Source organism: Achromobacter sp. SLBN-14, from assembly GCF_006715415.1.
Taxonomy (GTDB): domain Bacteria; phylum Pseudomonadota; class Gammaproteobacteria; order Burkholderiales; family Burkholderiaceae_B; genus Achromobacter; species Achromobacter mucicolens.
In genome coordinates, this window is record NZ_VFNE01000001.1 from 1,536,981 (window position 1) to 1,652,323 (window position 115,343).

Consider the following 115,343-nt stretch of genomic DNA (forward strand, 5'->3'; position numbering starts at 1 on the left):
CAGTTGCGAATGCGGGATTTCCATGCGCGTGGCGGCGGCGTGGACTGCGGCGAGTTCGTTGGAATCGAGTTTCATCAGATTGCTCCAGGTCAATATCGAGATCAGTGCAGTTGGGCGGGGGCTTCGTGCGCGTCGAGCGCGGCGATGAGGGCGGTGAGCTGGCGTATCGTCATCGCGGGGATGCGAAAGCTCAGGCCCAGCCGGTGGGCGCGGCGCATGTCATGCGCCAATCTGATAAAGTCGTGGTTCATCACGGTTCTCCTTTTGACGGGTGGGTCGAGGTGCAAGCCCCTATCGGTTGCAGCCGAGTAGGGGCTTTTCGTTAATAGCCGAGCCAGTTCAGCAGGTCGCGCCCGCGATACAACGGCTGATTGCCATGGTCGGCGAAAAAGTCTTCGGCGCTCAGTTGGTGGTCGCGGATCTCCTGCATCACCTGAAACCTGGTCAACACGGCTTCCTCCGCCGCGTCTCTGTCGCGCAGGCCATCAACAGGAACCACGCCGGTATCAATCAAGTCCGCCAGCAGTTCGATCAGCTCAGCGCGATGGCCTTCCCATGCGATCAACTCGTTCTCAACCGCGAAGGTCAACACGGGCGCGAGAGAAAAGCCCTTACCTGCAAGGGCGGATGCAAAGTCCACGCGGCTTCGTTCGGTGAATTCGATGCCCCGAGCGGCCAAGGTAGTCTTGGTCAGCTCACATTGGGCGCAAGCAAGCTGGGTATAGAGCACGACGTTTGCAGACATGTGAGTTCCCTCGTCAGAAAAATTCGGGCAAGGTCCAGAAGTAGGCGTGATCCCACCCCTTTGACCAAGCAGCCGCCAACTCCGGGACGTCCGCCAGCAACGGGGGGACGTCATTCCCCGCACGTCCGGCTTGAAAGTCGTGGTACCCGTCGCCCTCTGCATTTAGCAAGGCCGAAAGCGTATCGCCTTCACGACCCGCTTTTGCCCATTCAACGCGGGCTTCCAAACCGCGAAGAAAAACAGCAACCGGCTTGGCGTCATTTGCGATCTGTACGGTGTTAGCCATGGAATTCCCTGTGCAATCGTTTGGGTTGAAGTGCTGACCTGGACTGAAGATTCCGAGCCCCTGCGTAGGTTTTCGGATCGGGTTTCGCAGTTCGGCGGCTGCGCGTTGTTTGCCGCCCGTCCTGTTAGTTCGTCGCCCTTGCCGTGCTGGATCACAGAGAGACGACTGGAAAGGGCGGGCGCGGATGCCGCATGCGGAGCGCAGGCCGAAGGCCGAGCACCGAACGGGAGAGCACCCGGCGAAGCGGACCCTTGGAACGAGGAACGCAGTGATACAGTCGGCGGTTTAGGGCGGCGGACTTACAGGACAGGCATTGCGCCAGTTCAATAGCGATCCCGGGCCGGCCGCGCGGCGAGCGCCCCAAGCCCGTAGGGCTCAAATTCGGCCGGAGGCCGCGGGCAAGCGAAAGCGCGCAGCGCCGGCAGGCGCGAAGGCGTGAGCCGACCGAAGGGAGGGAAGGATGGAAGCCCCGCAGGGGTTGAGACTGGCAGGGTTGGCCAGGCTCAACGCGAAGCGCGAGAGCCCGACCCGCAGCCGCAGGCGTAGGGACACGCCCAGGGGTGAACTCTGAATCTGAAATCGACCGGTGCCGGCGTTCAGGCCGAGCTGAATACCACCAACTTAGTGCTGAGAATCCGTCGAAGGCGGCATCGAGATGTTCAGCAGATCCATGGCTTTATTTGCCCGATCCCTCGCTTGGCCGATGCATTCATGCTGTCGAACGATATAGTCGAACAACGCTTTGGGACTGTCTTTGAACTCTGCCAACGACTGATCGTTGATGATCCCGATGCACATATCAATGCACTCATCGCAGATCGTGATCTGATTATCGCCATCCCGGGCAATCAGCTTTCGCACTTCGTATTGGGACTTATCGCAGAACGAGCAATGCAAGTCTGGCGCCTGCTTTTTTGTACGGCGTCTCTTTTTCGGCTCATCCATGGCGGAACGGTGCGAGGGTCGTGAAGGCCCGCAATCTAGCACGAGCGACAGCCCGGCGGATGCGTATTTGTCCTAGTAGCGCAACGCCCACGAAGTAGCAGTCGGAACCTGTAAATGCAACTGCTGATCGACGGGGCAAGAGGAGGGCCAATGGAAGGCACCCGGGCCGTAAATGGGGTCATAGCTGCATACGCGATGAAGCATACGGACGATGCGCCGAAATTCTGGCAAGCATCCGATTCGCATAGTTGGAAACCTGGAAAGATGTGGGCCCGCCTGCACTAGTTTCGCCAGCGCGGAAGAAGCGTGCGCCGCGATTCGTAGCCATCTTGAAGCCAATAGGACACGCGTGCTCGGAATAGCGTGAAGTGCAGCGCCGGCCGGCAGGCCGGCACCGCATTTCTCATTTTCGGCGATAGTGGTCCACCATGCCGGCCAGGTAAGCGGCCTCCAGCGCCTCGCGCAGCTGACCTAAGAACAGTTCGTGATAGACCAGTTGGGCGCGTCCTCGGCACTCCAGCGTCTCCAGGTTCAAAACGCGACGCGCGATGTCCGCAATGGCGGCTTGAGCCGCCATGGAAAGTTCTACCATGGCCATGGGCTTACTCCGTGTCCAACTGTGCCAGCACTTGGCGGGCGAGTTCGTTGAGGTCGATTTCGAGCCGAGCGATTGCCTGCACTTCATCGAGAGGCAGGCTCTCAAGAATTTTCACCATCCGCCGCTCGCTCTCCCGCGCGGCGAGTAGCGGCCAGGCGCCGTATCGGGCGATCGCCGACAGACCGTCCAAATCGTGTTTCCCGTAGCCCTGCAGGAAGGCCGTCAGGCCCTGCGTCATTGCGGTATCGTCCCGGCTCATGCTGCGATCCTCTCTTGGCGGGCGAGCTGCAAGCGGTGCGTCGCGGCGGCGTGATACTTCGGGTCCATTTCGATCCCGTAGAAGCGCCGGCCGACCTGGCGGGCGGCGACGCACGTCGAGCCCGAGCCGGCGAAGGGATCCAGCACAATGTCCCGCGGGCGGCTGAAAGATTCGATCAGCGGCGCCAGGCATTCGACGGGCTTTTGCGTCGGATGGTGGCGGTTGCCGCTGTACTTCCACGGCATGACGTCCGGCAAGGGCTCGGCCGGCAACGCCGGCTGACCCTTGGCCAGCAAGTAGGCCGACTCGTGCTGATACGCCAGAAATCGCGCCTTGGATTGGTATTGCTTCGCAAACACCAGGTGGCCGACGACGCGGAAGCCGGCGGCGCGCCAGGCGGCAAAGAATCGGTCTACCCGATTCCAGCCGTAGAACGAGATGCAGAAGGCGTCATCGCGAAGGACGCGGAACATCTGTGCGAATGCCGGCGCCAGCCATTCGTCGGTACGATCGTTGGCGATGCTCCGGCCGGAGCGGTCCACATAGTTGACGAGGTATGGCGGATCGGTCAGGACCAGATCGACGCAGCGATCGGGCAAGGTGGGGAGAACGGACAGGCAATCGCCCAGGACAAGACGACTCATGGTTGGCTCCTTGCGTGCAGCAATGTCAGCCGATCTGCATTGCACTGCACGGGGCAGGCGGGCGCAGCCCACGAAAGCTCGGTCAAGGGACGTGGAATAAATAGCGAACGCGGTGAGCGGTTTATGCCGCGAAAGCCCTTGAAGATGGGGCCGCGGCGACAATGCCGCGCGCAGCGGCCCAATCGTCCGTGCGGGAGTGGGATGCGACTGTGTGCTCCGTGCAGTGCTTGCGGTTCTCCATGTGCCGAATGGCGCGTCGCCGGCGCGCCAGGCCCCGAGAAGGGCCATTGCAACGTCGCTAGAAGAGCGGCATCTGGCCTGCGGCAGCAGCTTGGCGGACGGCCTTCGGAATGGCTTGCAGCGGCGCATCGATCTCTGCCGAGCGACTGTCGGCCGCTGCCTGGTCGACGTGGATCTCGTCCATGGCCGCCGGCGCCTGCAGGAGCGCTCGCGCGCCCTCCTCCGCCTCGCGACGGCGAAGCCGCGCGCGCCATCCGCCCAGGATGTGTGCTGGCGTGAACCACTGCTCCCGGCACTCGCCCGTGAGGCCGTTGCCATGAATCACCACGGCCGGCACGTGCAAGAGCGCCAGCTGGACGAACGTCATATGCACGCAGCGCTGATCGATGTCGATTGCAGTTGCGTGCATGCACTGCTGGTAGTTCAAGCCAGCGTCGTGCATCGCGTGCGCAGCGGCGATCAACATGCCGCCGGCGCCGCAGGCCGGCTCCAGCACGCGCACGAAACCGAGCGCGTTTGTCTTGTCGACCAGCGCCTGGCCGTCGCCCATCATCATGTTGCCCATCAGGCGCGACACCTCGTAGGGTGTGAAGAATTGACCGGCGCCGGCGTTGCCCATGTCCAGCATCATGAACGTGCTTCCCAGGACATCGCCAAAGTCTGCCGCCTCAACACGCAGCTCATAGGACATGACCAAGTGTGCGAAGGCCTGCACGAGCTGGTCGAGTTCGGCCCGCTCGTACTCAGCGATCAACTGCAGGTAGCGCTGCTCGCGCACGTCGCGCTGCGCGAGGTCCGCACGGGCCAACGCGATCGCGCAGATCTCCACCCAATCGCTCCAGACGCGATCGATACCACGGGTGTACGCGACTTGGCGCAGCAGGCCGACGATCTCCTTCTGGTGGGCGTCGGCGTTGTTCAGAAAGCGACGCTGTTGTGCATTTGAAGTTTTGGCCATGTGGTCTCTCCGGTTGCCAGGGCGGGAATGCCCGGAACTTGAGAGGCACGGCGCAGCGCAGCGCTTGTATGTTGGTGCCAGGCCAGCATGGTAGATTTTTTACACCGTGGAAGCGGTTAGACCGGCCCGTGCAGTTAGCCTAGCGCTGGGGCGTCATAGCCCGTACTTGAGTAAAAAACGCACGAGCGCCGTGCTGGTCTTCCTGAAGCCCGAACGGTTACGCGCGCCATTCTGAGCGCGCATGCACAAGCAAGGGAGCTGAAGATCATGTCTATCTCGTCCGTAACGGTGGGAATTGACGTCGCAAAAGCACACTTAGACATTTGTGTACTGGGGGCCGAGCTCACCGCACTCAGAGTCACTAATGACGTAGGAGGATTTGCGGAAATCACAACTTTTCTACAACCGCATGCGGTTGGCTTGGTGGTAATGGAGGCAACAGGGGGTTACGAGGCAACACTCGCGCGTGCGCTTCAAGCCGCAGGTCTGCCCGTAGCGGTGATTAATCCAAGGCAGGCACGCGACTTCGCGAAATCCATGGGTCGCTTTGCGAAAACCGACACTGTGGATGCTCGAATGCTTGCGGAACTGGCCGCCGTATTGGTACGTCGAGATGATGCGGCTCGCTTTGCCCTTCCCCCTTTTGATGACCACCGCGCCTGGCTGGCCGCCCTGGTGACGCGCAGGCGTCAGTTACTGGGCCTTATCAACTCCGAGCGCCAGCGTCTGCACACCACGCCCGTCCGATTGCATTCGAGTATCAAGGCTGTGGTGGAGGCGATAGAAACCCAGCTGGCTGAACTCGAATCCGAGATGGTCGCTCATGTAAGGCAGCAGTTCTCCCAGTTGAACCGCCTTCTTCAGACAGTCAGTGGGATCGGGCCCGTGGCTAGTGCCACGTTCATTGCCGAGCTTCCGGAACTTGGGCGATTGAACAGGCGCGCAGTAGCAGCATTGGTCGGCGTTGCTCCTATGGCTAATGACTCGGGAGGAACCAAAGGCAGGCGAAGAGTTCAAGGAGGGAGATTTGAGATACGTCGGGTGCTCTACATGGCTGCGCTAACTGCCGCACGTCACAACTCGGTCATCAGGGACTTCTACAAAAGATTGAAGGCAGCTGGAAAACTCCCCAAGGTGGCGCTGGTCGCTTGCATGCGCAAGCTATTGACCCTCATTAACGCGATGGTTCGAGATAACAGGGAGTGGGATAGCTCACTTCACGACGCTTCGTCTTGCGTTCGTTTGAAAACATAGCTTCAAAACGAGGACTCGCGAGCAGGGCCAAGATGCGCCCAGGCCTGACACCCACGCTGGTCCCGTTTCGAGGACCATGCCGTCCGCCTTCTCCGGATCGGATAGCGTCTGAATGACAGCAAGTTCGGCGGTTGAGAGGCGGGCGTGATCGGCATTGTGGCGGGCGATCCCTTCTTCCGAGGAGGCTGTGAGCGAGCCGCACCAGCAAATCGGCCCGAGACGAAAGCTACTCTGCTTGCCACGTGCGCGCCAGACGTGGAATCGTTTGGGTGTGATGTCTATGCCGCATATCGCCCCAGCACGCCGATTTTCTTCGATCTGAACAATAACTTGCCGGAATTCGCTGGGCGGAATACAAGTACGGTCAGCCTCCAGAATCAGGCCACTCTCGGTCATGTCACACCAAACCTGCAAGGAAGACCTTTGAAAGACGTTGACCTTGCTGCATTGCAGATCGCCTGCCGGGATTTGGCGAGAGGCGCCCTATGGTCAGAACAGGGAACACCCGCGATTGCCGTGGCGAAGCTTGCGGGCGAATTCATACGGATCGTAGCTACGCAAGTCGCAGACGTGATCGAATGTGGTCGAGATCCCAACATAGTCACACCTGCAGTCCGCTACCTGACCTATACCCATGTCGCTCCAGTCGGAGTCGATGTGAAATGGTGGTTCACTGAGTTGCTCACTTGCCTAGTTGAACTCGCCGTGCCATCAATGATCCAGACGCCCGAATCCAGCGCTTTCCTGCTCGATGCGCAAGAAGGTATTGCGGAATCTTTGGGGTTGGGAGAGGACTAGAGGCGGGGGCCTAAAAGAGCCCGGCCTATACTGAACTGACAGCTCCTTCCGACGCGTCAAGAAGGGGCAAGAGCTGCCCGCGATCGGCGTGAAATACGTAGCACTCAATACCTCGCCGGAGCCGGTTTGGATTTTTTGCTCCAATTGATGGTTGATGGGGGCCGGTGGGTATGTGGGAGAAGCGCGGGTAGCCGGTGGGCATACCCTGTGGTCAAGCGCGTGGTCAGGCGGAGCCTGTCCACCGTTTGTCCATCAGAGGTTTTCCACGGGCCGAGCACAGCGAGCCGGGCGGTCGCGAAGCGATCATCCACATATCCACGGGTCCGGATAAACGTGTTTTGAATGGGGTGTTTAGCGGCTAAACAGACCGAAAGGTCTGCGATCGGCCATAAGCGGCCGGTCCGGTTCCTGCTCGCGAGGGCCGCACCGCTGCGGGTGAACTAGTAATAGCGCACCATACAAGAGCGCCAGCGGGGCACGGTTAAGAGGCGGTGCATACTGCTTTCTCCATGGATGTGATCCACTGGCATGGCCAAGCATGAATCGCGGCGGCGGTAGCGGACCTTTGCAGGAGTACTCATGAACATACCGAGTTTTATCCGCGAGCATCTCGACGACCTGATTGATGACAGGATTCGATACGCCAGGGAGCTTCAACCGGCGGCAGGGAATTTGTCAGACGATCAACTTCGCAATTCCGGCGCCGAAATCCTCCTGGCTATAGCCATCAATATGGAGCGAAATCAAAACGAAGCACAGCAACTGGCGAAGTCCTTTGGCGCGAGGTCAGAAGGGGACGCTGGCTTCGACTTCATTTCCGTTCTGCACGCTGACGACCGGCGCGCGCAGGGATTTGGGCTGAACGATGTACTTGCCGAGTTCCGCGCACTTCGTGCGAGTGTCCTGCGCAGATGGGAGGCTGTCGGTAGCATAGACCGAGAGTCCTTTCAAGAGATGATTCGCTTCAATGAAGCAATTGATCAGGCGCTACACGAATCGGTGCAGCAGTACACCAAGAGGGTGGACCGAGCGCGCGATCTATTTGCTGGCGTGCTCGCGCACGACCTGCGCGCGCCGATGGCTGTGCTGCAGTACGCGGCAGATATATTGCTACGCGACGCAACGATGTCCCCTACCGGAGTGCGTGCGACTGCGACCGTGCAACGGTCAGTACTACGCATGCGCGCGATGATTGACGATTTGTTGATATTTACCCGTGCACGCTTGGGTGAGATTCAGGCCACAAGCCACACGTCACTGTCGATGCATACGTTGTGCAGCTCCGCGATTGAGGAAGCGCGGGTGCTATTCCCGGAGGCATTCATCACGCTGAACTGCCGCGGCAATCCGTTAGGAATGTGGGACGCGGGTCAAATGGGGCAGCTATTGTCGAATTTACTCTCCAATGCAGCTCGTTATGGGGACGGCACAATCAACCTTGGTATTGAGGACCAAGGGGATTGGCTCGAGTTGACGGTTTCAAACGGAGGAGAACCGCTTCCTTCCAGCGCTCTACCTACCCTCTTTGACCCTTTGACCCGGGCGACGCCTTACCCGGAGCGCCGAACCTCGGCCGCTGGCCTCGGATTGGGCCTATTTATTTGTAAGAGCATCGTCAGCGCCCATCAAGGCACAATATGCGTCGAATCGACTGTCAAACAAACAATATTTACTGTCCTTCTGCCTCGCAGCCCGCAATGAAGTCTGGAGCAAATGGCATCGACCGAGGTGGCCCTGGCCGCTCGTCGTGCGTGCTTGAGCTCGGCCCCCACTAAAGTCCTTGAAAAGACCGTAGGTATGGGGTTTGCTGACCATCGAAGCCGGCGGCTGCGCAGTGTAGACGTGGGTAACCTTTTTACCCACGCCGCGTGCCGCGTTGGTTCGAATTTAAGACTGCTCGTTGGCGGAAGCGAACCAGTTCTAACCACACAACGATCAAGACAAATGCCTAATACCCAGAGACATGAACGAACTGGAAAACTGCCTGTGCTTGTAGTGGACGACGACCCGGACGCTCGTTGGCTCTTGGCTGCGCTACTTGAGGAGGCAGGATACGCAGTCACCGAGGCCAAGAATGCTGACGACGCCTTGCGGTGCCTGGCGAACCGGTCGGACATCCGTGCAGTGCTCACGGATGTCCAGATGCCAGGAACGCTGGACGGTTTCGAATTTGCGATGCGACTATCTAGGGAGTCGCCAGGGATTGCGGTCTTACTTACATCGGGCCGCGGGCATCCCTCTGCGCACGCACGTCCTTCTGGTATGAAATTTCTACTGAAACCTTGGGTTCCGGGAGATATGCTTGACCAGCTGGAAACACTCCTCTGCGGGACAGAAGCCGTAAAGTGACCTAGGGGCGCTGCGATCGGCTTATCGACGTCAGAGCAATGGTTCGTAAGGCAGGATCATTGACGACCCTTCCGATCCAATTTTAAAGGCAGACAACAGATACGGACGTGGCGGCAGTCGGCCAGCGGGCGTGCTTCATGACCGACTGCTGTTGGCCCCCCCCCCTTTATGCGAACCTGCAGAGTGGCTCGACATGCAGCCGCCGTAGGTTATGGGGCGGCCCACATCGAACATCTTTTGGCTATCCCCCCGAGCGCGCGGCTACAGCTACTGCATGTGGATCACCGGCGACTTTCTGCTCGTGGGCCTAGCAGGATCAGCACTACATAACCTCGTTAGCACAGGCCGCGCTCATTGCCGCACGCGTCGTTCCGCCGTGTTCTTCTATGCGGCCCTTTGCGCTGCGGATATGCCGCAGCTCTCCGTTTTGCCCTCTCCCTGTCATTCCTCTGCGGTCCGAATCGGGCGGGTCCACGATGGAAAGCGTTAGTGGGCCGCTGCGGGACGATGGGGCTCGGCCAGACCTCTCGCTTGATACCCCGTCATTACCCGGCTTGCCGCGCTGAGTCAGTCGCGGCAGCGCAACAGTTACACCTTTTGTATCGTTTATAACGCCGTGATACGTAAAATTTCATAAAGCGGAAACAAACCGCAATATGTGGGGGCACCGGCATCCCTGCTTGCGATACCAAAGGAGACGCGCAAATGATTGCTATTCAAAAACAAGGTTCAGGGAAATGCGGCGTCGTGCTGATTGGCGAAGGGGGAGATGTTCGATCGTGGGATAAGGCGATGGAGAATCTAACGGGGATCGACGCCACTTCAGCGATTGGTTTGCGTTTCGAAGACTTAAAGTGTCTGAGAATCCTCACAGGGCCTGCGGACGGAATGAGCCCTAATGGAGCCAGTGTCGGCTTTGCAACAATCGCGGATTTCCCATTACCGCCTAGCAACATTACCTCTCGCTGCCTCGTATTTACGCGTCAGGTTCCCGCATCGTATGCATGCGCATCCATTCAATATCCAACCTCAGCGTCCCAAGTTGACGCGACCGAAATCAACGTCCGACAAAGCGGGGAAACACAGAATCAGATCATGCAAACGGAAAAGCTGGCTGCAATCGGCCAGCTTGCCGCAGGCGTCGCTCACGAGATAAATAATCCAATCGGGTACGTCTTTTCGAATCTGAAAACTCTTGGCAACTACGTGCGTGATTTACTGAAAATCGTCGATGCTGTTGACGGAGTTGCACATCTTGACGACCTGCGTCATCTCAAGCGGAACCTTGAATACGACTATATTCGCCACGATTTGGAGGCTTTGCTTAACGAATCGGCGGACGGCATTGATCGTGTTAAGAAAATAATTACGGCGTTGAAAGACTTTTCTCGCCCAGAAGACGAAGGATTCCGCGATTTTGATTTGCATCACGGCATAGAAACCACGCTTAAAGTCGTAAATAACGAAATTAAATACAAGGCAAATGTGATTTGCGAGTTCGGGGTGTTGCCTCTTGTGGAGTGCAATGGCTCACAAATCAATCAGGTCACTCTAAACCTACTCATCAACGCTGCACAGGCCATTGAGACGAAAGGCATCATCACCGTCCGTTCGGGAGTGGACGGCCAGGAGGTCTGGTTCGAGGTGCAGGACACGGGTTGCGGCATGGAAGCTGACGCCCTGCGCCGAATATTCGAGCCTTTCTATACTACAAAGCAATTAGGAAAAGGCACGGGATTGGGATTGGCGCTTTCGTACAGCATCGTGGAACAGCACTCGGGGCGTATTGACGTCTTCAGCGAGCTAGGCCGCGGATCTCGTTTCAGGGTCTGGCTCCCAATTCGCCAAAAGGTGAGCGAGGCGTAAATGTCTGATATGACCAACATGGAAATCGCGCAAAGCCCGACTCTGGAAGGTGGCATCCTTTTAGTCGATGACGAACCGAATATTCTGTCAAGCCTGTTACGGGAACTCCGAGGTGCGCACTCGTCGATACTAACTGCGACAGACGGCGTTGAGGCCATCAATAAAATGGTGCGCAACAAAATTGATCTCATTATCTGTGACGCCAACATGCCGGGCATGTCGGGTGCCGACCTACTCTCAACGGTTCAGCAGCGGTGGCCCGATACCGTGCGCATCCTGCTCACGGGTTACCCAGAGCATAACAACACGATTCGTGCCATTAACGAGGGACGTATTTATCGATATCTCACGAAGCCGTGGGATGCCGATCAACTGCGCATCGCGGTGAGCCAAGGACTGGCCCTTCATCAAGCGCAATCTGAGAGAAAGCGGTTAGAACAGATTAATCGTCAGCAGTATCATGCTTTACAGCATCTGAACAACTCATTAGAAAGGCGCGTAAAAGAACGTACGATTCAACTCGAGCGAGCCAACGCTGAGATCGAGAAGGCACATCAAAGTCTACAGCAAAGTTATGTCACCGCCACTCGAGTATTTGCGTCGTTGATAAATCTCAGGCTACCTTCAGAAAAGCAATCTAACGCAAAAGTTGCATCACTCGTGAGTGCGTTTTGCGACAAAATGCAGATGAACGAGAAGCAGAGGCAGGACCTGACCATCGCCTCGGCTCTATATAACATTGGCAAATTGACTTGGGACGATACGCTCATTACTGAATCTCCGGATCGGATGGAAAGGGCTCAGCGCGACCGGTACCGGACTTATCCGGTGGTGGGCGAAAGTTTGCTCATGTCGCTAGAACCCGCCACCGATGCCGCCAACATCATCCGCCACCATCAAGAGCGCTGGGACGGCGCAGGCTTTCCCGACGGTTTGGCAGGCGATGCCATCCCTTATGGCGCACGCGTCCTGAAAATTGCTACCGATTATGTTGAACTTCGAATGGGAGTCCTACTGTCGAGAAAATTTGGGCAGGAAGAGGCCATTGAAGCAGTTCGCAAATACTCTGGTCGACTTTATGATCCGAGCTTGTGTGTGCCGTACATCGAAGTCATGGGGAGTATTGAAAACTCCGACGCCGCCGACGAGGCAGTTCTGGTGCTCGATACCGCTAGGTTAGAGCCCGGGATGATCTTGGTTAAGGACCTTCATGCTTTGAGCGGCATGTTGTTAATAAGCGCCGGTAAGGCTCTGACGGAGCGGCTAATAGATAAGCTCGTAGTCTTTGAGCAAAATGAGGATGCTACGTATCAATTGTTCGTTCGTATTCCTGAGGCGGAAGATTAATTGAGAAATGCAGATCACGGAGTATCTCCATGAAGATGCGACATATCGTTATTTCTGCCTTACCCATCGTTATCGGATTTATACTTCTCTGGGTTGGGCTTGCATGGCTAATATGGAGACCTTTGCTGGTAGAGCACCTGCCCGAGCTCGCAGGTTCTATCGAACAAGGGGCGTTACTGTTTGGCGGGGCCGGGGTGACGCTGTTGCTAAGCGCGCTTGGCGTCGGGCGCCTGTCATTGCTCGTAAATGCTCTGGTGCTGTCCGTAAACGCATGGATCGCCGTTTCCCAAACACCTCCCATCGACTGGAATTTTTGGAGTCAACAGTCGCCGCTCACGCCGCTAATGCAGATTACCATAGTGTTAGTGTGTTGCGCGTTGGGCTTGATGGAACTCTCGCCGCGGTTTAAACGACTGCGTTGGACGCTGGGCGGCATAGCCTGTATTGCGGCGGGGCTTCAAGTAGTCGCGAGAGTCCAATCATGGCCTGCGGGAAATCCCCTGGCGATGATATTCCGTATCGAGGGGCTATACACATTACTTCTGTTGCTCATGGCCATGAGCACTATGGCCCGGATTACGCAAAGGCGTCCAGAGAAGGTCATGGCCAGGCAGACGGGAAGTGTATGGTTGGCTGCCGCTGGCTCGTTGGTCGCTGTCCTGTGTTGGTGCGTCATCGGCACTCAGGAACTGAGCGTAAGAGTCAATCAGGCCAAAATATTGTTGGGCCAGGTCGATGGCCAGGTGAACGCGGCCGTAAGGATTCGGTTCACCGTTTTAAATAGATTGGCCGCGCGGTGGGCGTCCGAAGGGAAAATCCCCGACGCAGAGTCATTTGCGTTTGATGCTCGCGCATTTCTTCGAGATATCCCCGGGTTCAAAGGCATGGCGTTGGTTGATGACCAGGGGGCCGTCCTTATGTCCCACTCCGCAAACGTGGAAACAGACGAGTCGATGAAACAGTATTTGTCGACCTCGACCGCGAGAATACTCTTAGATCACATTGAAGAAACTGGCAAGGCGCATATTGGCAAGCCCCTGCCGAGCGTCGGTCCGCCGTATTGGGCTTTGGTAGCTACTAGGCTACCAAAGCATAATGGAAAGCCTACGTATTTAGTAGCAGTTCAGCAACTCGCGGATCTCTTCGCTAGTATTCCAGGGCCCTCTGTTGGACTGGCGGCAGTTTCGGTGGAGCTGAGAGGCATCGAAATATACAGTGTTGGCACCGTCAACCGTGGCGATCTACTCGTTAAGTCCCCTGTCGAAATCGATCATGAAAATCTGACGACGGTGAAGGGTTGGTACCGAGGAACGGCCACGGAAGGACCGATTTCATTTCTCTCCACATCCGCCTTGCTCGTCGGCATTGTGTCGACCCTCTTTCTGATCGTGAACCAGCAATTGAGCTGGTCGTCGCGCCGGAGATCATACAAGCTTGAAATGGCTCACGAGGCGCTTCAGCGAAGCCTGGATGCCCAGCATCGTCTTAACGGGATGAAGGCGAGAATTATGCGGCTGTCCGGCGACATCATTTTTTCGCTGAACCGAGACCTCGTTTTTATCGAAGTTAGCGTCTCCGTCGAGAGAATTCTGGGCTACACCCCTAATGAATTAAAAGGAAGGCGAGTCATCGAGTTTGTGCGACGAAGCGATCAAAGGCGTACCGGATTGGCGTTAGAGTCAGCGATGGAGAACTCCTCGGATGACTGGAAGTTTCAAAATCAGTTGAATGGAAAGTTCGGCTTACCCGTCGAGATGAAATGGTCCGCCGAATGGGTTGAATCTGAGCAGCTGTTATATTGCGTGGCGCGGGATGTCGACTGGATTCGACAGCAAGACGAGTTTAACACTGCGTCGCGAAGAGTCTATGACCAGATCATTGCCAGAGCGTCGTTGGATACTGTCTTACGTTCCATAGCTGGCTTGGCTCGAGCGACAGTACCAAGCGCTACGTTCGCCGTACGGCGCCTCTCGGAAGACGAGGGCAGTCTTGAACTACTAATGGCGGAAGGGCCGGGGGCTGACTTCGAGAGAAGTCTAGGCGACAAACTCCCTTTGACGGCCGATTCGCCGCAGTGCGACGCAGTACGCGATGGCGAAGCCGTGTTTGTTGGGAAGGTCGATTGCTCAGACTGTGCATCGATTTGCGGAACCGCTTCATTTGCTTATTGGGCATCTCCTATGTCCGTGGGGCCGAAGCTACTTGGGGCCGTGGGGGTGTATTCGTCCGACGATCAACGGATGAGCTACGACACAAAGGCTCTCGCAGCAATTGGCCAGTTGGCCGCGGTAGCCATTAAAGCGGCGGATGACCGTAGGAACCTTGAGGTTAGCGAACAGCGATATCGCTCCCTTTACCATTTCAATCCTGATGCGGTTTATTCGTTTGATTTGACTGGACGCTACACTAGCGTGAATCCGCAGGCGGGCATATTGACCGGACTGTCCGAGAGGGAGCTATTAAAGCTGACGTTTCGCTCGGTGGTAGTTTCAGATGATCTCGAAATGGTCACTAAGCATTTCGCCGCCGTGCTGAATGGAGAAGTGCGCCGATACCTTGCAAGGTGCAGTGTCGCAAACGGACAAGTACGAACCTTCGACGTCACTAATATGCCTATTCAGGTTGAGGACCAAGTGGTAGGCGTTTTTGGTATAGCGAGAGACGTAACTGAACAGGAGAGAACTGGTGCCGTGATCAGAGCGAAGGAAAAGCAGCTTCGCCAATTGCTCATTGATATGCGGGACGCGGTGTTGGTTGTGAATCAAGGTGGCTACGTGCGCTTCGCAAACGAAGCGGCACAGCAAATGTTCGGTAGAAGCCAAGTGGGATTGCAGAACATGCATGTACCCCTACCAGAACATCCCCCCAAACTTTTCGAGTGGCAAACGGTAGGGCGGGAAGGGAACACCTTGGATGTGGAGGTGGCTCTCTCTGAGACAGAGTGGGAAAACCAGCCAATGCGACTTCTGTCGCTTCGAGATTTGCGACCGCGCAAACACTTTGAACAGCAATTGCACTTGCTTCACCGCAGCCTTGAAGCTTGTTATAACGCAGTGACCATTGCTGACGCCACGGATCCCGAATTTCCGTTGATATATGTCAATCCGGCTTTTGAGCGTATGACAGGTTTCAGTCGCACGGAAGCGCTCGGCAGAAACTGCCGATTCTTGCAAGGTCCAGAAACGGATCCGGCAGCGGTTGCGAAAATTCGTGCGGCCTTGTCTGATAATCGTGAGATTGACATCGTCCTTCAGAACACACGAAAGGACGGCACTGCTTTCTGGAATCATCTGTTTGTTGCCCCGGTTCCGAACGAGTTAGGCCGCGTGGAGAACTTTATCGGAATTTTGAACGACATCACGCAACAGAAGAAAATTGAGGAACAACTCGAGTATGGTGCTACGCACGATATATTGACTGAGCTTCCAAATAGGCGGTTGCTTAGAGAATATCTAACTAAAAGTAGCGCTGACGCGCGTCGGCGCGGCGATACGCTAGCGGTAGGCTTCTTCGATCTAGACGGCTTCAAGCTGATCAACGATTCGATGGGGCATGATTTTGGCGATAGAGTATTGATACAGGTTGCCCAGCGAATGCGAGCATGCCTGCAGAAGGGAGAAATGGTTGCCCGCGTTGGCGGAGACGAGTTTGTTATCGTATTGCCATCAGCAACGCGTGAGCGGTCGCATAGACTGATAGAGGCTGCCATTAGCGCCGTCGGTGCACCCTACAGATTTGGGGAGCTGGAAATCCATATCACTGCAAGCGCCGGACTTACCGTCAGTGATGGGTCGATCAAAGATCCGATGCAACTGGTCCGCGAGTCAGACTTGGCGATGTTCCGTGCGAAGCGCGAAGGCAGGAATACGTGGCATGAATACACTATTGATCTTGGTAAGGACATTGAAGAGCGGCTGGCTCTTCGGGGAGATCTGAAGCGAGCACTCGATAATGGAGAACTTGCTCTTTATTATCAACCAATTGTTGATGGCAGAACCCATCGCGTTGCCGGGGTCGAGGCACTTCTGCGCTGGCAACACCCAACCCGTGGATTTGTGTCCCCATCGTTCTTCATACCCTTAGCGGAGGAGACCGGACAGATAATTCCTTTGAGTAGATGGGTGCTGGAAAAGGCGTGTCGTGACGCCGCTGCATTGCAGGACTTGGGATGGGCGGATTGTCCCGTGGCGCTCAACGTTTCAGCCCTCTACTTCCAACGGACGGATTTTGTTTCTGAGCTCGAAAATGAACTGCGCCGCTGGAGTCTGAAGCCGCAGAGCATCGAAATTGAGATAACGGAAAGTGTTTTGCTTGATGATGCAGAAAGAGCGATCGATACGCTTCGGCACATCAGGGATCTGGGAGTGAAAATCTCCATCGATGATTTCGGTACGGGTTATTCAAGCCTGAACTATCTCAAAAATCTTCCCATCGACAAGGTGAAGATAGATCGGTCCTTCGTTCAGGAAGTAATCAGCGACCGTCATGACGCTTCCATCGCAAAAGCGATAATCTCCATGGCTCACCATCTTGATCTGAAGGTAGTTGCAGAAGGCGTTGAAATCGAGGCCCAGTACGCATTTCTGCGCAGAAATCACTGTGATTACTTCCAAGGCTATTTATTCGCCCACCCGATGCCGTATGAGGCGCTGACGCGATACTTGAGGGACGATTCGAAAGGAAGCAAGACATGGGAGGAAAGCGGGGCCGCTGAAGTGGAGCGGGTGCTCATGCTGCTAGATGACGAAGAGAATATTCTGCGGGCGCTCGTGCGTGTCTTGCGACGGGATGGCTATAGAATTTTAACTGCCCAAAGCCCTCAAGAGGCATTCCGTTTGCTTGCGAGCAATAAGGTGGATGTTATTGTTTCTGATCAAAGAATGCCCGAAATGACGGGCACTGAATTTTTTCATCAGGTCAAAGATATGTATCCTGAAACGGTACGCATCATCTTGTCGGGTTATACGGACTTGGCGTCAGTAACTTCCGCCATAAATAAAGGCGCGATCTATCGATACTTTACGAAGCCCTGGGACGACGAGGAGTTGCGGGATTCCATAGCTATTGCATTTCGCAAGCGCGAAAGCGACGGGGCGGCAGCGGAGCAATATTGAAATACGTCATCGAGAAAAGGGCAGTAATTCGCACTTATCCGTCCCCTTACAGGGTCTAGGCCCGTTCGACAGCCCATAGTATGCCTGCAAAATCTTCGTATTGTTGTGGAACAGGATTTAGCCTTTGTGCCTAACTTGCACGAACTCCGGCGAAATTTGGCCTGGCTATGGTGTGCGAGCAGAATTCATTAATGCAGCTAGGTAGACCGACGGAGATCCGCAGAGGCTGAAAACGTTAAGGTAGCGCTACAGAAGCAAAAATCCAATGGGTCCACATCGTGGTGATTTTTGCCGCGCATGCTGCGCGCCCTCCTCCTGGGCTTACTGCCGACGACTGCGCACTCTCCCGGGCAGGCAGTGAGCAAAAATGTTCAAAATTCGATACATTTACGAAGTGCCTCCACCGCATCCTGGGGAATTCTGCAAAGTGCCTCGCAACTCCCCTTTTGAAATTGATGTCCTAGCGCTTCTGCCCATTGAAAGACAGTTAATCGTGGTGCAAGGCGACCGACTGGTCGCTACGGCCCGCAAGAATGCCAACAAGTCTCGTGCACCCGGTGATGTCTCGCTGTGCCCTCCACTCATTCGTGATCCGGACTTTCTCAGCGGCGGCCTTGTGCTACACACCATAGGGGCAGCAAAAGAAGCATATGAGGCTTGGAGCGGCGACTTTAACGATCGGCGCCCTGAACTATCGGTCGTAGGCCGTCCCACAAGCGCGTGAGTAGGCAGTTAGAAAAGGAGTTCTTTTGGATCAGCAAGAATTGGTAGCACAGATGATCATTAGGGCATCTGGCGCACGGCGCTTCGAAGACTGGCCCGAAGTTTTAGCCGCCTATGCCGCCTGCATCGAGGCTATGAAACACAAGCTCACATGTCAAGAAATGGAGGAGTTCATTAATTTGGGGGCGGACTTTTATCGAACCTTGACTCGTCCCGAGGACAACCGGCGCAAGCCCGGCCCTCTCTCTCGGAATCTGATCTAAGCTATACAGCTTCTCCAGGGCTTAGATCCGATCCGGCACGCTAAAGTGTTTGTAGACATCACGTGCCTTTGACCCACGGCGCTCCGGTAGCTGGGCTTGCCCATGCCTATTGGCCGTTCGCCAGGGGGTGCGATGAAACTTTGATCCGCTTGGGGCGGCGTCACCTAAGAAGCCTCGGGCAAATCAACGTGGTCAACTAACGGCGTTTGTGCTGTAGGCGCGACCGACAGCCTGTTGCGTCCGCCGTGCTTAGCAGCGTAAAGCGCGGCATCTGCACGCGCGATCAGTTCCTCGATCGTTTCTCCTGAGGCAAACTGAGCAACGCCGAGGGACAATGTGAGCGAACCAATTTCTGAATCGCGATAAGCATCTACACAGGTGCGAATGCACTCCCCGAGTTCGATAGCAACAGCAATCGGGCAATCGGCGAGCACGATTACGAATTCCTCTCCCCCCCACCGAATTACCACATCTTGGCGGCGTACCGTTGCCTCCATAATTCTAGCGATTTCGGTGAGGACGCGGTCTCCGGTAAGATGTCCAAAACGATCGTTAATCTGCTTAAAGTGGTCGACGTCCGCAATTATTACGCTAAGCAAATCGCCGCCCACCTGGGCTCTTATAAAAGCTTCACGCAAAGTTTTTTCACCGTGCGAACGATTGTAGAGTCCAGTGAGCTTGTCCTTCGTGGCGGCGCGCCACAGCGCCTGCTCTCTTTCCACCTGCCGCGTCACGTCTTTGCTGACGCTAAAGTAGTGTGTGGGGCGCCCATGATCATCGACAATTGTGGAGATGGTCTGCTCAATATGAAAGATAGACCCGTCGCGCCTGCGGTTAATGAAAGTGGCCCGGAAATCCTGACCGGTTGAAAGGGTGCGGTACATGGTTGCATAAAACGCATCATCATGCTTACCCGATTTGAGGATCGCCGCCGTTTCGCATCTGATTGCCGATAGCGAATAGCCCGTAGCGTTCTCAAACGCCCTGTTCACGAAGATAATTCGCGACTTAGCGTCCGTCAACATGACCAAGTCGCTAGTTGCGTCGAGCGCGCGCGATAGCAGGCGATTAGTGTGATCTACGCGCACCAATTCGGAAATGTTCTCCTGCACCGATAAAAAATGCGTGACCGATCCGTTCTCATCGTGAATTGGCGAAATTTTCCAGCGCACGATGTAGGTTGAGCCGTCCTTGCGATAGTTTGTCGCGCACCCCTCGAAATATCGCCCCTCTTTCAAACACCTGCGCAGGTTCTCGATAACACTCGGGTCGGTAGCCGCCCCTTGAAGGATACGAAGAGATTGCCCGCGCAACTCATCGAGGGAATAGCCGGTCAAGGCAACAAACGCGGGGTTGGCGAACTGAACTCGGCATCCTTCGGACAGGTCCGCATCAGTGATTACCAGCGCGCTCCACGTCTGCTCGAATGCAGCTTCAAGTATTTTCTGGTGCGGCATGATCATGCACGCCCGTCTGCTGACCCGATTGGGGAATCGTGGCGATGATTAACCTGCATTGGATATCGGTGGCATGCCCTGGAACGCTGGTTTGGCGAACAGATACCTTTGCATGAGGGTGATGCCTTGCGATGCGAGAAAGTCACGCTCGCCAAAGGTCTCAATCCCTTCTGCAATGACGCGAATTCCCAAGTCTGTGCAGACCCTCTGCACTCCTGCGACGATGCGCTGGCGAGCGTTGTGTGTATCAATGCCCCGCACTAAAGCCATGTCAAGTTTAATGAGGTCCGGCTGAAAATCTGCTAAGAGCGTCAAACCCGAATAGCCCGCGCCGAAGTCATCGATTGCAGTCTGAAAGCCATACGATTTGTAGGCTTGAAATATCTCCAACAAATGAGCGCGGTTGATAATGTTCTCGCCCTCTACCGTCTCGAAAATGATGCGATTTGCTGGAAAACCGTGTCGTTCTGCTGCCTCGAAGGTCGCACGAATGCAGGCGGCGGGTTGGTACACCGCGTTTGGCATGAAATTTATCGATAGAAACCGGTCCATACCCAGCCGGGCGGCCAGTTCAATCGCTGTCGTGCGGCAACGCTGATCAAAACGGTAGCGGTTAGCGTCGTCCACCTGCGACAATACGTAAGCGGCAGGCTCGCCTTGCGGCCCGCGCACAAGCGCTTCATATGCATAGGCCTCGCCCGATATCAACTCCACAATGGGTTGAAATGCAAACGTCATTTCGATCGAGGTTTCCTCACCTGATTTGCAACCGCGGCACAGACCGTCTGATGCAGGTGGCTTGGCAGAGCCGAGTATTGGAATCATGTCGGCAGAACTGGATGAAAAAATTGATAGGGCTGACAACCGCCCAGACGATGGGCCCTCTGCGGCGCGCAGGCAGGAAATCCTCGGATACCCGACTTTAGCAGATGCGCGAAGGTAATGAACAGGCGCTGCCGCCGTCAGACAAGCAACATATGGCGCGCGCTCGGGAACAAAGTCGGCTTCCATAGGTATCTCCATATCGCTTCAATCTCGCGCCAATTGGCTGTCGAGGAAAGCCGAGCGGACTCGCTGCTTTCGAGATATATGCTAAAGTTCTTCACGCCCAATACCCCCTCGCCGGCGCCTTTGGGCACTGCGCCTCAGCCTCCTCACGGGCTGGGGCGTTTTCGCGTCTGAAGGTTCAGGCATTAGGAGCGAGGATGGTGGGGCTGGGAGGGTAATTCACTCCCCCCTCGCACTTCCAGTGCTGCGACTCCATTACGTGCTTGGATGATCGCTCAATGCTGGCTCCTCCCGCCGCATTCTTTGCTCAGTCGCGTCTACTCGCAACCGTCAGCGGTGGAACTCGTCGGTCGTAATTGTCCGCAACCGGCCAGTAGCGGTCAACCATGGCAGACTTCCGAGCGACGGCTTGAGGCTGGAAGCAGACATGTTCAGGCGCTGTGCAGCGTTTTTGCGGGTCGCAATCCCATTCGGCCACAGCCCATGATGCCGCTTGCTCTGAAAAGTCAGTAGGCCGCAGCTCAGCGGTACGACAAAGCTCGTGGGTCCGAGCGCCTGCTAAGACTCCTCTTGTCAGTGCGCATGCTAGATTTCCCGAGTAACGATAGAGTGAAGAAGAATGTAATGAAACGCGTAGCAAGACAGTCAACTAGGCTTGGCGCATTAGATTTGGCTGCGGATATTGGACAGGAGTTCAATCTTCCACTGAACCGCATTGGCGAGGTGTTTTCCTTTGACGAAGCCACCAAGCTTGGAATTGAGGATATGCGTCTTCTGATAGGCCGCCGGGCCGAGAAGATGTTCGAGTACATGGTGGCTTCGTTGGGGCAGGCAGAGCTGATTGCTCCAGAAGATACAGCGGCCCCACTCTATGACGGGGCTGATGTCCAAGCGCCCGACTACTTCGTAGCGCTAAAAACTGGTGAGCGCTACTTCGTGGAAGTCAAGCACGCGCGTACGAAGACCTTCAATGAACCAGTGACGTTCAGCAAGAATTACTTGGCAAGGCTCAAGCGCTATGCGTATCTCAAGGGACACTCACTCACGATTGCCGTTTATTGGCAGTCGTTTGGGCAGTGGACCATAAACAAGGTAGAAGACTTCGAGACACCAAAAGGTACGATAAATCTACGGTTTCCAGATGCCCTGCAGCGAAACATTGCCGGAGCCTTTGGCGACCGAATGATTGGCGTAGTTCCCCCGCTCGTTTGCCGTATACATGCAAAGCCAGAATGCCCAAGTGCAATCAACGAGGACGGTGTCGCTAACTTCATTATCGGTGCCCTCTCGTTCTATTCTGAGGGAAGGGAGATACTGTGTGACTTAGAGCAGCAAGTGGCGTTCTACCTGATATTTCACTCAACTTGGGAAGAACACGGCCCCGTTGCGAAGATGGACGGCGACAGGGTGGATTTCATAGAATTTTTTGCACAGCCGCCCGAACGCAATGAGGCACAGGAGTTCGAGATGATTGGATCGACCGCTGGCATGGTCTCCAGGCATTTTGAATGGCTTACGACGGCGGACGCACGCATTGTTCGCCTCACCCCTCAACTTACGCCAAGCGAGATGGCTCCCGCCTTTGACGATTCCTATAGAGGAGAGATTCTCCGCATGTGGCTTTTCCATATAGAGCCGAACTACGAGCCCCTCATTCGCAAAGTGGGTCGAGGCCCGGAGTAGGCTTCCGGCAACCCTATTCAGCGTTGGTCGCTGATGGCATGAGTGACTGCGACCGCCAAGGAACGGACATTCGGCAATAGAATAGCCGGCATGCAGAAGATAAAGGTCGGGCCCTATGCGGAGTGGCCGCTTTGGCTCGAGTAGCAAAAAAGGACTTCTGCTCCCCGGTGGCGTTGGGTGCGAGGCGGGGGGGGGAACACTCGTAAACTTGGATAAAGAATTACGGTGACGGCAGACCGCGACAGATCAAACGCCTATCGCGATCGTCGTCTCCCTGGCGGCTTATACAGCGAGCCTTGTCGCTCAGTGCCCGCAAATCCGATCGCTACATGGCGTGCGCGATCTATCAGATACCCCGCCTCGTCGAGGTTTCTTAAAAGCATTTCGACGTCATCACGTCGGTGGTCGCCGCCCTGATGAGATGCGGTGCTGACGCGACTCATGACGTTAGGAAGCAATTCGACATCGATCGCGTTCGGTGCATGAGTCGACGACTGAAGCGCGTCGTTGAAACTCAGGAAGCGGTATTCGCTCGAATTCATATCGGCATGCGGCGGCCGGAACGGATTCTCCCGCGTCAGGAGATCGCGCACCATCCGTCGGCCCGCCGAGTTTCCGTAGCTCAGAACATTGCTCTCTTCGAATAGGGCGGCGCAGATTCCAAACCAAGTCGTAGCACCATCCAGCCAACCGTCGAACTCACGGGCAGAGCGCAGTTGATCAAACGCGCCATTTCCCGCGATCGCCAGCATCAGGCCGCCGACAAATTCGGAGCGTAGATCTCGAACACTGCGGCGTTTGAGATCCGAGACAACCTCGTTGAATCGATTGATTCGCTCTTCTCGCGATGCTGAGAGCAAAGTGCTGAAATCCACGCCCACCGCCAGGGGGGCTAATTGCCGGAGCATGTCTGCTCGAAGCGCTCCCGTCCCCAAGGCGCTTGAAAGAAACTGGCCAATCACGCTTGCATCGGCCCCGCCATCGTCCGAAGGCGTGCCAACAGTCGACGACACAATCCTCCACGCAACGGTGGCCCCGTGGAGGTCCTGCGCAGCGAATGGATCGCCGGGTTGCTTGCGAAGCTCGGCCCACTCCGTCGAAATCCAATCGATCGCGGATTGCTCATAACGCGCCAGCACCGCCTGCCCGAGCGCTGACGAGAGGGATGCAAGTAACACTGGAAACACATTTTTTGGGCGATCGGATTCGCGCGCAGAGGCGATCCACGCTTCCGCCATCGCTGCGCCGGCAACACACTTCGCAAGGGCGAGGTCGTTCTTGCTTGCCGACACGCGTTCGTCGAGCACCGAAATCAACTCGATGGGGAGTACGCGAAAGAATGCCGAGAACGGCCGCACCTTCGTATAGGTGGAGAGGAATGCGAACAGGTCATGCATCTGTGCTTGAGCGATGCAGATGATCGGCCACGCTTCGATCTCGTGGCGAGGAGCTGCGAGCGTGACGTCGGTCGGCTTTGCCGATCCGGAGCTTGATGTTCGAGGCAAGGCTACCGCACCCGATAAAGCTTTACCAAGCCACCCGACAAAATCTTCACGGTTGAGGCGGACCCTCTCAAAAGTCGTCATAGAAAGAGATCCTTCAGATTCGGTTCGACGGGCATAGCGATCGAGCAGGCGTTAATGCCCTTCTCGAAATAACCAGCTAGGTCGGATTGATGATATACAACCAATGTGGTCTTTGCGCGCGTAACCGCCGTATAGGTAAGATTTTTTTGCGTCTTATAGTTCTTGAGCTTTTCCGCGGCGATCATATGCACCGCGCGGAACTCGATACCCTTTGCCCCCTGCACAGTGGTAACGATCACCGGGCGCTCGGGAAGCATTGCATCATAGTTGCCGGCGCGTTGGACTTGCATCGCGCCGGCAATGTCGCTGTTGCTCAAAAGGTCAGCCACCTCTCCTAGTTCCGCGGCGCGGGGACACAGAACGCCGATCATCTCGCCCGGATAAGCCTGCAACTGGACCTTGATGCGGGCAACCGCGTCGGCAACCTGCATGGGCAGATCTGCCTTCCTCACAATGTCGACGGTGGATGGGTAACTGGCCTCATCATAGTTCGACGTCGCCTCCATGCCGGACGCACTGTCCAGCAAATTCTTGATCCCATCGGCCACTCGGCAAATTTTTATGCCGTTGCGATAATGATGCTTGAGTTCGATACGCCTCGCGCCAAGCTCCTCGAGCCGCTGAAGCGCGCCCGACTGTTCGGTGATTCGCTGGTTATTGTCGCCAACGGCAAAGATCCTGGCCCCGAACGACCGGATAAGTTCGACTTCTTCAGCCGAATAATCCTGCGCTTCATCGAGCAGGATAACGTCGAACACGTTCTCTGCGGCTCCATTAGCGGTAGCTTTCGCCAGCCCCGCGAACAAACGCGCTCTCATCTCGTCAAAATCATCACTCTCGTCTACTTGGATGCCATTGGCGGCCAACATCTCATACGCCCAACGCACGAAGGTCTGCACTTTGTCAGCGGAGAACGGATAATGCTCGGTGCCTGATGAAATAAATTCACGCAGCACGCGGCCGAAAGCCAGCACCTTAATATTGGTAACCCCTTTGGCGTGCAGGTAGCTTGCCCGAAGAAGCAACAAATTGGTCTTGCCGCATCCCGGTGGCCCTACGATCAGATGATCGTGATCGTCATCTAGCGCTATTGCCTTCTTCTGGTCATCATCAAGTTCGCCGATGTTTTTCCACCATGATGCTTCCATCAATCGCCCCCCACGTCGACCAGACTTAGCTGGCCAATTGTTCCGTTCTGCGCCTGATCGAGAGCGACAAGGACGGCGGTCTCCACGCGGTCGCTGGTGGCTCCTGAGCTATAAGGACCCTTGAAAATGCTGACGAGCCCCGCGGGCTCTTGGTCATCACCGGTGGGCACGGAGGCTCGTGCTTCGAGACCAACCGCCTGCGCCTCAACGTCAATCACGGTTACGGCAATCTCCATACAAACGTCACGTGCCAAGCCGTATTCCGCAGACGCACCAATCCTAATGTCGAGCACCGGCACTCGCTTTGGCCTACGCGTGACAATTAACGGCGGCATGATGCTCGAATTAGCCTGTCGGATACGGCGGAGTTCGACTTTCAGTCCATCAATCACGGTTTCAAGCAGCTCGGCTACGGCTCGCCCGTCGTCCACGACGGCTTCCGACTGAGCGTCAGCCAACAGCAGTCGCTTGCTAATCCGTTGCCGCGCAGCGTCCCCGACCGAAGCAGTGACCGGCGGCCGAAATGCTTCCCAATTTACCAGCGCCAATCGTTTCTGGGGATCTTTGACCAGCGCCATTTGGCACGCGTCGATGAGATAGGAGGGCACCCCCTCACTAGCGACGTTGGGTGTTTCGTGCTGCACCGCGTTGACCAGCGCCGCATAGGGGTTAACGAATTCCTCAAAGATCGGGCGACGCATTATCAGGTCGTGAAGCACAGCACCGACTTGATAGATGGCGAGCGCGCGCCATCCATCGGCATCGTCCTCCTCATCGCGTAGAAGGAATTCTGGCGAACTATATTGGAGCGTTCCAACGAATAGACGCTGGCCATCAGTGTCGGTCAGCCCCGCTTCACCGACAGGTTTCAATACGCCAAAATCGAGAAGCACAAGGCGGCTCATATCCTCCAGCAAGACGATATTCGCCGGCTTAATGTCACGGTGTGCAAGCTGATGGGCCTCAAGAAATTCGCAAGCCGACACGAGCTGTTCGATAAGGCTCGGGATATTCCCCTCAGGCACCTTGGTCAGACATTTGCTAAGGCTCGGCCCGTCAAGATAGTCCATGACGATATAGTGGTTGCGACTCTGTGTATGGAATCCGCCACCCAAGATCCCGACCATGTGCGGATGGTTTAGACCCTTCAGGCTAAGTTCGCGCTCAATTCTCTTTAGCTGTGTTTCGTCGCCATAGCGTTGGATTAGCTCATCATCAAATATTTTAAGAGCTGCCAGCTTACCGTGGTCTTCACTGGCCGCTTTGAAAACAGCCGCCGATTTGCCGTGATCAATCAAAGATTCGATCTTCCAGCCGTCAATGGCCTGCCCACGAAACTTGGCCTCCCATTCTTTTGCCTTGACTTCGTCCACTCATCTCCTCCGTTCAATCGGCAACAATCTGACGCCTTGCGATGCTTGCATTGGCATGGGTTATCCACAATCATGCGCCCAGGCGTGCAAATCACGAACGCGTCGTCTTGGATGCCGTGGGGCAATGACACCTACATGCTTGAACACGGTAGTTCGGGACACGCCGTAGCGTCGGGCCGCGTCGGCTACTAGGATTTCCGGTTCCCGCAGCAGCGCTTTGATCTCGAACACCTGCTTCTCCCCCAGCTTGGGCTTGCGGCCACCTGAGCGAGCTCTCGCACGCGCTGCGGCGAGCCCAGCATGGGTACGCTCGCGAATCAGGCTGCGCTCGAACTCAGCGAGTGCAGCAAAGACGTGAAAAACGAGCTTACCCGCCGCGCTGTTTGTTTCGATCTTCTCGGTCAAGCTCTCGAAGCTGACACCGCTGCGTTCGAGATCCGACACAATTTGCACCAAGTCTGGCAAGCTGTGACCGAGCCGATCGAGCCTCCATACCACCAGCGTATCGCCGCTGCGGAGAGCCTTGCAGCATTGCTCCAGCTCTAACCGCTGGGCGTTTTGCCGCTTGCAGCTTCCTCGTAAATAACGTGGCACCCCGCCTGCTTAAGCGCGTTGCGCTGCCAGTCCAAGTGCTGGCCCTCTGTGGAGACCCGGGCGTAGCCGATCCGCTGATTCATTGACACAACCGCGACGTTGAAAACTTGACGAGAATATTAACTCAACAACAAAGGCTCAGACAGTCTCGGATGCAGTTTTTTGACGCGTTCGGAAAACCACTGTTTGATGGGCACATTCCGAGCTTAACGTTAGCCTCCAAGCGAATAATAATAAAAAGTTGACCATGAGTGGAAAGAAAGCCGAGCACTCATTTTCAAACAGCGTGCCTGCCGTGCCTCCGCACCGCTCGGATCCCCTGACGGATAGTCGACGTTGAGCTTGGGGCATAACCACGTGTGGTCGTGGCCTCCGTATGGCTGCTTCCGCCTCGTGAGCGGTCATAACAAACCGTTTCCCCCACTGACCGCGATGGGTCGGATAGCGACCCTCCATAGGAGCACACTGAATCTCCCTTTACGCGAAAGGAGATTGTCATGGAATCCGAGAATGTCAGCGTTGGCCGTCGTGTGCCATGGAACAAGGGCAAACTCACCGGGCAGAAGCCACCTCTAAAGCTAGGAGAAATTTGGTCAATCCGAACGAGACTGGAGATGGCGTCGAACGTCCGGGAACTCGCAATGTTCAATCTCGCAATCGATAGCAAGCTTCGAGCGTGCGATCTCACGCGATTGCAGGTGCAGGACATCCGTCACGGAAGCCACGTGGCCGCGAGAGCCACCGTCATGCAACAAAAGACCCGGCGTCCGGTGCAATTCGAGATCAAGGAGCAAACCCGTGAGAGCGTTGAAGCATGGATCGAGGCGCGAGGCCTAAAGGCGGCGGATTTTCTGTTTCCGAGCCGCTTGCATACGTCGCCGCATCTGTCGACGCGGCAGTACGCCCGGATTGTGCACCGCTGGGTCGCATCGATTGGCCTCGACGATACCGCGTATGGCACCCACACTATGCGCCGTACAAAAGCCTCGCTGATCTACCGCCGGACGAAGAATCTTCGGGCCGTACAGCTGCTGCTCGGGCATACGAAGCTGGAAAGCACAGTTCGCTATCTCGGCATCGAGGTCGACGATGCTCTTGAGATGGCAGAGCAAACCGAGGTTTGATGCATCCCGGCCGGCGAGCGGTCGCTTGCCGGCCAGAAGCAGCCTTTGACAACTCAAAAAAGGCTTTAGCGTTACCCCAAAAGTGTGTTAGTGATTGCTGGCTCTTATTGTTACGGATAGATTCTTTCTTTTAAGAACGACGAGCATGTTTGCATGCCGTCTAAAAATCTAGTGTGCTTCACGAGAAAACTCCATCAAAATGCTGTCACCGTACGCTATTCATCACTTGCTCCGGCACTTCAATGCTATTGATCGAGCCGTCACCCGGCAAATGGTTTATCCACGACCTAAGGACGAAGAACAACTAACGGGGACTCTGATCGACCTGTTAGATGAACAAGTCCAAGTGCAAGAGCGAGTTGAATACGGCATTGCTGATTTGCGACGTGACCTTGCTGAAGTATCGGAACCAATCGGTGTTTCTTTTGCTGTGGAGACTCACAAGTACTCGAAGGAGTTCGAAGGACGTGTGTCGCAGGCAGACTTGGGCCTGATAGTTGTGTATGAGAACAACTTTGAACCCCATCTCTCGGGTAAGCGATCTTGGCTCCTGCAGGCGAAACGTGTTTACCCAACCTCACTCAATCCGACCCGATATGAGCCCAAAGCCTCTTTCGGAGCGGTGAAACCTGATCAAGAACAGCGCATCCGTGATTTGGTCAAATTCGTCGGTGTCGACTTTTTCCGATATCTACAGTACTGCCCACGCCCTGAGACGCTGGACGAGGCATCAAGGCTCGAACTCTCTTATTTCCGTGGCAAGGCGTTGGCCGACCAAATATTTGACTTTTCTTATGGCCTAGAAATGAGGGACGATATTCGGAGTGGCTCAGCGACGGTGGCTGCGGGGGTCTTTGTTAGCTCCATTGATCAGGCGCCCAAGAGTCTGCGTAGTGTCCACGCCTCCATATTTCACGGTACGACTCCCTTGTCATGGTTTCTCATTCAGCACATCCCAAGTGTGGATCGACACTCATGGCAATCAAGTTCTCTTCTTGAAGACCATGAGGATCATGAACTTGTGGCGAAAATTGTTAGAGGAGAGGCAGATGTTGTGAATGAGATTTGTGATGCGCTGTCGGATAAGCGCTGGACTGGGCAACTTCTTCCTGCGGCCACACTGACCGTGACTATCACAGCTGGCGCAAGGAATATGCGCGACAGGTACCGTTGGGAGCGCCAGTAGTGAGGGCTAACAGGTCTACCCACTCTGATACGTTAGTTTGGCTGCCTGCTTTGGGTCGAAATCGGTCGGACAAGTTGGTGCTATCTCCGGATGGGCCGGCTCGTAAAAACACTCTTATGGCTTGACATCGAACACAGTTACTCAAGTGTCGAAGACGGCCCCGGCCGCAAGCGGTGCCGGCAAGGCCGGTAGCGCGCCGCACTTGAACGCGAGAACGACGTGGCATCCTGACCGGGAAAGCAGACCCGCCACCCCGTATGGCTTTCAACGGTCTTCGTGCGAAGCGCAAACGTTGCCCTGCAGCGCCGGTTAGAAGGGGCTGAGCCACGAGGACCTGATGGCGCGCAGAAGAAGAAAGGCCCGCCGAAGCGGGCCTGAATGGCGTCAATCGATCGCCGCGAAGATGGCGTTCGCCTCGGCGTGTTCGCCGGCGAAGTCGCGCAGGGCGTGGTACTTCTCGACCAGGTCGTCGCTGGGATACTGACTGCACAATTCGCAGAGGGCGTAGAGCGTGGCTACGATGCCGGCAGCGTCTGCCGACATGGTGCGATCGCACCAGTTCATCGGCCATTCGATGCGAAGCGTTTTGTAGTCGGCCGGCGCCATGTAGAAGCCGTTCGGGATGTCGTAGTAGTGCCAGTAGCCGCCCGCATACTCCTTCGAAAGACGATCAAGCCAGTTGTAGACACTGATTTCGCCGCGCAGCATCAGGCGGCGCCCGAACGCCTTGGGCAGAAAGTCCATGCGATCGCCATCGGGAACCAGGCGTGCGACGGAAAGAGTGGCTTGGGTCATGTCGTGCTCCTTAGAAGTTGGGCCCGGCCGGGTGGCGGGACGGGAGCACTGGCGCCCTGCGGAACAAGCGCCGGGGGCAAGGGGACGTGCAATATAAAGCGAGCGCAGCGAGCGGCTATATGCCGCGAAAGCCCCTTGCGCCTGGTGCGCGCAGGGCAAAGATGCGCCCAAGGCCTGACACCAGCGCCAGGCCCGGCACTGCAGGTCAAAGCAAGCCTTTCTCTGCGAACGAAACGATATTGCGTCCGCCCACGACCAGGTGGTCCAGGACGTTGGTGCCGACCAGCGCGAGCGCGTCTTTGAGCTGCCGCGTGATGTTGACATCGGCTCGGCTCGGCTCGGCGTCGCCGCTCGGGTGATTGTGCGCCAGGATGACACTCGCTGCGTTGTGCGCCAGCGCAGCTTTGACGATCTCGCGCGGGTAGACAGGCGCGCTGCTCAAGCTTCCCCGGAACGGTTCGTCATATGCGATCAGCTCGGCGAGCGAGTTCAGGTACATGATGCCGAATACCTCGTGCTCCAGGCTGCGGTTCAACCGCAGCTGCAAGAACTCTCGCACGAGCTTGGGCGAATTCATGGGCTGACCGCGCTGGATCTCCTGCAGGACGACCTCGCGAGCCGCGGCGAGGATCTCCTTTGGCGCCGCCAGGCGCACTTCGCCTGCGGAATCCTGCACGAAGAGCGCGCCGGCGGCGTGATCGATGGGGTTGAACGCGATGGAATACTGCATTGCTGGATCTCCAGTGCCGGGCGGGATTGCCCGGCGATCCTGGGATACGCTGCAGCGGAGCGGTCAAGTGGCCTGCCGGCCCTGGCCGCAAGCGGCGCCGGCGCCGCCGGCGTTGCGCAGCACTTGACGGCGAGAACAGCGTGTCACAATCGCCAAAGACGCAAGACCGCCCTCCCCGCCTCACGGTGTTCCAGTCCTGCAACGCGTGCCCCTATACTGGTCCCAACGATTTCCCTTGAGGCGTCTGAGATGTGCGGTCGAATCGTCCAGAAGTCGGGTCCGCTGGACTACGTTGAGCGGATCTTTACCAACCAGAGCCAGATCTTCGCGGACCCAGCGGGGCCGCGATTCAACATACCCCCGGGCACGCGCCCGCTCACTTTGCATCGACTGTCCGGTGCTGATGAGCTGGACCGTCAGTTCTGGACATATCGGCCCCAGGGGTCGAAGTACAAGATGAACTGCGCACGGCTCGACAAGGTGCAGGCCGGAGGCTGGCCCTGGAAGATGCTCGTCAGCCATGGCCGAATCCTAGTACCGGCAGACGGCTGGTACGAATGGAAAGCCCTCGGGTCAGGGCCGAAGGCGCCCAAGCAGCCCTACTACATCCACGGAGACGGACCGCTATTTTTTTCAGCACTTTCTGGCTGGCGGCCTGGAGACGACAAAGACGAGACTCACGGCTTCGCCATAGTGACCAACGATGCGCTGGGGGGAATGATTGATGTCCATGACAGACGGCCAGTCGCGCTGCCCCCAGAACTGGCGATCCACTGGATAGACCCGGAATTCCCCACGGCTCACGCGCTCGAACTGCTGAATTCGGGTTTGCCTGAGACCGCTTTCACGTGGCATCCAGTCCGGCAGGAAGTCGGCAATTCGAAGTATCAGCTGCCAGACGCCATCGACCCAATCTGACGGTCAGGAACGTGGCTGGTGATCGAACAAGGCAAGCGCGGCTTCGAAGGACGCGCGCATGCCGATCAGACGCGGCATATCACCCCTGCTGTGCCATAGCTCATGCTGGTAACGCCCATCGACCCAAACGCGGCAGATGGTCCAGCCGGGTGGCCCCGCCCAGTAGTAATCGTCCACCCGGCGCCAATCCTCTGGTTTACTCATGGCCGCAGTCTCATGAGGCCCCTAAAAATGGGGCGGTATGGCGCGAATTCTAGGCTTGTTTATACTGTATATCCATACAGTATTATTTCCCCTATGCCGTTCAATCCCCCGCTCCGTGTGGAACAGTTGCGCGCCATCCAGGACCGCCATCGCGGCCCGGACGGCAAGATCAGCGATGTCGATGTGCTGGCGCTCCTGCAGGAGGTCAAGCGCTACCGCTCATTCATCCTTCGTACCAAGCAGCTGTCGGACTGCTTCAAGCGACCGTCCGGCGTGCTGGCGCCCGTGTACGACGAGTGGTTGGAGATCCTGGCCGCCGAACCGTGCGTCGCCGAGCAAGAGCAGATGGTCCGGGAGCTACTGGAAGCACCGGACAAACTGCGAAAAGGCATGGCACCGCGTTGAGTCGACGCGTATTTGGCCCATGTCGTGCGAACACTGCACAATTCGATGATTTGTTACATTCCGTGCTTGAAGGTAATCAACGGAGAGTGGAGATGTCGCACGTGAGCAATGCAGTGGTCCACCTGTCCATGCGATTTCAGGACAACTTTCTCGCACACGGCACAGGCGTTCTATACCGTCGTGGCGACGATTACTTCATCGTCACGGCCTGGCACAACCTGACCGGACGGCATCCCGACACGCTTGCTCTACTTGACGGCGGCAACGCGGGAATCCCGGACAATCTTCTGGTCTATGTCGCACTTGAGATAGAGAATTTTGGTTCGACGCGGCTACCGTTCCGCGTTCCTCTATTCAATGAACACCACGCACTTTTTTTTGTGCATGAGCAGAACTTCCCGCGGGTCGACGTCGCGGCAATACCCTTCGATCCCTCCAAGCCCCAAATGATGGACATCCAGACAAGCGGACAGAGGAATCAGGGTAGCTTCGTCCTCAACGGAACCGGGGCCGTGGGGCACACACAGCGTATCGTGGCAATCCAAGATTTCATGCCGAGCAGCGATTTATGTGACGAGTGGCTGCGTTCGGTGGACGTGACAGACGAGCTCTTCATTCCCGGATATCCCCAGAACATTCATGACTACACCGTTCAGCCAGTCTGGAAGCGCGCGACCGTCGCCTCCTCAGTGCAGTTGGGGTGGAACCGGCAGCCGCTGTTCCTGGTAGATACCGCCTCCAAGTCCGGGATGTCTGGCTCGCCTGTCATCTCCTACAGTCCCCATGGGCGGATAAATCTCGGTTCCACGATATATAACCATGGCAGACCCACGGCCATTTTTGGCGGCGTCTACACGGGGCGGCTCGGAATCACTACCAAGGAAGACCCCCAAGTGGGGACAGTTTGGCACCCTAAAGTTGTGGACGAAATCATCGACAATGGCGTGCATGAGCGGCTCGCCGGCGAAATTGTCGCAAACGACTCCGAAGTTGAAGCGGCCGTCCGCGAGGTCTTGAAGGAAGCGTCGCGCGAAGGCGTCGAAAATATTCTCGATGCGAGCAAGCAATCCCGACACTACTTTCGGCAACGCGTGCAAACTCAAATGAATGGACGCGCCGCACCCGACGTTGCCCTGGAGAAGTTGTTGCTCGTGGCAGAATCGTACGAGGGGCCCTTCCGTAGCGATTGCTAGCCCAACCATTCGGATTTCCGCGTCTCATCGCATGGCGCGCTTCCTGGATCTCTCCAAAGATCGATTGAGCCGTCCTAAGCGTTCATATCGCCGGTTCAGGAATGTCTCTTATGTTTAGCGGCTAAACGGCGACAACTTGTCCCCACTTAGACAAGGGGACAAAGAGTTAGCCCGCCCTCAGAAAGTCCTGCTGCATCATTAGCACTGCTGTTTTGAGGTTCTGTATCTAATGACTGGCAGATGGGAGCCGGTGGGTATGTGGGTGAAACTCGGGAAGCCGGTGGGCACACCCTGTGGTCAAGCGCGTGGGCAGGCGGAGCCTGTCCACCGTTTGTCCATCAGCGGGTGTCCATGGGCCGAGTGCAGCGAGCCGAGTGGTCGCGCAGCGATCATCCACATATCCACGGGTTCTGATCAAGCTTTGCGGAAACCGCACAGTAAGCGCAAGCGTTCAATATCCGCCTGCAGGCGTTATTTGGTTGCTTGTTGATTGACCAATCAGAGCACGCGCGCTGCGATAATCCCACGAAGTCAACGGAGGGCGCCATGTCGCTTGCAAAAACTAAAAGACAGCTTATTGGTCTGATCGAAAACACAGAGAACAAAGTCGTAGCTTTGTCGGGTAGGTGGGGTACGGGAAAGACGCACCTTTGGAACGAGGTCAAGAAGGAGTCGAAAGACGTGGAGGTCGGCAAAGCACTCTACGTATCACTGTTTGGCCTTTCGAATATCGACCAAGTCAAACGCAAGCTGATGGAGGGTGCGTTGCCTGACGGAGCAGTGGGGGGAGGCAAGCTTGAAATACTCAAAGGCCTGTTCAAAAGTGGCGTAACAGTTGCGGCGACCCATTATAAAGCGCTGGCCGCCATCAATGACCTCAACTTGCTGCTCGTCGCGCCAATCGTCCTGAAAAACCGCGTGATCGTAATCGACGACATCGAGCGCAAGCACACCAAGCTCGGCATCGACGAAATTCTTGGATTCATTGACGAATATTCGAAGGAACACAAGGTACGTTTCGTTCTCGTACTCAACGACGACCAGCTTACGGCCCAGGGCGAGCAGTGGACGCTTTGGAATACATTTCGAGAGAAAGTAATCGACAGAGAAATAAAGCTTTCTACAACGTCGGATGAAGCCTTCTCTATCGCGATCAGGCTGCGCGCCTCTCCCAAGTACGAGCGAGCGCTTAAGCCCGCAATCGTAACGTGCGGTCTCACAAACATTCGGATTATCGAAAAAGTGATACGAGTAGCGAATCAGATACTGGCGAACAGAGATCTGAGCGACTCGATTCAAGCGCGGGTCGTACCGTCGATTGTTCTCTTCGGAGCTATTCATTATCAAGGACTTGAAGACGGCCCGGACTTCCAGTTCGCTCTGAACATCGGGACCGCTCGTTGGTCCAGGTATCTGAGAGACAAGGAGGACGCACCCACCGAGGAGGATAAACGCAAAGAGCGATGGCGGATGCTCATAGGCGAACTCGGCATCATCGCCTGCGACGGTTTCGAACTGGTGCTCGTGGAGTATTTGGAGTCAGGCCTTTTCGAAAGTGAGCAGGTGCAAGCGATCATCGATCGCTACGTTGGCGAGGCGCAAACTTTTGAAGATTGCCAGCGTGCGCGAAATTTCATCAGGAAGGCACTCTGGGACCCTCGGGCGGTCGAGACGGACCTGATTGCAGAAGCCACCGATTTTCCTGCCATCGCAGGCCAGTTCGATCCAACTCTCGCTACGGAAGTTCACGACGTGCTGAAAGAATTAGACGGCGGCCAGGACCTGGCCGGACAGGTTATCCAGGCCTGGACCGCCGCTTTCCAGGCTCGCGAACACACCGCCCAGGATGACGACAACCCATTCCTCCATGACCTTCATCCAAGCATCCAAGCCGCCCTCGACAACGTTGTCGCTCAACACCAGGATCAAGCGAGCGTCGTAGATGCCTGCAATTACATCTTCGACACACGTGGTTGGGGTACCTTGCAAGAGGTTGCGATGAAGCGGGCGACGGCGGAGACATTTGAAATGGCCATTCGAGAGCTGGGATACAACGACTGGCCGAGATTCATGCAGCGCATGATTCAAATGCGCCTGCAACGAACCACCTACGATCCGCACTTCGACAACGTGACTGATCGCTTTATGGATGCGTGTCGATCGGTTGCGAACGACCGGAGGCCCGAGTCCGCGCGACTGGCCAAACTGGTGAGAAGGTTGTTCACCGGAACGCCGTTGGCCCTCGAGCTTGGGGACGCACCACCGACGCGAGAATGAGCAGTGCATCAGATAGCACTCCGCCCCATCAAGCGCGTGGACATGCAGAGCCTGTCCACCGTTTGTCCATCAACGGTTGTCCAGGGGCCGAGTGCAGCGAGCCGAGTGGTCGCGTAGCGATTATCCACATATCCACGGGTTCGGATAAACGTCTCTTGACTTAATGGTTTAGCGGCTAAACATGTGACCTCAGCGGTCGAGTTCCCTGGTGTTCTCGCGCTGTAAGACGTTCTCGTTTGCGCGCCCGTCGATGGACCTCTCGACCAAACCGGCTCCCCCGTGGGGATATCGGATTTCGACGGCCTGGCCCGGGACAGCAACCTGCGCGTTGACTAAAGCACGGCGGCTGTGAAGCACAACCTCGCCGGCGCGACCCCTTTGCTCTTGAACGATGTACCGCTCGGTCGCTCCGATGATTGTTCCCTCGTAGGTCTGGCCAGGATTGGCGATCATGATCTGACTTCTGTCGCCTCCCACGGCTCTTGCGAGGTCCTGCGCATACTCACGGTCGATATCCCGAAGGCCCGCGCGAATCAAAGATGCCATTTGGCTTGAATCGCCTTGGTAAGCAGCGATAGAAGCCTGCGTCATCTCCTCGCGACGGATCCCCTGCCAGTCGATTCCGTAGCCCGCATCTCGTGCCAGCTGTCCAATGAATTCCCGGATACTGCGGCCGTTCCCTTCTCTAAATGGGTGCAAGACATTGAGCTCACCCAAGTAGTGGCCCGCACGTTCGCTGAACGCTTCAAGAGAAAGTCCCTGCAGTCGTTGGTCGCGCGCGAGCGGACGCGTGATCTGCGGTGCATAACTGGCGATCTGCTCGTGGTTGGCGAAACGAGTAGTACCTTTCGAAATGTCGACCGTCCTCAACTGGCCAGCCCACTCATACACGTCTCCGAAGAGTCGTCTGTGGATCTGTTGAAGATGTGCCAGGTCGAACTCTCCACAAACCGGCGTGATCGCGAGCTCATAAGACCGCACGGCCGCAAATGTCGCCTCAACCCGGTCAAGCTCGGCCTGGTCGATGATGCCCAGCCGGTTGCGCAATACACCGGATGCGGGATCTACGTATGGATCCTTTGCGTCGCTGGGATACTTGGCCATGGTAGTAGCGAAAGGGCCGCCAGGGAGGCGGCAACTGCTATTGGTCAGGCGAGATGGACCGAAAGTCGCCTGCACGAATGCGCGAGCGGAGAGTATTGATCACGTCCGAAACGCTCAAGGTGCCCTGAGCTACGCGCTCCAGTTCCGCGATGGTCCGGGGATCTGGCTCAAGTCCTTCGAGACGCTGGTTAGCCACCGCGTTTACGACGGCGCGGCGGCGTTCACTCAGGTCGTAGGAAGTGGGCATTGAAGTTCTCCAACATGGGTCACATTTTACCGCAGCAGACAGTAATCAAGCAGCGATTCTGAAGGCTCAGCGGATGCGAGATCGCTCGGCGGACTGCCGGTGCGCAGCCGTCCGTCGAGTCAGGCATCGGACAGATCAGGACGCCAGAGTGCAACCATTGCTTTGAACTGACCATGGATCTCGGTCCCTAAGGTGTCGGGATAGGCACGCGTTTGTCGTATCAGACCGATCACCAGCAGCATGTCGTCAGCGATCTCCGCATCGACGCTCCAAAAGTCCGCCAAGTCGAAACCGCCGCAGCTCGTCGCGTTCCACCAAGCGAGCAAGAAGCTCGCGACTCGACGGCTTTGGCCGGTGTCGCGCATTGCGAGTTTGATGAGGCGAGCCAGGGCATCAGTCCCCTTCTTTCGCAGCGTGGGATTCGCAGCGTCCTTTCGATCCTGTTCGAGTCGATATCGGTAACGTTGAAACTCGGCCTTTGCTTCTGCGGACACCTCACGGACCGCCGATGCGAAGGTCGAGCTGGCCGGCTCAGCCGCACTCGCGCGGCCAGGTGCCGGGGCACCATTGGCTGCAGAATCATCATCTCCGGGCGCTTGCGGGGATGCGGCTGGCGAAGCACGCTTAGCTTCTACTGCTTTGCGAATCGACTTTACCGCCGACCGCGTGGGCTTTGTGTCGGTTGCGTTAAGCAGATCTGTCACGGCCTGCGGATCTTCTCGATGAGCAACGGCCAGTTCGTTGGCGAGCGTCACATCAGTGACCTTCCCCGCCGCAACAGCTTCGGCGACCGGCTCGGGCAACGAGTGCATCGCCGCGTGTTGGCTGACCCACGCCTTCGATTTACCAAGAGCGCGCGCCAGTTCTGCCTGGCTCATGCCTAGCGCAACCTTGTGGGCGATGAAGTCAGCGATCTCGCGTGCAGTATGGTTCTCGCGCTGGACGTTCTCAACGACTTGGTCGATGTCATCGAAATCGCGATCCTCGAATGCCGGAACCTGCCGCATGCCGAACACCTTGGCCGCCCGAAAACGTCGGTGACCATGGTTGATAATGAAATGGCCCGGAATCGTCGGGTGCGGACGAAGCGAGATCGGTGACTTTATCCCTCGCTTCCCCTGAGCCTCCCGCCTGGCGTAGGATGCGGCAAGCTCTTCGATACTCTCCGTGCTAAATCCGGGGTTGTCTTCCCAGCGGCGATTGTCTTTGTCTTCATGGATGATGTCCACGTCGTACAGCTTGGGTTCGCCTGCGTTGCTTTCCGGTCCGTCCAGCAATGCCGCCAGGTCGCCCAAGCCGGCCAGGTCCAGGCCGCCAGCATCGCCTTGTTTAGCAGCTAAACTCATTTCGCAACTCCCATCGCTTGGAGGACGTGATTGCCGAGCGCGCGCATCTCCGCGCCCGCGGCTCGCGCGGTCGTCTTTTTGCTCTTCCAGACGGGTTCACCCGCCGCCAGTGCCTCTGCAACGCTAGTGCGCAGGCCCACCACCACGGGGGCCAGAAGCTTGCCGTGTGCGGCTTTCACCTCGGCTAGATGTTTGACCTGGCGCGGATTACGTCGGTCAACCCGGTTCGGCACGATGCCAAGAAAATGCAGCTTGGGGTTGTGCTGCTTGGCACCGACTATCACGCGCATCATGTCCTTGATGCCCTCGATGCTGTAGTCCTCCATCTCGACCGGACTGATCACGGCATCCGCGGTACGTAGGGCGGTAATGGTGGCGATCCCGATGCTAGCGGGGGTATCGATCACGCAGAGATCGAAGCCTCGCTTTTCAAACTCCCGCAGATTTACCGGGAAATTTCGAAGCGCTCGTTCGATGGGCATGTAGATCACGTTGGCCAAAAGCCGATCTGCGTGCAGCAGGGAAATCGGGCTGGTGGCGTCGGGTATGACTGGTACCTCATCGAGAAACAGTGCGCTCGCCGGCACCTCCAAGCGGTGCAGGCGCATGGTCTTGGAAAGATTCCCTGTGTCCAAATCCACCACGAGCGTCTTAAGCCCCTGCTCGGCGGCGTGAAATGCGATGTGGACGGCATTAGCCGTCTTGCCTACGCCACCCTTATTCTGAGCGACCACGGCAGTTTTCATAGTCATGAATGTTCCCTCGTAGAACAGATACGGGTGTTGATCAGCGGCCAAACGCTGTGAATCACTGTGAAGTTTTGGATTGAGGCTGCGATGGCTCGGGCAAGTCTGGCCAAGCGAGCCAGTAATCGTGCGGACGGAGCATCTGTCGCGATACTCCCGTTATCCGCTCGATCGCGACCCCCTTCCGAGGGCCTACCAGCTTGTAGCCGTAGGCAATCTGTCGAAGGTATTCCCAGCTCGTGCGGTGGGCTGTACATCTCGCCCGGGCTTCGTCCAGCGGAGTTTTTCGGAGCCATTCGATCAAGGGCTCTATGCGGGGGTAATGTTTGGAGGCGCTCATATGTACTAAATAGTACATTCAAACAGTACAGTTGTGTTGTACTTTTTGGTAAAGCGGGCCTTGCTAATGCAGAATCCGCGCCATGGACGCCGCTGCGCAGGAAATGCAGGTCCGCAGAGACCGCTTACGTGCGTGGATTTCCGCGCACTACCCGAACACGCGCGCGTTCTGTCTGGAGCATGGGCTCAACGAGAGTGAGATTTCCCAGCTCCTGCGCACGAAGAGTTTCGGTTCTCGTAGAGCGAGGAACCTAGAGGCTCAAGCGGGCATGCCGCTGCGATATCTGGAAGGCGTTCAGCTGACGGCTGAACTGAGCACTACCGGCCCCTCTACTGCCGTAAAGGCCGCCGCGCCGCAGTGGCCTTTTCGCCACTCGTCGTACGATGACTACCTACAGCTAAGCCCCGAGAAGCGGGCAGAGCTGGATATCCGAGTATCCGAGTTCATCGCGGGCGCGATTCAGAAAAAAAGAACTGCCTAAATCGCATCCGCGAGTTGGGCCGTGCGATGCCGCTCGGACGAGTGGAGCCACCACCCGCACTCATTTACGACTGGTCTGGTCCGTCAAGGACAGCAAAGAGCAAACTCCGCTCAAAGCGTAGATTTGTGTGACCTATTGTATCTTGCATTGCGTAATGTCGCAGTTTCGGCACAAACCGAAATATGTACTAAAAGGTATTGACCGAGTATGTACTAAAGAGTACAGTTAAATCCATACGCTCTTTAACAATACGCAACAGAAGTACCGTCCCGCGCCACCTTTGAGGTTGGCGCACGAAGGGGAGCCAGCCGCGATCATTCGAAGGCCCCGGGGACGAAAACAAGCGGCAAAAGTCTAGGGAGTCGGGTAGAGGCCCGTGAAGCCCGGCCAAATGCAGAACGCATTCGGTTGAAAAAATCTGTTCAGGCGCAGAGCCTGAATGACCCTTTAGATCTCGCATCGACCTGGGAACCGGGCAAAAGCCCATCCCTGACACAACCTGAGACGGGTAGTCCGCGAGCGCCTAAGCAGTATTTGCATGCCCTCCGTGGCGAGTAACGGCGGGGAGAACACTTGGCCGGGAGAACGACCGGCCTGCGCCGTGCAAGTCGGCAGGAATCCGCCAGCGTCGTGGTATCTCGCTGGCGGCATCCGAATCGGCGTTCAGCAATCGACTGGAAGTGTTTAGCAGCTAAACGCTTCCCGGCTGAGCGCCCCGATTCGGATGAGCACTGCTCTCGCATGTCCCATCTCCAGCGGGAACGCCTGGCCGCATGACAATTGGAGTACATCTTGCACAAGAAACAGCCCCCTCATCGAAATTCAAACAGCACGTTAATGGCCTCGTCCGCGATAAAGGTCGCAATAGGACTAGCCTTGAGCGTCGCGGTTCTAGCCACGGTTGGAAAGCTAATTGACGAATGGGCGACCGTTCTGTGGCTGGCATCCCTGGGCGGACGGTTCTGGGGAGCTGTCTCCGTAGGAATAATCTGTGTTGCATTCACCGCATGGGCCGGACTGCGCGGGCTTATCGCCACGCAGATTGCGGGCACGGCGATTTTCATCGTCGCGAACATCGGCCTGTCCGGTTCCTACGACTCGTTCAGCGAACTGAACATCTATCACCAGATCGCTGTGGTCGCTATGCGTGGGACCCTCTTCGTCACGGTGGCTTTCGTCTTCTGCGTGCTGGTGTTGATCGAGGGCGGAGAAGACTGATGGATCGAAAGCTATATGCTGTAGAGGTCACGCTGAGCGGAATGACGCGACCGTACTCGCCCGAGTTTCAAACGGCCGATCAATTCAAAGAGGGTTGGAAGCGCGTACTGTTAATGGCCCATGGCAAGGCGGACGTGAGGTGTACTTGCCCTGGATCGGGCGATCGCCGCTTGTCGATCCACAGCCGTTCTAACTCTGATCGGTTCCACCTTGCCCGCTTTCCCGAGACAGGATCGGAGCACAGCGAAGACTGCGTTTATTTCGGCGTAGATCCGAGCATGTCCGGTCTAGGCTCCTACCGTCGCGGCGTAGTGCAGGAGCTAGATGACGGCGCAGTAAAGATCAAGCTCAAGGTTGGACTGCAGCAGCGTGCGGCTGTCGCGCCTGATGAAAGTGCCAATGCCGGGCCGACCGAGACGAAGGTCGCCACCGCCCGGCCCCGGTCCGGGCAGGCGAGCATGACGTTGCTGGGCCTTCTTCATTTTCTCTGGACGCAAGCCGGCCTGAATACGTGGACTCCGGGCATGGAGGGCAAGCGCAATCTCGGCGTTGTTCACCACCACCTGATGCGCATTGCAACATCGACCTATGCCGGCCGCGTTCGACTGTCACAAAATCTCCTGATTGCCACGCCGTCCAGCTCGGGGCAGCAGGCAGGACACAACAAGGCTAAGAGTTTGGAAGCGATTACCCAGCGCCGCCGTCTGGTCATTGTTGCGCCGCTCGCCCAGCATCAGGAGGGAATGGACGGAAGTGAGAGTCTACCTATCGCTGGGTTTCACGGCATACCGTTCATGACCCTGGAGGACGGCATCTGGGCTGCGCTAGAGCGCCGCTTTGGCCGCGAGCTTGACGCTTGGCGCGCTGGCAACCCGATCATCGCGGTTGCGCAAACAGATCCGCCGAAATCCTCCGCTGGGAACATGCGAGCGCAGGTCGTGGACATCGCACTGATGCAGATAACGCGAGACTGCATCCCGGTCGATTCGGGGTACGAAGTCCTGGTTGCTGAGAAGCTCGTTGCGGAGAAGCGCCGGTTCGAAAAGCCTCTGCGCTTCGATGCAGGCGAAGACGCTGTTTTCCCTGACTTTTGGCTGCGCGACCTGCCTGAGCCGATCCCCCTTGAAGTTTGGGGCATGGCCAACACGGATTACTTGTCGCGCAAAAAGGAGAAGGCTGCCCACTATGACGAAACATACGGTGCCAACGGCTGGTGGTCATGGAATGCCGCAATCGGTGACCCAGTGCCTGAGTTGCCCTCCCAGACCGCCTAGACATTCCCTGCATTCCCTGTACCGAAATGGAGCAAACTGCAATAGCCATCGCGTTGGCCATCGTCACCGTAACGTTCTACTTCGCCGTCATCGTGGGCTCAAAACAAGCCTGGAGGCTGCTCCAGGCTGAGGTGCTCACGATTGCCGCCTTGGTTCTGTATGAACTACTTGCGGGCGGATAAGTAGCCCTCGGGAATGCGCTCAACTTAGAGGTGTTCACTATGCTCAATGCACCTTCCGTGCATACCACGGATGAAAAGGCGCTCACGCTGCATGAAGCCGCTGAGCGCCTCAATGTTTCCTACAGCACAATCTTCAGCTATCGCAAGGAACTTGGATTTCAGCTTAGGGCGCGTGGCGCCTGGCGGATCTGGCCTTCTCGCCTTGCTGCATTCTCGGAAAAGAAGAACAATGTCACCCAGCTATCGCTGCGGGTCTTGGGAGAAGCTCCATGCCCATCCGCAAAGATGAAACCTCAGGTATCTGGCAAGTTGATATCCGCGTCCCAGGCCTCCCGCGAGTTAGATGCTCTTCTGGAACATCGGACAGGCAAGCCGCGCAGGAATATCACGACAAGTTGAAGGCTGATTTGTGGCGCCAAGCCAAGCTCGGTGAGCAACCCGACCGCTTGTTCGAAGAAGCCGCTGTACGCTGCCTTCGACTGTGGGACGGCCTGCGAGACTACGACAGCAAGGTCCGGCACATTGCCTACTGGCGCACGCAGTTTTCTGGACGCGCCATTCGCTCTTTAAAATTTGACGAGATCGCGGACAAGCTGCCCACTCACACGACGCACCGCCATCGCAAGCCCACTCCAGTCAGCGCAGCGACGAAGAATCGTTATCTTGCAACAATGCGCCGAATGCTCAAGCTATGCGAGGAGTGGGATTGGATCGACAAGTGTCCCAAGTTCGCTGAGTTCGTCGAGCCCGACAATCGCGTGCGGTGGGAACCAAAGGACGTCATCGGCCGCTTGATTAGCGCCATGACGCTCGAATGGATGCGCGACGTCAGCCTAGTCGCAGTGGCCACCGGCATGCGCGAGGACGAACTGCTCTCGCTCAAGCCGAGCAACGTTGACATCCCCCGCTCTAATGCCTGGGTCATCGCAGAAGAGGCGAAATCCGGTTACGCACGTTCTGTGCCGCTCAACGCGGACGCTCTCGCAGTCCTGCAGCGCCGGATTCCCAAGGCGAAGAAGTACGTCTTCGAGAGACCGTCTCGGGACGGCGTCGTCCGCAAGATCGGTCAGGTCGATGCTCGCTGTCTTCGTCGCGCTTGCGCCGAAGTTGGCATTGACGACTTTCACTTTCATGACCTGCGGCACACCTGGGCAAGTTGGCATGTACAGGCTGGCACGCCACTCATGGTTCTGAAGGACCTCGGCGGTTGGGAGACACTGGACATGGTGCAGCGATATGCCCACCTCGCCCCGTCCCACCTCGCGCACCATTCGGCAACGGTCGAATTTTGGTCAAAGTCAGAAGACAAAGAAAAAACGCCGCTTGTGAGGGCGGCGTAAGTTCTTGATACTACAAGGCTTTGGTGGTGGGTTGTGCGAGACTCGAACTCGCGACCAACGGATTAAAAGTCCGCTGCTCTACCGACTGAGCTAACAACCCGACCGAAGCCCGAAATTATGGCGGATTTCGAAGGGCTTGTCAAAAAATGACAGCGTGCCATCCTGCCAGCGGAGCCAGGCAAGCAAACGGCCGCTCGCGGCGGCCGTTTGCGGGTGGTGCGGCGTGCTGGATTACCAGGCAGCCACCACCGCGCCCTTGAACTTGGTTTCGATGAACTGCTTCACTGCCGGGCTGTGATAGATGGAGACCAGCTTGGCGAACTCGGGACGGTCCTTGTCCTTTTCACGCACGACCAGCACGTTGGCGTACGGCGAGTCGGGCGATTCCTGGGCGATGGCATCCTTGGTCGGATTCAGTCCGGCTTCCAGCGCGAAGTTGGTGTTCACGGCCGAAGCGTCGGTGTCATCCAGCGAGCGCGGCAGTTGGGCGGCGTCCAGTTCGATGAAGCGCAGCTTCTTGGGATTCTCGACCACGTCGATCGGCGTGGCCTTCAGGCCCGCTTCCGGACGCAGCTTGATCAAGCCATTGGCCTGCAGCAGCAGCAGCGCGCGGCCGCCGTTGGTCGGGTCGTTCGGCAGCGCGATGCGGGCGCCTTCCTTCAGTTCGGACAGCGACTTGATCTTCTTGCTGTAGATGCCGATCGGGAAGATCACGGTCTTGGCGATGCTGACCAGCTTGTAGCCGCGGTCCGCGTTGGCGTTGTCCAGGTAGGGCTGGTGCTGGTAGCTGTTCAGGTCCAGGTCGCCGGCGGCCAGCGCCACGTTCGGCTGCACGTAGTCCGAGAACTCGATGACTTGCAGGTTCAGGCCCTGCTTGGCGGCTTCGGCCTTGACCACATCAAAGATCTGGGCGTGCGGACCGGCGGTGACGCCGACCTTCAGCGGCTTGTCCTGAGCCAGCGCGGGCTGGGCGAATACGGCGGCGCCCAAAGCGAACGCGGCCAGCGACTTCAAAACCTTGATGCTCATGTTGCGATATCCCGATATGACGGAAGTAGGAAAAAACGAAGAAGATCAGCGATGCGACATGCGGCGCACGAAGCGGTCGCCCAGGCTCTGGATGGCTTGAACCAGAACGATCAGCACGATCACGACCGCGGCCATGACGTCGGACTGGAAGCGCTGGTAGCCATAGCGGATCGCCAGGTCGCCCAGCCCGCCGCCGCCGATGGCGCCGGCCATGGCCGAATAACCGATCAGGCTGACCACGGTGACGATGGTGGCGGCGATGAGGCCCGGCAGGGCTTCGGGCAGCAGCACCTTCATGATGATCTGCATCGGCGACGCGCCCATGGCGCGCGCCGCGGTGATGAGGCCCGGATCGACCTCGCGCATGGCGTTTTCCGCGATGCGCGCCATGAAGGGAATGGCGGCCACCGACAAAGGCACGATGGCGGCGGTGGTGCCGATGGACGTCTGCGCCACCAATCGCGTGAACGGGATGATCGCGACCATCAGGATCACAAACGGCACCGAACGGGTCGCGTTGATGATGGCCCCCAGCACGTGGTTCACGGGCTGGTTTTCAAGCATGTTGCCGCGCGCGGTCACCGTCAGCGTGACGCCAAGCGGAATGCCGATGATCACCGCGATGGCGCTGGCCACGCCCACCATCAGCAGGGTGTCAAGCAGCGACGTAATAAGCAGGTCGATCAGTTGCGGACTCATGAGCTATTTCTTCAACGGTAATGTCACGGGCGTTCAAGGCGGCAATCCCGTCCTTGAGCGCGGCGGGCGCGCCTTGGGCCAGCACAAACATCGTGCCCACGGCCACGCCCTGGATGTCTTCGACGCGCGCCTGCACCAGCCCGACGTCCAGGCCGAATTGCCGGGTCAGGTCAGACAGGAAAGCGCCCGATGCGTCGGTGCCGGTCAGCGACAGGCGCAACAGGCGCACGGTCTGGCCGGGTTTGGCGGCGGCCAGCGCCTGGATGCGTTCCTTGACGGCGGCCAGCGTGGCGTCGGTCAGTTCCGAGGCGGTGGCGGCCGACACCATGTTGCGGGTCACTTCATGACGGGGTTGGGCAAAGACCTCGCGGGTGCTGCCGATTTCGACGACCTCGCCCTGCGACAGCACGGCGACGCGATCGCAGACCTCGCGCACGACTTCCATCTGGTGCGTGATCATGACCACGGTCACGCCGGTCTTGCGGTTGATGTCGCGCAGCAGCGCCAGGATGTTGTGCGTGGTTTCGGGGTCTAGCGCCGACGTGGCTTCGTCGCTCAGCAGCACGTCCGGGTTGTTGGCCAGCGCGCGGGCGATGCCGACGCGCTGCTTCTGGCCGCCGCTGATCTGGCTGGGATAACGGTCGCGCAGGTGTTCCAGCCCGACCAGCGCCAGCAGGCGCTCCACGCGCGCCGGAATTTCAGCTTTGGACACGCCCGCGATTTCCAGCGGGAGGGCGACGTTGCCGTACACCGTGCGCCGCGACAGCAGGTTGAATCCCTGGAACACCATGCCGATGCGGCGGCGCTGTTCACGCAGCTGCGCTTCGGTCAGGCCGGTCAGCGCCTGGCCGCCGATGGAGATGTTGCCCTGGTTGGGACGTTCCAGCAGGTTGATGCACTGGACCAGCGTGCTTTTACCGGCCCCGCTGGGACCGATGATGCCAAAGACCTCGCCCTGCTCGATGTGCAGGTTGATGCCTCGCAGCGCCTGGAATTCCCCATGCGGCGTGGCGTAGGTCTTGGATAGGTTCTCGATGTGAATCATGGCAAGCGATTTTGTATCTTTTCTCTTCTAAAGAGAACGACCGTTTTTTCCATTTTTAATAACTACAAGTAATATCAACTGCCGGCCCGGCGCCGCGAGGCTTCTGGAAAGCCGCGCAAACGCCTCGACAATGGCGATCCGGCAAAGACACAAAGGGCAGCCGGGAAGGAAAGCCTTCCTGACTGCCCTTTCTTTTCGGCGGCCGGCTTGCGGCCGACCCGGGTTCAGCGTGCGCGCGAGATGCGGACTTCCGCGCCGCGGCGCTTCACTTCCAGGCCTTCGGACGGCGAGATCCGCAGCCCCTCCAGCCCCTTGATGTAGCTCGAACCCTGCATCTGCATCACGCGGATCTTGTTGCGCATGACGACCGGGTTATGCACCGGCATGCCGAACATCCAGACCTCGTCCAGGATGCGGGCCGAGTTGAACTCGCCCGTATGCTGCGCGGCGGGACCGAGACAGAGCATGTGACCTTCGCGGCCGAACACCGGGAACTGGCCAAGCTCGCAATCGATGGTCCAGGTGGTGCCGCCCTCGTAGCGATGGCCGGTGTTCAGATCCCACCACGCCTCGCCCTTGGGCAGGTACACGCGCACCTGATTGCCCGGTTCGGTGACCGGCGCCACCAGCAGGGCCGGACCCAGCAGGTATTGCAGATCCCATTCGTGGGCGTGCGGATCGTTCGGGAACGACAGCGCCATGGAGCGTTGTACCGGCAGACCGGTGCGGGCCGAGTCCTCGATGGCGCCCAGCACATAGGGCACCAGGCGGTAGCGCCACTGCATCCAGGTCTTGGCGTGGGACAGGGTTTCGTCGCCGAAATCCCAGGGCATCAGCCCTTCCACGCCCTGGAAGGCGAAATTGGCCGAGAACACGCCGGCGGTCAGCCAGCGCAGGTAAAGCTCAGGCGTCATGCCGGTGCGGTCGCGCGCGGCCGAACCAATGTTGTGCACCTGGACGGGCACGCCGCTGGAACCGATCGACAGGGACGTGCGCAGCGTGTGCCGCAGGCCTTCCCAGGTGTTGTCGACCTGGGGGCCCACCTGCCACGGCAGGCGCTGGGCCGCCGGGAAGAGGTCCGCGCTGGGCACGACGCCCTCGGGCGGCACCTTCAATCCGGCCACCGCGTCGAACAGCGCGCGGCGCACCAGCAGGGGATACATCGTGCGCAGGGCCGGGCCGGTCTCGCCGTTGCGGGCGGTCACGCCATCGGGGATGGCGATCTGCGCGTCGCAGGCGGGCGCATCCAGACCGTCTTCCACCAATTGGCGGTGGCGCTCGACCCACAGGTTGTAGATGTCGCGATAGGTCAGGTCCAGCAGGCCGTAGGGCTGGCCGGATGTTGCCGCGTTGCCGTCGAACACCTGGGCAGCGCCGTCGTCCTTGGTCAGCAGCCAGCCGCGGTCTTCCAGTTCTTCAAAGAGCGGACTGGTCTTGATGACGCCCGGAAAGCCGGAGGCCGCCACATGCACGTTGTGTTTGTGAAAGAGCGCCAGCATCTGCTTGGCGTCGGGAAAGCGTTGGGCATCCCATTCAAAAACCGTCTTGTCCGCCTGAAAGCCCCACGCGATTGGCTGGGCCAGCGTCACGGCATCCACCGGAATCTGGTTTTCGCGCATGCGCGCCACCAGGGCAACCGTTTGCGTGGGCATTTCGCCCGCGGCCTGCTGCAGCCACGCGCCCATTGCCCACAGGACGGGCTGGCCGGCGCGGCCGGTCAGCGCGGTGTATTGATTCAGGATTTCGGCGGGTTCGCCGGCGAACAGGAACAAGTCCAGCACCGCGTCATCGACGGTCAGCACATAGGCCGAGTCCGCCGGCGCGACGCCCACCGAATGTTCCACGCGGCGCATCGTATTGGCATAGACGCCCCAGCCTCGGGGACTCCAGGCCAGCGGCAGCGCGCGGTGCTCCGGGTCGTCGGAAACCACCGATTCCTCGCGGCGGTTCAGGTCCCCCGGGGTTTCGCCCAGACCGTAGACACGCTCGTCGGCGGCCAACGTGAAACCGGCCGTCCACACGGCGTCATCGGCCTGGTCCAGCGCGTTGTGCCCGAATGCGGGCGTATGCGCGGAAACCTCGGATTCGAAGACGCGGTCTTCGTTGCGGTACAGGGCGATGCGAACAGGATTGGCCTGGATCTCCAGGGCCACGTCGCCCTGGGTGATCCGCCAGCCGTCCCCGCCATCGCGAGGCGCGATGGTCGCTTCGCCCACCGCCTCCTGGCGCGCGAGCAGCATTTCGGCCACGGCGCGCGCACGCGCGCCCGGCTTGTCATCATTGAAGTGGTTCGCCTCGCCGCAGCGCAGGCGAAAAACTCCAGGCGCATGCGCCTCGACTACCAGGTGCAACCCATCGCCCGCGTCGAAATCGATGCGACTGGGGCGGGACGTCAGCAGCTCGGCATTATCGAGCTGGGTAGTATGGGCAAAGTCGAACTTGGGCGGCACAGAGCATCCCCCGGCTTAAGCCAAAAACCATCAAAAGACGCTATTTTGACGGATTTGAGCTTTGAAATAAACTCGATCCCTCTTTTGGACGGTTATTTCATCCAAAAAAGGGGCATAAAGCCCTTGGCCTGCGTCAGGCGCGCAGATGCCGCCGAGTCGCCGAATTGCCGGCCCGAAAGGTCAATTGCGGCCTATTGGCGCCAAATTCCGGCAATTCTTACAATTCTACGCCAGCCGGGCGTGCCGCCCCGGGCGCATTAATTTTTTTTCATCGTGGTGAAACAAGCTGGACCAGATCGGTCTCCAGCGGCAGCGGTTCGCCCATCAGACGCGCGGCGATCAGGTCCCCCATCAGCGCCGACCACGACAATCCGCGCGACGCGTAGCCGGCGGCCAGCCACAGACCCGGTGCGTGGGGCAGCTCGCCGACGGCCGGCAGACGGCCCGGCAGGACGGCGCGCCATCCGGCCCAGCCGGGCAGATCGCCCGGAACCAGCGCGTCGAATGCCGGGAAGTGGCCGGCAAGAAGCCCCGCCGCCTTGCCCAATGTGACACGCTGCCCTTCGGCGCCCACCGAGGCCTCGGCGGCGCCATGGACATAGGTGCTGCCGACCACGCAGCCCACGCCAATATCCGGCAGAAGATAGCCTTCGCCGCCGACGATGCACCGCGGGCCGCCGTCCAGGGCCGCCGCGGGGATCAGCGTCACCTCGCCGGCCAGCGCGTGCATCTGAGCGACGCGTGGCAGCGGGTCCAGCAAGCCACTGGCCTGCAGCACCTCGCGCGAACCGGCGGCATTGGCCAGGATCACGGTGTCTGCCCGGGCCAGTTCCGTCCCCGAGGCGTCGAGCACCCGCCACCCCTGCCCTGCGGCCGACACCCGGTCGGCCCGTCCCGCAATCACCGCAGCCCCGGCCGCGGCCAGCAGCGCCTCGATCAGCAGCCCGGGCTGCACCAGCATGCCTTGTGAAAAGAACACGCCGCCCCGCGCCACGGGCAATCCGGCCAATGCGCCAGCCTCTTCCCGCGTCACCTGGCGCACCCAGTCCGCCGGAAATGCCAGCGCTTCCAGGGTGCCCGCCAGCGCCGCCGACCGGCCGGCGTCGCGCTCGACCTGGACGGTGCCGCAGATCCGGGGCGCCGCGCCCCCCGGCAGCCCCTGCCAGCGCGCCAGCGCCCTTTCGCTGCCCGCCCGCGACAGCCGCGCCCGCGCATTGTCGTCGCGCGCCACCACGGGCGTCAGCGCGGCGGCCAAGTGGCCGGCATGGGCCGGCGCGCCCAGCGCGCGCCCCGCGTCCAGCACGGTGACGCGCCACCCGCGCAGCGCCAGCGCGTGGGCGATTCCCGCGCCAGCCAGGCCGGCGCCCACGATCACGGCACGCTGTCCGGACGAGACCGCCGCGGGCTGCGCGGCGGTTCCCGCCTGGCGGACCTGCCCCACCGTCATATGCCATTTGCCCCCGTAACCAGGCGCGCGCCGCACATCAAAGCCGGCCTCGGCCAGATTGCGGCGCAGTTCGCCGGTGCACGCCCAGGTGGCGACCGTGGCGTCTGGCGCCGCCAGATCGGCCAGGGCGCGCAGCAGCGGCGTCGCCCACATCTGCGGATTGCGCTCGGGTGCAAAGCCATCCAGGAAAAATGCGTCCACCCGCGCGCCCAGCCGGGGGGCCAGCGCCTGCGCGTCGCCAAAGCCCAGTGTCAGCGTGACGGCGCCGTTCTCGAATTCCAGCCGGTGCAACCCCGGCAGCAGCGCCGGCCATTGCGCGGCCAGCGCGCGCGCCATGCCGGCCAGCGGCTCGGGCGCATGGCGCGCCAGCAAGGCGGCCATGTCGTCCCGCGAAAAGGGGTGCGCTTCCATCGAGACGACATGCAGCGCCGCCGGCCGTTGCGGGTCGTCGCGCCAGGCCTTCCACAGCGCCAGGAAGTTCAGCCCCAGCCCAAATCCCGTCTCGCAGACGGTGAACGCCGCGCGCCCCCGCCAGCGCGCCGGCAGTCCGTTGCCCCGCAGGAAAACGTGCCCGGCCTGGCCCATCGCCCCGGACGGGGAGTGGTAGACGTCCCCATAAACGGCGCTGACCAGCCTGCCGTCGGCGTCGACATCCCCCGTTGCGGGGACCAGCGGAACATAAGTCACAGACATTCAGCCCAAAGATACAAACATGATGAAGCGCGAATTATCCGGCCACATGGCCGTTCGCGTTGGATGCGCACCACGCGGCGAAAGGATTAGTCCGTTTGCTACAGGTTTGCCGCATTGGTGGGCTTACACTGGACCAATGGATACCTACGATCAGCCCCAATCGCTGGCATCGCCCATCGACCTGTGCGCCGCGATCGACGCGGCCGTCACGGCAGCTCATGCTGGCGCAGCCATCCTGCAATCCTACGCGCACCACCGCGCCGATCTCGTGATCGATCGCAAGGCCCGCAACGACCTCGTGTCCCAGGCGGACCGCGAGGCGGAGGCCGCGATCATCCAGGAATTGAAGGCCCGCACCCCCAAGTTCGGCATCGTCGCCGAGGAAACGGGCGGCAAGGCCCAAGGTGTGGCCACCTGGTACATCGACCCGCTCGACGGCACCACCAACTTCCTGCACGACATCCCGCATTACGCCGTCTCGATCGCCCTGATCGCGCATGCCGGCACCTCGATGTCCGCCAACGAAACGCTGGCCGAAGACACGCCGGTCATCGGCGTGGTCTACGACCCCAGCCGCGAAGAGCTCTTCACGGGCGTGTACGGCGTGGGCGCGTGGCTCAACGGCCGCCGCATCTCGTGCTCGCGCACGCAGACGATCGAAGACGCCGTGCTGGCCACGGGCTTTCCGTTCCGCGATTTTTCGTTCGCCGCGCAATACATGCCGATGCTGCACGACGCCATCAATCGCGCGCGCGGCGTGCGCCGCATGGGCGCGGCCGCGCTGGACCTGGCCTGGACCGCCTGCGGCCGGTACGACGGCTATTGGGAAATGGGCCTGGCGCCCTGGGACGTGGCCGCGGGCACGCTGATCCTGCGCGAGGCGGGCGGCGTGTGCACCGACATGCACAAGCAGGATCCCTGGCCGATCGGCGGGCGCGTCGTGGCGGGCAATCCCGCCATCGAACGCGCGCTGCACGAAATGATTGCGCCTCACCTGAACAAGCAAGGCTGAGGCGCCCGCTAGGCGGACGTCTTCGCGGGCGCTGCGGCCTGCGCGTCAGGCCGCAGTTCGCGGCGCAGGATCTTGCCCACGTTGCTCTTGGGCAGCTCGTCGCGGAATTCAACGAAGCGCGGCCGCTTGTAGCCCGTCAGCTTGTCCTTGCACCATTGCTGCACCTGGGCTTCGGTCAGCGACGGGTCTTTCTTCACGACAAACACCTTGACCGCCTCGCCGGAGTGCTCGTCCGGCACACCGATCGCCGCGCATTCCAGCACGCCCGGATGCTGCGCGACCGCGGCCTCGACCTCGTTCGGGTAGACCTTGAAGCCGGACACCGCGATCATGTCCTTCTTGCGGTCCACGATGCGGGTGTAGCCCTGCTCGTCCATGATGCCGATGTCGCCGGTCCGGAAGAACCCATCGGCCGTCATCGAATTACGCGTCTCGTCGGGCTTGCGCCAGTACCCCAGCATGACCTGCGGCCCGCGAATCCCGACCTCGCCACGTTCTCCGAGCGGCACCTCGTTGCCGGCATCGTCCAGGATCGCGACGTCCGTCGACGGCAGCGGCAGCCCGATGGAGCCGGAATACGCGGTGGCGTTGGTGGGATTGACCGTCGCCACCGGCGACGTCTCGGACAGGCCGTAGCCCTCGATCAGCGGCCGGCCCGTGATCTTCAGCCAGCGCTCGGCCACCTGCTGCTGCACGGCCATCCCGCCGCCCAGCGTCAGCCGCAGGCCCGAGAAGTCCAGGCGCGCAAAGTCCTCGTTGTGCGCCAGCGCGTTGAACAGCGTATTGACGCCGGGAAACACATTCACCGGCGTCTTGCGCCACGCATTGATGAGCGAAGGCTGGTCGCGCGGATTGATGATGAGCACGTTGCGCATGCCCGCGTGCAGGGCATAAAGACCGCACACCGTCATGGCGAACACGTGATAGAGCGGCAGCGCGCTGATGATGGTGAGCTGCTGGTCCGCCATGTCGTGCACGACCGGCTGCGCGACCGCCTCGGTCTGCAGCACGTTGGCCACCAGGTTGCGGTGCGACAGCATGGCGCCCTTGGGCACGCCGGTGGTGCCGCCCGTGTACTGCAGCACCGCCACGTCGTCCATCGAGATGGCCGGCGGATTGAAAGGCAGATGCGCGCCCTCGTGCAGCAGCTTGGGCAGCGCCAGCGCGCCGTCGATACGCCACGGCGGCACGATCTTCTTGATGTAGCGCGCGGCCAGGTTGACCAGCGGCGCCTTCAGGCCGCCAAGCAGATCGCCGGGCCCCGTCACGACGATGTGCTTGAGTTCGCCGCGATCGGCGACCTGCTGCAAGGTATGCGCGAAGTTTTCCAGGATGACGATGACGGACGCGCCGCTGTCCAGCAACTGGCGCTGCAATTCATCGGCGGTGTAGAGCGGATTGACGTTCACCAGCGTCATGCCCGCGCGCAGCGATCCCAGCATGCACACCAGATAGGCCGGCACGTTGGGCATCATCAGCGCGACCCGCGCGCCCTTTTCAAGGTTCAGCCCTTGCAGCCAGGCCGCGAACGCGCGCGCGTGCCCGTCCAGCTGCGCATAGGTGATGTCGCTGCCCATCGCCGTGCAGGCGATGCGCGTCGCGTACCGCTTGCAGGCCCGGTCCAGCAAGTCGGTCAGCGAGGAATATTCCTCGGTGGAGATCTCCGCAGGAACGCCTTGGGGATACTGAGCAAGCCACGGACGCGTCATGGTATTTGTCTCCATTAAATTGATTTTTGAATGATGATACCCTTTGTCCGTTCCCCCTATTTCCCCCGAGTTCGCTCATGAAACTCCTTGAACCCATCGTTGCCTGGCACCAGGATATTTCCAAGATCCGACGCGACATCCACGCGCATCCCGAACTGGCCTTCGAAGAGTTCCGCACCGCCGATGTGGTGGCGGCCAAGCTCGAGGAATGGGGCATCGAAATCCATCGCGGATTGGGCGGCACCGGCGTCGTGGGCATCATCCGCGGCAACCAGCCCGGCGATCGCGCGGTGGGCCTGCGCGCCGACATGGACGCGCTGCCCATGCAGGAAGCCAACACGTTTGCGCACGCCAGCAAGAACGACGGCAAGATGCACGCGTGCGGCCACGACGGCCACACCGCCATGCTGCTGGCCGCGTCGCAATACCTGGCCGAGCACCGCGATTTCGCGGGCACGGTCTATGTGATCTTCCAGCCCGCCGAAGAAGGCGGCGGCGGCGCCAAGCGCATGATCGACGACGGCCTGTTCACGCGCTTCCCGATGGAAGCGGTGTTCGGCATGCACAACTGGCCCGGCATGAAGCCCGGCCAGTTCGGCTTGACGCCCGGCCCCATCATGGCGTCCAGCAACGAATTCTCGATCGTCATCAAGGGCAAGGGCACGCACGCCGGCATGCCCCATCTGGGCATCGACCCGGTCATGGCGGCGGTGCAGATGGCGCAATCGCTGCAGACCATCGTCACGCGCAACCGCAATCCGCTGGACGCGGCCGTGCTCAGCATCACGCAGATCCATGCGGGCAGCGCCGACAACGTGGTGCCCAACCATGCCGAATTGCGCGGCACGGTGCGCACCTTCACGCTGGACGTGCTGGACCTGATCGAACGCCGTATGGAAGAAATCGCGCGCCACACCAGCGCGGCGATGGACTGCGAGGTCGAATTCACCTTCCAGCGCAACTATCCGCCCACCATCAACCACCCCGAGGAAGCGGCGTTCTGCGCCGACGTGCTCCGCGACATCGTCGGCGACGCCAACGTCAACGCGAACGTGCAGCCAACCATGGGCGCCGAGGACTTCGCCTTCATGCTGCAGGAACTGCCGGGCTGCTACGTCTGGATCGGCAACGGCACCGGCGAGCACCGCGACAGCGGCCACGGCCTGGGCCCCTGCATGTTGCACAACGGCAGCTACGACTTCAACGACGATCTGCTGCCGCTGGGCGGCACGTACTGGGTGCAGCTCGCGCTCAAGCGGCTGGCCAAGGCCTGAGACCGGCCTAGCCCTCCTGCCCGCCGACCGCCAGGCACATCGCCAGGAAGCGCTCGGCGGCGCGGGCGGCGGCATCGGCGTGCGGCACCAGGATGCTCAGGGTCCGCGTGAGCGGTTTGGGCAACAGCCGCAGCGCCGCCAGCGCGCCGTCTTCGTGCCGCATCGACATCACCGACACGAAACCCACGCCCAACCCTGCCCGCACGGCCTGCTTCACGCCTTCCACCCCGGCCAGTTCAAGGCCGACAGACGGGGCCAACCCGCCATCGCTGAAGGCCCGTTCCACCAGCCGGCGCACGCCGGAACCCGGTTCACGCATCACCAGCGGCGAGGCCGCCAGATCCCGTAGCGTCACGGCGCCCTTGTGCGCCAGGGCATGATCGGCCCGCACGATTGCCACCACTTCGTCCTGGCGCCACGCATGCACCGCGGTATCGGCAGGCAATCCGGCGGGCACATCCCCTTCTATGAACGCCAGATCCAGCGCGGGCAGGCGCTCGACGATCTCGCGCGTGTTGCCATCGGACAGGTGCAGGCTCACGGCGGGGAAGTCGTGGCGAAAGTCCGCAACCAGACGGGGCAGCAGATAGCTGGCCGGCGTGGTGCTGGCGCCCAGCCGCAGCGCGCCGGTTTCCAGTCCGCGCCACGATTCCCGCACGGCCTGCGCCTGCCGGTACACCTGCCTCAGCTGACGCGCCTGCTCGGCAAGGCGTTCGCCGGCTTCGGTCAGCGCGATGCCGTGGCCGCTGCGGCGGTACAGGGGCTCGCCAAACCACTCCTGCAAGGCGCGCAGCTGGCCCGAAACCGCCGGCTGCGATAAATGCAGCGCCTGGGCGGTGCGGCTGATATTGCCGGTATCGGCGACCGCGGCGAACGTAAGCAATTGATCCGGCGTCATGAGCGACCTGATATCAGATTTTCTGATATTCAATATTTAGATTGAAGATTTTTCAAATAATACGGCCGGATCTAATATTTCGTCTAGTTATGTAGTTATGCCCAAAGGGCCAGTAATGAATACCTCCACCACCACCGCCGTTCCGCTTCCCTCCACCCCTGCTGCCGCCCCGGCTGCGCCCGCTGCCGCGGCCACGCCCTGGCGCGACAAGCTCAATGGCGTGTTGTTCGTGGGCTTGATGGCCGGCGCAGTGATGCAACTGGCCGATCTTCCCTTCATCCGCCAACTAGGCTTCTCGCCGCTGGTCGTGGGCATCGTCGTCGGCATGCTGTACGGCAACTTCCTGCGCGGCACCATGCCCGCAGACTGGGGCGTGGGCGTGAACTTCACGGCGCGCCGCCTGCTGCGCATTGCGGTTGCCTTCTACGGCCTGAACATCAGCATCCAGCAGATTGCCGCCGTGGGCATGCCGGGCCTGGCGGTCTCGGTGGCCGTGGTGGTGGGCACGCTGCTGATCGGCACCGTGGTCGGCCAACGGCTGCTGGGCCTGGATCGCGACACGGCCATGCTGACCGCCGCCGGCAGCGCCATCTGCGGCGCGGCCGCGGTGCTGGCCTTCGAACCGACGCTGCGCGCCGCCCCCCACAAGAGCGCGGTGGCCGTGGCGACCGTGGTGCTGTTTGGCACGCTGTCGATGTTCCTCTACCCGGTCTTCTATCACGCGGGCTGGCTGAACTTCGATACCCAGGCGCTCGGCATCTATATTGGCGGCACCGTCCATGAGGTGGCGCAGGTGGTTGGCGCGGCCAGCAACATCGACCCCGCCACGACCGAAGTCGCCACCATCGTCAAGATGACCCGCGTGGCGCTGCTCGTGCCCGTGCTGCTGATCCTGGGCATGTACCTGCGCAGCGCCGCCTCGCACGCGGGCGGCGGCCAGGGCAAAGGTCAAAAGCTGCCCATCCCCTGGTTCGCCGTGGGCTTCCTGGCGCTGGCCATCGTCAATTCCCTGAACATCATTCCCGCCGATATCGTCGCCGCCATCCGCCGGCTCGACGTCTTCGCGCTGACCATGGCCATGACCGCGCTGGGCATCGAAACCCGCTTCGCCCAGATCCGCAAGGCCGGCCCGCGTGTCATGGCCCTGGGCTTCATCCTTTACGTCTGGTTGTTGGTTGGCGGCTACGGGATCGTCAAGCTGGCGACCTGATGACCACGCAAGGCGACGGCGGCGGGCGTCAACGCGCACGCCGCCGTCGCGTTTTTCCTGCATAATCGGCTGGTTCTCTAGCATTGGAGTCGGCCGCATGACCTCCAGCACCAAAACCCCGTTTACGACTCTGCCAGCCCATCGCGACGCGGTGTTGCGCGTCATGCCGATGCCGGCCGACGCGAACATCCACGGGGACGTTTTTGGCGGCTGGATCATGTCCCAGGTAGACATCGCAGGGTCCATCCCTGCCGCCCGCCGTGCCGCCGGCCGCGTGGCCACCGTGGCGGTCAATGCCTTCCAGTTCAAAGAGCCCGTGTTCGTGGGCGACCTGCTCAGCTTCTACGCCGCCATCGTCAAGACCGGCACCACGTCCATCACGGTATCCGTCGAGGTCTACGCGGAACGCCAGCGCCTGGACGCCGAAGTCGTCAAGGTCACCGAGGCCACGCTGACCTACGTCGCCACCGACGAAGCGCGGCGCAGCCGCCCTCTCCCCACACTTTGAGCCGTAACGCATGACGCAGTCCGCCGCCGCGCAGAAACCGCCCGCGACGCCCCGCCGGCTCGACCCGGAAGACGCCCAGACCGCCCTCGCGGAAGTCCAGGAGCGCTTGCGGCGCCAGCACCTCGTCGAAGAACTGGTTCACCGCCAGGAAGAAGGCGACGCCAAGGCGCCCCTGGTCGAAGACCTGGTGCACCGCCAGCACGAAGCCGAGTTGAAAACGCTTGTCGACGGCCTGCACCCCGCCGACATCGCCTTCATCCTCGAATCGCTGCCCAAGGACGAGCGCCAGGCGATCTGGAAGCTGGTCAGCCCTGAGCACGACGCGGACGTCCTGCTCGAAGTCGAAGACTGGGTCCGCGAATCGCTGATCGAGGCGATGGACCGCCAGGACCTCGTCGCCGCGACCGAAAGCATGGACGCGGACGAGCTCGCCGACCTGGCGCCCGACCTGCCGCCCGACGTGGTGGCGGAAGTGCAAAAGGGCCTGACCGAGGAAGAACGCGCGCAGCTTCTGGAAGCCATGGGCTATCCGGAAGACAGCGTCGGCGCCATCATGGATTTCGAGATGGTGCGCGTGCGCGAGGACGTCACGCTCGAGGTCGTGCTGCGCTACCTGCGCCGGCTGCATGAACTGCCCGACCACACCGACCAGATCTTCGTCGTTGACCGCCAGGACAAGCTGCAGGGCATCCTGCCGCTGTCGCGCCTGTTGGTCAGCGAGCCCGAAACCGAAGTGCGGGCAGTCATGAATTCCGATTTCCTGACGCTGAACCCGCTGGATTCCGACGCCGACGCTGCCGGCGCCTTCGAACGTTATGACCTGGTGTCCGCCCCCGTGATGGACGACCAGGGCCGGCTGATCGGCCGCGTCACCATCGCCGACGTGGTGGACGTGATGCGCGAAGACTCGCAAGAGCAGGCGCTGTCGCGCGCCGGTCTGCAGGAAGAAGACATCTTCGCCCCCGTCACCACCGCGCTGCGCAACCGTGCGCCGTGGCTGCTCTTCAATCTCTGTACCGCCGCCACGGCGTCGTTCGTGGCATCGCAGTTCGAAGGCACGGTCAGCCAGATCGTCATCCTGGCCTTCCTGATGTCGATCGTGGCGGGCATCGGCGGTAACTCCGGCAACCAGACCATGACGCTCATCATCCGGGCGCTGGCCATGGGCCGCATCACGGGCCGCAACCTGTGGCAGCTCGTCAAGCGCGAGCTCTTCGTGACACTGCTGGTGGGACTGTGCGGCAGCGTGGTGGCCGCCCTGTTCGCGTGGGTGATCTCGCACTCCGTGTCCATCGCGCTGGTGATGATGGCCGCCATGATCTGCAACATGCTGGTCGGCGCATCGGTCGGCGTGCTGGTGCCCATGGTGCGCGCACGATTCGGCAAGGACCCGGCGATGGGCTCGTCGGTGCTGCTCACCTTCGCCACCGATTCGCTGGGTTTCTTCATTTTCCTGGGCCTGGCCACCATCTTTCTGTTGTAGCGCCCCCGCCACGACACGCCGCCGGATCTGGCGGCAATGCCCCGGAATACGCGGGGCGACAGCCCTATGACAGGGAAGACGACACGCCCTCCGTTACAGTAACGGAACTGTCATCTTTCCCTGGGGCCCGCAATGACCACCAGACTCCGAGCCGCGCTGTTTTGCCTGCTGTTGTCCGTCTTCACCGTTACCGCCCACGCTTGCGAAGACATGCCCTCATGGGCCAAGTCCGCGTGCAACCGCATCGACCAGATCTGGACCGAAGGCGGCAATGACCTGTATGTCAGCGGCTACGCCTGGCACAACCGCGCCAAGTACACCGCCGAAAAGATCGACAGCTTCCGTGAACTGGCCTGGGGCGGCGGCTACGGTCGCAGCATCTACGACGAGGATGGCGATTGGCAGGGACTGTACGCGATGGCGTTTCTGGACTCGCATTCGAAGGTGCAGCCCATTGCCGGCTACGGCTTTCTGAAAATCGGCCAGGTCAGCGACAACTTCCGGCTTGGCGCGGGCTACACGGTGTTCCTCACCGCGCGCCACGACATCATGAGCTACGTGCCCTTTCCCGGCATCCTGCCGCTGGTCAGCGCGGGCTACAAGGACGCCATGCTTTACGCCACGTACATCCCGGGCTCAAGCGGCGCCGGCAATGTGCTGTTCGTGTTTGGCCGCTGGCAATTCTGATCGCGTCAAAACGCCTGGCCCAATTTGCGCACCAGGTCTCCCAGGCGCCAGTCGTCGATGCCGTGCGCGCGCAATGCACGCGCCGTTTCCACCACGTAGTCCAGACAAGGCCCGGCATGCCCGACCGCATTGCGCACGGACGCCAGCAGGCGGTCGTCGCACAGATCGGCTGCGTACTCGCGGCAGGCGCGGTTCAACAGGAACACCAGTCCGCGCACGGGCGCATCGTCCGTGTGGCAGGTCAGCCAGCGCGGGCTGTAGGCACCCGTGACCATCTCGCGCCGCCATAAGGCCTGAAAGACTTGCGGCACGTCGCTGGCCGCGATCTGAAACGCGACGCCCCGGCAACAGCCGCCACGGTCCAGGCCGAACACCAGCCCCGGATTGTCCGGCGATCCGCGGTGGTCATGCGACCACAGGCAGAGCGAGCGGTGATAGCCCCGCACCGTAGCCAGGCGCCGTTCGCGCCAGGCAAAGCCGGGGTGCCATATCAGGGAACCGTAGGCAAACACCCACAGGTCGTCGACGCCGTTCCAGCCGGCCAGCAGGTCATCCACCGATGCTGCTTGCCGCGTTTTCTGCAATCCGGCGCAGCCGGCGGGCACTGCCAACGACATAGGGTCCTCTGATATCCCAAATCACTCCAAGACTGGAGTGAGCGATATCCTACGCCGCCCCTCACGCAAAAGCATTGCCAGATTGGGCCCGCGCAACACGCAGAAAGAAATTTGCATCCGCGGCGGCGCGGGCGGCAGAAAAAAATTTGCGCGCCGCGCGCCTACACGGCGTTCAGGGGCAATTCCGTGGTGCTTTTGATGACTTCCATCGAGAAGCTGGCGCTGACGTCCAGGAGGTCCACGGCCCCGATCAGCCGGCGGTAGAAGCGGTCATAGGCCGCCATGTCCTCGACCACCACCTTCAGCAGATAGTCGACATCGCCCGCCATGCGGTGAAATTCCACGACGTTGGGCAACGCCATCACCGCGTTGATCAGGCTTTGCGTCCACTTCTCGTTGTGCTGGCTGGTGCGGATGGACACGAACACCGTCAGGTTCAAACCCAGCGCGCGCGGGTCCAGCAGGATGGCGTTGCGCGCGATGACGCCGTCATCCTTCAGCTTCTGGATGCGGCGCCAGCACGGCGTCACGGAAAGGTTCACTTGCTCGGCCACTTCGGCGACCGAACAGGTGGCGTCCTTTTGCAGCAGCGCGAGTATCTTGAGGTCCGTCTGATCCATGGATGTTTTCGATGCCATCAGTAGGTCCCGGGGTAACCGCCCCCGTCGATCAGCAGATTCTGCGCCGTCATGTAGCCGGCGTGGGCCGAGCAGACGTAAGCGCACAGCGCGCCCAGTTCCTCGGGTTGGCCGTACCGGCCGGCGGGATTGCTGCGCGCCCGCTCGTCCCACAGTTGCTCGAACGTCTTGCCGCCCTGCTCCACCATGCCCTGGATGTGCCGGACCTGCGCATCGGTGGCAAAGGCGCCGGGCAAGAGGTTGTTGATCGTGACGTTGTGGCGCACGGTCTGGCGCGCCAGGCCACCCACGAAGCCGATCAGGCCCGAGCGCGCGCCATTGGACAGGCCCAGCTCGGCGTGCGGCGCCTTTACGCTACGCGACACGATATTGACGATCCGGCCAAAGCGCCGCTCGACCATGCCGTCCACCACGCGGCGGATCATGTCGATCGGTCCCAGCATCATGGCGTCCAGCGCGGCAATCCAGTCGTCGTGCGACCAGTCCCGGAAGTCGCCCGGCAGCGGGCCGTCGGCGTTGTTGATCAGGATGTCCGGATGCGGACAGGCGGCCATGGCCGCGTCGCGCCCCTGCGGGAGCGTCAGGTCGGCAGACACCCAACCCACGCCGGTGCCGGTCTCACGCGATATCTCGGCGGCGGCTTCCTCCAGCGTCTTCGGATTGCGCGCCGCGATGGTCACCGCCACGCCCTCGCGCGCAAGCTGCAAGGCGCAGGCGCGCCCCATGCCGCGGCTGCCGCCAAACACCAGTGCCTTTCTGCCGCTGATCCCCAGGTCCATGCCCGCCCCCTCTGCTGTCGTGTTGACGGCGCCGGGCGCCCGCGGCCCGCCGCTCCGAAGCGGTCCAGTATAGGAGCGCGTCCGCCGGCGTGGAATTTTTTTCTAATCCGGCCGGCCAAGAAAAATGGGGCCCCGCGAAGGGCCCCATCGGCAATGCAGCGAACGCGGCTAGCGCATCAGCCCATCCATTGGCTCACGGGCGCCGCGGCGTCCTGCAACGGCTGGGTCACCACGTCGATCAGCGCGGGGCCGTCGTGCTCCATGGCGGCCTTGATCGCGGCGTCCAGCTTGGACGGATCCTCGACCCGCCATGCCTTCACGCCGTAGGCTTCGGCAATGCGGGCATGGTCGGTGCGGTTGAAATCCACGCTGTAGTAGCGCTTGTCGTAACCGGCCTTCTGGCTGGCCTTGATCCAGCCATAAACCGAGTTCGAGAACACCACCATCAAGAGCGGCGCCTTGTGGCGCACGATGGTTTCCAGCTCGCCCACCGTGAAGCCGAAGCTGCCGTCGCCCATCACCGACACGCACTTGGACTGCGGACGGCCGACCCAGGCGCCCAGCGCCGCCGACATCGAAAAGCCCAGCGCGCCGTGAGCGCGGTTGGTGATGAAGTGGCGGCCGGGGCGCGAGACATCGTAGTACGCCGAAAAATACGGGCACGGGGTGCCGGGATCCGCGCACACCACCGCGTCGTCGGGCAGCAGGCGGTTCAGCGACTGCACCACGCGCTCGGGCAGGATCGGCGCATCCAGGCTGGCGGCCAGCGGTTCAAGCTGCGCGCGGCGCGCCGCCTTGGCGCGGCCGGCCAGCACGGCGCCGTCGGCCGCATCGGAGGGCCGGTGCTTGATGCGCGCCTGCACTTCGGCGGACAGCGCCTCGAGCGCCAGCTTGGCGTCGCCCACCAGGCCGACTTCGGTCAGGTAGTTGGCGCCGATCACCATCGGGTCGATGTCGATGTGCAGGATCGGCACATCGCGATTCGGGAAGCGCCAGTGCTCGGTCGAGGTCGACCCCGCGCGGCAGCCCACGAAGAGCACCACGTCGGCGGCAGCGACCACATCACGCGTCGCCATCACGCCGCCGTTCGAGCCCACCACGCCCGCGTTCAGCGGATGGGTGTCGGCCAGGCTGCCCTGCCCGCTCACCGTCACGCAGACCGCGGCCTTCAGGGACTCGGCCAATTCTTGCAGCGCGCCGCTGGCACCGGCGATGACCACGCCGCCACCGCAGATGATGACCGGCGAACGCGCGGCCACCAGCCGCTGCGCCGCGCGGGCCACGTCGGCGGGGTCCGGCGCAAAGCGCATGGCCGGGAAGCTGCCGTGCTCGGGCTGCGCCCAGACATCGGACGCATCGACCTGCTGCTTCATCACGTCATAGGGAAAGCACAGGTGCGCCGAGCCGGGCTTGCCGGTCGTCATGGCGCGGAAGGCCGCGCGCACCATGCCCGGAATCTGGTCCGCGCGATCGATCGTGCGGTTCCACTTGGTCAGCGGGCGGTACAGCGCCTCCTGGTCCAGTTCGGTCAGCGGGTACTTGCCGCGCGAGCCGACAGCCACGTCCGACGTGATGCCCAGCACGGGAATCGACGATTCGTTGGCTTCGACCAGGCCCGGCAGCAGATAGGTCGCGCCGCCGCCGCTGGGGCCTTCGCACACGCCAACCTTGCCCGTCACGCGGGCGTAGGCATCCGCCATGTAGCCGGCGCTGCGCTCATCGCGCGTCAGGATGTGCTGCATGCCGTGATCCAGGCGGTACAGCGCGTCATACAGCGGCAGCGTGGTGTCGCCGCACAGGCCGAAAATGTGTTTGACGCCGTTGTGTTGCAGCATCCGCACCATCGCTTCGGCGCCGTTCATGTGTTCCATGTCATCTCCACGTAATTCAGGAGCCGGCCCGCAGCGGCGGCATTGCCGCCGCGCCGGACCGACGCCGTTCAGTTATCCAGATTGATGTTGCTGCTCTTGATGAAGGCGCTCCAGCGGTCGTATTCCGACTTCACGTACGCATCCAGCGCCGGGCCATCGGAGGCCACGATCTCAAAGCCCGCTTCCGTGATCTTCTTCTTGATCTCGGGATCGGCCAGCACCGCCTGGAAATCAGCCGTCAGCTTCTTGACGGTGGCCGGCGGCGTGCCCTTGGGCGCGAACATGCCGCTCCACGAATAGGCGACAAAGCCCGGAAAGCCCGATTCGGCCACGGTCGGCACATTGGGCAGTTCGGGCAGGCGCTTCTCGCCGGCAACCGCCAGCGGCTTGATCTTGCCGGCCTGGATCTGGCCGCGCAGCGCCGCAAAGCTCAGCCACGTCATGTTGGCCTGGCCCCCGACCACGGCCTGGATGGCCGGTCCGCCGCCGCCGTACGGCACGTGCAACAACTCGACCTTGGACAACCGCTTGAGTTCTTCCGGCGCCAGGTGGTTCAGCGAACCGACGCCCGTGGAGGCGTAGTTGAACTTGTTGGGCGGCTGCTTGGCGGCCGCCGCCAGGAATTCCTTCAAGTTGTCCCCGGGCACGCTCGGGTTTGCGCCGATCACGAGCGGAAAGCGCACCGTCTGCCCGATGGCGACAAAATCCTTGAACGTGTCATAGGGCAGCTTGGGCTTCACGGCCGGATTGATGCCGTGATTGTCAAAGCTGACCAGCAGCGTGTTGCCGTCCGGCTCGGCCCGCGCCACGAATGCGGTGGCGATCTGGCTGGCTGCGCCCGGACGGTTTTCGACGACCACCGCGCGGCCGCCCATCTGCTGCGACAGGCGCGGCTGCAGGATCCGCGCCAGGATGTCAGTGCTGCCGCCCGGCGGATACGGCACGACGAGTATCAGCGGCCGTTCCTCGGCCATCACCGGCGCGGCGACAAAAGCGCCCCCGGCTGCGGCCAGCGTGCATACCGCCGCCAGCGTCCGCTTGATCGTTTTATTCATCAGTTTTCCCCTGCTGTTGTGGTGTTGGCCGGCACTGCCTTGGCGGGTTCGGCCTGGTCCCGCATGTAAATGGTAGAAAAACCCGTGCGTATGACGTCGGTGATCTGGTCCAGCCGCCGGCCGATGTGCGCACTGATGAGGGCGGGCAACGCGTCGAGGTCGCGCCGCTCCAGCGCATCCACGATCCGCAGGTGCTCGCCCTGCGTGTGGCTGCGGCGGCCCTGCTGCATGTCGATCCAGCGCACGAAATGAATGCGCGCATTGACGCTTTCCAGTGCGCGCACGAATTCCTCGTTGCGCGAGTAGCGCGCCAGCGCCAGATGAAAGGCTTCATCCAGTTCCAGCAGCCTGGCGGCATCGCTGTCTTCGGGTTCGTCGCGCGAACGCTCGACAAAGGCGCGCAGACTGGCCAGTTCCTCGTCGGTGGCGCGTTCGCACGCGGCCCGCACGATGCCGGCTTCCAGCACCGCGCGATATTCGTAAAGGCTGTGGATCTGCTTGGCATCCAGCAACCGCGCGATGAACCCGCGGTTGACCGACCGCGTCAGGAACCCCTCGACCATCAGCTGGTTCAGCACTTCGCGCAGCGGCGTGCGGCTGACGTTCAGGCGGCGCGCCAGTTCAACCTCGTTGATGCGTTCGCCCGGTTTGAATTCGAAACGCACCGCCATCGCCTTGACGGCGCCATACAGTTCGGCCTGTCCGGCCGACGTGCGGGCGGCGCGGGGAGCGGGTCGCGTCGAGGGTTGGGAGAGCGTCATACCGGATCGCGTGGGCAAATTTCCACTCGGGATGAAGTGCATACTAAAGTGCATACACTTTACGCGGCAACCCGGGTTTGCCCCAAGCGCGCAAGACCTGCGCCGTCTCACTGCGCGGACACCAAGGGAACGACAGGCATGAAAAAGCCCGCCGGAAAGCGGCGGGCCGATCGACGGGCAGGCATACGCGGGTAGCTTACAAACCCGTATCCAGCGTGTAATGCGCGCCGTCGCGGTTTTCGAGGGTCAGGGTGGACAAGACCGGCGTCTGCGCCGCATCGTCCTGCTGGACATGAATGCGCAGGTTCGCCAGCGGCACGTCCCAACCGCCGGTGGCGGCTTCGGCCGTCACCCCGGCCACCAGCGCCAGGCGCTCGGCCACGCCTCGGGCGTCCGCCGCGCGCGCGTCGATACGATGCAGGCTGCGGGCCCCGTTGGGATGCGCCATCAATGCCGGCGACCAGACGCACTCGGGCGTCAGGTGACGGCAGAAATACATGCGGATGCCGGGCAAGGGTTGCTCGGCAAAGCGCACGGTATGGAATCGGGCCTGAACTTCCTGGCCGTCCAGCATGGCCGGACGGGTCAGCTCTTGCACGGGGTTGACGGCAAAGCCGGCCTCACGCAACCGCGTATAGGTGGCCTCGGCGTCATAGGTGCGAAACACCAGCGCTTCCAGGCCAAAGGGCGAATCGGCAATTTCCTTGCGCGCGGGCGGCGCGCCGGGCGGCCACCCCAGCAATTCGACGTACGTGCCTTCCAGCACGATCAGGCGGTTGCACGACCCCAGGTTGTGCACGGCCTTGTCGCTGAGGTGAAAGCCCTGCCGTTCGTAATGGGGCGCCAGCGCATCCAGCCGGTCGCGCACCATGACGACGGCGTGGTCGAATTCAGTGCGGCCGACGGAATGCAGCATGAAGGCTAACCCCTTTTATCAGATCAGCTTACCGTGGCACTGCTTGTACTTCTTGCCGCTGCCGCACGGGCACGGATCGTTGCGGCCGACCTTGGGCATGGCGTTGCGCGCGGGCTGAGCGCCCGATTCCTGCGCGTCGGACGCCAGCGCCTCGTCGTAGTCCGAGTGGTGGTACTGCACGTTCTGCACGTGCGGTTGCGCCGCTTCGGCTTCGGCCTGCTCGACCTGCTCGGACGACTGCACGCGCACCGTCATCAGCACCTTGACCACATCGTCGCGCACGCGGTCCAGCATGCCCGAGAATAGTTCGAAGGCTTCGCGCTTGTATTCCTGCTTGGGATTCTTCTGCGCATAGCCGCGCAGGTGAATGCCCTGGCGCAGGTAGTCCAGCGCGGACAGGTGCTCGCGCCAGTGCGTGTCGATCGCCTGCAGCATGATCGAACGCTCGAACTGCGACCACGATTCCTCGCCCACCTGGTCGACCTTGGCCTGGTACGCATCGCGAGCCGCGGCGACCACGCGTTCGCGCAGTTCCTCGTCGTTCAGGTTGGGTTCCTTTTCCAGCATCTCCGTCAGCGGCAGATGCAGGTGCCAGTCGCCTTCCAGCGCATTTTGCAGCGCGGGGATGTCCCACTGTTCTTCCACCGATTCCGGCGGCACGTACGTGTTGAACAGGTCGGTCACCGCGGCGTCGCGCAGGTTGTGCACGGTGGCGCCGACGCTGGCGGCTTCCAGCACGTCGTTGCGCTGCGAGTACAGCACCTTGCGCTGGTCGTTGGCGACGTCGTCGTATTCCAGCAATTGCTTGCGGATGTCGAAGTTGCGGCCTTCCACCTTGCGCTGCGCGGTCTCGATCGAACGCGTGACCATGCCGGCCTCGATGGGCTCGCCCTCGGGCAACTTCAGGCGTTCCATGATGGCGCGCACGCGGTCGCCCGCGAAGATGCGCATCAGCGAATCTTCCAGCGACAGGTAGAAACGGGACGAGCCCGGATCGCCCTGGCGGCCGGCGCGGCCGCGCAACTGGTTGTCGATACGGCGCGATTCATGGCGCTCGGTGCCGATGATGCGCAGGCCGCCTGCCGCCTTGACCTGCTCGTTCAGCGGCTTCCATTCCGCGCGGATCTTTTCAATGCGCGCGGTCTTCTCGGCTTCGGACAGCGATTCGTCGGCGCGGATCAGGTCGACCTGCTTGTCGACGCTGCCGCCCAGCACGATGTCGGTGCCGCGGCCGGCCATGTTGGTGGCGATGGTGATGTGGCCCGGCTTGCCGGCTTCGGCCACGATCTCGGCTTCGCGGGCGTGTTGCTTGGCGTTCAGGACCTCGTGCGGCAGCTTGGCTTTCTTCAGAAGGCCGGACAGCAGCTCGGAGTTCTCGATGCTGGTCGTGCCAACCAGCACGGGCTGACCGCGCTCGTGGCAGTCACGGATGTCTTCGAGGATGGCGTTGTACTTTTCGCCGTCGGTCTTGAAGACCTGGTCGTTCTGGTCCTTGCGGACCATGGGCTTGTTGGTCGGGATGATGACCGTTTCAAGCCCGTAGATTTCCTGGAATTCGTACGCTTCCGTGTCGGCCGTGCCGGTCATGCCGGACAGCTTTTCGTACATGCGGAAGTAGTTCTGGAACGTGATCGACGCCAGCGTCTGGTTCTCGTGCTGGATCTTCACGCCTTCCTTGGCCTCGACGGCCTGGTGCAGGCCATCGGACCAGCGGCGGCCCACCATCAGGCGGCCGGTGAATTCGTCCACGATCACCACTTCGCCGTCCTGCACGACGTACTGCTGGTCGCGGAAGAACAGGGTGTTGGCGCGCAACGCCACCATCAGGTGGTGCATCAGCGCGATGTGACGCGGGTCGTACAGCGATTCGCCTTCGGGCAGGATGCCCAGGCGGGCAAGAATGCCTTCGGCGTGTTCGTGGCCGGCTTCCGACAGGTAGACCTGCTGGCTCTTTTCGTCGACCCAGTAATCGCCTTCGGGTTCCGGCTCCTGCGGCTTGGGCTCGTGCGCCATGCGCTTGAGCAGCGGCGGCACCGCGTTCATGCGGACGTAGAGTTCGGTGTGGTCTTCGGCCTGACCCGAGATGATCAGCGGCGTGCGGGCCTCGTCGATCAGGATCGAGTCCACTTCGTCGACGATCGCGTAGAACAGCGCGCGCTGGCGGCGGTCCTCAACACGGAATTCCATGTTGTCGCGCAGGTAGTCGAAGCCAAATTCGTTATTGGTGCCGTACGTGATGTCGGCGGCGTAGGCAGCCTTCTTTTCTTCGTTCGGCTGCTGCGGCACGACCACGCCCGTGGACATGCCCAGGAAGCGGTACAACCGGCCCATCCATTCGGCGTCGCGGCGGGCCAGGTAGTCGTTCACCGTGACCACGTGCACGCCCTTGCCGGCGATCGCGTTCAGGTAGACGGGCAGCGTCGCCATGAGCGTCTTGCCTTCGCCCGTGCGCATTTCGGCAATCTTGCCGTTGTGCAGGGCGATACCGCCCAGCATCTGCACGTCGAAGTGCCGCATGCCGAAGACCCGCTTGCCCGATTCGCGCACCACGGCGAAAGCTTCGGGGAGCAGATCGTCCAGGGACGTGCCCTGGGCGTGGCGGGAACGGAATTCGTCGGTCTTGGCCGCCAGTTCCGCGTCGGAGAGCGCGGCGATCTTGGGTTCGAGCCCATTGATCTGGGTTACCAGCTTGCGATACTGCTTAAGCAGCCGATCGTTGCGGCTACCTATGAGTTTTTTGAGCAGAGAAACCATGCGTATTGTCGGCCGCACAAGCCATGCCGCACCGCCAAAGCGTGCGTGGCATCACCCGTGACTTGATGTTATTGGTTGAGCGGGAGTCCGCCGGGAAACGATCCAGTTTAACGCACCTGAAGCGTAATAGCCTGGACCTATGACCAGGGTATCACTGTTGGCCGGTTTGACCGGCCAACCCGCCGTGGGTTCACGGCGCGGCGGCTTGCGCGACGGCGGGCGGCGCCGGCTGTTGCTGGGGACCGAGGAACAGGCGCGGATCCAGCGGCTGTCCGGCAAGGCGGACCTCGAAATGCAGATGCGGACCCGTGGAACGGCCGGAGCTTCCCACGCGCGCGACCTGCTGGCCGCGTTCGACCAGATCTCCCTGCTTGACCAGCAGCGAAGACGCATGCGCGTAGCGGGTGATCAGGCCGTCGCCGTGATCGATCTCGACCATGTTGCCAAAGCCGGGCGCCCATTTGGCCTCAAGGACCACGCCCCCCGAGGCGGCCAGGATCGGCGTGCCCGAGGGCGCGGCGAAGTCCAGCCCTTCGTGCATGGCCGACCGGCCCGTCACCGGGTTGCGGCGCCAGCCATACGAGGACGTCAGATAAGGGTAATCGGTGATGGGCATGGCGGTCGGCATGCGCGCCTGATCCGCCGAGCGCTTGGTGAGCGCGGCGTCCAGCAGCTTCAGGTTGTCGGTTTGCTGCGAGAGCCGCGCCTGGATCTCGTCAAGCTGCCGGCCCAGCGCCTCGGCCGACGCCGCGGTGGGCGGCGGATGGTCGGTGAACAGATCGTCCATGACCTGCGTGGCCTCCGGGTGGGCCGGCGCTTCGGGCGCGGCCGACGCAAGCTGCTGGGCCAGTTCCGGGTCGGTGTAGGCCACGCCCGCCACCTTGGCCACGCGCTGGCCCAAGCCGTCGATGCTGACCAGCTTGGCCTGCAGCGCCCCCACCTTCGAAGCCAGCAAGTTCATGTTTTCACGCAGGAAATCGGCGTCGCGTCCGGGCTGTTCGGACAGCGGCCAACCCATCGTGTGCACGGCGGGAAGGATGGGAGTGATGTATCGTTGAAGCGCGGCGCCAAAAATGGCCGCGGTAATCAAGGCGCCCCCCAGAAACAACGCCAGTCGCGCGCCGCCCAGGGTGAAATGCCCGTCCTGCCCTTCGCGGGCGTGCATAATCACGATCTTCAAGGTTTGCTTCCTAAATCTTTTAAAGCCGGCATGAATAGACCCGCTTCATACCGTCAACGTTCCAGTTCCAGCCGGCGCGTAGAAAATACCGCCCTGGGATGGCTGGGTCATGACATGCGGGGCGCCGGCGTGTTGGCGACTGCCCGCAAGCATCTGCAAATTCAGTATGCGGTGGCGGCGGTGTTGCCCGCTCCGCTGGGTGCCGTGTGCCAGGTCGCCAAGCTGGAAAACCTGTGCCTGCACCTGGTGGTGCCCACGGCCGCGCACGCGGCCAAGATGCGTCAATTGGCGCCGCGCATTGCGCGGTCGCTGGCCGATCAAGGCTGGAACCTTAACGAAATTGCCATCAAGGTACAAGCGGGTTTGCCCAAGCCTGGCTCCCGTCAGCCGCGCCCTCCCAAAGAGGCGCAACCCCTGGGCGACAAGGCCCTGGGCGCGTTCGAAACGCTACACGGCAATCTGCGGCCGGGTCCTTTGGCCGACGCCGTCGCCAAGCTCTTGAAGCACCACAAGAGTAGCTGAGCCGACCGGCTTTGTCCGGCAACTGGCAGGGCTGGAAACGTCACGAAACCCACTTTTCAGACCAATGGCCACATGGTCTGCTACCGGTTTGCGACTATCGCGCCAGGGGATGACGGCCAGTGCCGTCCTTAAGCAGGAATCCAAACAGAAACCCGCGCGGAGTCGGGGTCACGCCCCGGGCGCGGGTTCAAGGGCAAGCTGGCGTCAGGCCAGCTTCCATTCGTGGCGAAACGCCTGCGGCGCTTCTGCCTGCGATTCGTACGTGACGATTTCCCAGGCGTCGCGCTGCTCGAGCAGCGCGCGGGCCAGCTGGTTATTCAGGCCGTGGCCCGACTTGCACGCCACATAGCGCGCCACCAGCGGCTTGCCAAGCAGATACAGGTCGCCGATGGCGTCCAGGATCTTGTGCTTGACGAATTCATCGTCGTAACGCAGCCCGTCGCTGTTCAACACGCGGTACTCGTCCATGACGATGGCGTTGTCCAGGCTGCCGCCGCGGGCCAGGCCCATCGACCGCAACGCCTCGACTTCATTCACGAAACCAAAGGTGCGCGCCCGCGCGATCTCACGCACGTACGAGTGCGTGGCGAAGTCGATTTCCGCAAAGTTCGCCGTCGAGTCGATGGCGGGATGGCGGAAGTCGATCGAGAAGGCCAGCGCGTATCCCTCATGGGGTTCGAGGCGCGCCCACTTCTCGTTGCGGCCTTCACCTTCGCGCACTTCTACCGGCTTCAGGACGCGGATGAATTGCTTGGGCGCGTTCTGCTCGACGATGCCCGCCGAGCGCAGCAAATACACAAACGTCGCCGCGCTGCCGTCCATGATGGGGACTTCTTCGGCAGTGAGGTCGACGTGCAGGTTGTCGATGCCCAGGCCGGCCAGCGCCGACATGAGATGTTCCACCGTCGACACGCGGACATTGCCCTGCTGCAGCACGGAAGCCATGCGGGTATCGCCCACGCCCGTGGCTTGCGCGGGCAGGTCGACGACCTGCGGCAGATCCACACGGTGAAAGACGATGCCGGTGTTGGGCTGTGCCGGACGCAGGGTGAGCTCCACCCGCCGTCCTGAGTGGACGCCGACGCCTGTCGTGCGGACGAGATTCTGAATGCTGCGCTGTCGGAACATGAGACTTGGAATTTTGAACCCGGAAGCCGGCAAGATAAGTACGTATTGCCGGCGTAACCGAAGTATTGTAACGCTGTCCGATCCGTGCCGCCATCCAAACTGGGCGCGCAGACCGATGTATACCTCCGTCCCTTATTTATCGTGCAAGGGAAACACGGCCGCTCTGCCTCCGGTTCGCCTGTGGGGACGGGCGAACCGGAGATGAGGGAGTGCAGTTAGAGCCGTTGACCGGCTCTAGGTTCAGTCCGCCTGCTTGCGCAGGAAGGCCGGGATGTCGAAATGATCCATTCCCGAGCTTTCCAGCGCGCGCACCTGGGCCGACGCCTGGCTGCGCGGATTGCGCATGACCGACGGCATGTCCAGATTGCGGTAGTCACCACCTTGACCGGCCGGCATCGTGCCCATGGGCATGTTGTCGGTGCCGGTGCGCAGCACTTCAGCGGTGTTCTGCACCAGTTGCGGACGGGCTTGCGCACGGCCCAGGCCGGTTGCAACCACCGTCACGCGCAGGTTTTCGCCCATGGACTCGTCGTAGGCGGTGCCGAAGATCACGGTCGCGTCGTCCGAAGCGTAGCTGCGGATCGTTTCCATGATTTCGCGCGTTTCGCGCATCTTCAGCGAGCGGCTGGCGGTGATGTTGACCAGCACGCCACGCGCGCCGTTCAGATCCACGCCTTCCAGCAGCGGGCAAGCAATGGCGTGCTCGGCGGCCACACGTGCGCGGTCAGCGCCCGATGCCGACGCCGTGCCCATCATGGCCTGACCCTGCTCGCCCATGATCGTCTTCACGTCTTCGAAGTCGACGTTGACGTTGCCTTCGACGTTGATGATTTCGGCGATACCCGCGCACGCGTTGTGCAGGATGTCGTCGGCCGAACGGAAGCAGTCTTCCTGCGTCGCGTCCTCGTCCATCAGTTCATAGAGGTTCTCGTTGAGCACCACGATGAGCGAATGCACGTGCTTGGCCAGTTCCGAGATACCGTCCTCGGCCATCTTCAGGCGCTTGTTGCCTTCAAAGGAGAAAGGCTTCGTGACCACGCCAACGGTCAGGATGCCCAGTTCCTTCGCCACCTCGGCCACGACCGGACCTGCACCGGTACCGGTGCCGCCGCCCATGCCCGCGGTGATGAAGACCATGTGCGCGCCGTTCAGCGCGGCACGGATTTCCTCACGCGCGGTTTCCGCCGACGCGCGTCCCTGCTCGGGCTTGGCGCCCGCGCCCAGGCCGGTACGGCCCAGACGAATCTGCACCGGCGCATTGGTTGCCGCCAGCGCTTGCGCATCGGTGTTGGCGCAGATGAAATCCACCCCGTGCACACCGCTGCGAATCATGTGCGCGACGGCATTGCCGCCCGCACCGCCCACACCAACGACCTTGATTACGGTCCCTTTGGTGTTGTTCTCAAGCATCTCAAAGTTCATCATGATGACTCCCTCACAAGTCCGAATTTGCAAATCACAAAAATTCCCCGACAACCTATCTTTTGTGAATCGCCTCAAAGCCGACGCCGGCTACATAGGCCCGCCACGGGTTTGAGACGCCTCCTCTTTCTGGCGCTCCCCGCTAGACAGCCGCGGTTCGCACCAAGGAGCAGGCCCCAACCTGCACCCTTTAATTCATGAACCACTCCTTCATGCGCGCAAGCAGACTCTTGAAATTGCCCGTCTGCGCGGCCACCTTGCGGCCACGCACACGCTGCATGCGCGCTTCCTGCAGCAGCCCCATCACCGTCGAGAAGCGCGGATTGCGCATCACGTCGGCAAGGCTGCCTTCGTACTCGGGCACCGCCACGCGAACCGGCTTGAGGAACACGTCCTCGGCCAGTTCGATCATGCCGGGCAGCTGCGCGGATCCGCCGGTCAGGACCACGCCGGAAGCCAGCAGGTCCTCGTAGCCGGAATCGCGCACCACCTGCTGCACCAGGGTGAACAGCTCTTCGACGCGCGGCTCGATCACCGCGCCCAGCGCCTGGCGCTTGACCTGGCGCGGGCCGCGATCGCCCAGGCCCGGCACTTCCACGGACTCGTCCGGGCTGGCCAGCACCTGCTTGGCCACGCCATAGCGCAGCTTGATTTCTTCGGCATCGGGCGTGGGCGTGCGCAGCATCGCCGCAATGTCGTTGGTGATCTGATCGCCGGCGATCGGCAGCACGGCGGTATGGCGGATCGCACCGCCGGTGAAGATGGCGACGTCGGTCGTGCCGCCGCCGATATCGACGAGGACGACGCCCAGTTCCTTTTCGTCCGCCGTCAGGACGGCCAGGCTGGAAGCGAGCGGTTGCAGGATCAGATCCTGCACCTCGAGGCCGCAGCGGCGCACGCACTTGACGATGTTCTGCGCGGCGCTGACCGCGCCGGTCACGATGTGCACGCGCACTTCCAGGCGCAGGCCGCTCATGCCGATGGGCTCGCGGATGTCTTCCTGGCCGTCGACGATGAACTCCTGCGTCAGCACGTGCAGCACCTGCTGGTCGGTCGGGATGTTCACCGCCTTGGCGGTCTCGATGACGCGGGCGACGTCGGTGGCGGTGACTTCCTTGTCCTTGACGGCGACCATGCCGCTGGAATTGAAGCTGCGGATATGGCTGCCGGCGATGCCGGTGTAGACGTCTCGAATCTTGCAATCTGCCATCAGCTCGGCTTCTTCAAGCGCGCGCTGAATGGAATTCACAGTGGTCTCGATGTTGACGACCACGCCCTTACGCATGCCGCGCGATTCGTGCTGGCCCAGGCCTAGCACCTCGAAGCGGCCTTCAGGCAGGATTTCAGCCACCACAGCCACCACCTTGCTGGTGCCGATATCGAGGGCGACGATAAGGTCCTTGATGTCACGGGTCATGGCGTTAGCGTTTCTTGGGAGGTTTCGGTGTGGATTTGGATTTGGTTTCCGACGCGGGCAGCGGGGCCAGCGCCAGGGCGAAACCATTCGGATAGCGCAGGTCGGCCTGCGTGACGGTGCGCCCTTCCAGGCGCCCCGCCACGGTGGGCCACGCCTGCACAAAGCGTTGAATACGAGCCGCGAACGGCAAGGCGCCGGGCAGGCCATGCGGGTCCGGCGCGTCGGCGCCCGGATCGCGGCCCAGGTCCAGCAGCATGCCGTTGGACAACACCACACGCCAGGCATAGCGCGGGCTCAGTTCCAACTGTTCCACATGCATGTCCAGCGGCGCGAACCAGCGCGCCAGCTCGGCGTAGCGCTGCACCACAAGCGCTTCCGTGCCATCCGGCCCGGAGAACTGCGGCAGCACCGTGTCGTCGTCCACCTCGCCCGTGTTGGCCGTGAACGCCTCGCCCCAGGTGTTGATCATCTGGTTTTCGTTCCACAGCGCCAGCGGCTGCTGCTCTTCGATGCGCACACGCAGCACGTTGGGCCAGATCCGCCGCACGGTGGCGTGCCGGACCCACGGCACCGATTCGAAGATCTCGCGCGCGTCGTCCAGGTCCACCGTGAAGAAATTGCCCTTCACGCGCCCGGCGATCGCCGAACGCACCGCGCCCGTCGACACATAGTGCAGATCGGTGTCCGGCATCGATTCCAGCTCGATCGCCGTCAACGTGAAGTACGGACGCTGCGCCACCCACACCACGCCCGCGATGAGCATGGCGGCAACCGCCAGCACGGCTAGCGTGTTGGCGATCAGGTTGGTAGTACGAGCGTCGTTCCACACGGAATATCCAGGTCAAGCGTTGCGGGCGTGGCCGTGCACCTTGCACGAAGCCTCGGACAGGATGGCCACGCACAATTCTGCATAGCTGATCCCCACGGCCTTCGCGGCCATGGGCACCAGGGAGTGGCCGGTCATGCCGGGCGAAGTATTCATTTCAAGCAGCCAGGGTCGGTTGTCGCCGTCGAGGATGAAATCCGCGCGGCCCCAGCCTTCGCAGCCCAGCGCCTGATAGGCCTTTACGGCAATCCGCGCGACTTCTTCAGCCACGTCCGCGGGCAAGGCGGCCGGGCAGAAGTACTGCGTGTCGTCGGAGAAGTACTTGTGTTCGTAGTCGTAGTTGCCGCCGGGCGCGGCGATCTCGATCACCGGCAGCGCGCGCGCGGCCTTGCCGGACCCGACGATCGCCACGGTCAGTTCGCGTCCGGTGATGAACTGTTCGGCCAGGACCTCGCTGTCGTAGCGCGCGGCAGCGGCGTAGGCTTCTTTCATGTCCGAGTAACCGACGACCTTGGTGATGCCCACGGTCGAGCCCTCGTGCGGCGGCTTGATGATCAGCGGCAACTGCAGGCGGTCCGGAACCAGGCGCAGATCGGTATCGGCGTCGAGCACTTCAAAGTCGGGCGTGGGCAGGCCATGCTGCAGCCAGATGCGCTTGGTCATGGTCTTGTCCATGGCCAGCGCCGATGCCATCGGGCCGCTGCCGGTATAGGGGATGCCCAGCAGTTCCAGCGCGCCCTGAAGCGTGCCGTCTTCGCCGTAGCGGCCGTGCAATGCGATGAACACGCGGTCAAAGCCTTCGGCCGCCAGCTCGGCAAGGCTGCGCTCGCCGGTGTCGAACAGGTGCGCGTCCACGCCGGCGCTGCGCAGGGCTTCCTGCACGCCCTTGCCCGACATGAGCGAGACTTCGCGCTCGGCGGACCGGCCGCCGTACAACACACCTACCTTGCCGAATTGCTTGCTCATGCCAGCTCTCCCACCTGGGCGGGGACCTTGCTGATCGAACCCGCCCCCATCACGATGACGACGTCGCCATCGCGCACGAAATCCACGACCGCCTGCGGCAGATCGGCCACATCTTCAACAAACACCGGCTCGACCTTGCCCGCCACGCGCAACGCACGCGACAGGGCGCGTCCGTCGGCCGCGACCAGCGGCGGCTCGCCCGCGGCGTAGACCTCAGTCAGCAACACCGCGTCGGCCGTGCCCAGCACGCGCACGAAATCCTCGAAGCAATCGCGCGTCCGCGTGTAGCGGTGCGGCTGGAAGGCCAGCACGATGCGGCGGTCGGGCCAGGCGCCCCGCGCCGCGGCCAGCGTCGCGGACATCTCGACGGGATGGTGACCATAGTCGTCGATCACCGTGAAGGTGCCGCCCCCGTGGTTGGCGGGCACCGCGAATTCACCCGTCTGCGTGAAGCGGCGTCCCACGCCCTTGAACGAACCCAGCGCCTCGCAGATGGCCGCGTCGGATACGCCCAGCTCGGTCGCCACGGCGATCGCGGCCAGCGCATTGCGCACGTTGTGCAGGCCGGGCAGGTTCAGTTCGACATTCAGCGGCGGCAGCAGCGTGTCGCGATGGGTGCGTTGCACGTTAAAGCGCATGCGCGTGCCGTGGGCCTGCACTTCATAGGCGCGCACCTGGGCGTCCTCGTTCAGCCCGTAGGTCGTGATGGGACGCGACACGAACGGCATGATCTCGCGCACGTTGGCGTCGTCCGAGCACAGCACGGCGCTGCCGTAGAACGGCAGGCGCTGCGTGAATTCGATGAAGGCGCTCTTCAGGCGCGCCACATCGTGGCCGTACGTGTCCATGTGATCGGCATCGATATTGGTCACGATGGCCATCACCGGCAACAGGTTCAGGAACGAGGCGTCCGATTCGTCGGCCTCGACCACGATGTAGTCGCCCTGCCCCAGCCGCGCGTTGGCGCCCGCCGAATTCAGCCGGCCGCCGATCACGAACGTGGGGTCCAGGTCGCCCGCCGCCAGCACGCTGGCGACCAGGCTGGTCGTGGTGGTCTTGCCGTGCGTGCCCGCCACGGCGATGCCGCGCTTCAGGCGCATCAGCTCGGCCAGCATGATGGCGCGCGGCACCACCGGGATGCGCGCGGCGCGCGCTGCGATCACTTCGGGGTTGTCGCCGGCCACCGCGGTGGACGTGACGATGGCGCTGGCGCCCGTGACGTTGCTGGCGGCATGGCCGATCGCGATCTTCACGCCCAGGCCGGCCAGGCGGCGCGTCACCGCCGACTCGTTCAGGTCGGATCCGCTGATGTCGTAGCCCAGGTTCAGCAGCACTTCGGCGATGCCGCTCATGCCCGAACCGCCGATGCCTACAAAATGGATATGTTGAATTCTGTGTTTCATGATGAACGCCCCGCTGCTTGTTCACAGACGTCGGCAATATGGGCGGCCGCGTCGGGACGCGCATGCGCGCGGGCCCGGACGGCGACAGCCTCGAGTTCTTGTCGGGTGCGCTGGCTCAGCCAGTCCGCCAGCCACTCGGGCGTCATGGCGGTCTGCGGCTGCAGCCAGGCGGCCTGCGCGTCGCTCAGGAAGCGCGCGTTGGCGGTCTGGTGGTCATCGATCGCGTGGGGGAACGGCACGAACAGCGCCGCAACGCCGGCAGCCGCCACTTCGGACACCGTCATGGCGCCCGCGCGGCAGATCAGCAGGTCGGCGTCGGCCATGGCGCCCGCCATGTCGTCGATGAAGGCGCGGCAGTCGGCCTGAACACCCGCTTGGGCGTAGGCCTGCTGAAGCGCCGGCAAATGTTGTTCGCCGGCCTGATGGACGATCGTCGGCCGGCGCTCGAGCGGCAGACGCGCAAGCGCCTGCGGCACGGTGGTGTTCAAGGCTTGCGCTCCCAGGCTGCCGCCCACCACCAGCACGCGCAGCGGGCCGGTGCGGCCGGCATAGCGTTCGGCGGGATCGGGCAAGGCGCACAGGTCTGCACGCACCGGGTTGCCCATGGCTTCACCCTTGGGCAGCACGCCGGGAAAACCGCTCAGCACGCGGCGCGACATCTTGGCCAGGCATTTGTTCGCGGTGCCCGCGACGGCATTCTGTTCGTGCACGACCAGCGGCGTGCCGCGCAGCGCAGCGATCACGCCGCCCGGGAACGCCACGTAGCCGCCCATGCCAAGCACCACATCGGGACGCACGTCGGACAGCCGCGACCACGCCTGCGCAAATGCGCGCAGCAACAGGAACGGCAGCTTGAGCAGCGCGGACGCGCCCTTGCCGCGCACGCCCTGGAAACGCAGCGGCACCAGTTCGATGCCGCGCGGCGGCACGAGACGGCCTTCCATCTTTTCGGGATTGCCCAGCCACAGCACGCGCCAGCCGCGTTCGCGCAGCACGTCGGCCACGGCCAGACCGGGCATGATGTGGCCGCCAGTGCCACCGGCCATGATGAGAATGGTGCGCGCGGCGGTCATACCCGTCCTCCGCGCATCATGATTCGATTTTCCACGTCGACCCGGATCAGCATGGCCAGCGCGCACAGGTTCATCACCACGCCCGAGCCACCGTAGCTCATCAGCGGCAGCGTCAGACCCTTGGTGGGCAGCAGGCCCAGGCACACGCCCATGTTGATGAACGATTGCACGCCAAACCACATGGCCACGCCGTGCGCAACCAGCCCGGCAAACGTGCGCTCCATGGCGATGGCCTGCCGGCCGATGTCGAAACCTCGGTAGACGATGATGGCAAACAGCGTGATCACCAGCATCACGCCAGCAAATCCCAGCTCCTCGCCCACCACGGCCATCAGGAAGTCGGTGTGCGCTTCGGGCAGGTAATGCAGCTTCTCGACGCTGGCGCCCAGGCCCACGCCAAGCCATTCACCGCGGCCCAGCGCAATCAGCGAATGCGACAACTGATAGGCACTGCCGTATGCGTTGTCTTCGTTCCAGGGATCCAGGTACGCAAACAGACGCGCACGGCGCCATGGCGACAGCCAGATCAGCATCAGGAACGTGCCCACCAGCACGGCGAGCAGGCTGCTGAAATACTTGCCGTTGATGCCGCCCAGGAAGAGGATGCCAATGGCAATGGCCACGATCACCATGAAAGCGCCCAGGTCGGGCTCGAGCAGCAGCAGCATGCCCACGCCGGCCAGCGCAAACGCCATCGGCAAAAAGCCGCGGGCAAAGGCCTGCATGTGCTCCTGCTTGCGCACGGTGTAATCCGCCGCGTACAGCAAGGCTGCAAGCTTCATCAGTTCGGACGGCTGGAAGTTCAGCGGACCCAGCGGAATCCAGCGGTGCGCGCCGTTGACCTCGCGGCCGATCCCCGGGATCAGCACGGCCACCAGCAGCACCATCGTCACCACGAAAAGCGGCACGGCCAGACGCTGCCAGACGCGGATGGGGATCGACAGCACCACGGCGGCGCCGACCAGCCCCGCGCTCACGAACAGGCCGTGGCGGATCACGAAGTAGTAGCGGCCATAGGACGCATAGCGCGGGCCGTCGGCCAGCGCGATCGACGCCGAATACACCATCAGCAGCCCGAGCAGCAGCAACGTCGAGGCCGCGATCACGAGCGGCATGTCGAAGTTGCGCATGCGGGTACGGCCGGGCCGTACGGCGTTGACGCTGGCGGTGAGGTCGGCGATCAGGCTCATTGCGCGCCCTCGGCGACGCGCGCCATGGAATTCGCCCGGGAAGCGGCGTTGCGGATCATGCCACCTCCCCACGGTCGCGGGCCAGGTCTTCGACCTCTTCCACGAACACCTGCCCGCGATGCGGGTAATTGCGGAACATGTCCAGGCTGGCGCAGGCCGGCGACAGCAGCACCACGTCGCCGGGCTGAGCCAGTTCGGCCGCGCCGCGCACGGCGTCGCGCAGCGTTTCGACGGTGATGCACTTGACGCCGGTCGGCTCCAGCACACGTCCGATCTCGGGGCCATCCAGGCCGATCAGCATCACCGCGCGCGCATGACGCGACACCCCAGGAATCAGCGGCGAGAAATCCTGGCCCTTGCCCTGGCCGCCGGCGATCAGCACCACAGGCTGACCCAGGCCTTCCAGCGCGGCCACGGTGGCGCCCACGTTGGTGCCCTTGCTGTCATTGATGTAATCCACGCCGCCGATCGTGCGCACGAAGGCGGCGCGATGCGGCTCTCCCGCGTAGTCGCGCAACGCGCGCAGCATGGCGCCCCAGCCCAGGTCCAGGCAGCGGGCAAGCTGCAAGGCGGCCAGCGCGTTCAACGCGTTGTGGATGCCGCGGATTCGCAAGGCGTCCACGGGCATCAGGCGGCTCATGCGGCCCTTGGCGCGCACAGGCTCGGGCGCATCCTTCTTGCGCCGCGTGGGCGGCGCCGGTTCGTCGAAATCGTTGGGTTCGCAGGCCGTCAGCCATGCCACGCCCTGCCCCAGTTCCAGGCCCATGTCGCCGACCAGTTCCGGCACATCGCGGCCGAAGCTGCGCACGTGCATGGCGTTCAGCGCGGACACCATCTCCACGGTAAGCGGGTCGTCGCGGTTGACGATGGCCACGCGCGCCATCTTCAACAAGCGCGCCTTGGCCTGGGCGTAAGCCTGCATGCCGCCGTGCCAATCAAGGTGATCCTGGGTCACGTTCAGCACGACAGCCGCATCGGCCATCAGCGTGCGCGTGGTTTCGAGCTGGAAGCTGGACAGTTCCAGCACCCACACCTGCGGCAGCGTGTCCGTGTCCAGTGCGTCCATCAGCGCGGCCAGCGCCGCAGGGCTGATGTTGCCGGCGGCCACCACCGTCAGGCCGCTGGCTTCGATCAGTTGCCGGGTCAGCGCGGTGACGGTGGTCTTGCCGTTGGTGCCCGTCACGGCCAGCAGCCGCGGACGGTATTCGCGGGCCGTGGCCAGATCCGCCAGCGCGCGGGCGAAGAGTTCGATTTCACCGACGACTTCGATGCCGCGGGCCTCGGCCTCGCGCAGCAGGTCGGCGGCCGGCGCCTGGGCAGGCGCCAGGCCGGGGCTCAGCACAACCTGCGACACGCCGTCCAGCAGATCGGTTGCGAACGACTCGTTGCAACCCAGGCGGTATTCCACTTCGTTTTGCGCCAGCGACTCGCGCAGCGCGGCATGACCTCCCGGTTCCGCGCGCGTGTCGGCCACGCGCAGGCGGGCGCCCTGACGGGCACACCAGCGTGCGGCGGCGACACCCGTCTCGCCCAATCCGAGGATCAGAACGAGCGGCGCATCTACGCGGGGGGTTTCCATCATGTTCATCGCAACTTCAGCGTGGAGAGGCCAATCAGCACCAGCATCATGCTGATGATCCAGAAACGCACGACCACCTGGGTTTCCTTCCAGCCGCCCACTTCAAAGTGATGATGCAACGGGGCCATGCGAAAAATGCGTCGACCTGTTCCATAACGTCGCTTCGTGTACTTGAACCAGGTCACCTGGATCATCACCGAAAGGGTCTCGACCACGAACACGCCGCCCATGATGAACAGCACGATCTCCTGGCGCACAATGACTGCAATCGTGCCCAACGCGCCGCCCAGCGCCAGCGCGCCGACGTCGCCCATGAACACTTGCGCCGGATACGCGTTGAACCATAAAAATGCGAGCCCCGCGCCCCCGATCGCCGCGCACAGCACCATCAACTCCGATGCGCCGGGGATGTACGGAAACAGCAAGTACTTCGAATAGTCGACGCGGCCGACCACGTACGCGAAGATGCCCAGCGCGCTGCCGACCATCACGGTCGGCATGATCGCCAGGCCATCCAGGCCATCGGTAAGGTTCACGGCGTTGCTGGTGCCGACGATCACGGCCCACGTCAGCGCCACGAAACCAAGCACGCCCAGCGGATAGCTCACCGTCTTGAAGAACGGCACGATCAGGTCGGCGCGCGTCGGCAGGGACATCGTGAAACCGCTGCCCACCCATGCCTTGAAAAGGGGCCACAGTTCCGTGTTGGCGGGCGCGGACACCGCGAAGGCCAGATACACCGCAGCCACCATGCCGATGGTGGCTTGCCAGAAGAATTTTTGCCGCGCCGGCATCCCTTCGGGATCGCGATAGACCACCTTGCGGTAGTCGTCGCGCCAGCCGATCCAGCCAAACCCGAAGGTCACCAGCAGAACGACCCACACGAAGCGGTTCGTCCAATCCGCCCAAAGCAAGGTGCTGATGGCGATGGAAATCAGGATCAGGACACCGCCCATCGTGGGCGTGCCAGTCTTGACCAGATGGGATTCGGGACCGTAGGTGCGCACGGCCTGGCCGATCTTCATTTCGGTCAGCTTGCGGATCACGCGCGGCCCGGCCACCAGGCCGATCACCAGCGCCGTCGCGCACGCCAGCACGGCGCGCAGGGTGATGTATTCAAACACCCCCAGCGCGCGCACATCGTCAGAAAGCAGACGGGCGATCTCAAGCAGCATGCTGCTCTCCCTGCCCCGAGGCTGCCGAACCTTCATTCAAAGAAAAAGCCGTCACTACCCGCTCCATGCGCATAAAGCGCGATCCTTTTACCAATACGCAGGACGGGCGCAAGCCGCGCAAGGCGGCAACGACTTCGTCTACCGATGCGCAGGCGTGCGCGCCAGGGCCGAATGCGGCGGCGGCCGCCCGGCTGGCTTCGCCTAGCGTGATGAATGCGTCGAGCCCATGCTCGCGCGCGTAATTGCCCACCTCGACGTGCATGGCGGGGCCGTTGTCCCCGACTTCGCCCATGTCGCCCAGCACCAGGACGCGCGTGCCGGCAATGCGCGCAAGTACATCGATGGCTGCGCGAACCGAGTCGGGGTTGGCATTGTAGGTGTCATCGATGAGCAGCGTTCCGTCACTCATTCGCTTGTGCTGCATGCGGCCGGCCACGGGGCTGAATCCGGCCAGCGCCCGCACCGCGGTCTCCAGCGGCGCACCCGCGGCGATCGCGCTGGCGATGGCCGCCAGCGCGTTGCGCAGGTTGTGCAGCCCCGCCACCGGCAGCGTCAGATCGGCAACACCGACCGGCGTCACGACACGGCAGCGCGTGGCGTCCACTTCCGCGATGATCTGCTCGGCATAGACATCCAACCCAGGCTGCAGCCCGAACCGCAGCACGCGGCGCGGCGCGGCCAGCGTGTCCCAGATGGCCGAGTAGGGTTCGTCTCCGGGATACACCGCGATTCCATCCGCCGGCAGCGCGGTGATCGCGGCGCCGTTCTCGCGCGCAACCGCCTCGACGGTGTGCATGAATTCCTGATGTTCGCGCTGCGCATTGGTGACCAGCGCCACGGTCGGCGCGGCAATGGCGGCCAGCTGCGCGATCTCGCCCGGATGGTTCATGCCCAGTTCGAACACGGCGGCGCGATGCTCGGGTCGCAGACGCAGCAACGTCAGCGGCACGCCGATATCGTTGTTCAGATTGCCGGCCGTGGCCAGGCGCCCCGTTTCGCCCTGCCATTCGGCGAGCATCGCGGAGATCATTTCCTTGGTGGTCGTCTTGCCATTGCTGCCGGCCACCGCCACCACGGGCAGCGAAAAACGCGAGCGCCAGGCGGCGCCAATGCGCGTCAGCGCAACGCGCGTATCGCCCACGACCAGCTGCGTCAGCCCGGCATCGGCGACCCGATGCGCAACGAGCGCCGCGCAGGCGCCGCGCGAGGCGGCCTGGTCCAGATAGTCGTGCGCGTCGAAGTTCTCACCAACCAGCGCGACGAAGAGCTCGCCTTCGCCAATGCGGCGCGTGTCCGTGGATACGCCCGGCGTCTGCTGCAACAGCAGCGCCACGCGCGCCCACTCGCGGTCGTCGAACGGCAGCTTTTCACCGCCGATGTCCTGGTAGGTTTCGTGTCCCTTGCCGGCCAGCAGCACCACATCTTCGGGCGAAGCCGCCCAGATCGTCTGCAGGATGGCGCGCGCGCGGTCGACTTCCACGTCGGCTCGCACCGCTTCGGGAATGCCGGCCAGGATTTGCTGAACGATTGCCTCGGGCGACTCGGTGCGCGGATTGTCGCTGGAGACAACGACGTGATCCGCCAGCTCCGCGGCGATCGCGCCCATGACGGGGCGCTTGCCCGGATCGCGCTCGCCGCCGCAACCGAACAGGCACACCAGGCGCCCGGAACGCGCCGTGGCGACGGCGCGCAACGCCAGCAGCGCGCGCGAGAGCGCGTCGGGTGTGTGAGCGTAATCCACCACCACCAGCGGACCGCGGGCCGCATGCGCCGGCAGGCTGACGGCGGGCTCCACGGTCTGCAGACGGCCATCGACCGGATCCGTCGCGGCCAGCTCGCGCGCAATCTGCGCGAACGGCAGGCCCAGCTTGTACAGCACGCCCGCCACCAGCAGCAGGTTCGAAACGTTATGCGCCCCCAGCAGGCGCGTCACGATCTGCGCCTCGCCGTGCGGGGACACCAGCGTGAAGATCTGGCCCTGCGACGTCGCCTGCAGATCGCGGGCACGCATCGCGGCGGGGATTGCGGGATCGTCGCTCAGGCTGTAGCCCATCGGCGACACGCCTTCCGGCAAGGCGGCGAGCATCCGCCGTCCCGCCTCATCGTCAGCATTGATTACTGCCGCAGTCAGACCGGGCCAGCTGAAAAGGCGCGCCTTGGCCGCTTCGTAACGCTCCATCGTGACGTGATAGTCCAGATGGTCGCGCGTCAGATTCGTGAAGGCGGCCAGCGCGATGCGCACGCCGTCCATGCGGCCTTGTTCGATGCCGATCGACGAGGCCTCCATAGCCACGGCTTTCGCGCCGGCGTCGCGCATCGCGGCCAGCGTGCGATGCACCGTCAGCACGTCGGGCGTCGTCAGGCTGCCGCCCAGCGTCTGCCCATCGGGCAGCACGGCGCCCAGCGTGCCGATCGTGCCGCACGCCTTCTCGTTGCGGCTCAGGGCATGCGCAATCCATTGCACCGAAGAGGTCTTGCCGTTGGTGCCCGTCACCGCAACCACCGCCAGCGCGGCCGACGGACGCCCATACCAGGTGTCGCCCAGCTCTCCCAGCAACGCGCGCAGGCCCGTCACGGCAAGCATGGGCGTGCCGGCCGACGCGGCCAGCACGGCATCGGTGGCCGGCGCTTCGAACAGCACCGCGCTGGCGCCCAGCGCCAACGCCTTGTCTATATAGAGACGGCCGTCGCTGGAAAGGCCCGGGCAGGCGACGAACACGTCGCCGGGCTCGATGTCGCGCGAGTCCAGCTTCAGATGCGCGGTCAGCGACACGCGCTCATGCAACCACGCCACGGTCTCGGCAACCGTGGCGGCAGGGGAAGAGTGGAAGCCGTTGGCGCTCATCTGCCTGGCTCCTTGATACCAGCAACAATCGTGGATTCAAACGGTGCGTCTGGCCGCACCCCCATCAACCTCAGGCTCCCCCCCACGATATGGGAGAACACGGGCGCGGCAATGGCGCCGCCGTAATAGCCGCCGATTGTCGGTTCGTCGATGGACACGGCCACCACGATCTTGGGATCCGACACCGGAGCAAAGCCCACGTACGAGCTGCGGTAACGTTGCGTGCTGTACTTACCGTCCACGATCTTGCGCGCGGTGCCGCTCTTGCCGGCCACGCGGTAACCCTGCACCTGCGCGGCTTTCGTGCCGTCGGGGCCCGTGGCCGCCTCAAGCATGGCGCGCACCAGCGCCGTCGTCTTGGGCGAGTAGATCTTCACGCTCGTCGGATCGCTGTCGCGCTTGACCAGAGTCAGCGACACCATGTCGCCGTTGCGGGCAAAAACGGTATAGGCGCGGGCCACCTGCAGCAGCGACACGGACAGGCCGTAGCCATAGGCCATGGTGGCCTTTTCAATCAGGCGCCAGCGCTCCCACGGACGCAGACGGCCCGGCGCGGCGCCGGGAAATCCCACCTGAGGCGCCTGACCGAGGCCCAATTCGGTGAAGCGGTCCCACATTTCGCGGGATTCCAGCTTCTCGGAGATCATCGTCATGCCGATGTTGCTGGACTTGCGCAGCACGCCCGCGACGTCCAGCGTGCCGTTGCGGCTGACGTCGCTGATCGTGCTGCCTTGATACGTGAACCGGCCGTTGCCCGTCTCGAATTGCGTCGACGTGCTGATGCGCCCCAGGTCCAGCGCCAGCGCGGCGGTGAACGGCTTCATGATGGAGCCCGGCTCGAACGTGTCCGTGATCGCCTGGTTGCGCAGGTTGGCGCCGTGGAAGGTTTCGCGGTTGTTCGGATCGAAAGTCGGCACGTTGGCCAGCGCCAGGATCTCGCCCGTATGCACGTCAACGACCACGGCCGTCGCACCCTTTGCGCGGTGCTTGTCCATGGCGTCCTTCAGTTCCTTGAACACCAGGTACTGCAGGCGCGTGTCGATGGACAGGCGCAGGTCGCGGCCGTCCACCGGCAGCGTGACGGCCTGCACGTCTTCGATGACGCGTCCCAGCCGGTCCTTGATGACGCGGCGGCTTCCCGGGCGGCCCGACAACTGCTGATTGAACGTCAGCTCGACGCCTTCCTGGCCCTGATCCTCGACGCTGTTGAAACCCACCACGTGGGCCATCACATCGCCATCCGGGTAGTAGCGGCGCGTTTCGGGCTGCTGGTGCACGCCGGGCATGCCCAGCTGCTTGATCTTGTCGGCCACGTCCATCGAGACCTGGCGCTTCAGGTACACGAAGTTCTTGTCCTCGTCGACGAAGCGGCGGCGCAGGTCGCCGACAGGCGTCTCCAGCAGCTTGGCCAGCGCGTCGACCTGCGCGGGCGTGGCCTGCTTCGCGTCTTCGGGAATGGCCCAGATGGCGCGCGCGGGCACGCTGGATGCCAGCACCGCGCCGTTGCGGTCCATGATCTTGCCGCGCGTGGCGGCCAATGTCAGTGTGCGCTCGTAGCGGCGCTCGCCCTGCTGCTGCAGGAACTCCGTCGACAACCCCTGCAGGAACAGCGCACGGCCGGCCAGCACGGTGAACCCGCCAAACAGCAGGATCAGGACCAGGCGGGCGCGCCACGTGGGCAGCTGCCCGCGCAGCACGGGGTTGTCGAAGAAGGGCACGCGCTTCATTGCGAGCCTCCGGCGGCCGCAGGCACGGGCGCCTGATTCATATAGAGGGTGCGATCCGGCACGATGGGAATCATCTTCAGGCCGTCACGCGCAATGGCGTCGACCCGCGCATTGCGGGCCAGCTCGGCGCGCTCTAGCTGCAGGCGCCGCCAATTGGTTTCCAGGTCGCGCGCATGCGCCTGATCTCGCCCCAACTCCACGAAGAGCTGGCGCGACTGATACCGGCTGGTGACCAGGGAAATGGCCGACAGCATCAGCAAAGCCGCAACGATCAGGTTGACGCGACCCATCAGCGGCGCCCTCCCTTGCCGCCGCGACGGGGCGGCGGGGCGAGGTCGCTGCCGGGCAGCGAGCCGATCTTCACAAATGCAAAGCCGCCCTCGGGGGGCAGCGGCGTTTCGGTGCGCTCGGCCACGCGCAGGATGGCCGACCGGGCACGGGCGTTGGACGAGACTTCATCGTCTTCGGCCACGACCTTGCCAAGGGAACGGACGACAGGCTGGGGCATTTCGCTTTCGCGCAGGGGCAGGCGTGCATGCGCCGCAGCCGGTCGAGCCGCCGCCGCGATGCACTGCTTGACCATGCGGTCTTCAAGCGAATGAAAGCTGATCACCGCCAACCTCCCCCCTGGGGCAAGCAGGTCTAAAGCTGACGCGAGGGTGCGCGCGAGCTCTTCGAGTTCCCGATTGATGTAAATCCGTAAAGCTTGAAAGGTGCGTGTGGCCGGATGTTGCCCCTTTTCGCGCGTGCGGACGGCGCTGGCGACGCACTCGGCAAGCTCGAGCGTGGTGCGCAGCGGCCTTGTTGCGCGGCGAGCAGCAATCGCCTTTGCAACCTGAAAAGCAAACCGTTCTTCGCCATAATCCGCTATGACCTCCCGCATCTCATCCACACTGGCTTGCGCCAGCCAATCCGCCACCGTGGGACCACGAGTGGTGTCCATCCTCATATCGAGCGGGCCGTCTCGCATGAACGAGAAGCCGCGCTCGGCATCGTCGATCTGAGGCGACGAAACGCCCAGATCCAGCATCACGCCATCGACCTTGCCGATGCCGCGCTGCTCCAATTCTTCAGCCATGGTGGCAAAGCCCCCATGCACTACCGTGACTCGCGCATCCTCGGCCGCCAGGGCGTTGGCAACCGCGATGGCCTGCGGGTCCTTGTCAAACACGATCAGCCGGGCTTGCTTGCCCAGCCGGCCAAGCAATTCTCGGCTGTGGCCACCCCGTCCGAACGTGCCGTCGACAAAGACGCCACTTTCGATTCGCGTAGCCACATCCTGCCCACCCTGCGGCTGCGACCGTGCCGCGCCCTTGCCGCCGAAACCGGGCAGCAAAAGCGCGTCCACCGTCGGCGCCAGGAGGACGGGCCGATGTTCGAATTCCATAACTCTTTCAGAACGAAAACTGGTTCAACACGTCCGGCATACCCTTGGCCAAGTCTTCAGCCTCACGGCTGGCCAGGGTAGCGGCGTCCCACAGCTCGAAGTGAGAGCCCAGACCGAGCAGCATCACATCGCGCGTCATACCGGAAGCGTTGCGCAGTTCAGGAGCGATCAGGACCCGGCCGGAGCCGTCCAGTTCCACGTCCTGAGCGTTGCCCAGCAACAGCCGCTGCAGCGCGCGGGCCGTCATGGGAAAAGCCGCGATCTGCTCGCGCTTCTTTTCCCACTCGGGCCGCGGGTACACCAGCAGGCAGCCGTCGGGGTGGCGGGTCAGGGTCAGCCGGCCTTCGGCCTGCGACATGAGCGCGTCACGATGCCGGGTCGGAATCGAGATCCGTCCCTTGGCATCCAGCGTGAGCGCGCTGCTTCCCTGAAACACCACTTTTACCCCACTTAATTGCACAATTTCCTACTATTTCCCACTCTACGGTATGGGCACAGGGGCGGTCAAGCGCGTGGTTGCAATTTTTTCAATCACAACAAGGACTTAGATCAACTTGTAAATACGCAAAAAGAAAAACCTCCCAATAAATCAGGAGGTTGCGACATACTCTAAAAGTCCTACTTCAGAAGTAGCGGCTAATGGGGTCAAGTTACCGTCTGCCGCCCGGTCGATCCTTCCAGTTGGCGAGGCTTCCCGTCGGAGAGGCGACCCTGGAAGTGAAAACAAACTGGCGCGTGGGACGCCAGACGGCCGCGCGGCCTCGTCCAGATCCGCGCGCGCCGGAAGAATTCAATGCAAGACGGGTCTATAGGCCGGATTCTGTACGCCAGGTTGCCCTGGCGGACGATCATTCCTCTGCGCGGATCATTGCTGAGCCGCTGTAGCCATCTACCCGCATGCTCGGACGGAGCCGCCCGTCACGGCCGTGAGGCCGCACGCATGCCTATTTGATGTTGCTCCGGATAGAGGTTGCCGCGTTTCACCCTGCGATGCCGCCGCCCGTTGCCGGTCGGCGCAATACGGAGATGGCCGTATCAGTGCGCGCAAAGCGCGCCCGCGCCGCAGTCTCGTCTCTGTGGTCCTATTCCTCAGCCGTGCCCGAAAGCGCGACCGGACGGCCGTTAGCCGTTACCCTGCCCTGTGGAGTCCGGACCTTCCTCGATGAGCTCGCGCCCACCGCGATCGTCCAACCCGTCTTGCAGCACGTATTCTATTACAGGCGCCAGCTCTGTCCCCCGGGGTGCCCGCCGGCAGCAAGACCGGGGCCTCGTGTTCCTGCGACAATACGCGCTGATCCGCTTAGCTGCCGCAGACACCAACAACCACATGGCCCTCGAAACTCTCATCACCCTGACCGACGTCCAGCTCGCGTATGGGCACCATCCGCTGCTCGACCATGCCGACTTCGCCATCCAGTCCGGCGAACGCATAGGCCTCATCGGCCGCAATGGCGCAGGGAAGTCCTCGCTCCTCAGGCTGCTCGACGGCCGCACGCAGCCAGACGACGGCGCCATCGCCCGCAGCTCCAGCCTGCGCGTGGCCACCGTCGAACAAGAGCCCGAGCTCGACGACAATGCCACGGTGTTCGATGTCGTGTGCAACACGGACGGCGACCACGAAGACTGGCAGCGCCCCTCGCGCGCGCGCGCCGTCATCGAAAAGCTGGGCCTGCCCGCCGATGTGCAGATCGCGGGATTGTCCGGCGGCACCCGCAAGCGCGTCGCCCTCGCCCGCGCCTTGATCGACGAACCGGATCTGCTGCTGCTCGACGAACCCACCAACCATCTGGACTTCGAAGGCATTGCCTGGCTGGAAGACATGCTGCGCGCCTGGAAAGGCGCCGCGGTCATCATCACCCACGACCGCCGGTTCCTGGATGCCGTCACCACCCGCATTGTCGAACTCGACCGCGGCCGTCTCTTGAGCTTTCCCGGCAATTTCTCGCAATGGCAGGAGCGCAAGGCGCAGTGGCTAGAGTCCGAGCGGCTGGAGCAGGCGCGTTTCGACAAACTGCTGGCACAGGAAGAAGTCTGGATCCGCAAGGGCGTGGAAGCGCGCCGCACGCGCAATGAAGGCCGAGTGCGCCGCCTGGAAAGCCTACGCGTGCAGCGCGCCGAACGCCGCGAGCGCGTTGGCAACGTATCGCTGGCGCTGGCCGAAGGCCAACGGTCCGGCAAGCTCGTGGCGGAACTCGAGCACGTCAGCAAGCGGTTCGGCGACAAGATCGTGGTCGACGACTATTCCACAACCCTGCTTCGCGGCGACCGCATTGGCATCATCGGACCCAATGGCGCGGGCAAGACCACTTTGCTCAAACTCATTCTGGGCGAACTGCAACCCGACTCCGGCGCGACCCGCCTGGGCACCAACGTCGCGGTCGCCTACTTCGATCAGATGCGCGCGCAGCTGGACGAAAACGCCTCGCTCGTCGACATCATCAGTCCGGGTAGCGAATGGGTCGAGATTGGCGGGGTGCGCAAGCACGTGATGACCTATCTCGGCGATTTCCTGTTTTCGCCGGCACGCGCCGGCTCGCCCGTGCGCAGCCTGTCGGGCGGCGAACGCGCGCGCCTGTTGCTGGCGCGGCTCTTTGCGCGCCCCGCCAACGTGCTGGTGCTGGACGAGCCCACCAACGACCTGGACATCGAAACGCTGGAACTGCTGGAAGAGCTGCTGCAGGAATATGCCGGCACCGTGCTGCTGGTCAGCCATGACCGCGCCTTCCTCAACAACGTGGTGACTCAGACCATCGCCTACGAAGGCGACGGCCACTGGCGCGACTACGTGGGCGGTTACGACGAGTGGGTTTCACAGCGCCCCTCGCCCGCCACGCCGCAGACCGACGCCGACAAGACTGCCAAGTCCGCCGACGACAATGCCGCTCGCGCGAAAGCCGCGCGCCCCAAGCCTGCGAAGGCGGGCAAGATCAACGCCTGGGACCTGCGCGAACTCGAAGGCCTGCCCGACGCGATCGCCGCGCTCGAGGCCAAGCAGGCGGAACTGGCGGGCAAGCTGGCAGATGGCAGTCTCTATCGCGACGCACCGGACGAGGTCGAGCGCATCAACGGCGAACTGGCCAAACTGGAAGCCGAACTCGAAGAGAAATTTGCACGCTGGGAACTGCTCGAAGCGCGGCGCGACGGCACACTCTGACAGCACTGCTATATATAGATGGGCCGCTCGGCGGCACAAAAAAAGGGGTGAACGGCAAAGCCGCTCACCCCTTTTCACGTCGGCTCCAGCCGCAAGGCCCTCAAACGTGGGCGCGCCACTCCAGCGCTTCGCCGGCGGCAAGCGGGACGAGCGTCGTATTGCCGAACGCCAGTTCCTGAGGCACCTGGTAAGTTTCACGCGACAGCGTCAACGTGCCGTTGTTGCGAGGCAGGCCGTAGAAATCCGGACCATGAAAGCTGGCAAACCCTTCCAGCTTGTCGAGCTTGCCTGCCGCCTCGAACGCGGTGGCATACAGCTCCATTGCATGCAGCGCGGTGTAGCAACCCGCGCAGCCGCAGGCATGTTCCTTCAGACCACGCGCGTGCGGCGCACTATCCGTTCCCAAGAAAAAGCGCGGACTGCCGCTGGTTGCTGCCTCGACCAACGCAAGGCGGTGCGTCTCGCGCTTGAGAATCGGCAGGCAATACCAATGAGGCCGCACACCGCCCTGGAAGATCGCATTGCGGTTGTAAAGCATATGCTGCGGCGTGATCGTCGCGGCAATCGGACCTTCCGCATCGCGCACGTACTCGGCGCCTTCCTTCGTCGTGATGTGCTCGAAGACCACCTTCAATGCCGGAAACGCGCGCCGCAACGGCTTCATCACGCGCTCGACAAAAATGGCCTCGCGGTCGAAGACGTCAATCGACGGATCCGTCACTTCTCCATGCACGAGCAACGGCATCCCACACTTCTGCAAGGCTTCCAGCGCCTTGGTGCACTTGCCCAGCAAATCGGTCACGCCCGCATCCGAGTTGGTCGTGGCGCCCGCGGGATACAGCTTGACCGCATAGACGTGGCCCGATGCATGCGCGCGCACGATCTCTTCGGCCGGCGTGTTGTCAGTCAGGTAAAGCGTCATCAGGGGCGTGAACGAATCCGGGTTGACGCCCGTCTTCGCAAGCGCTTCCAGAATGCGGCCGCGATAGGCCAACGCCTGCTCCGTCGTCGTGACCGGGGGCTTCAGGTTAGGCATGATGATGGCGCGGGCAAACTGGCGCGCCGTATCGGCAACCACCGCTTCAAGCGCCGCGCCGTCGCGCAAATGCAGATGCCAGTCGTCGGGACGGGTGATGGTGAGTTGAGTCGTGCTTTGAGTAGACATGGAAGGCTTCTTAATCTGCCAGCGGCATGCCCCGTTCGGCCAGTGCGCAGAACATCGCGCTGCCCAGGGGAATGACGGCATCGTTGAAATCGAAATGCGGGTTGTGCAGCAAGCAGCCGGAATCGGCCCCGCCCTGGCCAAGGCGGAAATAAGCGCCCGGCTTGGCCTGCAACATGAACGAAAAGTCTTCGGAACCCATTGAGGGTACCAAATCGCGCACCACGTTTTCCTTGCCGATCATCTCGGTTGCAATGTCGGCCACCAAATTGGCGTGCTGAGGGGTGTTCAAAGTCGCGGGATAAATTCGCTCGTACACCACTTCGGCGGTGCCGCCGAACGCACCGGCAATTGCGCTCACCAGCTCCCGCATGCGCGTCTCGACCATTTCCTGGACCGACTTGCGGAATGTCCGCACCGTGCCCACCATCCGCGCCTCGCGCGGAATCACGCTCATCGCGCCGGGGTGGCCGGCTTGCACCGAACCGATCGACAGCACCGCCGAATCCAGCGGGTTCACGTTGCGCGACACGATCGTCTGCAACGCCGTAATGATCTGACCCGCGATCGTCACCGGATCGATCGTCTGATAAGGATGCGCCCCGTGTCCGCCTCGACCTGTGATCAGGATCTCGAAGCGATCGGCAGCCGCCATCATCGGCCCCGGGTTGATGCCGATGGTGCCCGGTTTCAGGCCCGGCCAGTTGTGCAAGGCGTAGATTGCATCGCACGGAAAGGTGTCAAACAGGCCGTCCTCGAGCATGGCGCGTGCCCCGCCGCGCCCTTCTTCCGCCGGTTGAAAGATCAACACGGCCGTGCCATCAAAATTGCGCGTCTGCGCCAGGTACTTGGCCGCGCCGATCAACACCGCCGTATGGCCGTCGTGACCGCAGCCGTGCATGAGTCCCGGCTTGGTCGACTTGTGTCCGAACGTGTTGTCCTCGGTCATGGGCAACGCGTCCATGTCGGCGCGCAATCCGATCATGCGGCCACTGTCGCACCGTTTACCACGGATCACGCCCACCACACCGGTCTTGCCGATTCCGCGGTGCACCTCGATGCCCAACGCTTCCAGCGCGCCGGCAACAATGCCCGACGTGCGGACTTCTTCAAAACCCAATTCCGGATGAGCATGCAAATCGCGCCGAAGCGCCGTCAATTCGTCATGAAAAAGCCGAATCGATTCCAACGGAGAACGTGCGTACATAGGACGTTACAGAATGACGTGATAGAGGGGACGGTCGGTGCATTTTAGTTGCTACAGAGGATAAATGCCTTTGTCTTTACCGGAGAGACACGTTATGCTCCGGCCGCAGGACAATTTTTCCAACAGCCAGAGAAGGAGCGCCGCATTATGGCCACAACCTCCAAACCCGCGACCGCGCGCAAGCCGAACGCTGCATTCATGAAGCCGCTGACCCCCAGCGCCGAATTGGCCGCTGTCATCGGCTCGGAAGCCGTGCCGCGTACCGAGGTCACCAAGAAGATCTGGGAATACATCAAGAAGCACAACCTGCAAGATGCCAGCAACAAGCGCAACATCAACGCCGATGCCAAGCTGCGCCCGATCTTCGGCAAGGATCAGGTCACGATGTTCGAACTGACCAAACTGGTCAACGCACATCTGAAGTAAGCAGGCAAAGGGCGTACGGCGTACGTCCCTGCCTTTGGATTGTCGCGACGCCCTGGCTTCAGGCCGGGCGAGCTCAACGCCACCAAGCAAGCCCCCTCGCAGTGCCTCATCGCCACGTTCGTGGACATTCCCGCTTGATTGAAAAGCCAGTTCGCCTGGTCTGACGTGCCGCTGCATGCCTGCACGCCGCGCTTCCTTAGCCGCGTCACCAACTGCGCTCATGCCGCACGTCGACAGACACACGACAGACACACGAGGCGCCGCTGAACGCGCTACACGGCGCCCTCGCCGACCGCAAGGCCAGGCCGCGCTGGCGCACCGCCAGCCATCGTGTCACGCCGGCGCGCGCAGCTATCCCGCACCGCAGCTTTGACACCGCGTCACATCGAAGCTCGACGCGCCACGGCAACGACACATCAACGACCCCTCAACGACGTATCCTCAGCCTTGCCGCTGATCGCACCGTGAAGGTGGGCAGCTGGTGGGCATCACCCCACACGTTCATGCCATGCAAAAAGGCCGGCATCGCTGCCGGCCTTTCCAGGGGTACTACCAGTACTCACGCGTAAGACGTGGGCGCGCCACCTTCCAGCAACGACAGCCAGCCACGAATCAGGCGATAAAGCACCCACACGATGGTTGCGGCCACGCCAATCCATCCGATGAAGATGAGGGTCGCGATCCCGCTGATGGCCAGCCACAGCAACGCCCACCAGAACGTGCGCAGAAGCCAGTCAAAATGAGCGGCGTACACGGTGCCTGCGGCGTCCGATCGCTTGAGATACATGAGCACCACAGCCGCAATCGTGGCGATGCCCAGAAATCCACTCGTCAGAAAGCCCAAGGCATACAAGCCATAGGCCACGTGGGTCAACGTGCGAAGGTCCAATGTCGTACCGGGCACGGGGGTCTGGGGTTCACTCACGATAACGCTCCAACGAATTGACTCGAACAATCTTACCGCACAAAGCCACCCCACCCACGGCCGTTGTTATTTGTGCACATCCAACATTGGCGCGGCTCGCAGGCCAACTGGAGTGCCAAAGACAAAGCCCCACCGGATACCGGTGGGGCTTTGAGGATAAGAGCTTGACGATGACCTACTTTCACAGACGTCCGTCCACTATCATCGGCGCAAAGGCGTTTCACTGTCCTGTTCGGGATGGGAAGGAGTGGGACCACCTTGCTTTGGTCGTCAAGCGTAACTGCTTGAGCAGCTGACACAACGGTCAACCGTTCGAATCTGGGGTACTGCAGCGCGAACCTGACGCCGACTCGCACTAAAGGGTTCGCAGCTCTCGCCGCAACCCACCTCTTGCCGCAACCGGCAGGGCTCTCACTAAAGACAAAACCCCGCAGGGGATACCTGCGGGGTTTTGAGCAATAAAAGCCTGACGATGACCTACTTTCACAGACGTCCGTCCACTATCATCGGCGCAAAGGCGTTTCACTGTCCTGTTCGGGATGGGAAGGAGTGGGACCACCTTGCTATGGTCGTCAGGCGTAACTGGTTGAGCAGTTGCGGGTTAGGCAACGGCTCCAATCTTGGAAGAAGCGCAACGCGTGGCGATCAGAGCCTGGGGCTCGATGATCAACGCACGGTGGGGTGTAATTGTGTTGGCTGGCTGCTGACGGTGCAGCCAGTATTTTGTATTGAACGACACTTGGAACGCTATATCACCAGGTCATAACCATCAGTGTTATAGGATCAAGCCTCACGGGCAATTAGTATCGGTTAGCTTAACGCATTACTGCGCTTCCACACCCGACCTATCAACGTCCTGGTCTCGAACGACCCTTCAGGGGGATCAAGTCCCCGGGATACCTAATCTTCAGACGAGTTTCCCGCTTAGATGCCTTCAGCGGTTATCTCTTCCGTACTTAGCTACCCGGCAATGCCATTGGCATGACAACCGGTACACCAGAGGTACGTCCACTCCGGTCCTCTCGTACTAGGAGCAGGCTCCGTCAAGTATCCAACGCCCACGGCAGATAGGGACCAAACTGTCTCACGACGTTTTAAACCCAGCTCACGTACCTCTTTAAATGGCGAACAGCCATACCCTTGGGACCGGCTACAGCCCCAGGATGAGATGAGCCGACATCGAGGTGCCAAACACCGCCGTCGATATGAACTCTTGGGCGGTATCAGCCTGTTATCCCCAGAGTACCTTTTATCCGTTGAGCGATGGCCCTTCCATTCAGAACCACCGGATCACTATGTCCTGCTTTCGCACCTGTTCGACTTGTCAGTCTCACAGTCAAGCACGCTTATGCCATTGCACTATCAGCACGATTTCCGACCGTACCTAGCGTACCTTCGAACTCCTCCGTTACACTTTGGGAGGAGACCGCCCCAGTCAAACTGCCCACCATGCACTGTCCCCGATCCGGATAACGGACCAAGGTTAGAACCGCAAACAAACCAGGGTGGTATTTCAAGGATGGCTCCACGTGATCTGGCGACCACGCTTCAAAGCCTCCCACCTATCCTACACAGGCCGGTTCACAGTCCAATGCAAAGCTACAGTAAAGGTTCATGGGGTCTTTCCGTCTAGCCGCGGGTAGATTGCATCATCACAAACACTTCAACTTCGCTGAGTCTCAGGAGGAGACAGTGTGGCCATCGTTACGCCATTCGTGCAGGTCGGAACTTACCCGACAAGGAATTTCGCTACCTTAGGACCGTTATAGTTACGGCCGCCGTTTACCGGGGCTTCGATCAAGAGCTTGCACCCCATCACTTAACCTTCCGGCACCGGGCAGGCGTCACACCCTATACGTCGACTTTCGTCTTTGCAGAGTGCTGTGTTTTTAATAAACAGTCGCAGCCACCGATTCTCTGCGACCCCATCATGCTAAGCGCGCAGGCGCTTCACACTACCGGGGTATACCTTCTCCCGAAGTTACGGTATCAATTTGCCGAGTTCCTTCTCCTGAGTTCTCTCAAGCGCCTTGGAATATTCATCCCGTCCACCTGTGTCGGTTTGCGGTACGGTCTCGTACAGCTGAAGCTTAGAGGCTTTTCTTGGAACCACTTCCGATCACTTCGCAAGCAATGCTCGCTCGTGCCACACCCTTGATTTACGCGCCCGGATTTGCCTAAGCGCCATCTTCGATGCAGCAACAGGGACATCCAACACCCTGATGATTTTCCGCGATCCGTCCCCCCATCGCACTGTACGACGGTGCTGGAATATTAACCAGCTTCCCATCAGCTACGCATCTCTGCCTCGCCTTAGGGGCCGACTCACCCTGCGCCGATGAACGTTGCGCAGGAAACCTTGGACTTACGGCGAGGGGGCTTTTCACCCCCTTTATCGCTACTCATGTCAGCATTCGCACTTCTGATACCTCCAGCAGCCTTTACAAGCCACCTTCGCAGGCTTACAGAACGCTCTCCTACCGCGTGCACTAAAAGTGCACACCCGCAGCTTCGGTTTATCGCTTAGCCCCGTTACATCTTCCGCGCAGGACGACTCGATCAGTGAGCTATTACGCTTTCTTTAAAGGATGGCTGCTTCTAAGCCAACCTCCTGACTGTCTATGCCTTCCCACTTCGTTTCCCACTTAGCGATAATTCGGGACCTTAGCTGGCGGTCTGGGTTGTTTCCCTCTTGAGTCCGGACGTTAGCACCCGGTGCTCTGTCTCCCAAGCTGTACTTGCGGGTATTCGGAGTTTGCCATAGTTTGGTAAGTCGCCATGACCCCCTAGCTATAACAGTGCTCTACCCCCCGCAGTAATACTTGAGGCACTACCTAAATAGTTTTCGGAGAGAACCAGCTATTTCCAGATTTGTTTAGCCTTTCACCCCTATCCACAGCTCATCCCCTAATTTTTCAACATTAGTGGGTTCGGTCCTCCAGCACGTGTTACCGTGCCTTCAACCTGGCCATGGATAGATCATCTGGTTTCGGGTCTACACCCAGCGACTAAATCGCCCTATTCGGACTCGCTTTCGCTACGGCTTCCCTATTCGGTTAACCTTGCCACTGAATGTAAGTCGCTGACCCATTATACAAAAGGTACGCAGTCACCCCACAAGGAGGCTCCTACTGTTTGTATGCATACGGTTTCAGGATCTATTTCACTCCCCTTCCGGGGTTCTTTTCGCCTTTCCCTCACGGTACTGGTTCACTATCGGTCGATCACGAGTATTTAGCCTTGGAGGATGGTCCCCCCATCTTCAAACAGGATTTCACGTGTCCCGCCCTACTTGTCTTACGCTTAGTTCCACACACAGAATTTCGTCTACAGGGCTATCACCTGCTACGGCCGGACTTTCCATTCCGTTCGACTATCCTGCGCGCTAAAACGTAAAGGCTCATCCGATTTCGCTCGCCACTACTTTCGGAATCTCGGTTGATTTCTTTTCCTCGAGCTACTGAGATGTTTCAGTTCACCCGGTTCGCTTCCACTAGCCTATGTATTCAGCTAGGGATACTGCATTGCTGCAGTGGGTTTCCCCATTCGGATATCTGCGGATCAAAGCTTGTTTGCCAGCTCCCCGCAGCTTTTCGCAGGCTACTACGTCCTTCATCGCCTGTGATCGCCAAGGCATCCACCATATGCACTTAGTCGCTTGATCCTATAACGCTGTAGGCTATAGGACCTGAGTATTAGCGTTTGTGCCGTTCATAAGTTTCAAAGCAGTCTGAGGCTTACCACCCCAGTCTTGAGAACTTGGAACAAAAAATAATGCAATCACAACCCGTGCCCATCTTCATCAGCAAAGCCGATTACTTGATGAACACATTTTCGTTGTGCTTCTTCCAGATTGTTAAAGAACAAATATAGCTGTTGGGTAAAACCCAACTCATAACATCGTGACTGACGACACTATGAGTTGGCCTCTACATCGCCACCGGCGATCAATGAGAATCAATGGTGGAGGTGAACGGGATCGAACCGATGACATCCTGCTTGCAAAGCAGGCGCTCTCCCAGCTGAGCTACACCCCCATATTTCGCTTGCCGCGAAATACCTGGTGGGTCTGGTTGGATTCGAACCAACGACCCCCGCCTTATCAAGACGGTGCTCTAACCGACTGAGCTACAGACCCAAAACCTTCTCGGATCAGTAGTCAGGAAGCTGAAGACCTAGGGAAGATTCCCTCGACCCAAGCCTACAACTGATCCCAGCTATATCAAACAACCGATAAGAGTGGACGCTTAACACGAGCACGTAAGCTCTGAAAGGAGGTGATCCAGCCGCACCTTCCGATACGGCTACCTTGTTACGACTTCACCCCAGTCATGAATCCTACCGTGGTAATCGCCCTCCTTGCGGTTAGGCTAACTACTTCTGGTAAAACCCACTCCCATGGTGTGACGGGCGGTGTGTACAAGACCCGGGAACGTATTCACCGCGACATGCTGATCCGCGATTACTAGCGATTCCGACTTCACGCAGTCGAGTTGCAGACTGCGATCCGGACTACGATCGGGTTTCTGGGATTGGCTCCCCCTCGCGGGTTGGCGACCCTCTGTCCCGACCATTGTATGACGTGTGAAGCCCTACCCATAAGGGCCATGAGGACTTGACGTCATCCCCACCTTCCTCCGGTTTGTCACCGGCAGTCTCATTAGAGTGCCCTTTCGTAGCAACTAATGACAAGGGTTGCGCTCGTTGCGGGACTTAACCCAACATCTCACGACACGAGCTGACGACAGCCATGCAGCACCTGTGTTCCGGTTCTCTTGCGAGCACTACCAAATCTCTTCGGCATTCCAGACATGTCAAGGGTAGGTAAGGTTTTTCGCGTTGCATCGAATTAATCCACATCATCCACCGCTTGTGCGGGTCCCCGTCAATTCCTTTGAGTTTTAATCTTGCGACCGTACTCCCCAGGCGGTCAACTTCACGCGTTAGCTGCGCTACCAAGGCCCGAAGGCCCCAACAGCTAGTTGACATCGTTTAGGGCGTGGACTACCAGGGTATCTAATCCTGTTTGCTCCCCACGCTTTCGTGCATGAGCGTCAGTGTTATCCCAGGAGGCTGCCTTCGCCATCGGTGTTCCTCCGCATATCTACGCATTTCACTGCTACACGCGGAATTCCACCTCCCTCTGACACACTCTAGCTCGGTAGTTAAAAATGCAGTTCCAAAGTTAAGCTCTGGGATTTCACATCTTTCTTTCCGAACCGCCTGCGCACGCTTTACGCCCAGTAATTCCGATTAACGCTTGCACCCTACGTATTACCGCGGCTGCTGGCACGTAGTTAGCCGGTGCTTATTCTGCAGGTACCGTCAGTTTCCCGGGGTATTAACCCGGAACGTTTCTTTCCTGCCAAAAGTGCTTTACAACCCGAAGGCCTTCATCGCACACGCGGGATGGCTGGATCAGGGTTTCCCCCATTGTCCAAAATTCCCCACTGCTGCCTCCCGTAGGAGTCTGGGCCGTGTCTCAGTCCCAGTGTGGCTGGTCGTCCTCTCAAACCAGCTACGGATCGTCGCCTTGGTGAGCCGTTACCCCACCAACTAGCTAATCCGATATCGGCCGCTCTAATAGTGCAAGGTCTTACGATCCCCTGCTTTCCCCCGTAGGGCGTATGCGGTATTAGCTACGCTTTCGCGTAGTTATCCCCCGCTACTAGGCACGTTCCGATACATTACTCACCCGTTCGCCACTCGCCACCAGACCGAAGTCCGTGCTGCCGTTCGACTTGCATGTGTAAGGCATCCCGCTAGCGTTCAATCTGAGCCAGGATCAAACTCTTCAGTTTAATCTCTGTATTTGTTTCGTATTCTTGGTCTGAATAAATCCAAACCAGGTCATACGTCGCTACTCAAAGGAAGTGAGGTATGTTCTTAAACTTGACGTCTAAGGTACTTCACTTCTAGTGAGCACTTGATTTCTTGTGCTTGCGATAAGGCCGAAACCTAATCGCTGCACTCGCATCAAGCGCCCACACTTATCGGTTGTTTAATTGTTAAAGAGCGGTACTGCTAAATTCTGTACTACTGGTTTCTGCCCTCAACTTCGGCTAACTTCGCTTTTGCGTCGTCGCTGTCGTTGCAGCAGAGAAACGAGATTATGAAGAAGTTTTTATCGCTTGTCAAGTCAGCTTCGCTTTTTGCTTTACGCAGTTGCGTCGCTTGCTTGCGGCGACCTCTTCAGGTCTCGCCAGGACTTTTGTCCTGCCCTAGCAGCTATCGAAATGTCAGGACAAACCCTGATTTTTCGGTAGCAGCCAAGCCCGTAACTATATCACCATTTTTGCAGCGATTGCAACCGGCTTCTGCCTAATTTGCACTCTGTCCTGCATCGCCGCCGAGCTGGAGAATCTCCTTCGGCTGCATGGAACATAGGTTCTCACTAAAAACAAACCCCCACAGGCTTACCTGTGGGGGTTTGCGCAATAAAAGCCTGACGATGACCTACTTTCACAGACGTCCGTCCACTATCATCGGCGCAAAGGCGTTTCACTGTCCTGTTCGGGATGGGAAGGAGTGGGACCACCTTGCTATGGTCGTCAGGCGTAACTGGTTGAGCAGTTGCGGGTTAGGCAACAGCTCCAATCTTGGAAGAAGCGCAACGCGTGGCGATCAGAGCCTGGGGCTCGATGATCAGCGCACGGTGGGGTGTAATTGTGTTGGCTGGCTGCTGACGGTGCAGCCAGTATTTTGTATTGAACGACACTTGGAACGCTATATCACCAGGTCAATAACCATCAGTGTTATAGGATCAAGCCTCACGGGCAATTAGTATCGGTTAGCTTAACGCATTACTGCGCTTCCACACCCGACCTATCAACGTCCTGGTCTCGAACGACCCTTCAGGGGGATCAAGTCCCCGGGATACCTAATCTTCAGACGAGTTTCCCGCTTAGATGCCTTCAGCGGTTATCTCTTCCGTACTTAGCTACCCGGCAATGCCATTGGCATGACAACCGGTACACCAGAGGTACGTCCACTCCGGTCCTCTCGTACTAGGAGCAGGCTCCGTCAAGTATCCAACGCCCACGGCAGATAGGGACCAAACTGTCTCACGACGTTTTAAACCCAGCTCACGTACCTCTTTAAATGGCGAACAGCCATACCCTTGGGACCGGCTACAGCCCCAGGATGAGATGAGCCGACATCGAGGTGCCAAACACCGCCGTCGATATGAACTCTTGGGCGGTATCAGCCTGTTATCCCCAGAGTACCTTTTATCCGTTGAGCGATGGCCCTTCCATTCAGAACCACCGGATCACTATGTCCTGCTTTCGCACCTGTTCGACTTGTCAGTCTCACAGTCAAGCACGCTTATGCCATTGCACTATCAGCACGATTTCCGACCGTACCTAGCGTACCTTCGAACTCCTCCGTTACACTTTGGGAGGAGACCGCCCCAGTCAAACTGCCCACCATGCACTGTCCCCGATCCGGATAACGGACCAAGGTTAGAACCGCAAACAAACCAGGGTGGTATTTCAAGGATGGCTCCACGTGATCTGGCGACCACGCTTCAAAGCCTCCCACCTATCCTACACAGGCCGGTTCACAGTCCAATGCAAAGCTACAGTAAAGGTTCATGGGGTCTTTCCGTCTAGCCGCGGGTAGATTGCATCATCACAAACACTTCAACTTCGCTGAGTCTCAGGAGGAGACAGTGTGGCCATCGTTACGCCATTCGTGCAGGTCGGAACTTACCCGACAAGGAATTTCGCTACCTTAGGACCGTTATAGTTACGGCCGCCGTTTACCGGGGCTTCGATCAAGAGCTTGCACCCCATCACTTAACCTTCCGGCACCGGGCAGGCGTCACACCCTATACGTCGACTTTCGTCTTTGCAGAGTGCTGTGTTTTTAATAAACAGTCGCAGCCACCGATTCTCTGCGACCCCATCATGCTAAGCGCGCAGGCGCTTCACACTACCGGGGTATACCTTCTCCCGAAGTTACGGTATCAATTTGCCGAGTTCCTTCTCCTGAGTTCTCTCAAGCGCCTTGGAATATTCATCCCGTCCACCTGTGTCGGTTTGCGGTACGGTCTCGTACAGCTGAAGCTTAGAGGCTTTTCTTGGAACCACTTCCGATCACTTCGCAAGCAATGCTCGCTCGTGCCATACCCTTGATTTACGCGCCCGGATTTGCCTAAGCGCCATCTTCGATGCAGCAACAGGGACATCCAACACCCTGATGATTTTCCGCGATCCGTCCCCCCATCGCACTGTACGACGGTGCTGGAATATTAACCAGCTTCCCATCAGCTACGCATCTCTGCCTCGCCTTAGGGGCCGACTCACCCTGCGCCGATGAACGTTGCGCAGGAAACCTTGGACTTACGGCGAGGGGGCTTTTCACCCCCTTTATCGCTACTCATGTCAGCATTCGCACTTCTGATACCTCCAGCAGCCTTTACAAGCCACCTTCGCAGGCTTACAGAACGCTCTCCTACCGCGTGCACTAAAAGTGCACACCCGCAGCTTCGGTTTATCGCTTAGCCCCGTTACATCTTCCGCGCAGGACGACTCGATCAGTGAGCTATTACGCTTTCTTTAAAGGATGGCTGCTTCTAAGCCAACCTCCTGACTGTCTATGCCTTCCCACTTCGTTTCCCACTTAGCGATAATTCGGGACCTTAGCTGGCGGTCTGGGTTGTTTCCCTCTTGAGTCCGGACGTTAGCACCCGGTGCTCTGTCTCCCAAGCTGTACTTGCGGGTATTCGGAGTTTGCCATAGTTTGGTAAGTCGCCATGACCCCCTAGCTATAACAGTGCTCTACCCCCCGCAGTAATACTTGAGGCACTACCTAAATAGTTTTCGGAGAGAACCAGCTATTTCCAGATTTGTTTAGCCTTTCACCCCTATCCACAGCTCATCCCCTAATTTTTCAACATTAGTGGGTTCGGTCCTCCAGCACGTGTTACCGTGCCTTCAACCTGGCCATGGATAGATCATCTGGTTTCGGGTCTACACCCAGCGACTGAATCGCCCTATTCGGACTCGCTTTCGCTACGGCTTCCCTATTCGGTTAACCTTGCCACTGAATGTAAGTCGCTGACCCATTATACAAAAGGTACGCAGTCACCCCACAAGGAGGCTCCTACTGTTTGTATGCATACGGTTTCAGGATCTATTTCACTCCCCTTCCGGGGTTCTTTTCGCCTTTCCCTCACGGTACTGGTTCACTATCGGTCGATCACGAGTATTTAGCCTTGGAGGATGGTCCCCCCATCTTCAAACAGGATTTCACGTGTCCCGCCCTACTTGTCTTACGCTTAGTTCCACACACAGAATTTCGTCTACAGGGCTATCACCTGCTACGGCCGGACTTTCCATTCCGTTCGACTATCCTGCGCGCTAAAACGTAAAGGCTCATCCGATTTCGCTCGCCACTACTTTCGGAATCTCGGTTGATTTCTTTTCCTCGAGCTACTGAGATGTTTCAGTTCACCCGGTTCGCTTCCACTAGCCTATGTATTCAGCTAGGGATACTGCATTGCTGCAGTGGGTTTCCCCATTCGGATATCTGCGGATCAAAGCTTGTTTGCCAGCTCCCCGCAGCTTTTCGCAGGCTACTACGTCCTTCATCGCCTGTGATCGCCAAGGCATCCACCATATGCACTTAGTCGCTTGATCCTATAACGCTGTAGGCTATAGGACCTGAGTATTAGCGTTTGTGCCGTTCATAAGTTTCAAAGCAGTCTGAGGCTTATCACCCCAGTCTTGAGAACTTGGAACAAAAAATAATGCAATCACAACCCGTGCCCATCTTCATCAGCAATGCTGATTACTTGATGAACACATTTTCGTTGTGCTTCTTCCAGATTGTTAAAGAACAAATATAGCTGTTGGGTAAAACCCAACTGATAGCGCTGCAAGCAGCGCTATCAGTTAGTTTCTACGCCAGCTACAACAAACAACCGATAAGAGTGGACGCTTAACACGAGCACGTAAGCTCTGAAAGGAGGTGATCCAGCCGCACCTTCCGATACGGCTACCTTGTTACGACTTCACCCCAGTCATGAATCCTACCGTGGTAATCGCCCTCCTTACGGTTAGGCTAACTACTTCTGGTAAAACCCACTCCCATGGTGTGACGGGCGGTGTGTACAAGACCCGGGAACGTATTCACCGCGACATGCTGATCCGCGATTACTAGCGATTCCGACTTCACGCAGTCGAGTTGCAGACTGCGATCCGGACTACGATCGGGTTTCTGGGATTGGCTCCCCCTCGCGGGTTGGCGACCCTCTGTCCCGACCATTGTATGACGTGTGAAGCCCTACCCATAAGGGCCATGAGGACTTGACGTCATCCCCACCTTCCTCCGGTTTGTCACCGGCAGTCTCATTAGAGTGCCCTTTCGTAGCAACTAATGACAAGGGTTGCGCTCGTTGCGGGACTTAACCCAACATCTCACGACACGAGCTGACGACAGCCATGCAGCACCTGTGTTCCGGTTCTCTTGCGAGCACTACCAAATCTCTTCGGCATTCCAGACATGTCAAGGGTAGGTAAGGTTTTTCGCGTTGCATCGAATTAATCCACATCATCCACCGCTTGTGCGGGTCCCCGTCAATTCCTTTGAGTTTTAATCTTGCGACCGTACTCCCCAGGCGGTCAACTTCACGCGTTAGCTGCGCTACCAAGGCCCGAAGGCCCCAACAGCTAGTTGACATCGTTTAGGGCGTGGACTACCAGGGTATCTAATCCTGTTTGCTCCCCACGCTTTCGTGCATGAGCGTCAGTGTTATCCCAGGAGGCTGCCTTCGCCATCGGTGTTCCTCCGCATATCTACGCATTTCACTGCTACACGCGGAATTCCACCTCCCTCTGACACACTCTAGCTCGGTAGTTAAAAATGCAGTTCCAAAGTTAAGCTCTGGGATTTCACATCTTTCTTTCCGAACCGCCTGCGCACGCTTTACGCCCAGTAATTCCGATTAACGCTTGCACCCTACGTATTACCGCGGCTGCTGGCACGTAGTTAGCCGGTGCTTATTCTGCAGGTACCGTCAGTTTCCCGGGGTATTAACCCGGAACGTTTCTTTCCTGCCAAAAGTGCTTTACAACCCGAAGGCCTTCATCGCACACGCGGGATGGCTGGATCAGGGTTTCCCCCATTGTCCAAAATTCCCCACTGCTGCCTCCCGTAGGAGTCTGGGCCGTGTCTCAGTCCCAGTGTGGCTGGTCGTCCTCTCAAACCAGCTACGGATCGTCGCCTTGGTGAGCCGTTACCCCACCAACTAGCTAATCCGATATCGGCCGCTCTAATAGTGCAAGGTCTTGCGATCCCCTGCTTTCCCCCGTAGGGCGTATGCGGTATTAGCTACGCTTTCGCGTAGTTATCCCCCGCTACTAGGCACGTTCCGATACATTACTCACCCGTTCGCCACTCGCCACCAGACCGAAGTCCGTGCTGCCGTTCGACTTGCATGTGTAAGGCATCCCGCTAGCGTTCAATCTGAGCCAGGATCAAACTCTTCAGTTTAATCTCTGTATTTGTTTCGTATTCTTGGTCTGAATAAATCCAAACCAGGCCATACGTCGCTACTCAAAGGAAGTGAGGTATGTTCTTAAACTTGACGTCTAAGGCACTTCACTTCTAGTGAGCACTTGATTTCTTGTGCTTGCGATAAGGCCGAAACCCAATCGCTGCACTCGCATCAAGCGCCCACACTTATCGGTTGTTTAGTTGTTAAAGAGCGGTACTGCTAAAACTTCAAATCGCGGCGCTGATTTCTCAGCGCTTAGCGACTATCGAAACGTCAGGGTAAACCCTAATTTTTCGGCAACCGCCAAGCCCTCTACTATAACACAGCTTTTGCAGGTTGTGCAACAGGCTTCTGCCTGATTTGCACCCCATCTTGCAACCCCGCTTGCTTTGCAAGCAGCTTCGGAAATCCGAAGGCCGGTTACCGCACAGGTGGCTGAAATTCAGTTTCGGGGTAAACCCTGATTCGTCATCACCAGCCAAGCCCAAGACTATAGCACAATTTTTGCAGATCTTGCAACTGGCTTCTGCCTGATTTGCGTCGATCTTTGCAATAACCGCTTGGCGCCGTTTCCAGCTGCTTTTGCGGCAGACCTGCCCTTGGGCTGGCCTGTTGCACTTGCTTGGCTTCGCTGTTCGAAACTGCGTGAGCAGCGAAGGAGCGAGACTATAGCACAGAAATTCTGCGAGTGTGGCCAGCATGACACCCATTTTGCAGAAATGTGATTCTTTTAGGGGACGCACCGCGATCAGCCTGCGGGGCGGCACTCCTTCGCTCCCCTATATATAGGGAGGTGACTCCAGGCCCCTCTATATATATACGCAGTTGCGAGCCGGTGCGATCACAAGCCGCCCTTCTAGGCTGGGCAAGACCGGAGCGAGTGGTGCCGACCGACTGGCATGCAACATCCCGCCGCTTCAACGGCCAGGCCCGGCAGGAGCACCGCGCCGCGCTATCTATATACGAAGCTCCGTCGTTTCCTTGATCTGCTGCAGGGCGAAGAACGAGCGCATGTCCACGACTGCAGGGTGGCGCATGAGCGTGTCCATGGCGAAGCGCGAGAAGTGCGCCAGGTCGGCGACCTGAATGCGCATCAGGTAGTCCATGTCACCCGACATCGCGTAGCACTCGACGACCTCCGGCCACAACTGGACGTCGCGCGCGAAGTCGCTCATGGGCGCGTGACTGGAGCCGCTGTGCTTGTTCAGGCGGATGTTCACATAAGCGAGCAGCCCCAGCCCGACCTTGGCCGCATCGATGAGCGCCACGTATTTCTTGATGAAGCCTTGTTCTTCCAGGCGCCGCACCCGGCGCAAGCAGGGGCTGGGAGACAGGGAGACGCGGTCCGCCAGTTCCTGATTGCTGAGGCGCCCGTCCCGCTGCAGCTCGGCAAGAATCCTTAGATCTGTCCTATCTAGCTCAATTGCAGACATTTTCAACCCTTCGATCACACTATTGGGCAATATTATTGCCGAAACCACGTACTTTTGCGCCATGTTTGCAATTGTCTGCCCACCCTTCCTCCCTACAATCTGCGTCTAGACTTGAAGAACAAGTCGTCCACTTAAAACATGCAAGGGAGCAGACTTATGAGCAGCGCTTTCCAACCCTGGGACAACCCGATGGGCACCGCCGGGTTCGAGTTCATTGAATATGCCGCGCCGGACCCCGCCGCGCTGCGCAAGGTGTTTGAACTGCTGGGATTCAAAGCCATTGCCAAGCATCGCCACAAGGACGTGACGCTGTACCGTCAAGGCGGCGTGAATTTCCTGATCAACGCCGAGCCCGATTCCTTTGCCCAGCGCTTTGCCCGTTTGCACGGCCCTTCGATCTGTGCGATTGGCTTTCGCGTGCAGGACGCCAATGCCGCCTACAAGCGCGCGCTGGAACTGGGCGCCTGGGGTTTCGACTCCCATAGCGGCCCGATGGAACTGAACATCCCTGCAATCAAGGGCATCGGCGATTCGCTGATCTATCTGGTGGACCGCTGGGCCGGCAAGGAAGGCCACGGCGGCATTGGCGACATCAGCATCTATGACGTGGACTTCATTCCGCTGGATCCGGCCAACGCGCAGACCGACGTCAACTGGCGCGGCGCGGGTCTGACGTTGGTGGACCACCTGACGCACAACGTGCACAAGGGCCGCATGGCCGAGTGGTCGGAGTTCTACGAGCGCCTGTTCAACTTCCGCGAAGTGCGGTACTTCGACATCGAGGGCAAGGTGACGGGGGTGAAGTCCAAGGCGATGACCTCGCCGTGCGGCAATATCCGCATTCCCATCAACGAGGAAGGCACCGACGAGAAGGGCCAGATTCAGGAGTACCTGGATCTGTACCGCGGCGAGGGCATTCAGCACATCGCCATGGCGACCGATGACATTTATGCCACGGTGGAAGCGCTGCGCAAGACCGGCGTCGTGTTCCTGGACACGCCCGAGACCTACTACGAACTGCTGGATCGGCGCCTGCCGAACCACGGCGAGGACGTGGCGCGCCTGCAGAAGAATCGCATCTTGCTGGACGGCGCGCCCGGTGGCGGACTGCTGCTGCAGATCTTTACCGAAAACCAGATTGGCCCGATCTTTTTCGAGATCATTCAGCGCAAGGGCAATGACGGCTTTGGAGAGGGCAACTTCAAGGCCCTGTTCGAATCGATCGAGCTGGACCAGATGCGCCGCGGTGTTTTGAAGACCGTGGAATAACGCTTGAAGACAGGCGCCTGGCGTGCGTCGACATAGCCTGCTCAAACCCCGCTGAGTGGCGGGGTTTTTCTTTGAGCGCGCGGCGAGCTGACACGCGCCGCATCGGGAAAAGCACCGCGCGGGGAAAGGCCCCGCATGAAAAAAGGCCCCGCAGCGGTCGGCGCAACGCGTGTCCGCCGTACGGGGCCTTCAGTCAGGCGAAGTGATTGCCGCCGCTCAGCGCTTCAGGCGATCCTGGAATTGCTTGCGGAACTTGGCGACCTTGGGTGCGATCACGAACTGGCAATAGCCTTGCTCGGGATGCAGGGCGAAATAATTGCTGTGATAGTCCTCGGCCTGCCAGAAATGCGCCGGCGCCAGCAGCTTGGTGACGATGGGCGCATCGTAGACTTTTTGCGCCTCGACCTCGGCGATGACGGCCTCGGCCTGCTCGCGCTGCGATTCGTTTTGCCAGAAGATGGCCGATTCGTACTGCGGGCCAATGTCATTGCCCTGGCGCCCCGGGGTGGTGGGATCGTGGGTGGCGAAAAAGACGCGCAGCAGATCGCTGTACGAGAGTTCGGCGGGATCGAACTCGATGCGGGCGACTTCGATGTGGCCGGTGTCCTTGCCGCAGACCTGCTCGTAGCTGGGATTGTCGACGTGTCCGCCGCTGTAGCCCGGCAACACGCTTTTGACTCCGCGCAGGTCGGCAAACACTGCTTCGACGCACCAGAAGCAACCGCCGCCAAGAACGGCGACTTCATTGCCCGGTGATGGTTGTTCTGCCATGACGATTCCTTTGCTTTAGGCGGCCGCTGCGTGCGGCCCGCGCCCCCGGCTCTATACCGGGGCATGAAAATAAGACTACTGCTTTGCCGGCGCCAGCGACAAGATCCATTCGGACAAGGCGCGGGCGTCTTCGGGCGATACGTGGGTCTGAGCGGGCATGGGCACCGCGCCCCAGGCGCCGCGGCCACCGCTGCGGATCTTGCCCGCCAGATAATCCACCATGGCGTCGCCCTGCCCCGCGTATCGTTCCGCCACGCTCTTTAATGGCGGCCCGACCCGCTTGGCTTCCACCTGATGACAGGCCATGCAGGCCTTGCTCTTGGCCAGATCCAGGCCGGTGGTTTGCGCATGCGCCGCGCCAGCGCTCAGGACGCCGGCCGCGGCCAACAACAGACTAATCTTCAAAAGCATCGGTTACTGCCCCACGGCTGGCGGTGCTGGCGAGCTTGCCGAACTTGGCAAGCACGCCGCGTGTATAACGCGGCTTGGGCTGGACCCAGGCCTGGCGACGAGCCGCCATTTCTTCGTCGCTGATATTGAGCTGCAGCAGCAGCTTGTGGGCATCGATGGTAACCGAATCGCCTTCCTGGATCAGCGCGATGGGACCGCCTACATATGCTTCTGGCGCGACGTGCCCCACGACCATGCCCCAGGTGCCCCCGGAAAAACGTCCATCGGTGATGAGCCCGACGGTTTCGCCCAGCCCTTGTCCCACGAGCGCCGAGGTGGGCGCGAGCATTTCGCGCATGCCCGGGCCGCCCTTCGGGCCTTCGTAGCGGATCACGACGACGTCGCCGTCGCGGATCTGCTGGGCCATGATGGCCGTCATGGCATCGTCTTCCGAGTCGAACACGCGCGCGGGGCCCGTAATGACGGGGTTCTTCAGGCCGGTGATCTTGGCGACGCACCCTTCGGGCGAGAGATTTCCCTTCAGGATGGCGAGGTGGCCCTGCGGATAAAGCGCGCGGTCGATGGGCATGATGACGTCCTGGTCCGCGCGGGGCGCGTCAGGCACATCCGCGAGCGTTTCCGCGATGGTCTTGCCGGTGATGGTGATGCAATCGCCATGCAGCAAGCCTGTATTGAGCAGGAGTTTCATGACCTGGGGAATGCCGCCGGCGCGATGCAGGTCGGTCGCCACGTACTTGCCTGACGGCTTCAGGTCGCACAGCACCGGGACGCGCCGGCGAATGCGTTCGAAATCGTCGATGGTCCACGGCACTTCGGCGGCGTGCGCGATGGCCAGGAAGTGCAGCACTGCGTTGGTCGATCCGCCCGTGGCCATGATGACGGAGACGGCGTTCTCGATGGATTCGCGGGTGATGATGTCGCGCGGGCGCAGGTTGCGCTTGACCGCGTCGACGAGCACACGCGCGGACTCGGCGGCCGAAGTGACCTTTTCCTCGTCTTCGTTGGCCATCGTGCTGGAATACGGCAGACTCATGCCCATGGCTTCGAATGCCGAGCTCATCGTATTGGCGGTGTACATGCCGCCGCAAGAGCCCGAGCCGGGAATCGCGCATTTCTCGATCTGCTTGAAGTCCTCTTCGGGCATGCGGCCCATGGTGTATTCGCCGACGGCCTCGAATACGGACACAATGGTGAGGTCGTTGCCCTTGTAGCGGCCTGGCTTGATGGTTCCGCCGTAGACATAGATGCCGGGCACGTTGGTGCGCGCCAGGGCGATCATGCCGCCAGGCATGTTCTTGTCGCATCCGCCGATGACGACGACGCCGTCCATCCATTGGCCCTGCGCGGCGGTTTCGATGCAGTCGGCGATGACCTCGCGCGACACCAGCGAGTACTTCATGCCTTCGGTGCCCATGGACATGCCATCGGAGATGGTGGGCGTGCCGAACACCTGGGGATTGGCGCGCGAGGCGCGGATCGCGACGATGGCGGCGTCGGCCAACCGCTGCAAGCCGCTATTACAGGGCGTGATCGTCGAATGGCCGTTCGCCACGCCGATCATGGGGTTTTCGAAATCGGCCTCTTTGTAGCCCAGCGCGTAGTACATGGCGCGATTGGGCGCGCGCGCGACGCCTTGGGTGATATGGCGGGAACGTTCGTTGTGCGGCATGGTCAGTGTCTCCTGTCGGCCGTCGGGGCGCGGACATGGCGAACGCACCCGGGGAAGCTGGCTCGCTTGGCATGCGAATCTTCAGTGCTCGCCGGTTATTATCATTCAACTTTATTGTGTCGGGCAGAACATGCTGGAATATCCAAAAATCGACCCCATCGCCCTGCAGATCGGGCCGCTAGCCATTCATTGGTATGGGCTGATGTACCTGGCGGGCTTCGCGCTCGTGTATTTGCTGGGCCGCCACCGCATCAAGAGCGGGCACACCACGTCCCTGAACGTGCGGGACCTGGAAGACCTGATCTTCTATAGCGTGCTGGGCGTGGTGCTGGGGGGCAGGCTGGGATACGTGCTGTTCTACAAACCGGGCTATTACCTGTCGCATCCGCTTGAAGTGCTGTATCTGTGGCAAGGCGGCATGTCTTTCCACGGCGGCCTGATCGGCGTGATCCTGGTGATGCTGCTGTTCGCGCGCAAGAAGGGCCTGCCGTTCTTTGCGATCAGCGATTTCATTGCGCCGCTGATTCCGCTGGGACTGGGCTTTGGCCGGCTGGGCAATTTCATCAATGGCGAACTGTGGGGCCGTCCCACCGACGTGCCGTGGGCCATGGTGTTCCCCGACAGCGGCGACGGACTGCCGCGCCATCCGTCGCAGCTCTATGAGCTGGGCCTGGAAGGCATCGTGCTGTTTGCGCTGCTGTGGTGGTTTTCGAGCAAGCCGCGGCCGCTGGGTCAGGTCAGCGGATTATTCCTGATGGGCTATGGAACGTTCCGCTTCCTGGTGGAATTCACGCGCGAGCCGGACAACTTCCTGGGTCTGCTCGCGGGTGGATTGAGCATGGGACAGTGGCTGTCCCTGCCGATGGTCGCCCTGGGCGCCATCATGTTCAGTCTTACTGCAAAACGATCGTCCCGTTGACCGCGACGCTGACCGTCACGTTCCCTGCTTCAAGGGGAACGCTGACGTCGGCGCTGCTGAACGAACCGCCCTTGGCCATTGCCGCGCCGACCATGCGTTGAACCGGCACGGGGCCGCCGGAACCGCCGAGTTCAATCTTGGACAGGCGGTAGCCGGAAAAGCCGAAGGCATTGGCCGCGGCCAGTGCGCGATCCTTGAAGGCCTGCGCGGCTTCTTTCAGCAGCTTGCGCTCTTCGGCTTCACGGGCGGCCGGCGACAGCGAGAAGCTGATGTTGGAAATGGCGGTCTTGTCGGACAGCTTGGAAGCCAGCGCGGCGGCAGCCGCGAAGTCCTTGGACTCCAGCACGATCTCGCCCTGGCCGCGCCACGAGGCGATCTTTCCCTTGTTGTTCATGTTGGGCCAGACGTTGAAGCTGCTGGTGCGCACTTCCACGTCCTTCGTGTCGCGCGCACGCTTGACGGCGTCTTCGAGCGCGGCGGTCAGCTTCTGGCCGGCGGCCGGCTGGTCCGGCGCTTCAACTTCCGCGGACAGCGCAATGCGGACCGTGTCCTGCTTGACCTCGGAAGACGCCATGGCTTGCAAGGTCAGTTCGGGCGAGCGGTTTGCGGCGGGCTCGGCGGCGGCCGTTGCGGCAGGCGCCTGCGTCTGCGCGAAAACGGGTTGAGCCACAGCGATGGCGGCCACGGCTGCGCACGCCGCACCAACCTTGGTGAGCGAAAAAACGGGGTGTTTGAACATGGACTGGTCCTAGGAGGGAGGACGAAGGGGAT

Annotated in this window: 91 protein-coding genes, 3 tRNA genes, 7 rRNA genes, 1 other RNA gene and 1 pseudogene (1 of these 103 only partly in view); 31 read left to right on the top strand and 72 right to left on the bottom strand. The window is 60.7% G+C overall.

Going from position 1 to position 115,343, the window contains the following annotated elements; translation table 11 throughout:
* The 9 genes from FBY20_RS07055 to FBY20_RS07090 form a co-directional block, all read right to left on the bottom strand.
* Positions 1 to 75: the 5' end (the start) of a ParB/RepB/Spo0J family partition protein gene (locus tag FBY20_RS07055; protein WP_142051075.1), read on the bottom strand. 1,911 nt of this gene lie to the left of the window's left edge; 75 of the gene's 1,986 nt are visible here — the first part of the coding sequence; it begins with the start codon at positions 73 to 75; its stop codon lies off the left edge, out of view.
* A 26-nt stretch (positions 76 to 101) separates the two neighbouring features.
* The gene (locus tag FBY20_RS27745) at positions 102 to 251 is read right to left on the bottom strand and encodes a hypothetical protein (RefSeq protein ID WP_174245390.1); all 150 of its coding nucleotides are present in this window, start codon (positions 249 to 251) and stop codon (positions 102 to 104) included.
* Positions 252 to 322: 71 nt separating this feature from the next.
* Entirely contained in the window at positions 323 to 745 is a 423-nt protein-coding gene (locus FBY20_RS07060; RefSeq protein ID WP_142051077.1) for a hypothetical protein, read from the bottom strand.
* A gap of 13 nt (positions 746 to 758) precedes the next feature.
* A complete protein-coding gene (locus tag FBY20_RS07065; protein WP_142051080.1) occupies positions 759 to 1,031 on the bottom strand; it encodes a hypothetical protein in 273 nt (90 codons plus the stop codon).
* A 621-nt stretch (positions 1,032 to 1,652) separates the two neighbouring features.
* The gene (locus FBY20_RS28090) at positions 1,653 to 1,976 is read right to left on the bottom strand and encodes a ClpX C4-type zinc finger protein (protein WP_142051083.1); all 324 of its coding nucleotides are present in this window, start codon (positions 1,974 to 1,976) and stop codon (positions 1,653 to 1,655) included.
* A gap of 403 nt (positions 1,977 to 2,379) precedes the next feature.
* Positions 2,380 to 2,574, bottom strand: a complete 195-nt coding sequence (locus FBY20_RS07075; protein WP_142051085.1) for a hypothetical protein — start codon at positions 2,572 to 2,574, stop codon at positions 2,380 to 2,382.
* 4 nt (positions 2,575 to 2,578) lie between these two features.
* Complete coding sequence (locus tag FBY20_RS07080) at positions 2,579 to 2,833, bottom strand: hypothetical protein (protein ID WP_255452270.1); 255 nt, start codon at positions 2,831 to 2,833, stop codon at positions 2,579 to 2,581.
* Complete coding sequence (locus FBY20_RS07085) at positions 2,830 to 3,477, bottom strand: DNA methyltransferase (protein ID WP_142051088.1); 648 nt, start codon at positions 3,475 to 3,477, stop codon at positions 2,830 to 2,832. The genes FBY20_RS07080 and FBY20_RS07085 overlap by 4 nt, the downstream gene beginning before the upstream one ends.
* A gap of 298 nt (positions 3,478 to 3,775) precedes the next feature.
* Entirely contained in the window at positions 3,776 to 4,675 is a 900-nt protein-coding gene (locus FBY20_RS07090; RefSeq protein WP_142051091.1) for an N-6 DNA methylase, read from the bottom strand.
* A gap of 264 nt (positions 4,676 to 4,939) precedes the next feature.
* Here FBY20_RS07090 and FBY20_RS07095 point away from each other — a divergent pair, with 264 nt between their 5' ends.
* From FBY20_RS07095 to FBY20_RS07130, 8 genes are all read left to right on the top strand, one after another.
* A complete protein-coding gene (locus FBY20_RS07095; RefSeq protein ID WP_142051094.1) occupies positions 4,940 to 5,929 on the top strand; it encodes a transposase in 990 nt (329 codons plus the stop codon).
* Between the two features lie 144 nt (positions 5,930 to 6,073).
* Positions 6,074 to 6,727, top strand: a complete 654-nt coding sequence (locus FBY20_RS07100; protein WP_142051096.1) for a hypothetical protein — start codon at positions 6,074 to 6,076, stop codon at positions 6,725 to 6,727.
* A gap of 579 nt (positions 6,728 to 7,306) precedes the next feature.
* Positions 7,307 to 8,428, top strand: a complete 1,122-nt coding sequence (locus FBY20_RS07105; protein ID WP_142051099.1) for a sensor histidine kinase KdpD — start codon at positions 7,307 to 7,309, stop codon at positions 8,426 to 8,428.
* 243 nt (positions 8,429 to 8,671) lie between these two features.
* Positions 8,672 to 9,076 carry a response regulator gene (locus tag FBY20_RS07110; RefSeq protein ID WP_142051103.1) on the top strand — a complete coding sequence of 135 codons (405 nt, stop codon included), beginning with the start codon at positions 8,672 to 8,674 and terminating at the stop codon, positions 9,074 to 9,076.
* A 705-nt stretch (positions 9,077 to 9,781) separates the two neighbouring features.
* Positions 9,782 to 10,942: an ATP-binding protein gene (locus FBY20_RS07115; protein WP_142051106.1), complete on the top strand. Its 1,161-nt coding sequence runs from the start codon at positions 9,782 to 9,784 to the stop codon at positions 10,940 to 10,942.
* Positions 10,943 to 12,289 (top strand): HD domain-containing phosphohydrolase, encoded by a 1,347-nt coding sequence (locus FBY20_RS07120; RefSeq protein ID WP_222119264.1) that lies wholly within the window; start codon positions 10,943 to 10,945, stop codon positions 12,287 to 12,289.
* A gap of 29 nt (positions 12,290 to 12,318) precedes the next feature.
* Positions 12,319 to 17,403, top strand: coding sequence for an EAL domain-containing protein (locus FBY20_RS07125; protein WP_142051109.1), 5,085 nt, complete (start codon positions 12,319 to 12,321; stop codon positions 17,401 to 17,403).
* A 749-nt stretch (positions 17,404 to 18,152) separates the two neighbouring features.
* Positions 18,153 to 18,389: a DNA-3-methyladenine glycosylase gene (locus tag FBY20_RS07130; RefSeq protein ID WP_142051112.1), complete on the top strand. Its 237-nt coding sequence runs from the start codon at positions 18,153 to 18,155 to the stop codon at positions 18,387 to 18,389.
* 164 nt (positions 18,390 to 18,553) lie between these two features.
* Here FBY20_RS07130 and FBY20_RS07135 read toward each other — a convergent pair whose 3' ends face one another.
* Together FBY20_RS07135 and FBY20_RS07140 are read right to left on the bottom strand one after the other, a co-directional pair.
* Entirely contained in the window at positions 18,554 to 19,852 is a 1,299-nt protein-coding gene (locus FBY20_RS07135; protein WP_142051115.1) for a diguanylate cyclase, read from the bottom strand.
* Between the two features lie 42 nt (positions 19,853 to 19,894).
* Positions 19,895 to 20,671, bottom strand: coding sequence for an EAL domain-containing protein (locus FBY20_RS07140; RefSeq protein WP_142055834.1), 777 nt, complete (start codon positions 20,669 to 20,671; stop codon positions 19,895 to 19,897).
* Positions 20,672 to 21,478: 807 nt separating this feature from the next.
* On the opposite strand from FBY20_RS07140, the gene FBY20_RS07145 reads away from it, so the two are divergent.
* Positions 21,479 to 22,537: a hypothetical protein gene (locus FBY20_RS07145; protein WP_142051118.1), complete on the top strand. Its 1,059-nt coding sequence runs from the start codon at positions 21,479 to 21,481 to the stop codon at positions 22,535 to 22,537.
* 254 nt (positions 22,538 to 22,791) lie between these two features.
* On the opposite strand, the gene FBY20_RS07150 is transcribed toward FBY20_RS07145, so the two are convergent.
* The 4 genes and pseudogenes from FBY20_RS07150 to FBY20_RS07165 form a co-directional block, all read right to left on the bottom strand.
* Complete coding sequence (locus tag FBY20_RS07150) at positions 22,792 to 24,123, bottom strand: hypothetical protein (protein WP_142051121.1); 1,332 nt, start codon at positions 24,121 to 24,123, stop codon at positions 22,792 to 22,794.
* The gene (locus FBY20_RS07155; protein WP_142051124.1) at positions 24,120 to 25,271 is read right to left on the bottom strand and encodes a UvrD-helicase domain-containing protein; all 1,152 of its coding nucleotides are present in this window, start codon (positions 25,269 to 25,271) and stop codon (positions 24,120 to 24,122) included. Before FBY20_RS07155 ends, FBY20_RS07150 begins: the two co-directional genes overlap by 4 nt.
* Positions 25,271 to 26,644: a protein kinase gene (locus FBY20_RS07160; protein WP_142051127.1), complete on the bottom strand. Its 1,374-nt coding sequence runs from the start codon at positions 26,642 to 26,644 to the stop codon at positions 25,271 to 25,273. Before FBY20_RS07160 ends, FBY20_RS07155 begins: the two co-directional genes overlap by 1 nt.
* A 60-nt stretch (positions 26,645 to 26,704) precedes the next feature.
* Positions 26,705 to 27,321, bottom strand: a pseudogene (locus FBY20_RS07165) (recombinase family protein).
* A gap of 414 nt (positions 27,322 to 27,735) precedes the next feature.
* Between FBY20_RS07165 and FBY20_RS07170 the strand changes: the two are divergent.
* Positions 27,736 to 28,362 carry a tyrosine-type recombinase/integrase gene (locus FBY20_RS07170; protein ID WP_142051130.1) on the top strand — a complete coding sequence of 209 codons (627 nt, stop codon included), beginning with the start codon at positions 27,736 to 27,738 and terminating at the stop codon, positions 28,360 to 28,362.
* Positions 28,363 to 28,561: 199 nt separating this feature from the next.
* Positions 28,562 to 29,548 (top strand): hypothetical protein, encoded by a 987-nt coding sequence (locus tag FBY20_RS07175; RefSeq protein ID WP_142051133.1) that lies wholly within the window; start codon positions 28,562 to 28,564, stop codon positions 29,546 to 29,548.
* Between the two features lie 384 nt (positions 29,549 to 29,932).
* Here FBY20_RS07175 and FBY20_RS07180 read toward each other — a convergent pair whose 3' ends face one another.
* Both FBY20_RS07180 and FBY20_RS07185 read right to left on the bottom strand, forming a co-directional pair.
* On the bottom strand, positions 29,933 to 30,343 hold the full coding sequence (locus FBY20_RS07180; RefSeq protein WP_142051136.1) for an antirestriction protein: 411 nt from the start codon (positions 30,341 to 30,343) through the stop codon (positions 29,933 to 29,935).
* Between the two features lie 205 nt (positions 30,344 to 30,548).
* Positions 30,549 to 31,073, bottom strand: a complete 525-nt coding sequence (locus FBY20_RS07185; protein WP_142051139.1) for a JAB domain-containing protein — start codon at positions 31,071 to 31,073, stop codon at positions 30,549 to 30,551.
* A 249-nt stretch (positions 31,074 to 31,322) separates the two neighbouring features.
* Here FBY20_RS07185 and FBY20_RS07190 point away from each other — a divergent pair, with 249 nt between their 5' ends.
* Entirely contained in the window at positions 31,323 to 31,991 is a 669-nt protein-coding gene (locus tag FBY20_RS07190; RefSeq protein WP_142051142.1) for an SOS response-associated peptidase, read from the top strand.
* Between the two features lie 3 nt (positions 31,992 to 31,994).
* Here FBY20_RS07190 and FBY20_RS07195 read toward each other — a convergent pair whose 3' ends face one another.
* A complete protein-coding gene (locus FBY20_RS07195; protein ID WP_142051145.1) occupies positions 31,995 to 32,195 on the bottom strand; it encodes a hypothetical protein in 201 nt (66 codons plus the stop codon).
* 93 nt (positions 32,196 to 32,288) lie between these two features.
* Between FBY20_RS07195 and FBY20_RS07200 the strand changes: the two genes are divergently transcribed.
* The 3 genes from FBY20_RS07200 to FBY20_RS07210 all read left to right on the top strand — a co-directional run bounded on the left by FBY20_RS07200 (position 32,289) and on the right by FBY20_RS07210 (position 36,070).
* Complete coding sequence (locus tag FBY20_RS07200; protein ID WP_142051148.1) at positions 32,289 to 32,600, top strand: hypothetical protein; 312 nt, start codon at positions 32,289 to 32,291, stop codon at positions 32,598 to 32,600.
* A 92-nt stretch (positions 32,601 to 32,692) separates the two neighbouring features.
* Positions 32,693 to 33,793 (top strand): hypothetical protein, encoded by a 1,101-nt coding sequence (locus tag FBY20_RS07205; protein ID WP_142051150.1) that lies wholly within the window; start codon positions 32,693 to 32,695, stop codon positions 33,791 to 33,793.
* Positions 33,794 to 34,339: 546 nt separating this feature from the next.
* Positions 34,340 to 36,070 carry a P-loop NTPase fold protein gene (locus FBY20_RS07210; protein ID WP_142051154.1) on the top strand — a complete coding sequence of 577 codons (1,731 nt, stop codon included), beginning with the start codon at positions 34,340 to 34,342 and terminating at the stop codon, positions 36,068 to 36,070.
* A 189-nt stretch (positions 36,071 to 36,259) separates the two neighbouring features.
* Here the strand turns inward: FBY20_RS07210 and FBY20_RS07215 are convergent, their stop codons facing one another.
* The 4 genes from FBY20_RS07215 to FBY20_RS07230 form a co-directional block, all read right to left on the bottom strand.
* Positions 36,260 to 37,174, bottom strand: coding sequence for a Fic/DOC family protein (locus FBY20_RS07215; protein ID WP_142051156.1), 915 nt, complete (start codon positions 37,172 to 37,174; stop codon positions 36,260 to 36,262).
* 37 nt (positions 37,175 to 37,211) lie between these two features.
* Positions 37,212 to 37,421, bottom strand: a complete 210-nt coding sequence (locus FBY20_RS07220) for an antitoxin VbhA family protein (RefSeq protein WP_142051159.1) — start codon at positions 37,419 to 37,421, stop codon at positions 37,212 to 37,214.
* 119 nt (positions 37,422 to 37,540) lie between these two features.
* Positions 37,541 to 38,767, bottom strand: coding sequence for a ParB/RepB/Spo0J family partition protein (locus FBY20_RS07225; RefSeq protein WP_142051162.1), 1,227 nt, complete (start codon positions 38,765 to 38,767; stop codon positions 37,541 to 37,543).
* A complete protein-coding gene (locus FBY20_RS07230) occupies positions 38,764 to 39,519 on the bottom strand; it encodes a ParA family protein (protein ID WP_255452276.1) in 756 nt (251 codons plus the stop codon). Before FBY20_RS07230 ends, FBY20_RS07225 begins: the two co-directional genes overlap by 4 nt.
* A gap of 416 nt (positions 39,520 to 39,935) precedes the next feature.
* Between FBY20_RS07230 and FBY20_RS07240 the strand changes: the two genes are divergently transcribed.
* The 5 genes from FBY20_RS07240 to FBY20_RS07250 all read left to right on the top strand — a co-directional run bounded on the left by FBY20_RS07240 (position 39,936) and on the right by FBY20_RS07250 (position 44,348).
* On the top strand, positions 39,936 to 40,334 hold the full coding sequence (locus tag FBY20_RS07240; RefSeq protein WP_142051168.1) for a hypothetical protein: 399 nt from the start codon (positions 39,936 to 39,938) through the stop codon (positions 40,332 to 40,334).
* A gap of 876 nt (positions 40,335 to 41,210) precedes the next feature.
* On the top strand, positions 41,211 to 41,552 hold the full coding sequence (locus FBY20_RS27750; RefSeq protein WP_174245372.1) for a hypothetical protein: 342 nt from the start codon (positions 41,211 to 41,213) through the stop codon (positions 41,550 to 41,552).
* Positions 41,552 to 42,826: a DUF1173 family protein gene (locus FBY20_RS07245; RefSeq protein ID WP_255452277.1), complete on the top strand. Its 1,275-nt coding sequence runs from the start codon at positions 41,552 to 41,554 to the stop codon at positions 42,824 to 42,826. The genes FBY20_RS27750 and FBY20_RS07245 overlap by 1 nt, the downstream gene beginning before the upstream one ends.
* Positions 42,827 to 43,047: 221 nt before the next feature.
* On the top strand, positions 43,048 to 43,407 hold the full coding sequence (locus FBY20_RS27940; RefSeq protein ID WP_255452278.1) for a hypothetical protein: 360 nt from the start codon (positions 43,048 to 43,050) through the stop codon (positions 43,405 to 43,407).
* A complete protein-coding gene (locus tag FBY20_RS07250; protein WP_255452279.1) occupies positions 43,404 to 44,348 on the top strand; it encodes a site-specific integrase in 945 nt (314 codons plus the stop codon). Before FBY20_RS27940 ends, FBY20_RS07250 begins: the two co-directional genes overlap by 4 nt.
* A gap of 24 nt (positions 44,349 to 44,372) precedes the next feature.
* Here the strand turns inward: FBY20_RS07250 and FBY20_RS07255 are convergent.
* The 6 genes from FBY20_RS07255 to mnmC all read right to left on the bottom strand — a co-directional run bounded on the left by FBY20_RS07255 (position 44,373) and on the right by mnmC (position 51,711).
* A tRNA-Lys gene (locus FBY20_RS07255) sits at positions 44,373 to 44,448 on the bottom strand.
* Between the two features lie 131 nt (positions 44,449 to 44,579).
* Positions 44,580 to 45,377 (bottom strand): MetQ/NlpA family ABC transporter substrate-binding protein, encoded by a 798-nt coding sequence (locus FBY20_RS07260; RefSeq protein ID WP_056320831.1) that lies wholly within the window; start codon positions 45,375 to 45,377, stop codon positions 44,580 to 44,582.
* A 45-nt stretch (positions 45,378 to 45,422) separates the two neighbouring features.
* Entirely contained in the window at positions 45,423 to 46,076 is a 654-nt protein-coding gene (locus tag FBY20_RS07265) for a methionine ABC transporter permease (RefSeq protein WP_062841659.1), read from the bottom strand.
* On the bottom strand, positions 46,033 to 47,121 hold the full coding sequence (locus tag FBY20_RS07270) for a methionine ABC transporter ATP-binding protein (protein ID WP_056320827.1): 1,089 nt from the start codon (positions 47,119 to 47,121) through the stop codon (positions 46,033 to 46,035). The genes FBY20_RS07265 and FBY20_RS07270 overlap by 44 nt, the downstream gene beginning before the upstream one ends.
* Before the next feature lie 224 nt (positions 47,122 to 47,345).
* Positions 47,346 to 49,571 (bottom strand): TIM-barrel domain-containing protein, encoded by a 2,226-nt coding sequence (locus FBY20_RS07275; RefSeq protein WP_142051174.1) that lies wholly within the window; start codon positions 49,569 to 49,571, stop codon positions 47,346 to 47,348.
* 268 nt (positions 49,572 to 49,839) lie between these two features.
* Positions 49,840 to 51,711 (bottom strand): FAD-dependent 5-carboxymethylaminomethyl-2-thiouridine(34) oxidoreductase MnmC, encoded by a 1,872-nt coding sequence (gene mnmC, locus FBY20_RS07280; RefSeq protein ID WP_142051177.1) that lies wholly within the window; start codon positions 51,709 to 51,711, stop codon positions 49,840 to 49,842.
* Between the two features lie 136 nt (positions 51,712 to 51,847).
* Here mnmC and FBY20_RS07285 point away from each other — a divergent pair, with 136 nt between their 5' ends.
* Positions 51,848 to 52,723 carry an inositol monophosphatase family protein gene (locus FBY20_RS07285; protein WP_142051180.1) on the top strand — a complete coding sequence of 292 codons (876 nt, stop codon included), beginning with the start codon at positions 51,848 to 51,850 and terminating at the stop codon, positions 52,721 to 52,723.
* An 8-nt stretch (positions 52,724 to 52,731) separates the two neighbouring features.
* Here the strand turns inward: FBY20_RS07285 and FBY20_RS07290 are convergent, their stop codons facing one another.
* On the bottom strand, positions 52,732 to 54,432 hold the full coding sequence (locus FBY20_RS07290) for an AMP-binding protein (RefSeq protein WP_174245391.1): 1,701 nt from the start codon (positions 54,430 to 54,432) through the stop codon (positions 52,732 to 52,734).
* A 77-nt stretch (positions 54,433 to 54,509) separates the two neighbouring features.
* Here FBY20_RS07290 and FBY20_RS07295 point away from each other — a divergent pair, with 77 nt between their 5' ends.
* Positions 54,510 to 55,706, top strand: a complete 1,197-nt coding sequence (locus tag FBY20_RS07295) for a M20 aminoacylase family protein (protein ID WP_056320815.1) — start codon at positions 54,510 to 54,512, stop codon at positions 55,704 to 55,706.
* A gap of 7 nt (positions 55,707 to 55,713) precedes the next feature.
* On the opposite strand, the gene FBY20_RS07300 is transcribed toward FBY20_RS07295, so the two are convergent.
* Positions 55,714 to 56,604: a LysR family transcriptional regulator gene (locus FBY20_RS07300; RefSeq protein WP_056320812.1), complete on the bottom strand. Its 891-nt coding sequence runs from the start codon at positions 56,602 to 56,604 to the stop codon at positions 55,714 to 55,716.
* Positions 56,605 to 56,719: 115 nt separating this feature from the next.
* Here FBY20_RS07300 and FBY20_RS07305 point away from each other — a divergent pair, with 115 nt between their 5' ends.
* The 4 genes from FBY20_RS07305 to pagP all read left to right on the top strand — a co-directional run bounded on the left by FBY20_RS07305 (position 56,720) and on the right by pagP (position 60,492).
* Entirely contained in the window at positions 56,720 to 57,814 is a 1,095-nt protein-coding gene (locus tag FBY20_RS07305) for a YeiH family protein (protein WP_230965007.1), read from the top strand.
* Positions 57,815 to 57,911: 97 nt separating this feature from the next.
* Positions 57,912 to 58,322: an acyl-CoA thioesterase gene (locus FBY20_RS07310; protein WP_056320808.1), complete on the top strand. Its 411-nt coding sequence runs from the start codon at positions 57,912 to 57,914 to the stop codon at positions 58,320 to 58,322.
* 10 nt (positions 58,323 to 58,332) lie between these two features.
* Positions 58,333 to 59,805, top strand: a complete 1,473-nt coding sequence (gene mgtE, locus FBY20_RS07315) for a magnesium transporter (protein ID WP_062841653.1) — start codon at positions 58,333 to 58,335, stop codon at positions 59,803 to 59,805.
* Positions 59,806 to 59,937: 132 nt separating this feature from the next.
* Positions 59,938 to 60,492, top strand: a complete 555-nt coding sequence (gene pagP, locus FBY20_RS07320; protein WP_142051186.1) for a lipid IV(A) palmitoyltransferase PagP — start codon at positions 59,938 to 59,940, stop codon at positions 60,490 to 60,492.
* A gap of 5 nt (positions 60,493 to 60,497) precedes the next feature.
* Here the strand turns inward: pagP and FBY20_RS07325 are convergent, their stop codons facing one another.
* The 9 genes from FBY20_RS07325 to FBY20_RS07365 all read right to left on the bottom strand — a co-directional run bounded on the left by FBY20_RS07325 (position 60,498) and on the right by FBY20_RS07365 (position 71,048).
* Positions 60,498 to 61,109 carry a gamma-glutamylcyclotransferase gene (locus tag FBY20_RS07325; RefSeq protein ID WP_142051189.1) on the bottom strand — a complete coding sequence of 204 codons (612 nt, stop codon included), beginning with the start codon at positions 61,107 to 61,109 and terminating at the stop codon, positions 60,498 to 60,500.
* Positions 61,110 to 61,270: 161 nt separating this feature from the next.
* Entirely contained in the window at positions 61,271 to 61,729 is a 459-nt protein-coding gene (locus FBY20_RS07330) for an Lrp/AsnC family transcriptional regulator (RefSeq protein ID WP_056320797.1), read from the bottom strand.
* A gap of 17 nt (positions 61,730 to 61,746) precedes the next feature.
* Positions 61,747 to 62,526 carry an SDR family oxidoreductase gene (locus FBY20_RS07335; RefSeq protein WP_142051192.1) on the bottom strand — a complete coding sequence of 260 codons (780 nt, stop codon included), beginning with the start codon at positions 62,524 to 62,526 and terminating at the stop codon, positions 61,747 to 61,749.
* A gap of 176 nt (positions 62,527 to 62,702) precedes the next feature.
* On the bottom strand, positions 62,703 to 64,397 hold the full coding sequence (locus tag FBY20_RS07340; RefSeq protein ID WP_056320792.1) for a thiamine pyrophosphate-binding protein: 1,695 nt from the start codon (positions 64,395 to 64,397) through the stop codon (positions 62,703 to 62,705).
* Positions 64,398 to 64,465: 68 nt separating this feature from the next.
* The gene (locus tag FBY20_RS07345) at positions 64,466 to 65,452 is read right to left on the bottom strand and encodes a tripartite tricarboxylate transporter substrate binding protein (RefSeq protein WP_142051195.1); all 987 of its coding nucleotides are present in this window, start codon (positions 65,450 to 65,452) and stop codon (positions 64,466 to 64,468) included.
* Entirely contained in the window at positions 65,452 to 66,213 is a 762-nt protein-coding gene (locus tag FBY20_RS07350; protein ID WP_056320787.1) for a GntR family transcriptional regulator, read from the bottom strand. Before FBY20_RS07350 ends, FBY20_RS07345 begins: the two co-directional genes overlap by 1 nt.
* Before the next feature lie 196 nt (positions 66,214 to 66,409).
* Positions 66,410 to 67,129: a VOC family protein gene (locus FBY20_RS07355; protein ID WP_056320784.1), complete on the bottom strand. Its 720-nt coding sequence runs from the start codon at positions 67,127 to 67,129 to the stop codon at positions 66,410 to 66,412.
* Positions 67,130 to 67,147: 18 nt separating this feature from the next.
* Positions 67,148 to 69,883 carry a preprotein translocase subunit SecA gene (secA, locus tag FBY20_RS07360; protein ID WP_056320781.1) on the bottom strand — a complete coding sequence of 912 codons (2,736 nt, stop codon included), beginning with the start codon at positions 69,881 to 69,883 and terminating at the stop codon, positions 67,148 to 67,150.
* 190 nt (positions 69,884 to 70,073) lie between these two features.
* Complete coding sequence (locus FBY20_RS07365; protein ID WP_056322654.1) at positions 70,074 to 71,048, bottom strand: M23 family metallopeptidase; 975 nt, start codon at positions 71,046 to 71,048, stop codon at positions 70,074 to 70,076.
* A 129-nt stretch (positions 71,049 to 71,177) separates the two neighbouring features.
* Between FBY20_RS07365 and FBY20_RS07370 the strand changes: the two genes are divergently transcribed.
* Positions 71,178 to 71,585 (top strand): DciA family protein, encoded by a 408-nt coding sequence (locus FBY20_RS07370; protein WP_081101088.1) that lies wholly within the window; start codon positions 71,178 to 71,180, stop codon positions 71,583 to 71,585.
* A 204-nt stretch (positions 71,586 to 71,789) separates the two neighbouring features.
* Here the strand turns inward: FBY20_RS07370 and lpxC are convergent, their stop codons facing one another.
* The 16 genes from lpxC to rnpB all read right to left on the bottom strand — a co-directional run bounded on the left by lpxC (position 71,790) and on the right by rnpB (position 90,922).
* Positions 71,790 to 72,713 carry a UDP-3-O-acyl-N-acetylglucosamine deacetylase gene (lpxC, locus tag FBY20_RS07375; protein ID WP_056320776.1) on the bottom strand — a complete coding sequence of 308 codons (924 nt, stop codon included), beginning with the start codon at positions 72,711 to 72,713 and terminating at the stop codon, positions 71,790 to 71,792.
* Positions 72,714 to 72,953: 240 nt separating this feature from the next.
* Positions 72,954 to 74,138 carry a cell division protein FtsZ gene (ftsZ, locus tag FBY20_RS07380; RefSeq protein ID WP_056320774.1) on the bottom strand — a complete coding sequence of 395 codons (1,185 nt, stop codon included), beginning with the start codon at positions 74,136 to 74,138 and terminating at the stop codon, positions 72,954 to 72,956.
* A gap of 187 nt (positions 74,139 to 74,325) precedes the next feature.
* Positions 74,326 to 75,552: a cell division protein FtsA gene (gene ftsA / locus FBY20_RS07385; protein ID WP_006217473.1), complete on the bottom strand. Its 1,227-nt coding sequence runs from the start codon at positions 75,550 to 75,552 to the stop codon at positions 74,326 to 74,328.
* A gap of 4 nt (positions 75,553 to 75,556) precedes the next feature.
* The gene (locus FBY20_RS07390; protein WP_056320771.1) at positions 75,557 to 76,381 is read right to left on the bottom strand and encodes a cell division protein FtsQ/DivIB; all 825 of its coding nucleotides are present in this window, start codon (positions 76,379 to 76,381) and stop codon (positions 75,557 to 75,559) included.
* A gap of 12 nt (positions 76,382 to 76,393) precedes the next feature.
* A complete protein-coding gene (locus FBY20_RS07395; protein ID WP_056320769.1) occupies positions 76,394 to 77,344 on the bottom strand; it encodes a D-alanine--D-alanine ligase in 951 nt (316 codons plus the stop codon).
* Positions 77,341 to 78,747 carry a UDP-N-acetylmuramate--L-alanine ligase gene (murC, locus tag FBY20_RS07400; RefSeq protein ID WP_128829957.1) on the bottom strand — a complete coding sequence of 469 codons (1,407 nt, stop codon included), beginning with the start codon at positions 78,745 to 78,747 and terminating at the stop codon, positions 77,341 to 77,343. Before murC ends, FBY20_RS07395 begins: the two co-directional genes overlap by 4 nt.
* The gene (murG, locus tag FBY20_RS07405; RefSeq protein WP_062841643.1) at positions 78,744 to 79,820 is read right to left on the bottom strand and encodes an undecaprenyldiphospho-muramoylpentapeptide beta-N-acetylglucosaminyltransferase; all 1,077 of its coding nucleotides are present in this window, start codon (positions 79,818 to 79,820) and stop codon (positions 78,744 to 78,746) included. The genes murC and murG overlap by 4 nt, the downstream gene beginning before the upstream one ends.
* On the bottom strand, positions 79,817 to 81,010 hold the full coding sequence (gene ftsW / locus FBY20_RS07410) for a putative lipid II flippase FtsW (RefSeq protein WP_056320760.1): 1,194 nt from the start codon (positions 81,008 to 81,010) through the stop codon (positions 79,817 to 79,819). The genes murG and ftsW overlap by 4 nt, the downstream gene beginning before the upstream one ends.
* A 55-nt stretch (positions 81,011 to 81,065) precedes the next feature.
* Positions 81,066 to 82,598 carry a UDP-N-acetylmuramoyl-L-alanine--D-glutamate ligase gene (murD, locus tag FBY20_RS07415; RefSeq protein WP_142051198.1) on the bottom strand — a complete coding sequence of 511 codons (1,533 nt, stop codon included), beginning with the start codon at positions 82,596 to 82,598 and terminating at the stop codon, positions 81,066 to 81,068.
* Positions 82,595 to 83,764 carry a phospho-N-acetylmuramoyl-pentapeptide-transferase gene (mraY, locus tag FBY20_RS07420; protein WP_056320752.1) on the bottom strand — a complete coding sequence of 390 codons (1,170 nt, stop codon included), beginning with the start codon at positions 83,762 to 83,764 and terminating at the stop codon, positions 82,595 to 82,597. Before mraY ends, murD begins: the two co-directional genes overlap by 4 nt.
* On the bottom strand, positions 83,754 to 86,609 hold the full coding sequence (gene murF, locus FBY20_RS07425; RefSeq protein WP_142051200.1) for a bifunctional UDP-N-acetylmuramoyl-L-alanyl-D-glutamate--2,6-diaminopimelate ligase MurE/UDP-N-acetylmuramoyl-tripeptide--D-alanyl-D-alanine ligase MurF: 2,856 nt from the start codon (positions 86,607 to 86,609) through the stop codon (positions 83,754 to 83,756). Before murF ends, mraY begins: the two co-directional genes overlap by 11 nt.
* A complete protein-coding gene (locus FBY20_RS07430; RefSeq protein ID WP_056320746.1) occupies positions 86,606 to 88,336 on the bottom strand; it encodes a penicillin-binding protein 2 in 1,731 nt (576 codons plus the stop codon). Before FBY20_RS07430 ends, murF begins: the two co-directional genes overlap by 4 nt.
* On the bottom strand, positions 88,333 to 88,626 hold the full coding sequence (gene ftsL, locus FBY20_RS07435) for a cell division protein FtsL (protein WP_056320744.1): 294 nt from the start codon (positions 88,624 to 88,626) through the stop codon (positions 88,333 to 88,335). Before ftsL ends, FBY20_RS07430 begins: the two co-directional genes overlap by 4 nt.
* Positions 88,626 to 89,723 (bottom strand): 16S rRNA (cytosine(1402)-N(4))-methyltransferase RsmH, encoded by a 1,098-nt coding sequence (gene rsmH, locus FBY20_RS07440; protein ID WP_128829953.1) that lies wholly within the window; start codon positions 89,721 to 89,723, stop codon positions 88,626 to 88,628. Before rsmH ends, ftsL begins: the two co-directional genes overlap by 1 nt.
* Positions 89,724 to 89,730: 7 nt before the next feature.
* On the bottom strand, positions 89,731 to 90,159 hold the full coding sequence (gene mraZ / locus FBY20_RS07445) for a division/cell wall cluster transcriptional repressor MraZ (protein ID WP_056322651.1): 429 nt from the start codon (positions 90,157 to 90,159) through the stop codon (positions 89,731 to 89,733).
* Positions 90,160 to 90,516: 357 nt separating this feature from the next.
* Positions 90,517 to 90,922: RNase P RNA component class A (gene rnpB, locus FBY20_RS07450), an RNA gene on the bottom strand.
* 128 nt (positions 90,923 to 91,050) lie between these two features.
* On the opposite strand from rnpB, the gene FBY20_RS07455 reads away from it, so the two are divergent.
* Positions 91,051 to 92,877, top strand: coding sequence for an ATP-binding cassette domain-containing protein (locus tag FBY20_RS07455; RefSeq protein ID WP_142051203.1), 1,827 nt, complete (start codon positions 91,051 to 91,053; stop codon positions 92,875 to 92,877).
* A 100-nt stretch (positions 92,878 to 92,977) separates the two neighbouring features.
* On the opposite strand, the gene pyrC is transcribed toward FBY20_RS07455, so the two are convergent.
* On the bottom strand, positions 92,978 to 94,057 hold the full coding sequence (pyrC, locus tag FBY20_RS07460) for a dihydroorotase (protein ID WP_142055840.1): 1,080 nt from the start codon (positions 94,055 to 94,057) through the stop codon (positions 92,978 to 92,980).
* The gene (locus tag FBY20_RS07465) at positions 94,053 to 95,246 is read right to left on the bottom strand and encodes a M20 aminoacylase family protein (RefSeq protein WP_056569330.1); all 1,194 of its coding nucleotides are present in this window, start codon (positions 95,244 to 95,246) and stop codon (positions 94,053 to 94,055) included. Before FBY20_RS07465 ends, pyrC begins: the two co-directional genes overlap by 5 nt.
* A gap of 147 nt (positions 95,247 to 95,393) precedes the next feature.
* On the opposite strand from FBY20_RS07465, the gene FBY20_RS07470 reads away from it, so the two are divergent.
* Positions 95,394 to 95,672, top strand: a complete 279-nt coding sequence (locus FBY20_RS07470) for an SWIB/MDM2 domain-containing protein (RefSeq protein ID WP_006217453.1) — start codon at positions 95,394 to 95,396, stop codon at positions 95,670 to 95,672.
* A 559-nt stretch (positions 95,673 to 96,231) separates the two neighbouring features.
* On the opposite strand, the gene FBY20_RS07475 is transcribed toward FBY20_RS07470, so the two are convergent.
* The 11 genes from FBY20_RS07475 to FBY20_RS07525 all read right to left on the bottom strand — a co-directional run bounded on the left by FBY20_RS07475 (position 96,232) and on the right by FBY20_RS07525 (position 109,533).
* Positions 96,232 to 96,597, bottom strand: a complete 366-nt coding sequence (locus tag FBY20_RS07475) for a hypothetical protein (protein ID WP_056320734.1) — start codon at positions 96,595 to 96,597, stop codon at positions 96,232 to 96,234.
* A gap of 162 nt (positions 96,598 to 96,759) precedes the next feature.
* Positions 96,760 to 96,872: ribosomal RNA gene (gene rrf / locus FBY20_RS07480) — 5S ribosomal RNA — on the bottom strand.
* A gap of 189 nt (positions 96,873 to 97,061) precedes the next feature.
* Positions 97,062 to 97,174, bottom strand: a 5S ribosomal RNA gene (gene rrf, locus FBY20_RS07485).
* A 202-nt stretch (positions 97,175 to 97,376) separates the two neighbouring features.
* A 23S ribosomal RNA gene (locus tag FBY20_RS07490) occupies positions 97,377 to 100,261 on the bottom strand.
* Between the two features lie 297 nt (positions 100,262 to 100,558).
* Positions 100,559 to 100,634, bottom strand: a tRNA-Ala gene (locus FBY20_RS07495).
* A 24-nt stretch (positions 100,635 to 100,658) separates the two neighbouring features.
* Positions 100,659 to 100,735 (bottom strand) — tRNA-Ile (locus tag FBY20_RS07500).
* Positions 100,736 to 100,867: 132 nt separating this feature from the next.
* Positions 100,868 to 102,398: ribosomal RNA gene (locus FBY20_RS07505) — 16S ribosomal RNA — on the bottom strand.
* A 642-nt stretch (positions 102,399 to 103,040) separates the two neighbouring features.
* Positions 103,041 to 103,153 (bottom strand): 5S ribosomal RNA (gene rrf / locus FBY20_RS07510).
* Positions 103,154 to 103,356: 203 nt separating this feature from the next.
* A 23S ribosomal RNA gene (locus tag FBY20_RS07515) occupies positions 103,357 to 106,241 on the bottom strand.
* A 324-nt stretch (positions 106,242 to 106,565) separates the two neighbouring features.
* Positions 106,566 to 108,096, bottom strand: a 16S ribosomal RNA gene (locus tag FBY20_RS07520).
* Together the 16S, 23S and 5S rRNA genes with 2 tRNA genes alongside form the textbook arrangement of a ribosomal RNA operon.
* 960 nt (positions 108,097 to 109,056) lie before the next feature.
* Complete coding sequence (locus tag FBY20_RS07525; RefSeq protein WP_056327939.1) at positions 109,057 to 109,533, bottom strand: Lrp/AsnC family transcriptional regulator; 477 nt, start codon at positions 109,531 to 109,533, stop codon at positions 109,057 to 109,059.
* Between the two features lie 156 nt (positions 109,534 to 109,689).
* Between FBY20_RS07525 and hppD the strand changes: the two genes are divergently transcribed.
* Positions 109,690 to 110,802, top strand: a complete 1,113-nt coding sequence (gene hppD, locus FBY20_RS07530) for a 4-hydroxyphenylpyruvate dioxygenase (protein WP_062840947.1) — start codon at positions 109,690 to 109,692, stop codon at positions 110,800 to 110,802.
* A gap of 216 nt (positions 110,803 to 111,018) precedes the next feature.
* Here hppD and msrA read toward each other — a convergent pair whose 3' ends face one another.
* From msrA to ilvD, 3 genes are all read right to left on the bottom strand, one after another.
* On the bottom strand, positions 111,019 to 111,573 hold the full coding sequence (msrA, locus tag FBY20_RS07535) for a peptide-methionine (S)-S-oxide reductase MsrA (RefSeq protein ID WP_056327925.1): 555 nt from the start codon (positions 111,571 to 111,573) through the stop codon (positions 111,019 to 111,021).
* 75 nt (positions 111,574 to 111,648) lie between these two features.
* Positions 111,649 to 111,984 (bottom strand): c-type cytochrome, encoded by a 336-nt coding sequence (locus FBY20_RS07540; RefSeq protein ID WP_056327924.1) that lies wholly within the window; start codon positions 111,982 to 111,984, stop codon positions 111,649 to 111,651.
* On the bottom strand, positions 111,968 to 113,653 hold the full coding sequence (gene ilvD, locus FBY20_RS07545; RefSeq protein ID WP_142051206.1) for a dihydroxy-acid dehydratase: 1,686 nt from the start codon (positions 113,651 to 113,653) through the stop codon (positions 111,968 to 111,970). The genes FBY20_RS07540 and ilvD overlap by 17 nt, the downstream gene beginning before the upstream one ends.
* A gap of 130 nt (positions 113,654 to 113,783) precedes the next feature.
* Here ilvD and lgt point away from each other — a divergent pair, with 130 nt between their 5' ends.
* Entirely contained in the window at positions 113,784 to 114,572 is a 789-nt protein-coding gene (gene lgt / locus FBY20_RS07550) for a prolipoprotein diacylglyceryl transferase (RefSeq protein ID WP_056327922.1), read from the top strand.
* Here the strand turns inward: lgt and FBY20_RS07555 are convergent.
* The gene (locus tag FBY20_RS07555) at positions 114,547 to 115,311 is read right to left on the bottom strand and encodes an SIMPL domain-containing protein (protein WP_142051209.1); all 765 of its coding nucleotides are present in this window, start codon (positions 115,309 to 115,311) and stop codon (positions 114,547 to 114,549) included. The genes lgt and FBY20_RS07555 overlap by 26 nt on opposite strands.
* Between the last annotated feature and the right edge of the window lie 32 nt (positions 115,312 to 115,343).

Coding starts and splice junctions, on each gene's coding strand:
- FBY20_RS07155 (WP_142051124.1), bottom strand. CDS start 25,271: ATGGAAGCATCATGGTGGAAAAACATCGGCGAACTTGATGATGACCAG.
- mgtE (WP_062841653.1), top strand. CDS start 58,333: ATGACGCAGTCCGCCGCCGCGCAGAAACCGCCCGCGACGCCCCGCCGG.
- FBY20_RS07555 (WP_142051209.1), bottom strand. CDS start 115,311: ATGTTCAAACACCCCGTTTTTTCGCTCACCAAGGTTGGTGCGGCGTGC.
- FBY20_RS07350 (WP_056320787.1), bottom strand. CDS start 66,213: ATGACGCTCTCCCAACCCTCGACGCGACCCGCTCCCCGCGCCGCCCGC.
- FBY20_RS07265 (WP_062841659.1), bottom strand. CDS start 46,076: ATGAGTCCGCAACTGATCGACCTGCTTATTACGTCGCTGCTTGACACC.
- FBY20_RS07295 (WP_056320815.1), top strand. CDS start 54,510: ATGAAACTCCTTGAACCCATCGTTGCCTGGCACCAGGATATTTCCAAG.
- FBY20_RS07270 (WP_056320827.1), bottom strand. CDS start 47,121: ATGATTCACATCGAGAACCTATCCAAGACCTACGCCACGCCGCATGGG.
- lpxC (WP_056320776.1), bottom strand. CDS start 72,713: ATGTTCCGACAGCGCAGCATTCAGAATCTCGTCCGCACGACAGGCGTC.
- FBY20_RS07110 (WP_142051103.1), top strand. CDS start 8,672: ATGCCTAATACCCAGAGACATGAACGAACTGGAAAACTGCCTGTGCTT.
- FBY20_RS07115 (WP_142051106.1), top strand. CDS start 9,782: ATGATTGCTATTCAAAAACAAGGTTCAGGGAAATGCGGCGTCGTGCTG.
- FBY20_RS07215 (WP_142051156.1), bottom strand. CDS start 37,174: ATGGCCAAGTATCCCAGCGACGCAAAGGATCCATACGTAGATCCCGCA.
- FBY20_RS07125 (WP_142051109.1), top strand. CDS start 12,319: ATGAAGATGCGACATATCGTTATTTCTGCCTTACCCATCGTTATCGGA.
- FBY20_RS07205 (WP_142051150.1), top strand. CDS start 32,693: ATGTCGCACGTGAGCAATGCAGTGGTCCACCTGTCCATGCGATTTCAG.
- FBY20_RS07290 (WP_174245391.1), bottom strand. CDS start 54,432: ATGACGCGTCCGTGGCTTGCTCAGTATCCCCAAGGCGTTCCTGCGGAG.
- FBY20_RS27745 (WP_174245390.1), bottom strand. CDS start 251: ATGAACCACGACTTTATCAGATTGGCGCATGACATGCGCCGCGCCCAC.
- FBY20_RS07260 (WP_056320831.1), bottom strand. CDS start 45,377: ATGAGCATCAAGGTTTTGAAGTCGCTGGCCGCGTTCGCTTTGGGCGCC.
- FBY20_RS07075 (WP_142051085.1), bottom strand. CDS start 2,574: ATGGCCATGGTAGAACTTTCCATGGCGGCTCAAGCCGCCATTGCGGAC.
- FBY20_RS07190 (WP_142051142.1), top strand. CDS start 31,323: ATGTGCGGTCGAATCGTCCAGAAGTCGGGTCCGCTGGACTACGTTGAG.
- murD (WP_142051198.1), bottom strand. CDS start 82,598: ATGAACATGATGGAAACCCCCCGCGTAGATGCGCCGCTCGTTCTGATC.
- FBY20_RS07470 (WP_006217453.1), top strand. CDS start 95,394: ATGGCCACAACCTCCAAACCCGCGACCGCGCGCAAGCCGAACGCTGCA.
- FBY20_RS07090 (WP_142051091.1), bottom strand. CDS start 4,675: ATGGCCAAAACTTCAAATGCACAACAGCGTCGCTTTCTGAACAACGCC.
- FBY20_RS07225 (WP_142051162.1), bottom strand. CDS start 38,767: ATGAGTTTAGCTGCTAAACAAGGCGATGCTGGCGGCCTGGACCTGGCC.
- FBY20_RS07370 (WP_081101088.1), top strand. CDS start 71,178: ATGCGGGGCGCCGGCGTGTTGGCGACTGCCCGCAAGCATCTGCAAATT.
- FBY20_RS07120 (WP_222119264.1), top strand. CDS start 10,943: ATGTCTGATATGACCAACATGGAAATCGCGCAAAGCCCGACTCTGGAA.
- FBY20_RS07220 (WP_142051159.1), bottom strand. CDS start 37,421: ATGCCCACTTCCTACGACCTGAGTGAACGCCGCCGCGCCGTCGTAAAC.
- msrA (WP_056327925.1), bottom strand. CDS start 111,573: ATGGCAGAACAACCATCACCGGGCAATGAAGTCGCCGTTCTTGGCGGC.
- FBY20_RS07525 (WP_056327939.1), bottom strand. CDS start 109,533: ATGTCTGCAATTGAGCTAGATAGGACAGATCTAAGGATTCTTGCCGAG.
- FBY20_RS07085 (WP_142051088.1), bottom strand. CDS start 3,477: ATGAGTCGTCTTGTCCTGGGCGATTGCCTGTCCGTTCTCCCCACCTTG.
- FBY20_RS07465 (WP_056569330.1), bottom strand. CDS start 95,246: ATGTACGCACGTTCTCCGTTGGAATCGATTCGGCTTTTTCATGACGAA.
- FBY20_RS07230 (WP_255452276.1), bottom strand. CDS start 39,519: ATGACTATGAAAACTGCCGTGGTCGCTCAGAATAAGGGTGGCGTAGGC.
- FBY20_RS07150 (WP_142051121.1), bottom strand. CDS start 24,123: ATGACGACTTTTGAGAGGGTCCGCCTCAACCGTGAAGATTTTGTCGGG.
- FBY20_RS07200 (WP_142051148.1), top strand. CDS start 32,289: ATGCCGTTCAATCCCCCGCTCCGTGTGGAACAGTTGCGCGCCATCCAG.
- FBY20_RS07060 (WP_142051077.1), bottom strand. CDS start 745: ATGTCTGCAAACGTCGTGCTCTATACCCAGCTTGCTTGCGCCCAATGT.
- secA (WP_056320781.1), bottom strand. CDS start 69,883: ATGGTTTCTCTGCTCAAAAAACTCATAGGTAGCCGCAACGATCGGCTG.
- lgt (WP_056327922.1), top strand. CDS start 113,784: ATGCTGGAATATCCAAAAATCGACCCCATCGCCCTGCAGATCGGGCCG.
- FBY20_RS07455 (WP_142051203.1), top strand. CDS start 91,051: ATGGCCCTCGAAACTCTCATCACCCTGACCGACGTCCAGCTCGCGTAT.
- ftsA (WP_006217473.1), bottom strand. CDS start 75,552: ATGACCCGTGACATCAAGGACCTTATCGTCGCCCTCGATATCGGCACC.
- FBY20_RS07395 (WP_056320769.1), bottom strand. CDS start 77,344: ATGAGCAAGCAATTCGGCAAGGTAGGTGTGTTGTACGGCGGCCGGTCC.
- FBY20_RS07065 (WP_142051080.1), bottom strand. CDS start 1,031: ATGGCTAACACCGTACAGATCGCAAATGACGCCAAGCCGGTTGCTGTT.
- FBY20_RS07195 (WP_142051145.1), bottom strand. CDS start 32,195: ATGAGTAAACCAGAGGATTGGCGCCGGGTGGACGATTACTACTGGGCG.
- ftsL (WP_056320744.1), bottom strand. CDS start 88,626: ATGGGTCGCGTCAACCTGATCGTTGCGGCTTTGCTGATGCTGTCGGCC.
- FBY20_RS28090 (WP_142051083.1), bottom strand. CDS start 1,976: ATGGATGAGCCGAAAAAGAGACGCCGTACAAAAAAGCAGGCGCCAGAC.
- mnmC (WP_142051177.1), bottom strand. CDS start 51,711: ATGTCTGTGACTTATGTTCCGCTGGTCCCCGCAACGGGGGATGTCGAC.
- FBY20_RS07325 (WP_142051189.1), bottom strand. CDS start 61,109: ATGTCGTTGGCAGTGCCCGCCGGCTGCGCCGGATTGCAGAAAACGCGG.
- FBY20_RS07335 (WP_142051192.1), bottom strand. CDS start 62,526: ATGGACCTGGGGATCAGCGGCAGAAAGGCACTGGTGTTTGGCGGCAGC.
- pagP (WP_142051186.1), top strand. CDS start 59,938: ATGACCACCAGACTCCGAGCCGCGCTGTTTTGCCTGCTGTTGTCCGTC.
- FBY20_RS07210 (WP_142051154.1), top strand. CDS start 34,340: ATGTCGCTTGCAAAAACTAAAAGACAGCTTATTGGTCTGATCGAAAAC.
- hppD (WP_062840947.1), top strand. CDS start 109,690: ATGAGCAGCGCTTTCCAACCCTGGGACAACCCGATGGGCACCGCCGGG.
- FBY20_RS07355 (WP_056320784.1), bottom strand. CDS start 67,129: ATGCTGCATTCCGTCGGCCGCACTGAATTCGACCACGCCGTCGTCATG.
- mraY (WP_056320752.1), bottom strand. CDS start 83,764: ATGCTGCTTGAGATCGCCCGTCTGCTTTCTGACGATGTGCGCGCGCTG.
- FBY20_RS07285 (WP_142051180.1), top strand. CDS start 51,848: ATGGATACCTACGATCAGCCCCAATCGCTGGCATCGCCCATCGACCTG.
- FBY20_RS07080 (WP_255452270.1), bottom strand. CDS start 2,833: ATGAGCCGGGACGATACCGCAATGACGCAGGGCCTGACGGCCTTCCTG.
- FBY20_RS07310 (WP_056320808.1), top strand. CDS start 57,912: ATGACCTCCAGCACCAAAACCCCGTTTACGACTCTGCCAGCCCATCGC.
- FBY20_RS07340 (WP_056320792.1), bottom strand. CDS start 64,397: ATGGAACACATGAACGGCGCCGAAGCGATGGTGCGGATGCTGCAACAC.
- ilvD (WP_142051206.1), bottom strand. CDS start 113,653: ATGCCGCACAACGAACGTTCCCGCCATATCACCCAAGGCGTCGCGCGC.
- FBY20_RS07105 (WP_142051099.1), top strand. CDS start 7,307: ATGAACATACCGAGTTTTATCCGCGAGCATCTCGACGACCTGATTGAT.
- FBY20_RS07245 (WP_255452277.1), top strand. CDS start 41,552: ATGGATCGAAAGCTATATGCTGTAGAGGTCACGCTGAGCGGAATGACG.
- FBY20_RS07430 (WP_056320746.1), bottom strand. CDS start 88,336: ATGAAGCGCGTGCCCTTCTTCGACAACCCCGTGCTGCGCGGGCAGCTG.
- murC (WP_128829957.1), bottom strand. CDS start 78,747: ATGAAACACAGAATTCAACATATCCATTTTGTAGGCATCGGCGGTTCG.
- ftsW (WP_056320760.1), bottom strand. CDS start 81,010: ATGAGCCTGATCGCCGACCTCACCGCCAGCGTCAACGCCGTACGGCCC.
- FBY20_RS07330 (WP_056320797.1), bottom strand. CDS start 61,729: ATGGATCAGACGGACCTCAAGATACTCGCGCTGCTGCAAAAGGACGCC.
- FBY20_RS07145 (WP_142051118.1), top strand. CDS start 21,479: ATGAAACGCGTAGCAAGACAGTCAACTAGGCTTGGCGCATTAGATTTG.
- murF (WP_142051200.1), bottom strand. CDS start 86,609: ATGAGCGCCAACGGCTTCCACTCTTCCCCTGCCGCCACGGTTGCCGAG.
- FBY20_RS07175 (WP_142051133.1), top strand. CDS start 28,562: ATGCTGTCACCGTACGCTATTCATCACTTGCTCCGGCACTTCAATGCT.
- FBY20_RS07185 (WP_142051139.1), bottom strand. CDS start 31,073: ATGCAGTATTCCATCGCGTTCAACCCCATCGATCACGCCGCCGGCGCG.
- FBY20_RS27940 (WP_255452278.1), top strand. CDS start 43,048: ATGCTCAATGCACCTTCCGTGCATACCACGGATGAAAAGGCGCTCACG.
- FBY20_RS07345 (WP_142051195.1), bottom strand. CDS start 65,452: ATGAATAAAACGATCAAGCGGACGCTGGCGGCGGTATGCACGCTGGCC.
- FBY20_RS07305 (WP_230965007.1), top strand. CDS start 56,720: ATGAATACCTCCACCACCACCGCCGTTCCGCTTCCCTCCACCCCTGCT.
- FBY20_RS07170 (WP_142051130.1), top strand. CDS start 27,736: ATGGAATCCGAGAATGTCAGCGTTGGCCGTCGTGTGCCATGGAACAAG.
- FBY20_RS07300 (WP_056320812.1), bottom strand. CDS start 56,604: ATGACGCCGGATCAATTGCTTACGTTCGCCGCGGTCGCCGATACCGGC.
- rsmH (WP_128829953.1), bottom strand. CDS start 89,723: ATGGAATTCGAACATCGGCCCGTCCTCCTGGCGCCGACGGTGGACGCG.
- FBY20_RS07135 (WP_142051115.1), bottom strand. CDS start 19,852: ATGATCATGCCGCACCAGAAAATACTTGAAGCTGCATTCGAGCAGACG.
- murG (WP_062841643.1), bottom strand. CDS start 79,820: ATGACCGCCGCGCGCACCATTCTCATCATGGCCGGTGGCACTGGCGGC.
- FBY20_RS07140 (WP_142055834.1), bottom strand. CDS start 20,671: ATGATTCCAATACTCGGCTCTGCCAAGCCACCTGCATCAGACGGTCTG.
- FBY20_RS07540 (WP_056327924.1), bottom strand. CDS start 111,984: ATGCTTTTGAAGATTAGTCTGTTGTTGGCCGCGGCCGGCGTCCTGAGC.
- ftsZ (WP_056320774.1), bottom strand. CDS start 74,138: ATGATGAACTTTGAGATGCTTGAGAACAACACCAAAGGGACCGTAATC.
- FBY20_RS07180 (WP_142051136.1), bottom strand. CDS start 30,343: ATGACCCAAGCCACTCTTTCCGTCGCACGCCTGGTTCCCGATGGCGAT.
- FBY20_RS07365 (WP_056322654.1), bottom strand. CDS start 71,048: ATGCACGCCCGCGAAGGGCAGGACGGGCATTTCACCCTGGGCGGCGCG.
- FBY20_RS07240 (WP_142051168.1), top strand. CDS start 39,936: ATGGACGCCGCTGCGCAGGAAATGCAGGTCCGCAGAGACCGCTTACGT.